This is a genomic window from Methylorubrum sp. POS3, assembly GCF_043352485.1.
Classification (GTDB): domain Bacteria; phylum Pseudomonadota; class Alphaproteobacteria; order Rhizobiales; family Beijerinckiaceae; genus Methylobacterium; species Methylobacterium suomiense.
Genome location: NZ_JAPRBT010000001.1, coordinates 2,236,863 through 2,347,025, shown reverse-complemented (window position 1 = coordinate 2,347,025; position 110,163 = coordinate 2,236,863). Strand labels below are relative to the sequence as shown.

Annotated in this window: 114 protein-coding genes, 2 tRNA genes and 1 pseudogene (1 of these 117 cut by a window edge); 54 read left to right on the top strand and 63 right to left on the bottom strand. The window is 69.5% G+C overall.

Going from position 1 to position 110,163, the window contains the following annotated elements; translation table 11 throughout:
- The first annotated feature begins 23 nt into the window (after nt 1-23).
- On the top strand, nt 24-212 hold the full coding sequence (locus OWC43_RS11050) for a hypothetical protein (protein WP_171015558.1): 189 nt from the start codon (nt 24-26) through the stop codon (nt 210-212).
- 155 nt (nt 213-367) lie between these two features.
- Here the strand turns inward: OWC43_RS11050 and OWC43_RS11045 are convergent, their stop codons facing one another.
- The 3 genes from OWC43_RS11045 to OWC43_RS11035 all read right to left on the bottom strand — a co-directional run bounded on the left by OWC43_RS11045 (nt 368) and on the right by OWC43_RS11035 (nt 1,021).
- The gene (locus OWC43_RS11045) at nt 368-592 is read right to left on the bottom strand and encodes a hypothetical protein (protein ID WP_393956725.1); all 225 of its coding nucleotides are present in this window, start codon (nt 590-592) and stop codon (nt 368-370) included.
- A gap of 230 nt (nt 593-822) precedes the next feature.
- Nucleotides 823-899: transfer RNA gene (locus OWC43_RS11040), tRNA-Arg, on the bottom strand.
- Nucleotides 900-944: 45 nt separating this feature from the next.
- Nucleotides 945-1,021: transfer RNA gene (locus OWC43_RS11035), tRNA-Pro, on the bottom strand.
- Nucleotides 1,022-1,299: 278 nt separating this feature from the next.
- Between OWC43_RS11035 and OWC43_RS11030 the strand changes: the two genes are divergently transcribed.
- The gene (locus tag OWC43_RS11030; protein WP_393956724.1) at nt 1,300-1,587 is read left to right on the top strand and encodes a hypothetical protein; all 288 of its coding nucleotides are present in this window, start codon (nt 1,300-1,302) and stop codon (nt 1,585-1,587) included.
- A 75-nt stretch (nt 1,588-1,662) separates the two neighbouring features.
- Here OWC43_RS11030 and greA read toward each other — a convergent pair whose 3' ends face one another.
- The 3 genes from greA to OWC43_RS11015 all read right to left on the bottom strand — a co-directional run bounded on the left by greA (nt 1,663) and on the right by OWC43_RS11015 (nt 3,961).
- Nucleotides 1,663-2,127: a transcription elongation factor GreA gene (gene greA / locus OWC43_RS11025; protein ID WP_137831101.1), complete on the bottom strand. Its 465-nt coding sequence runs from the start codon at nt 2,125-2,127 to the stop codon at nt 1,663-1,665.
- 154 nt (nt 2,128-2,281) lie between these two features.
- Nucleotides 2,282-3,268, bottom strand: coding sequence for an MDR family oxidoreductase (locus tag OWC43_RS11020; RefSeq protein WP_393956722.1), 987 nt, complete (start codon nt 3,266-3,268; stop codon nt 2,282-2,284).
- A 93-nt stretch (nt 3,269-3,361) separates the two neighbouring features.
- Nucleotides 3,362-3,961 carry a hypothetical protein gene (locus OWC43_RS11015; RefSeq protein ID WP_393956721.1) on the bottom strand — a complete coding sequence of 200 codons (600 nt, stop codon included), beginning with the start codon at nt 3,959-3,961 and terminating at the stop codon, nt 3,362-3,364.
- Between the two features lie 549 nt (nt 3,962-4,510).
- Here OWC43_RS11015 and fdxA point away from each other — a divergent pair.
- The 3 genes from fdxA (at nt 4,511) to OWC43_RS11000 (ending at nt 7,024) form a co-directional block, all read left to right on the top strand.
- Nucleotides 4,511-4,849 (top strand): ferredoxin FdxA, encoded by a 339-nt coding sequence (fdxA, locus tag OWC43_RS11010; protein ID WP_137831098.1) that lies wholly within the window; start codon nt 4,511-4,513, stop codon nt 4,847-4,849.
- 411 nt (nt 4,850-5,260) lie between these two features.
- Nucleotides 5,261-5,860, top strand: coding sequence for a CarD family transcriptional regulator (locus OWC43_RS11005; protein ID WP_393956719.1), 600 nt, complete (start codon nt 5,261-5,263; stop codon nt 5,858-5,860).
- Nucleotides 5,861-6,151: 291 nt separating this feature from the next.
- Nucleotides 6,152-7,024 carry an RNA polymerase factor sigma-32 gene (locus tag OWC43_RS11000; RefSeq protein ID WP_137831096.1) on the top strand — a complete coding sequence of 291 codons (873 nt, stop codon included), beginning with the start codon at nt 6,152-6,154 and terminating at the stop codon, nt 7,022-7,024.
- Between the two features lie 94 nt (nt 7,025-7,118).
- Here OWC43_RS11000 and OWC43_RS10995 read toward each other — a convergent pair whose 3' ends face one another.
- The 3 genes from OWC43_RS10995 to OWC43_RS10985 form a co-directional block, all read right to left on the bottom strand.
- The gene (locus OWC43_RS10995; RefSeq protein ID WP_393956718.1) at nt 7,119-8,087 is read right to left on the bottom strand and encodes a LysR family transcriptional regulator; all 969 of its coding nucleotides are present in this window, start codon (nt 8,085-8,087) and stop codon (nt 7,119-7,121) included.
- 485 nt (nt 8,088-8,572) lie between these two features.
- The gene (locus OWC43_RS10990) at nt 8,573-9,517 is read right to left on the bottom strand and encodes a ribose-phosphate pyrophosphokinase (RefSeq protein WP_056237262.1); all 945 of its coding nucleotides are present in this window, start codon (nt 9,515-9,517) and stop codon (nt 8,573-8,575) included.
- A 298-nt stretch (nt 9,518-9,815) separates the two neighbouring features.
- Entirely contained in the window at nt 9,816-10,043 is a 228-nt protein-coding gene (locus OWC43_RS10985; RefSeq protein ID WP_137831094.1) for a DUF4170 domain-containing protein, read from the bottom strand.
- 158 nt (nt 10,044-10,201) lie between these two features.
- Between OWC43_RS10985 and OWC43_RS10980 the strand changes: the two genes are divergently transcribed.
- The 3 genes from OWC43_RS10980 (at nt 10,202) to OWC43_RS10970 (ending at nt 12,661) form a co-directional block, all read left to right on the top strand.
- Entirely contained in the window at nt 10,202-10,966 is a 765-nt protein-coding gene (locus OWC43_RS10980) for a GNAT family N-acetyltransferase (protein ID WP_393956717.1), read from the top strand.
- 91 nt (nt 10,967-11,057) lie between these two features.
- On the top strand, nt 11,058-11,456 hold the full coding sequence (locus OWC43_RS10975) for a lysozyme inhibitor LprI family protein (RefSeq protein ID WP_393956716.1): 399 nt from the start codon (nt 11,058-11,060) through the stop codon (nt 11,454-11,456).
- Nucleotides 11,453-12,661: a YbfB/YjiJ family MFS transporter gene (locus tag OWC43_RS10970; protein WP_393956715.1), complete on the top strand. Its 1,209-nt coding sequence runs from the start codon at nt 11,453-11,455 to the stop codon at nt 12,659-12,661. The genes OWC43_RS10975 and OWC43_RS10970 overlap by 4 nt, the downstream gene beginning before the upstream one ends.
- A gap of 173 nt (nt 12,662-12,834) precedes the next feature.
- Here OWC43_RS10970 and xseA read toward each other — a convergent pair whose 3' ends face one another.
- Together xseA and OWC43_RS10960 are read right to left on the bottom strand one after the other, a co-directional pair.
- Nucleotides 12,835-14,370 carry an exodeoxyribonuclease VII large subunit gene (gene xseA, locus OWC43_RS10965; protein ID WP_393956714.1) on the bottom strand — a complete coding sequence of 512 codons (1,536 nt, stop codon included), beginning with the start codon at nt 14,368-14,370 and terminating at the stop codon, nt 12,835-12,837.
- A gap of 186 nt (nt 14,371-14,556) precedes the next feature.
- Nucleotides 14,557-14,712, bottom strand: a complete 156-nt coding sequence (locus tag OWC43_RS10960; protein WP_238307759.1) for a hypothetical protein — start codon at nt 14,710-14,712, stop codon at nt 14,557-14,559.
- 217 nt (nt 14,713-14,929) lie between these two features.
- On the opposite strand from OWC43_RS10960, the gene purD reads away from it, so the two are divergent.
- From purD to OWC43_RS10915, 9 genes are all read left to right on the top strand, one after another.
- The gene (gene purD, locus OWC43_RS10955) at nt 14,930-16,249 is read left to right on the top strand and encodes a phosphoribosylamine--glycine ligase (protein WP_137831008.1); all 1,320 of its coding nucleotides are present in this window, start codon (nt 14,930-14,932) and stop codon (nt 16,247-16,249) included.
- On the top strand, nt 16,246-16,689 hold the full coding sequence (locus OWC43_RS10950; protein WP_137831009.1) for a nucleoside deaminase: 444 nt from the start codon (nt 16,246-16,248) through the stop codon (nt 16,687-16,689). Before purD ends, OWC43_RS10950 begins: the two co-directional genes overlap by 4 nt.
- 292 nt (nt 16,690-16,981) lie before the next feature.
- Nucleotides 16,982-17,212, top strand: a complete 231-nt coding sequence (locus OWC43_RS10945; RefSeq protein WP_238307760.1) for a hypothetical protein — start codon at nt 16,982-16,984, stop codon at nt 17,210-17,212.
- A 451-nt stretch (nt 17,213-17,663) separates the two neighbouring features.
- Nucleotides 17,664-17,957: a hypothetical protein gene (locus OWC43_RS10940; protein WP_137831011.1), complete on the top strand. Its 294-nt coding sequence runs from the start codon at nt 17,664-17,666 to the stop codon at nt 17,955-17,957.
- Between the two features lie 31 nt (nt 17,958-17,988).
- Nucleotides 17,989-18,411 carry a hypothetical protein gene (locus OWC43_RS10935; RefSeq protein ID WP_393956713.1) on the top strand — a complete coding sequence of 141 codons (423 nt, stop codon included), beginning with the start codon at nt 17,989-17,991 and terminating at the stop codon, nt 18,409-18,411.
- Between the two features lie 165 nt (nt 18,412-18,576).
- Complete coding sequence (locus OWC43_RS10930; RefSeq protein WP_171015545.1) at nt 18,577-18,747, top strand: hypothetical protein; 171 nt, start codon at nt 18,577-18,579, stop codon at nt 18,745-18,747.
- A complete protein-coding gene (locus OWC43_RS10925) occupies nt 18,747-20,192 on the top strand; it encodes an APC family permease (protein WP_393956712.1) in 1,446 nt (481 codons plus the stop codon). The genes OWC43_RS10930 and OWC43_RS10925 overlap by 1 nt, the downstream gene beginning before the upstream one ends.
- A 16-nt stretch (nt 20,193-20,208) precedes the next feature.
- On the top strand, nt 20,209-20,892 hold the full coding sequence (locus tag OWC43_RS10920) for a hypothetical protein (protein WP_393956711.1): 684 nt from the start codon (nt 20,209-20,211) through the stop codon (nt 20,890-20,892).
- Nucleotides 20,876-21,142: a hypothetical protein gene (locus OWC43_RS10915; RefSeq protein WP_393956710.1), complete on the top strand. Its 267-nt coding sequence runs from the start codon at nt 20,876-20,878 to the stop codon at nt 21,140-21,142. Before OWC43_RS10920 ends, OWC43_RS10915 begins: the two co-directional genes overlap by 17 nt.
- A gap of 145 nt (nt 21,143-21,287) precedes the next feature.
- Here the strand turns inward: OWC43_RS10915 and OWC43_RS10910 are convergent, their stop codons facing one another.
- The gene (locus OWC43_RS10910) at nt 21,288-23,456 is read right to left on the bottom strand and encodes a TonB-dependent receptor plug domain-containing protein (protein WP_393956709.1); all 2,169 of its coding nucleotides are present in this window, start codon (nt 23,454-23,456) and stop codon (nt 21,288-21,290) included.
- Nucleotides 23,457-24,561: 1,105 nt separating this feature from the next.
- Between OWC43_RS10910 and OWC43_RS10905 the strand changes: the two genes are divergently transcribed.
- Nucleotides 24,562-26,223, top strand: a complete 1,662-nt coding sequence (locus tag OWC43_RS10905) for a hypothetical protein (protein ID WP_393956708.1) — start codon at nt 24,562-24,564, stop codon at nt 26,221-26,223.
- A 57-nt stretch (nt 26,224-26,280) separates the two neighbouring features.
- The gene (locus OWC43_RS10900; RefSeq protein ID WP_393956707.1) at nt 26,281-27,216 is read left to right on the top strand and encodes a hypothetical protein; all 936 of its coding nucleotides are present in this window, start codon (nt 26,281-26,283) and stop codon (nt 27,214-27,216) included.
- Between the two features lie 219 nt (nt 27,217-27,435).
- Here the strand turns inward: OWC43_RS10900 and OWC43_RS10895 are convergent, their stop codons facing one another.
- From OWC43_RS10895 to OWC43_RS10870, 6 genes are all read right to left on the bottom strand, one after another.
- Entirely contained in the window at nt 27,436-28,560 is a 1,125-nt protein-coding gene (locus OWC43_RS10895) for a branched-chain amino acid ABC transporter substrate-binding protein (protein WP_393956706.1), read from the bottom strand.
- A 124-nt stretch (nt 28,561-28,684) separates the two neighbouring features.
- The gene (locus tag OWC43_RS10890) at nt 28,685-29,050 is read right to left on the bottom strand and encodes a DUF6867 family protein (RefSeq protein ID WP_171015548.1); all 366 of its coding nucleotides are present in this window, start codon (nt 29,048-29,050) and stop codon (nt 28,685-28,687) included.
- 15 nt (nt 29,051-29,065) lie between these two features.
- Entirely contained in the window at nt 29,066-29,818 is a 753-nt protein-coding gene (locus OWC43_RS10885) for an ABC transporter ATP-binding protein (RefSeq protein WP_393956705.1), read from the bottom strand.
- On the bottom strand, nt 29,815-30,699 hold the full coding sequence (locus OWC43_RS10880) for an ABC transporter ATP-binding protein (RefSeq protein WP_137831019.1): 885 nt from the start codon (nt 30,697-30,699) through the stop codon (nt 29,815-29,817). Before OWC43_RS10880 ends, OWC43_RS10885 begins: the two co-directional genes overlap by 4 nt.
- On the bottom strand, nt 30,699-32,087 hold the full coding sequence (livM, locus tag OWC43_RS10875; RefSeq protein ID WP_137831020.1) for a high-affinity branched-chain amino acid ABC transporter permease LivM: 1,389 nt from the start codon (nt 32,085-32,087) through the stop codon (nt 30,699-30,701). The genes OWC43_RS10880 and livM overlap by 1 nt, the downstream gene beginning before the upstream one ends.
- Nucleotides 32,087-33,001: a branched-chain amino acid ABC transporter permease LivH gene (locus OWC43_RS10870; RefSeq protein ID WP_137831021.1), complete on the bottom strand. Its 915-nt coding sequence runs from the start codon at nt 32,999-33,001 to the stop codon at nt 32,087-32,089. The genes livM and OWC43_RS10870 overlap by 1 nt, the downstream gene beginning before the upstream one ends.
- Before the next feature lie 309 nt (nt 33,002-33,310).
- Between OWC43_RS10870 and OWC43_RS10865 the strand changes: the two genes are divergently transcribed.
- The gene (locus OWC43_RS10865) at nt 33,311-34,996 is read left to right on the top strand and encodes a methyl-accepting chemotaxis protein (RefSeq protein WP_393956704.1); all 1,686 of its coding nucleotides are present in this window, start codon (nt 33,311-33,313) and stop codon (nt 34,994-34,996) included.
- A gap of 45 nt (nt 34,997-35,041) precedes the next feature.
- On the opposite strand, the gene dctA is transcribed toward OWC43_RS10865, so the two are convergent.
- A complete protein-coding gene (gene dctA, locus OWC43_RS10860) occupies nt 35,042-36,364 on the bottom strand; it encodes a C4-dicarboxylate transporter DctA (protein WP_393956703.1) in 1,323 nt (440 codons plus the stop codon).
- Between the two features lie 55 nt (nt 36,365-36,419).
- Entirely contained in the window at nt 36,420-37,811 is a 1,392-nt protein-coding gene (locus OWC43_RS10855) for a GntP family permease (protein WP_393956702.1), read from the bottom strand.
- Nucleotides 37,812-37,994: 183 nt separating this feature from the next.
- Here OWC43_RS10855 and OWC43_RS10850 point away from each other — a divergent pair, with 183 nt between their 5' ends.
- Both OWC43_RS10850 and OWC43_RS10845 read left to right on the top strand, forming a co-directional pair.
- Entirely contained in the window at nt 37,995-38,228 is a 234-nt protein-coding gene (locus OWC43_RS10850; protein ID WP_393956701.1) for a DUF4160 domain-containing protein, read from the top strand.
- On the top strand, nt 38,215-38,688 hold the full coding sequence (locus tag OWC43_RS10845) for a DUF2442 domain-containing protein (RefSeq protein WP_393956700.1): 474 nt from the start codon (nt 38,215-38,217) through the stop codon (nt 38,686-38,688). The genes OWC43_RS10850 and OWC43_RS10845 overlap by 14 nt, the downstream gene beginning before the upstream one ends.
- A gap of 3 nt (nt 38,689-38,691) precedes the next feature.
- On the opposite strand, the gene OWC43_RS10840 is transcribed toward OWC43_RS10845, so the two are convergent.
- Together OWC43_RS10840 and OWC43_RS10835 are read right to left on the bottom strand one after the other, a co-directional pair.
- Entirely contained in the window at nt 38,692-39,183 is a 492-nt protein-coding gene (locus OWC43_RS10840) for a GNAT family N-acetyltransferase (RefSeq protein ID WP_393956699.1), read from the bottom strand.
- Between the two features lie 112 nt (nt 39,184-39,295).
- Nucleotides 39,296-40,123: a DUF3750 domain-containing protein gene (locus OWC43_RS10835; protein ID WP_393956698.1), complete on the bottom strand. Its 828-nt coding sequence runs from the start codon at nt 40,121-40,123 to the stop codon at nt 39,296-39,298.
- Between the two features lie 241 nt (nt 40,124-40,364).
- Between OWC43_RS10835 and OWC43_RS10830 the strand changes: the two genes are divergently transcribed.
- Both OWC43_RS10830 and OWC43_RS10825 read left to right on the top strand, forming a co-directional pair.
- Nucleotides 40,365-42,518: a TonB-dependent receptor gene (locus tag OWC43_RS10830; protein ID WP_393956697.1), complete on the top strand. Its 2,154-nt coding sequence runs from the start codon at nt 40,365-40,367 to the stop codon at nt 42,516-42,518.
- Between the two features lie 158 nt (nt 42,519-42,676).
- The gene (locus OWC43_RS10825; RefSeq protein ID WP_393956696.1) at nt 42,677-43,114 is read left to right on the top strand and encodes a hypothetical protein; all 438 of its coding nucleotides are present in this window, start codon (nt 42,677-42,679) and stop codon (nt 43,112-43,114) included.
- A 65-nt stretch (nt 43,115-43,179) separates the two neighbouring features.
- Here the strand turns inward: OWC43_RS10825 and OWC43_RS10820 are convergent, their stop codons facing one another.
- From OWC43_RS10820 to yajC, 5 genes are all read right to left on the bottom strand, one after another.
- On the bottom strand, nt 43,180-44,073 hold the full coding sequence (locus OWC43_RS10820; protein ID WP_393956695.1) for a phytoene/squalene synthase family protein: 894 nt from the start codon (nt 44,071-44,073) through the stop codon (nt 43,180-43,182).
- A gap of 116 nt (nt 44,074-44,189) precedes the next feature.
- Nucleotides 44,190-44,576, bottom strand: a complete 387-nt coding sequence (locus tag OWC43_RS10815) for an Mth938-like domain-containing protein (protein ID WP_137831029.1) — start codon at nt 44,574-44,576, stop codon at nt 44,190-44,192.
- Nucleotides 44,577-44,592: 16 nt separating this feature from the next.
- Complete coding sequence (gene secF, locus OWC43_RS10810; protein ID WP_137831030.1) at nt 44,593-45,540, bottom strand: protein translocase subunit SecF; 948 nt, start codon at nt 45,538-45,540, stop codon at nt 44,593-44,595.
- Nucleotides 45,541-45,623: 83 nt separating this feature from the next.
- Nucleotides 45,624-47,231 (bottom strand): protein translocase subunit SecD, encoded by a 1,608-nt coding sequence (gene secD / locus OWC43_RS10805; protein WP_137831031.1) that lies wholly within the window; start codon nt 47,229-47,231, stop codon nt 45,624-45,626.
- A 64-nt stretch (nt 47,232-47,295) separates the two neighbouring features.
- Complete coding sequence (gene yajC / locus OWC43_RS10800; protein WP_137831032.1) at nt 47,296-47,628, bottom strand: preprotein translocase subunit YajC; 333 nt, start codon at nt 47,626-47,628, stop codon at nt 47,296-47,298.
- A 337-nt stretch (nt 47,629-47,965) separates the two neighbouring features.
- Here yajC and OWC43_RS10795 point away from each other — a divergent pair, with 337 nt between their 5' ends.
- Nucleotides 47,966-48,844: an ATP-binding protein gene (locus OWC43_RS10795; RefSeq protein ID WP_137831033.1), complete on the top strand. Its 879-nt coding sequence runs from the start codon at nt 47,966-47,968 to the stop codon at nt 48,842-48,844.
- 13 nt (nt 48,845-48,857) lie between these two features.
- On the opposite strand, the gene OWC43_RS10790 is transcribed toward OWC43_RS10795, so the two are convergent.
- Nucleotides 48,858-49,289: a thiol-disulfide oxidoreductase DCC family protein gene (locus OWC43_RS10790; protein ID WP_393956694.1), complete on the bottom strand. Its 432-nt coding sequence runs from the start codon at nt 49,287-49,289 to the stop codon at nt 48,858-48,860.
- Between the two features lie 37 nt (nt 49,290-49,326).
- On the bottom strand, nt 49,327-49,488 hold the full coding sequence (locus OWC43_RS10785) for a hypothetical protein (protein ID WP_238307764.1): 162 nt from the start codon (nt 49,486-49,488) through the stop codon (nt 49,327-49,329).
- Between the two features lie 381 nt (nt 49,489-49,869).
- Between OWC43_RS10785 and OWC43_RS10780 the strand changes: the two genes are divergently transcribed.
- Nucleotides 49,870-50,229 (top strand): hypothetical protein, encoded by a 360-nt coding sequence (locus OWC43_RS10780; RefSeq protein ID WP_137831035.1) that lies wholly within the window; start codon nt 49,870-49,872, stop codon nt 50,227-50,229.
- Between the two features lie 70 nt (nt 50,230-50,299).
- Here the strand turns inward: OWC43_RS10780 and OWC43_RS10775 are convergent, their stop codons facing one another.
- From OWC43_RS10775 to OWC43_RS10755, 5 genes are all read right to left on the bottom strand, one after another.
- Nucleotides 50,300-51,691, bottom strand: coding sequence for a M23 family metallopeptidase (locus OWC43_RS10775; protein WP_393956693.1), 1,392 nt, complete (start codon nt 51,689-51,691; stop codon nt 50,300-50,302).
- A gap of 123 nt (nt 51,692-51,814) precedes the next feature.
- Nucleotides 51,815-52,486, bottom strand: coding sequence for a protein-L-isoaspartate O-methyltransferase (locus OWC43_RS10770; protein ID WP_393956692.1), 672 nt, complete (start codon nt 52,484-52,486; stop codon nt 51,815-51,817).
- 1 nt (nt 52,487) lies between these two features.
- Nucleotides 52,488-53,252 carry a 5'/3'-nucleotidase SurE gene (surE, locus tag OWC43_RS10765; RefSeq protein ID WP_137831827.1) on the bottom strand — a complete coding sequence of 255 codons (765 nt, stop codon included), beginning with the start codon at nt 53,250-53,252 and terminating at the stop codon, nt 52,488-52,490.
- Nucleotides 53,252-54,538 carry a serine--tRNA ligase gene (gene serS / locus OWC43_RS10760; protein ID WP_393956691.1) on the bottom strand — a complete coding sequence of 429 codons (1,287 nt, stop codon included), beginning with the start codon at nt 54,536-54,538 and terminating at the stop codon, nt 53,252-53,254. Before serS ends, surE begins: the two co-directional genes overlap by 1 nt.
- Nucleotides 54,539-54,661: 123 nt before the next feature.
- A complete protein-coding gene (locus OWC43_RS10755) occupies nt 54,662-55,066 on the bottom strand; it encodes an EF-hand domain-containing protein (RefSeq protein WP_137831829.1) in 405 nt (134 codons plus the stop codon).
- 472 nt (nt 55,067-55,538) lie between these two features.
- On the opposite strand from OWC43_RS10755, the gene pqqA (OWC43_RS10750) reads away from it, so the two are divergent.
- The 3 genes from pqqA (OWC43_RS10750) (at nt 55,539) to pqqA (OWC43_RS10740) (ending at nt 55,934) form a co-directional block, all read left to right on the top strand.
- The gene (pqqA, locus tag OWC43_RS10750) at nt 55,539-55,628 is read left to right on the top strand and encodes a pyrroloquinoline quinone precursor peptide PqqA (protein WP_015857429.1); all 90 of its coding nucleotides are present in this window, start codon (nt 55,539-55,541) and stop codon (nt 55,626-55,628) included.
- A gap of 63 nt (nt 55,629-55,691) precedes the next feature.
- Nucleotides 55,692-55,781, top strand: coding sequence for a pyrroloquinoline quinone precursor peptide PqqA (pqqA, locus tag OWC43_RS10745; RefSeq protein WP_015857429.1), 90 nt, complete (start codon nt 55,692-55,694; stop codon nt 55,779-55,781).
- Between the two features lie 63 nt (nt 55,782-55,844).
- Entirely contained in the window at nt 55,845-55,934 is a 90-nt protein-coding gene (gene pqqA / locus OWC43_RS10740; RefSeq protein WP_015857429.1) for a pyrroloquinoline quinone precursor peptide PqqA, read from the top strand.
- Nucleotides 55,935-56,272: 338 nt separating this feature from the next.
- Here the strand turns inward: pqqA (OWC43_RS10740) and ldtR are convergent, their stop codons facing one another.
- From ldtR to OWC43_RS10725, 3 genes are all read right to left on the bottom strand, one after another.
- Nucleotides 56,273-56,788: a transcriptional regulator LdtR gene (gene ldtR / locus OWC43_RS10735; protein WP_137831748.1), complete on the bottom strand. Its 516-nt coding sequence runs from the start codon at nt 56,786-56,788 to the stop codon at nt 56,273-56,275.
- Between the two features lie 161 nt (nt 56,789-56,949).
- Nucleotides 56,950-57,423, bottom strand: a complete 474-nt coding sequence (locus tag OWC43_RS10730; protein ID WP_393956690.1) for a DUF6163 family protein — start codon at nt 57,421-57,423, stop codon at nt 56,950-56,952.
- Entirely contained in the window at nt 57,420-58,502 is a 1,083-nt protein-coding gene (locus OWC43_RS10725; protein WP_393956689.1) for an enoyl-CoA hydratase/isomerase family protein, read from the bottom strand. The genes OWC43_RS10730 and OWC43_RS10725 overlap by 4 nt, the downstream gene beginning before the upstream one ends.
- 298 nt (nt 58,503-58,800) lie before the next feature.
- Here OWC43_RS10725 and hemB point away from each other — a divergent pair, with 298 nt between their 5' ends.
- Together hemB and OWC43_RS10715 are read left to right on the top strand one after the other, a co-directional pair.
- A complete protein-coding gene (gene hemB / locus OWC43_RS10720) occupies nt 58,801-59,889 on the top strand; it encodes a porphobilinogen synthase (RefSeq protein WP_393956688.1) in 1,089 nt (362 codons plus the stop codon).
- A gap of 23 nt (nt 59,890-59,912) precedes the next feature.
- Nucleotides 59,913-60,320, top strand: a complete 408-nt coding sequence (locus OWC43_RS10715) for a hypothetical protein (RefSeq protein WP_137831752.1) — start codon at nt 59,913-59,915, stop codon at nt 60,318-60,320.
- Here the strand turns inward: OWC43_RS10715 and OWC43_RS10710 are convergent.
- A complete protein-coding gene (locus OWC43_RS10710) occupies nt 60,272-60,982 on the bottom strand; it encodes an SGNH/GDSL hydrolase family protein (RefSeq protein WP_393956687.1) in 711 nt (236 codons plus the stop codon). The genes OWC43_RS10715 and OWC43_RS10710 overlap by 49 nt on opposite strands.
- Before the next feature lie 323 nt (nt 60,983-61,305).
- On the opposite strand from OWC43_RS10710, the gene OWC43_RS10705 reads away from it, so the two are divergent.
- The 4 genes from OWC43_RS10705 to OWC43_RS10690 all read left to right on the top strand — a co-directional run bounded on the left by OWC43_RS10705 (nt 61,306) and on the right by OWC43_RS10690 (nt 63,434).
- The gene (locus OWC43_RS10705) at nt 61,306-61,803 is read left to right on the top strand and encodes an RDD family protein (protein ID WP_393956686.1); all 498 of its coding nucleotides are present in this window, start codon (nt 61,306-61,308) and stop codon (nt 61,801-61,803) included.
- A gap of 183 nt (nt 61,804-61,986) precedes the next feature.
- The gene (locus OWC43_RS10700; protein WP_393956685.1) at nt 61,987-62,733 is read left to right on the top strand and encodes an arginyltransferase; all 747 of its coding nucleotides are present in this window, start codon (nt 61,987-61,989) and stop codon (nt 62,731-62,733) included.
- Between the two features lie 36 nt (nt 62,734-62,769).
- On the top strand, nt 62,770-63,129 hold the full coding sequence (locus OWC43_RS10695; protein WP_393956684.1) for an addiction module toxin RelE: 360 nt from the start codon (nt 62,770-62,772) through the stop codon (nt 63,127-63,129).
- Entirely contained in the window at nt 63,126-63,434 is a 309-nt protein-coding gene (locus tag OWC43_RS10690; protein ID WP_393956683.1) for a helix-turn-helix domain-containing protein, read from the top strand. The genes OWC43_RS10695 and OWC43_RS10690 overlap by 4 nt, the downstream gene beginning before the upstream one ends.
- 91 nt (nt 63,435-63,525) lie before the next feature.
- Here OWC43_RS10690 and OWC43_RS10685 read toward each other — a convergent pair whose 3' ends face one another.
- Both OWC43_RS10685 and OWC43_RS10680 read right to left on the bottom strand, forming a co-directional pair.
- Complete coding sequence (locus OWC43_RS10685; RefSeq protein ID WP_238307768.1) at nt 63,526-64,434, bottom strand: neutral zinc metallopeptidase; 909 nt, start codon at nt 64,432-64,434, stop codon at nt 63,526-63,528.
- 82 nt (nt 64,435-64,516) lie between these two features.
- The gene (locus OWC43_RS10680; protein ID WP_393956682.1) at nt 64,517-65,464 is read right to left on the bottom strand and encodes a uracil-DNA glycosylase family protein; all 948 of its coding nucleotides are present in this window, start codon (nt 65,462-65,464) and stop codon (nt 64,517-64,519) included.
- A 281-nt stretch (nt 65,465-65,745) separates the two neighbouring features.
- Between OWC43_RS10680 and OWC43_RS10675 the strand changes: the two genes are divergently transcribed.
- Nucleotides 65,746-67,419, top strand: coding sequence for an electron transfer flavoprotein-ubiquinone oxidoreductase (locus tag OWC43_RS10675; RefSeq protein ID WP_137831533.1), 1,674 nt, complete (start codon nt 65,746-65,748; stop codon nt 67,417-67,419).
- Nucleotides 67,420-67,531: 112 nt separating this feature from the next.
- Here the strand turns inward: OWC43_RS10675 and OWC43_RS10670 are convergent, their stop codons facing one another.
- The 3 genes from OWC43_RS10670 to OWC43_RS10660 all read right to left on the bottom strand — a co-directional run bounded on the left by OWC43_RS10670 (nt 67,532) and on the right by OWC43_RS10660 (nt 69,815).
- Entirely contained in the window at nt 67,532-68,530 is a 999-nt protein-coding gene (locus OWC43_RS10670; RefSeq protein ID WP_393956680.1) for a P1 family peptidase, read from the bottom strand.
- A complete protein-coding gene (gene rarD, locus OWC43_RS10665; RefSeq protein ID WP_393956679.1) occupies nt 68,527-69,384 on the bottom strand; it encodes an EamA family transporter RarD in 858 nt (285 codons plus the stop codon). The genes OWC43_RS10670 and rarD overlap by 4 nt, the downstream gene beginning before the upstream one ends.
- A 146-nt stretch (nt 69,385-69,530) precedes the next feature.
- Nucleotides 69,531-69,815 (bottom strand): hypothetical protein, encoded by a 285-nt coding sequence (locus OWC43_RS10660; RefSeq protein ID WP_393956677.1) that lies wholly within the window; start codon nt 69,813-69,815, stop codon nt 69,531-69,533.
- 126 nt (nt 69,816-69,941) lie between these two features.
- Between OWC43_RS10660 and OWC43_RS10655 the strand changes: the two genes are divergently transcribed.
- Both OWC43_RS10655 and metC read left to right on the top strand, forming a co-directional pair.
- Entirely contained in the window at nt 69,942-70,115 is a 174-nt protein-coding gene (locus OWC43_RS10655) for an Rmf/CrpP family protein (protein WP_393956676.1), read from the top strand.
- Nucleotides 70,116-70,192: 77 nt separating this feature from the next.
- Entirely contained in the window at nt 70,193-71,377 is a 1,185-nt protein-coding gene (gene metC, locus OWC43_RS10650) for a cystathionine beta-lyase (protein WP_137831539.1), read from the top strand.
- Nucleotides 71,378-71,444: 67 nt separating this feature from the next.
- On the opposite strand, the gene OWC43_RS10645 is transcribed toward metC, so the two are convergent.
- Nucleotides 71,445-72,041 (bottom strand): pyridoxamine 5'-phosphate oxidase family protein, encoded by a 597-nt coding sequence (locus tag OWC43_RS10645; RefSeq protein WP_393956675.1) that lies wholly within the window; start codon nt 72,039-72,041, stop codon nt 71,445-71,447.
- A 445-nt stretch (nt 72,042-72,486) separates the two neighbouring features.
- On the opposite strand from OWC43_RS10645, the gene OWC43_RS10640 reads away from it, so the two are divergent.
- A complete protein-coding gene (locus tag OWC43_RS10640) occupies nt 72,487-75,708 on the top strand; it encodes a PAS domain S-box protein (RefSeq protein ID WP_393958539.1) in 3,222 nt (1,073 codons plus the stop codon).
- Between the two features lie 531 nt (nt 75,709-76,239).
- Nucleotides 76,240-76,788, top strand: a complete 549-nt coding sequence (locus OWC43_RS10635; protein WP_393956674.1) for a PAS domain-containing protein — start codon at nt 76,240-76,242, stop codon at nt 76,786-76,788.
- A 1-nt stretch (nt 76,789) separates the two neighbouring features.
- Here OWC43_RS10635 and OWC43_RS10630 read toward each other — a convergent pair whose 3' ends face one another.
- The 5 genes from OWC43_RS10630 to OWC43_RS10610 form a co-directional block, all read right to left on the bottom strand.
- Nucleotides 76,790-77,008 (bottom strand): hypothetical protein, encoded by a 219-nt coding sequence (locus OWC43_RS10630; protein ID WP_393956673.1) that lies wholly within the window; start codon nt 77,006-77,008, stop codon nt 76,790-76,792.
- Between the two features lie 252 nt (nt 77,009-77,260).
- Nucleotides 77,261-77,734: a DUF2721 domain-containing protein gene (locus OWC43_RS10625; RefSeq protein ID WP_393956671.1), complete on the bottom strand. Its 474-nt coding sequence runs from the start codon at nt 77,732-77,734 to the stop codon at nt 77,261-77,263.
- Nucleotides 77,735-77,739: 5 nt separating this feature from the next.
- Nucleotides 77,740-78,075: a lipid-A-disaccharide synthase N-terminal domain-containing protein gene (locus tag OWC43_RS10620; protein WP_137831544.1), complete on the bottom strand. Its 336-nt coding sequence runs from the start codon at nt 78,073-78,075 to the stop codon at nt 77,740-77,742.
- 4 nt (nt 78,076-78,079) lie between these two features.
- The gene (locus tag OWC43_RS10615) at nt 78,080-78,838 is read right to left on the bottom strand and encodes a glycosyltransferase family 2 protein (RefSeq protein ID WP_393956669.1); all 759 of its coding nucleotides are present in this window, start codon (nt 78,836-78,838) and stop codon (nt 78,080-78,082) included.
- Nucleotides 78,835-80,598 carry an ArnT family glycosyltransferase gene (locus OWC43_RS10610; protein ID WP_393956668.1) on the bottom strand — a complete coding sequence of 588 codons (1,764 nt, stop codon included), beginning with the start codon at nt 80,596-80,598 and terminating at the stop codon, nt 78,835-78,837. Before OWC43_RS10610 ends, OWC43_RS10615 begins: the two co-directional genes overlap by 4 nt.
- A 335-nt stretch (nt 80,599-80,933) precedes the next feature.
- Here OWC43_RS10610 and OWC43_RS10605 point away from each other — a divergent pair, with 335 nt between their 5' ends.
- From OWC43_RS10605 to OWC43_RS10595, 3 genes and pseudogenes are all read left to right on the top strand, one after another.
- Nucleotides 80,934-81,128, top strand: coding sequence for a hypothetical protein (locus tag OWC43_RS10605; RefSeq protein ID WP_003599068.1), 195 nt, complete (start codon nt 80,934-80,936; stop codon nt 81,126-81,128).
- Nucleotides 81,129-81,280: 152 nt separating this feature from the next.
- Nucleotides 81,281-82,913: pseudogene (locus OWC43_RS10600) on the top strand (acyl-CoA synthetase).
- Between the two features lie 96 nt (nt 82,914-83,009).
- Nucleotides 83,010-83,141, top strand: coding sequence for a hypothetical protein (locus tag OWC43_RS10595; protein ID WP_393956666.1), 132 nt, complete (start codon nt 83,010-83,012; stop codon nt 83,139-83,141).
- A gap of 100 nt (nt 83,142-83,241) precedes the next feature.
- On the opposite strand, the gene OWC43_RS10590 is transcribed toward OWC43_RS10595, so the two are convergent.
- Together OWC43_RS10590 and OWC43_RS10585 are read right to left on the bottom strand one after the other, a co-directional pair.
- Nucleotides 83,242-83,604: a response regulator gene (locus OWC43_RS10590; protein ID WP_393956665.1), complete on the bottom strand. Its 363-nt coding sequence runs from the start codon at nt 83,602-83,604 to the stop codon at nt 83,242-83,244.
- A 163-nt stretch (nt 83,605-83,767) separates the two neighbouring features.
- A complete protein-coding gene (locus tag OWC43_RS10585; protein ID WP_393956664.1) occupies nt 83,768-85,024 on the bottom strand; it encodes a sensor histidine kinase in 1,257 nt (418 codons plus the stop codon).
- A 275-nt stretch (nt 85,025-85,299) separates the two neighbouring features.
- On the opposite strand from OWC43_RS10585, the gene OWC43_RS10580 reads away from it, so the two are divergent.
- Both OWC43_RS10580 and OWC43_RS10575 read left to right on the top strand, forming a co-directional pair.
- Nucleotides 85,300-86,661, top strand: coding sequence for an AMP-binding protein (locus OWC43_RS10580; RefSeq protein WP_393956662.1), 1,362 nt, complete (start codon nt 85,300-85,302; stop codon nt 86,659-86,661).
- Nucleotides 86,662-86,920: 259 nt separating this feature from the next.
- Nucleotides 86,921-87,262: a hypothetical protein gene (locus OWC43_RS10575; RefSeq protein ID WP_137831597.1), complete on the top strand. Its 342-nt coding sequence runs from the start codon at nt 86,921-86,923 to the stop codon at nt 87,260-87,262.
- A gap of 70 nt (nt 87,263-87,332) precedes the next feature.
- Here OWC43_RS10575 and OWC43_RS10570 read toward each other — a convergent pair whose 3' ends face one another.
- From OWC43_RS10570 to OWC43_RS10540, 7 genes are all read right to left on the bottom strand, one after another.
- Nucleotides 87,333-87,530 carry a hypothetical protein gene (locus OWC43_RS10570; RefSeq protein WP_137831598.1) on the bottom strand — a complete coding sequence of 66 codons (198 nt, stop codon included), beginning with the start codon at nt 87,528-87,530 and terminating at the stop codon, nt 87,333-87,335.
- 74 nt (nt 87,531-87,604) lie between these two features.
- Entirely contained in the window at nt 87,605-87,973 is a 369-nt protein-coding gene (locus OWC43_RS10565) for a DUF6481 family protein (protein ID WP_137831599.1), read from the bottom strand.
- 114 nt (nt 87,974-88,087) lie between these two features.
- Nucleotides 88,088-88,297, bottom strand: coding sequence for a cold-shock protein (locus tag OWC43_RS10560; protein WP_137831600.1), 210 nt, complete (start codon nt 88,295-88,297; stop codon nt 88,088-88,090).
- Between the two features lie 220 nt (nt 88,298-88,517).
- Nucleotides 88,518-88,856, bottom strand: coding sequence for a DUF6883 domain-containing protein (locus OWC43_RS10555; protein WP_393956660.1), 339 nt, complete (start codon nt 88,854-88,856; stop codon nt 88,518-88,520).
- The gene (locus OWC43_RS10550; RefSeq protein ID WP_393956659.1) at nt 88,853-89,104 is read right to left on the bottom strand and encodes a DUF4926 domain-containing protein; all 252 of its coding nucleotides are present in this window, start codon (nt 89,102-89,104) and stop codon (nt 88,853-88,855) included. The genes OWC43_RS10555 and OWC43_RS10550 overlap by 4 nt, the downstream gene beginning before the upstream one ends.
- A gap of 208 nt (nt 89,105-89,312) precedes the next feature.
- Nucleotides 89,313-92,912: a transcription-repair coupling factor gene (mfd, locus tag OWC43_RS10545; RefSeq protein WP_393956657.1), complete on the bottom strand. Its 3,600-nt coding sequence runs from the start codon at nt 92,910-92,912 to the stop codon at nt 89,313-89,315.
- Between the two features lie 208 nt (nt 92,913-93,120).
- Nucleotides 93,121-93,417 (bottom strand): succinate dehydrogenase assembly factor 2, encoded by a 297-nt coding sequence (locus tag OWC43_RS10540; RefSeq protein ID WP_137831714.1) that lies wholly within the window; start codon nt 93,415-93,417, stop codon nt 93,121-93,123.
- 329 nt (nt 93,418-93,746) lie between these two features.
- Between OWC43_RS10540 and recG the strand changes: the two genes are divergently transcribed.
- Both recG and OWC43_RS10530 read left to right on the top strand, forming a co-directional pair.
- Nucleotides 93,747-95,930 carry an ATP-dependent DNA helicase RecG gene (gene recG, locus OWC43_RS10535; protein WP_393956655.1) on the top strand — a complete coding sequence of 728 codons (2,184 nt, stop codon included), beginning with the start codon at nt 93,747-93,749 and terminating at the stop codon, nt 95,928-95,930.
- Nucleotides 95,931-96,248: 318 nt separating this feature from the next.
- Complete coding sequence (locus tag OWC43_RS10530) at nt 96,249-96,572, top strand: hypothetical protein (protein ID WP_393956653.1); 324 nt, start codon at nt 96,249-96,251, stop codon at nt 96,570-96,572.
- A gap of 37 nt (nt 96,573-96,609) precedes the next feature.
- Here the strand turns inward: OWC43_RS10530 and OWC43_RS10525 are convergent, their stop codons facing one another.
- Nucleotides 96,610-97,395 (bottom strand): DUF502 domain-containing protein, encoded by a 786-nt coding sequence (locus tag OWC43_RS10525; RefSeq protein ID WP_171015615.1) that lies wholly within the window; start codon nt 97,393-97,395, stop codon nt 96,610-96,612.
- A gap of 235 nt (nt 97,396-97,630) precedes the next feature.
- Between OWC43_RS10525 and OWC43_RS10520 the strand changes: the two genes are divergently transcribed.
- Nucleotides 97,631-98,065 (top strand): heme-binding protein, encoded by a 435-nt coding sequence (locus OWC43_RS10520; protein ID WP_137831717.1) that lies wholly within the window; start codon nt 97,631-97,633, stop codon nt 98,063-98,065.
- Nucleotides 98,066-98,115: 50 nt separating this feature from the next.
- On the opposite strand, the gene glmS is transcribed toward OWC43_RS10520, so the two are convergent.
- Both glmS and glmU read right to left on the bottom strand, forming a co-directional pair.
- Complete coding sequence (gene glmS, locus OWC43_RS10515; protein ID WP_393956650.1) at nt 98,116-99,942, bottom strand: glutamine--fructose-6-phosphate transaminase (isomerizing); 1,827 nt, start codon at nt 99,940-99,942, stop codon at nt 98,116-98,118.
- Nucleotides 99,943-100,251: 309 nt separating this feature from the next.
- The gene (gene glmU / locus OWC43_RS10510) at nt 100,252-101,649 is read right to left on the bottom strand and encodes a bifunctional UDP-N-acetylglucosamine diphosphorylase/glucosamine-1-phosphate N-acetyltransferase GlmU (RefSeq protein ID WP_393956648.1); all 1,398 of its coding nucleotides are present in this window, start codon (nt 101,647-101,649) and stop codon (nt 100,252-100,254) included.
- Between the two features lie 202 nt (nt 101,650-101,851).
- On the opposite strand from glmU, the gene OWC43_RS10505 reads away from it, so the two are divergent.
- Both OWC43_RS10505 and OWC43_RS10500 read left to right on the top strand, forming a co-directional pair.
- On the top strand, nt 101,852-102,196 hold the full coding sequence (locus OWC43_RS10505; protein ID WP_137831720.1) for a PepSY domain-containing protein: 345 nt from the start codon (nt 101,852-101,854) through the stop codon (nt 102,194-102,196).
- Nucleotides 102,197-102,320: 124 nt separating this feature from the next.
- The gene (locus tag OWC43_RS10500) at nt 102,321-104,024 is read left to right on the top strand and encodes a DEAD/DEAH box helicase (protein WP_238307776.1); all 1,704 of its coding nucleotides are present in this window, start codon (nt 102,321-102,323) and stop codon (nt 104,022-104,024) included.
- A gap of 350 nt (nt 104,025-104,374) precedes the next feature.
- On the opposite strand, the gene OWC43_RS10495 is transcribed toward OWC43_RS10500, so the two are convergent.
- On the bottom strand, nt 104,375-105,337 hold the full coding sequence (locus OWC43_RS10495) for a hypothetical protein (RefSeq protein ID WP_393956646.1): 963 nt from the start codon (nt 105,335-105,337) through the stop codon (nt 104,375-104,377).
- Between the two features lie 538 nt (nt 105,338-105,875).
- On the opposite strand from OWC43_RS10495, the gene OWC43_RS10490 reads away from it, so the two are divergent.
- The 4 genes from OWC43_RS10490 (at nt 105,876) to OWC43_RS10475 (ending at nt 109,616) form a co-directional block, all read left to right on the top strand.
- Nucleotides 105,876-107,354: an ATP-binding protein gene (locus OWC43_RS10490; RefSeq protein WP_393958538.1), complete on the top strand. Its 1,479-nt coding sequence runs from the start codon at nt 105,876-105,878 to the stop codon at nt 107,352-107,354.
- 64 nt (nt 107,355-107,418) lie between these two features.
- Nucleotides 107,419-108,093, top strand: coding sequence for a response regulator transcription factor (locus OWC43_RS10485; RefSeq protein ID WP_137831511.1), 675 nt, complete (start codon nt 107,419-107,421; stop codon nt 108,091-108,093).
- A 46-nt stretch (nt 108,094-108,139) separates the two neighbouring features.
- On the top strand, nt 108,140-108,817 hold the full coding sequence (locus tag OWC43_RS10480) for a TenA family protein (RefSeq protein WP_393956644.1): 678 nt from the start codon (nt 108,140-108,142) through the stop codon (nt 108,815-108,817).
- A 4-nt stretch (nt 108,818-108,821) separates the two neighbouring features.
- Complete coding sequence (locus tag OWC43_RS10475) at nt 108,822-109,616, top strand: DJ-1/PfpI family protein (protein ID WP_393956642.1); 795 nt, start codon at nt 108,822-108,824, stop codon at nt 109,614-109,616.
- A gap of 60 nt (nt 109,617-109,676) precedes the next feature.
- Here the strand turns inward: OWC43_RS10475 and OWC43_RS10470 are convergent, their stop codons facing one another.
- On the bottom strand, nt 109,677-110,163 hold the 3' end of the coding sequence (locus tag OWC43_RS10470) for a Brp/Blh family beta-carotene 15,15'-dioxygenase (RefSeq protein ID WP_393956641.1). 506 nt of this gene lie beyond the right edge of the window; 487 of the gene's 993 nt are visible here — the last part of the coding sequence; its start codon lies off the right edge, out of view; the stop codon is at nt 109,677-109,679.

Genomic DNA, 110,163 nt, shown 5'->3' with positions numbered 1-110,163 from the left:
CCCGCTCTGTCGGGGGGCTGACGATGCTGGGCCTGCTTCGTAATCTCCGAACCTATTTCGTGTGCCGATTGGTTCGTCACGACGTGGCCGCCGCCGACAAGGCGCAGGCCAGGGGAGACGTGCAGCAGGCCGCTCGGCGCCTCGCCAGGGCCGATGTCCGGCTCAAGAAGGCATGCGGCTTGACCGGCTGGTCCGTCGATCCGGGCGCGTGAGGCGCGTGTCTGCCGAGGCGGGTTCTTGCGTCGGCACGGAGCATTCCGCACCGTCCGTTTCGCCCTGAGGGACACGCCCACGTAGGGGATGTCCGCTCGATCCGCCCCCGGTTCCCTTCATCCCACCGCGATGTCGATCGGGTGGGCGACCTGCCTCAGGAGGATGACGGCAGGAGGCTGAGCGCGAACCCGGCCAAGACCGCCGTGCCCATCGCCGCCAGCTTGATGGCCGAGAGAACGATGGCCTCCGGTCCCTGCGCCGCCCGCCGGTTGTCGTTGGCGGTCTGGCGGCTGGGGCCACGGGATCGGAAATGGACCTCAGGGAGCCCGCGCCGAGCGCCGCCCTCCCCCGCTCGGCTCGCACCGCGCCCGACGCACATGGTCCGTCCTCCGGGCTGGCCGCTCAGAAGTGCCGCCCGAGAGACAAAGCGCAGCGAGGCAAGAGGCTCCCGCACAAAACCGCGGAACCCTGTCATCGCGCATCAACGATCCTGGATTGGGCACGACATCAGCCTCACGGCCCGCTTGCGCCGCCTATCAGTACGACCGTCGGCCGCCTCAAGTGCTGATGTTCCCAGAAACTCTTACCAAGCAATGGCTTGGAAGTGTATGGCGCGCCCGAAAGGATTCGAACCTCTGACCCCCAGATTCGTAGTCTGGTGCTCTATCCAGCTGAGCTACGGGCGCCCTTATGTTGTCGTGCCGTCCTGGATGGACGGTTCTCGTCTTGCTTGGTCGGAGTGGCAGGATTTGAACCTGCGACCCCCACGTCCCGAACGTGGTGCGCTACCAGACTGCGCTACACTCCGAAGCCGCCCCGAGGGGCGACGAGCGGGCTTATAGACGGCACTTTCCGGGGTCGCAAGCGGATCGTCGCTGTTCGGCGATTCTTTTCGCATGACGGTTCGGCGGAGGCCGGGTCGGAGCCGTCTCCGCGCCACGCGGCGCCTCCCGTGCGACGTCGGTCGCGGAAACCGGCACGGGCGGAGGTGAGGCGAGTCCGCGCAGGGCTTCGCGCGGGTTTCGGAGAACCCAATAGCCGGGTCGCGGGTTAGGGGACACAATCACAACAGGGACGATGTTCGCCATGCGGATCACCACACGGATTGCCATGCCCGCGCTCGCCGCCGCGCTCATTCTCGGTTCGGCCGGCGGTGCCTGGGCGCAGGGCGCCACCGCGCCGGGTACGCCCGCACCGGGCACGACCGCGACCGACAGCATGCGGAGCCCGCACGGGGCAGGGCATGACGGGGCGGGGGTCGGCCGGACCGGCCAAGTGCCGGCCGGAAATCCCAGCCAGGACACGACCGGCGCCATCGGCCACCCGAAGAGCAACAACAGCAACGGCGCCACCAGCGCCCCGGCCGCGCGCTGAGACGTCGAAGACCTTCGAGGGTGACTGAGATGCGGCGGGTCTGCGACAGCGGGCCCGCCGCATCGATGTCTGCGGTCAGCGGATCTCGGCGATCTCGAACTCGTGGTCGTTCACGGTGACCGTGTCGCCCACGCTCTTGCCGGTCAGCGCACGGGCCAGCGGGGCGACGTAGGAGATCGTGCCGGCATGGGGGTCGGCCTCGTCCTCGCCGACGATGCGAAAGGTCTGGCGGCTGTCGTCCTCGCGCAGGACCGTCACGGTCGAGCCGAAGCGCACCGCGTCGCCGTCCGTCTTCTCGTCCACGAGTTGGGCGGAGTTCTTGCGCAGGCTCCAGTAGCGCAGATCGCGCGAGACCCGGGTATGGGCCACCTTGTCCTCCGGGGAGAGACCGGACAGTTCGGCCTCCAGCCGCGCCACCTCGGCCTCGATCCGGGCGAGGCCCTCCGGGGTGACGAAATTGGGGTGCGGAGAGATCGGCCGGTCGGGCAGGTCCTCGAAGGCCTCGCCCCCTTCCGGCTCACGGACGAATGCTCTGCTCATGGGCGCGGCAATGCACGGGGTGGGCGGAGAGTTCCGCCCAGCTTTTCATTTCGGGACATCACACGAGGTCCTCGGTCCAAGCTTCGATAGTCAAGCTTTCATCACCGAGCACCCGTTGCCAAGCCCTTACAGTCAAGCTCTCACGAGCAAGTCCTCACGCCACCGCCACGACCGTTCTGCCGCGCACTTGGCCCTCCAGCAGGGCCTCGGCCCGGCCGCCCGCCGCATCGAGCGGCACGGTCGTGGTCATCCCGTCGAGGAGCGAGAGATCGAGATCGCGGGCGAGCCGCGTCCAGGCGGCGCGGCGCGGCGCCAGGGGCGTCGTCACGCTGTTGATCCCGAGGAGCGAGACCCCCCGCAGGATGAACGGTGCGACCGAGGAGGGCAGGTCCATGCCGCCGGCATTGCCGCAGGCGGCGATGGCCCCTCCCCCCTTGGTCATCGCCAGGGCGTTGGCCAGCACCTTGCCGCCGACGGCATCGATGCCCGCCGCCCAGCGCTCCTTGGCGAGCGGGCGCGGCTCGCCGCTGAGTGCCTCCCGGTCCAGAATCTCCGCCGCACCGAGATGCGTGAGATAATCGGCCTCGTCGCTCCGGCCGGTCGCGGCGATCACGTGCCACCCCGCCCGCTTCAGCAGCGCGACCGCCACCGAGCCGACGCCGCCGGCGGCGCCCGTCACCAGGGCCGGGCCGGAGGCGGGGGTGAGGCCGTGCCGCTCCAGGGCCAGCACGGACAGCATCGCGGTGTAGCCGGCGGTGCCGATCGCCATGGCATGGGCCGGCGACAGGCCCTCGGGCAGCGGCACCAGCCAGTCGCCCCGCACCCGGGCCACCTCGGAGAGGCCGCCGAGATGGGTCTCGCCGACACCCCAGCCGGTCAGAACGACGGCGTCGCCCGGCTTGTAGTCCGGGTGCTCGGAGGCCTCGACGGTGCCGGCGAAGTCGATCCCGGGGATCATGGGAAAGCGGCGCACCACCGGCATCCGCCCGGTCATGGCGAGCCCGTCCTTGTAGTTCAGGCCCGAATGGGAGACCCGGACGGTGACGTCGCCGTCCATCAATTCGGACCGCTCGACGTCGCGCAGGGCCAGCGTCTGGCCGCTTTCCGCCTTCTCGATCACCCAGGCTTTGAACGCCGCCATGCTCCGCTCCCCCGATTGCCTTCGGGGAAGGGAGCGGCGGCGGGGGACGCTGTCAAGGCTGTCCCCGATGAGCGTGCGGACGAGGCCGTACGATCAGTAGCCGTCGTAGATGCTGCCGCGGGAGAAGCCGAGACCGACCGAGATGTCGGTGGCGGAGGCTCCGGCGAGGCCGAAGGCGTCGGGGATCGAGCCGACGCCCAGGGGACCGTAGCCGGGGCGAGGTCCGTAGGCCGGGGCGGCGGCCGGGACCCAGGCGGATCGGGCCGGCTGCACGAGCACCTGACGCTGCGTCGTGGCGTAGACCGGGGGCAGGGTCTCCGGAATTACCTCGGCGGGGCGCACGAGCACCCGGCGGGTCTGCACGGCGTAGCGCGGCGGGGTCGTCACCCAGCAGCCGACGAGCTGACCATAGGCATCGATGCGCGTCTCCCAGCGGCGCCCGCCGGGGGCGACCAGCACGCGCTCCGAGACGGTGTCGTAGACCGGGGGCGTCGAGCGGTAGACCGTCCGCGCGGGCTGAACCAGCACCTGATCGGACACGGTGTCGTAGACCGGCGGCGTGGTGACGCGGCGGTAGCACTCGGCGCTGGCGCAGCCGCCGCCGGCCTGGGCGGGGGCGATCGCCGACAGGGCAACGAGGGATCCGACGAGGAGAGCGGGAAGACGGGCAGGAAAGCGGGAGTGAGCGGCCATGACGAAGTCCTCGGCGAACGCGATACGTGAGGTGTCGAGCGCCGCCGCCGATCCGGCGCACGCTCCTCTCGACGCCAGAAGTGCGGCCAAGGTTGCGTCGTGAACAAGCGCGATTGTCGAAGACAGTAAAATTAACCAACGACTTAGACTACGCAGACCTTTCGGCTTTCCCTCGACTTGGTGGAAGTCCGCAGGCGCGGCGGTCGAGATCGGGGCCGGCGCGTTCGGGCATTGCGGATGCGCTCCTTGCGCGCACCGGCTGCGGCATCGCCGCAGGACGGTGCGTCGAGGCAGCCCGGATCTTGTCCTGGGCGCGCCCGGTTCCCCTCGAGAACGAGACGCCCCGCCCTCCCCGCCGGACCGGCATGAGGTTGCGGAGCAGGTTTGCCCGGAACCGCGCTTGTCAGCCTATCGGCCAGGGTCTAGAGCGCTTGGCCGACCGGGCGGCGGCGGCGCCTGGGGCGCGGACACCGTCCCGCGGAAGGCAGCCGGCCCGGAGCGGGCGGCGCCCGACGCGGCGCGGGAGAGGATTGCAGGACCGAACGGCCCATGACCTACGTCGTCACCGACAACTGCATTAAGTGCAAGTACATGGACTGCGTCGAGGTGTGCCCCGTGGATTGCTTCTACGAGGGCGAGAACATGCTCGTCATCCATCCCGATGAATGCATCGATTGCGGCGTGTGCGAACCGGAATGTCCCGCCGAGGCGATCAAGCCGGACACCGAGGGCGACCTCGAATCCTGGCTGAAGCTCAATGCCGACTACGCCAAGTCTTGGCCGAACATCACCCAGAAGAAGGACGCGCCCGCCGACGCCAAGCAGTGGGACGGCGTGGCCGACAAGTTCGCGGCACATTTCTCGGCCAATCCCGGATCCGGCGACTGACCCGCCCGCCGGCCTCCCGCGCGAGGCTGGCCGGACGACCCGGCCGCGGGGCTCCGCGCCCCGCCCTCATTCCCTGCGGATATGCGCCTGAAGCGCCGGCAATCCTTTGATTCGCCGGCCATTCGTGCTATAGGAATGGTCGCCGTCGCTCACGCCCGATGCGCTTCCTCCGTTACCGCCCTGGCGGGTTCCATCTTCCTGGAAACGAGGTTGGCTGCGATCGACCGCCGGAAGCATCTCGCTCCCGGCGCGTTCTTTCGTGGGGTGTAAGCAGCGCGCGACCAGTGCCCGGGAACCGGCAGGCCTTCGGATCGGGCCTGTCGGGCGAGGCGTGCGCCGGGTGTCCCACCCCGGAAGCGACGAGCGCGCGGGCGGCAGACCCGCGTGGATGACAGTGGAGGCTCATTCCGCATGACCACAGCCAAGAAGACGACGGCTGGCCGCCAAGGCTTCAAGACCGGCGAGGCGGTCGTGTATCCGGCGCATGGCGTCGGGCGGATCACCGCGATCGAGGAGCAGGAGATCGCCGGCTACAAGCTCGAACTGTTCGTCGTCTCTTTCGAGAAGGACAAGATGGTCCTGCGCGTGCCCACCGCGAAGGCCAACAGCGTCGGTATGCGTAAGCTCGCCGAGCCCGAGCTTGTCAAGAAGGCCCTCGACGTGCTGACCGGCCGCGCCCGCGTCAAGCGGACGATGTGGTCGCGCCGCGCCCAGGAATACGAAGCCAAGATCAATTCCGGTGACCTCATCTCCGTCACCGAAGTCGTGCGCGATCTCTACCGTTCCGAAGCCCAGCCCGAGCAATCCTACAGCGAGCGTCAGCTCTACGAGGCGGCTCTCGACCGCGTCGTGCGCGAGATCTCGTCGGTGAATAAGATCACCGAGACCGAGGCGCTCAAGCTGATCGAGCAGAGCCTCGCCAAGTCGCCGCGCCGTGCCAAGGCCGATGCGGATGCCGAGGCCGAGGCCGAGGCCGAGGGCGACGAGGGTGATGTGGAGGAGGCCGCCTGAGGGCGCCGCCGGGCGGAAAACGCCCGGCCCACGATTCGCTCGTGTGATCGAGGGGGCCCGGCGCAAGCCGGGCCCTTTTTTCATGCGCGTTCCGCATGCCTCTTGAATTTCTTGTGATCGGTTCCACGCGCTCGCTGGGAACCACCCCGGCGGTAGTTCGTTGTGCCTGGGCCACGAATGGCCCGACCCGGGTTGCGTTCGCGTCCGCAGCTGCGGGCTTTGTCGCGAACGAGAATCATCCCGCGGTCCGATCAAGAACGCTATCCAAGAACGCTCACGAGAGAGGCGGGCATGGCAGAGATCGCGGGGATGCGGCGTCAGTTCGTTCGAACAGCGATGGAGGCGCCGTTCCTTGCGCGGGAAGAAGAGCGTGGGCTCGCCGTAGCCTGGAAGGAGGCCCGCGACGAGCGCGCCCTCCACCGGCTGATCTCCGCGCATATGCGCCTCGTGATCGCGCTCGCCGGCCGCTTCCGCCATTACGGCCTGCCGATGGCCGATCTCGTCCAGGAAGGCCATGTCGGCCTCATGGAGGCCGCCGCCCGCTTCGAGCCGGAGCGGGACGTGCGCTTCTCGACCTACGCCACGTGGTGGATCCGTGCTTCGATCCAGGATTACATCCTGCGCAACTGGTCGATCGTGCGCGGCGGGACGAGTTCGGCGCAGAAGGCGTTGTTCTTCAACCTTCGCCGCCTGCGCGCCCGGCTGATGCAATCCACCGAGGAACAGGTCGGCTCCGAGATCCACAGCCGCATCGCCACCGCCATCGGCGTGTCGCGTGAGGATGTGGCCCTGATGGACGCCCGATTGTCGGGCCCCGACATGTCGCTGAACGCCCCCGTCGGCGAGGATAGCGACGCCTCCTCCGAGCGCATGGACTTCCTCGTGGACGGCGCCGCCCTACCCGACGAGACCGTCTCGGCGCGCGTCGACGGCGAGCGCCGCCTGATCTGGCTGCGTCAGGCCCTCACGGTGTTGTCGGAGCGCGAGCTTCGTATCCTGCGCGAGCGTCGGCTCGCCGAGGATCAGGCGACCCTCGAAGCGCTCGGCCACCGGCTCGGCATCTCGAAGGAACGCGTCCGTCAGATCGAGAACCGCGCCCTCGAGAAGCTGCGTCGGGCGCTGGCCGAGAAGTTTCCGCAGGCTCCGAGCAGCGTCTACGCTTGAGCCGGACTTCGTCGCTTCGTCGAGAGGGCTGCATCCCGCGGGTGCAGCCCTTTGTCGTGGTTCGCTCGAACCGTTCGGGCCGAGGACGACCGCGTCAGGTCGTCATGACATTCTCGACAGGGCGAGCGCGCCCGGCGGCGGGATGGTTCGAATCGCGCGAGGCACTGGCCAGCACCGCGGCGAGCCGCTTGGTCGCGAAATCGATGAAGCTGCGGGATTTGGCCGGCAGCAATCGTGAGGTGGTGACGAAATAGACCGGTGTCGCCGGCAGGGTCCAATCGGGCAGGACCCGCCGCAGGCGGCCACCCGCCAGATCGTCATCGACGTTGATGACATTGGCGGTGGTGATGCCTTGACCGGCGACGGCGAAGCGGCGGGCGAGGCTCGGTGAATTGCAGGAGATCGGCCCACCGACGGTGATCGCCACCGTCTCGCCGCTGCGGCTCAACGACCAGAGGGCGCTGGTGCCCTGCGTCGGCACGATGACCTGATGACGTTCCAGATCGATCGGCGTCGTCGGCTCGCCCCGCTCCGCGAGATAGCTGGGCGCGGCGAACATCCCGTTCTCCACTTCCGCGACCTTGCGCACGATCAACGAGGTTTCGCGCGGCTCTTCGATCGCGACGGCTAGATCGTAATTGTCGCCGACGAGGTCGACCGGAGCGGGTTTGAGATCGACGTGGACGTGGATGTGCTCGTGCCGCCCAGAGAATTCCGTGATCACCCCGGAGAGATGGCGCAGCACCCAGAAATCCGGCGGCGCGGCGATCTTCAGGAACCCGCTCGGTCCCTTGGCCACCGCCGTCATGTCGTCGAAGGTTCGCTGTGCCTCATCGACGAGCCGCGAGATCTGGGCGAGATAGGCCTCGCCGTAGGATGTCAGCGCCAGTTTTCGGGTGGTCCGATCGAGGAGGCGCAGGCCCACCGCCGACTCGAACATGGTGATGCGCCGCGACAGCGACGAGATCGGCATGCCGAGGGCCGCCGCCGCCTGACTGAAGCTCTTACGACGCGCAACCTCGACGAAGAGCGCCATGTCGCGCAGCAGTTGAGGTTGCGACATTGTTCCGCGGCCCGCCTACACAATACGTGAGGTTGCGCTGAGCCCTATGCCCAATAGCTTACGCAAGCCCCTTCGCATCTAGCATAATGGCTTAAGCCATATCCGACCATTGACGGTTCGGCTGGAAAAATCGTTTCGTATTTTGGAATAATTCGAACGCGTCCTCCGGTTGCACTGCAGCATCGGCATCGGACCCGTGACGGACGGCTCGGGCCCGCTCGCAAGAGGACCCTTCGACCGGAGGATTGCGACTTGCGCCGCTCCATCGATGACGGAGTCTCAAGTCCCCGTTGCGTAGTTTTCCACGACGATCGGCTGACGCCTTCCGACCGATGCCCCGGATCATCTCGATCGAGCGGTTTGCCGGAACCGGCTCCGACGTCGCCGGCGGGCGGAACCGGATTGCTCGTCCCCGGGCGACCACGCGACATCTCCCGTCGCGCCCTGCCCGATCGATGCGGTGCCCTTCGAGGCCGCCCGCGCCGTCAGGTGAACAGGCTCGACACGCTCGATTCCGTTGCCGTTCGTCCGATCGCCTCGCCGAGCAGCGGCGCGATCGAGATCACCCGGATGTTGCGAGCGAGCTTGACGGCCTGGGTCGGAAGGATCGAGTCGGTGATGACGAGTTCCTTCATCCGCGAGGCGGCGATGCGCGAGACCGCGCCGCCCGAGAGCACCCCGTGGGTGATGTAGGCCGACACGTCCTTGGCGCCCGCATTCAGCAGGGCTTCGGCCGCGTTCACGAGGGTGCCGCCGGAATCGACGATGTCGTCGACCAGGATGCAGGATTGGCCCTCCACGTCACCGATGATGTTCATCACCTCCGACTCGCCAGCGCGCTCGCGGCGCTTGTCGACGATGGCCAGCGAGGCATCGATCCGCTTGGCGAGGGCGCGGGCGCGCACCACGCCGCCGACATCCGGCGAGACCACCATGCGCTGGCCCGGTGCCAGCCGTTCCTTGATGTCGCGCACCATCACGGGCGCGGCGAACAGGTTGTCGGTGGGGATGTCGAAGAAGCCCTGGATCTGGCCTGCATGGAGATCGAGGGTGAGCACCCGGTCGGCGCCGGCCTCGGTGATCAGGTTGCAGACGAGCTTGGCCGAGATCGGCGTGCGGCCCGACGTGCGCCGGTCCTGCCGGGCATAGCCGAAATAGGGGATCACCGCCGTGATGCGCCGCGCGGAGGAGCGCCGCGCCGCGTCGATCATGATGAGCAGTTCCATCAGGTGATCGTTGGCCGGGAACGAGGTCGACTGGACGATGAACACGTCCTCGCCGCGCACGTTCTCCTGCAGCTCGACGAAGATCTCCATGTCGGCGAAGCGCCGGACCATGCAGCTCGCGAGCGGCAATTCGAGGTAAGCGGCGATTGCCTCCGCGAGGGGGCGGCTCGCATTGCCAGCGATGATCTTGATCGACGACGTCATGCCGGGCGTCTCTCGGCTCTCTCACTCGTGGGACGCGCATGACGACGGGCGTCCGAGACCACGCCGCAATCCGGTCGCGCGGGCTCATAACAGCGGGGCCGCGCCGTCACAATGGTTTCACAGCGCCGGAGCGATGGCGCTGTGGTTCGTTCGTCGACCCGAGATGTCGGCGGTCGCGTCCGCGGGCGCCCCGCTCCGCGAGACGCTGGGACAAGAGTCGAGGCGCGCTGCGCGGGGCGCTCACCGCATCCGGCCCTACGACGGCAGGACGAGCGCTTTGCCCATTCGGGCAGACCCATCACGGCTCGAGCAGGCGGTGCAGGTGGACGATGAAGTAGCGGGTCTGGGCGCTGTCGACGGTGGCCTGTGCCTTGGCCCGCCATGCGGTCTGGGCGGAGGCGTAATCGGGGAAGATACCGACCACGTCGAGACCCTTCAGGTCGCGGAAGCGCACGCCCGAGACATCCTCCAGTTCGCCACCGAACACGAGGTGGAGCTTCTGATCCGAATCGATCGTCGTGGTCACGCGCCTCTCCTGCCGCAGGGCTCGCTTCCCGGAAGGCACGAGCCGTGCCGCGTCGGTCGCAGAGGCGGAGGGACGGGTCAAGCCGCCCGCGCGATGGGAGGGGGTTGCATCCCGGCAGGTGGGATGCCCTCCTCCGTTCGGCCCCGGGGAGGTCGGGAATGCTTCACGCCGTATCCGACGATGCCCTTGCCTGGACGGTGGAGGAGGCCTGTCTCAACGCGTGGCCCTCGCCGCGGCAGGTTCTGATCGGTGGCTATCTGCTTCGGGCCTCGGGTGGGACGGCGCGGCGTGCGAATTCGGTGAACCCCCTGCGCGGCGCTCGGGCCGATCCGGAGGCGGTGATCGCGGCCGGCGAGGCGACCTATGCCGCGCTCGGGCGATCCGCCCTGTTCCGGGTGCCGGAGATCGCTCCCGATCTCGACGCATCCCTGACGCGGCGGGGCTACGGCGCCTTCGGCCGCTCGCTGACCCTCTTCGCCGACCTTCCGGCTAGGTCGGACGAGACCGATCCGGCGGTGGCGCTGACCCCCTCCCCGGATGCGGAGTGGCTCGGTGCCCGCGCGGCCCTCAACCGGGCGGATGCCGCGGCGAGCGCGGTCTACGAAGGCATGATCCGGACGATCGTGCTGCCCAAGGCCTTCGCGGCGACTCGGCAGGACGGGGCCGTCGCCGCCATGGCTTACGGCGTGCTCGACCGATCCCTCCTGGTGATCGAATCGGTGGGCACCGTGGAGGCGCTGCGCGGGCAGGGCCTCGCCCGCCGCGTCGTCGCGGCGCTGATGCGGTGGGGCCGCGCCCACGATGCCGAGGCGGCCTGCCTGCAGGTGGTGGCCGACAACGACCCCGCCCGCCGGCTCTATGCCGGTCTCGGTTTCGACCGCGAACTCTTCGCCTACCATTACCGGCGGCGCGAGCCGGACTGACGAGGACCGGGGTGCCGGGCGCCGAACGGTCACGTTGACCTTCTGCGCCGCAGGGGCCGAATGGGCCGGCCCCAACCCGGAGCGCCACAGGATGGTTCGCGCGTTCGTTGCCGCCGCCGCAATCGGTCTCGCCCTCGGCCCGGCGAGCCCCGCCGCTGCCTGCAGCGGCCCGACTCAGGCCGATCTCGACGCCTGCACAGCGGCCGACTTCAAGCGCGCCGATACGGCCATGAATGCGGCCTATGCCAAGCTGCTGACGGGCATCGGCCCGAAGGCGCAGCAGGGGCTGAAGGAGGCGCAGCGCGCCTGGCTGCTCTATCGCGACCGCAGCTGCGATCTGGAAGCCTCCGGAGCCGAGGGCGGGTCGGCCCAGCCGATGGTGCGCGCGGGCTGCCTCGCCGCTCTGACCGGGGAGCGGACCCGGCGGCTGAACGGCTACCTCTCCTGTCAGGAGGGGGATCTGTCCTGTGTCGGGCGCTTGACCGAGTGAGGCCCGATCCGGCCCGGTTCGGCGCCCCCTCCCCCGCCGCGGCCGGCTCCGCGACCCGGCCGATCGTCGCGGTCGGCCTCGTGGCGCTCGCCGTCGCCATGGGGATCGGTCGCTTCGCCTTCACACCGTTGATGCCGCTGATGATCCGCGACGGCAGCCTGAGCGCGGTGTCCGGCGCGGAATGGGCGGCGGCCAATTATGTCGGCTACCTCGTCGGCGCGCTGACCGCGTCGCGCTTCGCCGACGATCCACGGCGCGGACTTCGGCTCGGCCTGCTCGGCGTCGCACTGACCACCCTCGCGATGGCGGGCCTCGGCGCCGTCCCGAATCCCCGTCTCACCATCCTTGCCGGGGCCGGGCTGCGGGCGGCCGCGGGCGTGTTCAGCGCCTGGGCGCTGGTCTGCGCCAGCGGTTGGTGCCTCGCCCAACTCGCCCGCCGACGGGCCGAGGGGATGGGCGCCTGGATCTATACCGGGGTCGGCCTCGGCATCGCCCTCGCCGGCATCCTGGCTTGGCTCGGCGGGCGCCAATCGGCGGATCGGCTCTGGTTCGAACTCGGGATGATCGCGGCGGCCGGCGCGCTGCTCGTGCGGGGACTGTCCCGGGGCCTGAGCGGGAAAGAAGGGCCGCCGCGGGTCTCCGTCGCCCCGGTGGGACGCCGCAGCGGGCAGGGCGGCCCGGTGTTCTGCTACGGCGCCTTCGGCTTCGGCTACATCGTGCCGGCGACGTTCCTGCCGGCGATGGCCCGGGATCTCGCCCCCGATCCGCTGGTGTTCGGGCTGGCTTGGCCTTTGTTCGGCCTCGCCGCCGCCCTGTCGGTGGCGGGGGCGGCCCGCTGGCTCGCCCGGACGCCGCGCCGCCGCGTCTGGGCGGCGGCGCAAGGGCTCATGGCGCTCGGGACCGCCCTGCCCCTGTTCGTCCACGCCCTCTGGGCCGTCGCCGCGGCGGCGATCCTCGTGGGCGGCACCTTCATGGTGGCGACCATGGCCGGCCTGCAATGGGCGCGCGAGGCCCAGCCCGAGGATCCGACGTCGCTCCTCGCCCGGATGACCGCCGCCTTCGCCGCCGGCCAGATCGCCGGCCCGCTCCTGGTGCGCGCCCTCGGTCTCCTCGACATCGCCGACGGGGCCGCCCTCGCCTGGACCGGGGCGGCGGCGACGGTGGTTCTGGTAGGGACGGCTTTTCAGTTGTGGCGCGAGGCCTGAGCGGTGCCTCGCCCCCTTCCTCCCACCTGATCCCCCTCATCCCGAGGGGCTGCGAAGCGGCCTCGGAGCAGGGCTCCAGCGGATCGCGCGCGAGCTGGAGCCCTCCTTCGAAGCTCCGCGAAGCGGAGCCTCAGGATGAGGGGGAGGGATCGGCCGATGCAGGCCCGATCCTGTCAGAACAGCGAGCCCTGCCGCGCGGCGGTCACGGGAGCGGCGGCCTCCGCCTTCGGCGCCGCCTCGGGCGTCGGCTTGCGGGCGGCGCGCTTCGGGCGCGGCGGGGTCGCCGGCGCGGAGCCCTCCGGCACGGCGGTGATCGCACCGTCGGCGAATTGCAGCTGGAGCCGGGCGGTGTTCGCCGCGGCGTCCGCCGAGCGCACCGGCAGGCCGGCCTCGTCGCGCACCAGCGCGTAGCCGCGCGCCAGCACCGCCTTGTAGCTCAGCGCTCCGAGCATCCGGTCCAGCGCCCCGAGCCGGTCGCGCCGGCGCTCCACCGCGCGCAGGACGGCGGTGCGCGGGCGATGGTCGATGCCGGCCAGCCGCGTGCGGGCCTCGGCCAGGGCGATGACCGGCGAGCGGCGTGTCAGCCGGTCGGCGAGCCGCGACAGCCGCTCGCGGGAATCGCGGGCATTGGCGGCGAGCGCCGGCCGCAGCCGCGCCTCGGCGAGGTCGAGGCGCTGGCGCTTGCCCGCGAGGAAGGTGTCGGCATTGGGAATGGCCCGCACCAGCGCGCGGAAATCCGAACGCTCCCGCTCGATCCGCCGCAGGACGGTGCCGGCCTGCCGGGCGCCGAGATCGTGGATCTGCGCGAGCAATTCGGTGCGGACCGGCACCGCCATCTCGGCCGCGCCCGTCGGCGTCGGCGCGCGGCGGTCGGAGGCGAAGTCGATCAGCGTCGTGTCGGTCTCGTGGCCGACCGCCGAGATCAGCGGGATCGTGCTCTCGGCGGCGGCCCGTACCACCGCCTCCTCGTTGAAGGCCCACAGATCCTCGATCGAGCCACCGCCGCGGGCGACGATCAGCACGTCGGGCCGGGGGATCGCCCCGTGGGGGGACAGCGCGTTGAAGCCGCGGATCGCCGCCGCGATCTCCGGCGCCGCCCCCTCCCCCTGCACCCGGACCGGCCAGACCAGGACGGGACGCGGGAATCGGTCGGCGAGGCGGTGGAGGATGTCGCGGATCACCGCGCCCGTGGGCGAGGTCACGACACCGATCACGCCCGGCAGGAAGGGAATCGGCCGCTTGCGCTCGGCGGCGAACAGCCCTTCCGCCGCGAGCTGGCGCTTGCGCTCCTCCAGCAGGGCCATCCAGGCGCCGATCCCGGCCGGCTCCATCGAGTCGACGACGATCTGGTAGGAGGATTTGCCGGCAAAGGTCGTGATCTTGCCGGTGGCGACGACCTCCAAGCCCTCCTTCGGCTTCTGCCGCAGCCGTCCGAGCACGCCCTTCCACACCACCGCGTCGATCTTGGCGGTGCCGTCCTTGAGGGAGAAATAGGCGTGGCCCGAGCCGTGCGGGCCGCGATAGCCCGAGATCTCGCCCCGCAGTCGCACGTGCCCGAAGGAATCCTCCAGGGTGCGCTTCAGGGCGGCGGCGAGGTCGCCGACCGACCATTCGGGGGCGTTGGCGTTCAGGAGCGCCGCAGGCGCCGCTTCCCCTGGCGGCGGAGGCGGCGGCACGGCGGCGGGGCGCGGCGGGGGCACGAGCGGCATGGCCCGAACGCTACGGGAGCGGGCCGGGGCGGGTAAAGGGCGCGGCGGCCACAGATTGGGGAGGGATTTCGGAAAACCGCGACTTCGCCGTCGCACAAGCTGGCCGGATCGTGCGGCCACGCAGGCAACTCTCAAGCGCCCGGCATCTGATGCCGTGGCGAGCCCTTCAAGCCAGTCTGGCCGGCGTCAGATGAGTTGGGTCAGGATCAGGGCCGCCGTCAGCGTCGGCGCCGCCACGATCGCCACGGCCCAGGGCCAAGCCGGAACGGCGCGGGGGCGGCGGTTGTCGTTGGCGACGCGCGGAAGCGCGCGGCGCGTCACCACGTAATGCGACAGCCGCACGGCCGTCGGCCTGGACGAGGCGGGGTGCGCGGGGCTGGTCGAGTGGCGGCAGAGGGGCATGGCTTGCTTTAACGAGCGAGCGGGCGCCGCGTTCCGCCTCCCGCGTGCGGGCCTGCGCGAAATCGGCGGGGCGGGACTGCGGAGGCCGGCGCGGCGGCCCACGATATCGTCCAGGAGCCCTTCCCCCGGCCCGTGATTTTTGGGAAGGGGTGGGGCCATGAGCCAGAATTCTCTCAACATCCTGCTCGTCGGCGCCGGCGGGCGCGAGCACGCCCTGGCCTGGGCCATCGCCAAATCGCCCCTGTGCGAGACCCTGTTCGTCGCCCCCGGCAATCCCGGGACGGCCCGGCACGGCGAGAACCGCCCGGATCTCGCGATCTCCGACCATCCGGCGGTCGTGGCCTTCTGCAAGACCCACGCGATCGGACTCGTCGTGGTCGGGCCGGAGGCGCCGCTGGTGGCGGGGCTGGTGGACGACCTCCAGGCCGCCGGAATCCCCGCCTTCGGACCGACGCGAGCCGCCGCGCAGCTCGAAGGCTCCAAGGGTTTCACCAAGGATCTGTGCGCCGAGCGCTCCATTCCCACCGCCGCCTTCGCGCGCTTCACCGAATGCGAGCCGGCCCTGGCCTATCTGCGCGAGCAGGGCGCGCCGATCGTCGTCAAGGCCGACGGCCTCGCCGCCGGCAAGGGCGTGACGGTGGCCGAGACGCTGGAGCAGGCCGAGGACGCCGTGCGGGCGATCCTCGACGGGGCCGAGGGCGGGGCGCTCGTCATCGAGGAATGCCTGTTCGGCGAGGAGGCGAGCTTCTTCGCGCTCTGCGACGGAAGCCGGGCGATTCCGCTGGGCACGGCGCAGGACCACAAGCGCGTCCATGACGGCGACCGCGGGCCCAATACCGGCGGCATGGGCGCCTATTCCCCCGCCGCGATCGTCACGCCGGAGATCGAGCGCACGGTGATGGAGACGATCATCGCCCCGACGCTGCGCGGCATGACGGACCGCGGCACGCCGTTCTCCGGCATCCTCTATGCCGGGCTGATGCTGACGGAAGCGGGCCCGAAGCTCATCGAGTACAACACCCGCTTCGGCGATCCCGAGGCGCAGGTGCTGATGCCGCGCCTCACCGGCGATCTCGTGCCGGCGCTGCTCGCCGCCGCCAAGGGCGACCTCTCGGGGGTGACGATCGGCTTCGATCCGGCCCGCGCGGCGCTCACCGTGGTCATGGCGGCCGAGGGCTATCCCGGCCCGGTCACCCGCGGCTCCGAGATCCGGGGCGTCGAGGCGGCGGAGGCCGAGGGCGGCGCCATCGTGTTCCAGGCTGGCACCCGCCGCGACGGCGACCGGCTGCTTGCCGATGGCGGGCGCGTGCTGGCGGTGACAGCGCTCGGCGCCAGCGTCGGGCAGGCGCAGGCCCGTGCCTACGCGGCCCTCGACCGGATCGATTGGCCGGAAGGGTTCTGCCGTCGCGATATCGGCGGGCGGGCGGTGGCGCGGGAAGCGGGCCAGGAGCGCGCGGTCCGGTCGGCCTCCGATTGATGGACCCGTTCGACCTCGCCTTCGCCGCCGCCCGCGAGGCGGCGGATTTGGGCGAGGTGCCGGTGGGGGCGGCCATCCTGCGCGACGGCGCGGTGCTCGCGGTGGCCGGCAACCGCCCCCGTGCGCTGCACGATCCGACGGCGCATGCCGAGATTCTGGCGATCCGGGCCGCCTGCATCGCGATCCAGGACGAGCGGCTGACGGGCTGCGACCTCTACGTGACGCTGGAGCCCTGCCCGATGTGCGCGGGCGCGATCTCGTTCGCCCGCATCCGGCGGCTCTACTACGCCGCGCGCGACCCGAAGGGCGGCGGGGTCGAGCACGGCCCGAGGGTGTTCAACCAGCCCACCTGCCATCACGCCCCGGAGGTCTATTCGGGCTTCCGCGAGAGCGAGGCGGCGGCCCTGCTGCGCGGCTTCTTCGCCGGGCGTCGGGCCTGATTCACCATCCGGGCGGACCGTTGCGCCCAGGCCCCTCCCCGCGCGGAAGGCTGACATCCGGACCGGCCGCCAAGAGGGCGTCCACGCACGTCCGGCACTCCCACCCACGGTCATCCGTTTGCGCCGCTTCGGCAAGGCCGGAAACGGGCTCCGGCATCCGGCATGGCTGCGATGCAAACGATGCGGCGTGACCAAGGGCCGCTCTAGATCGTTGTTTTGTCGAGCTTTTCGTTTCCGTGTCGGGGTTTTCTTCCGGCGCCCCATGCCTTACGTATGATAAATGCCTCGCCTCGTGAGCTACACGATCAGCGACCGGGAGGACGGGCGGTTCGACGTGATCGCGACCATTGAGCCCGACAAGGTTTTCCGACGCGACGGCTTCGCCACGTTGGCGGAGGCCGAAGACTGGGTGGATGGCTTGCGCGTGCTCATGGCCGCGCTCGGCGCTCCCGTCGTTCAGAAAACGTCCCCGGATATAGCTGTCCCGCAGACACCGGTCCGCGCCCCTCGGCGCGCCGGTTGACGTCGGCTCGGCTGTCGAGCCGGGCTCGCTCCCCTGAAGGACGGCCGGCGCGTGACCTCGGCCCTGCCGCCTTGGCCTCGCCGACGCCTGCCGGTTCGGTGAACCCCCGGCGCACGTGCCTTCGGGAGAATCCGTTCCTCGGGCCCGGAACCTCATCCCGATCATGCCGCCCGCACGATCAGAGGAAGGCGATTGAGCCCGGAACCGGGTGTCGGCGGGGTTGTGCTCCTCGCGCTCTGATTGAGATTTGGCCAATCGCTCCGCAAGTCCGGCGAGACACGAAACCTTCGCCTCACCCGGGCTGAACGTGAGACAACCCAACAAGAGGGTGAATCCTGCAGGTTTGTTGCGCTGCGGCGACGTTTCCCGCTTGACGGCTGTTCAAGTCGGCAGGATATTTCTCATCAAGAAAGGTCAATTCCTTTCAAGAACACAATCGGAGGAGGTCGCCATGCAGGATCCCCGGGTCTCTGCCATGTTCGGCCGCGACAAGGCCGCGGCCATTCTGGCGGTCTGCGTCGTCTGGCTGGTCTACGCCTTCACCTTCTGGACCATGCGCGAGGCGATCGCGGCCGCGGGGCTCACGGGGCTGATGGTCGGCGTCGGATTGTGCGTCGTGCTGCTCAACACCGCCGCCGTCGCCGCGATGATCCGGCATTACGGCGAGGATCGCGCCGCGATCTACGGGATGGACCTCTACTATCTCGACCAGCTGCGGGCGCTCCGCCGCAAAGGGGAGATCTGACATGGCCCATTCGGATAGGGCCAGCCCCCCCATGGCCGGATCCCCTCCCCCCTCCGCTCCGTCCGGACGCACGCCCTACGAGCCGCCGGCCCAATCGATCGCCGGCCAGATCGTCGACGCGCTGCTGATGCTGGTGCTCGTGGTCATCACCCTCTACCTGCCGCTGCTGCTCAAGCTCGCGGGCGGGGGCACCACCACCAAAACGGTCGAGAACCCGACCTGGGAATCCCTCGGGCAGAACGCCGTCATGGCGGCCCAATGGGAGAAGCTCGACTTCACCCCCGAGAAGGCGGCCACGATCATCGGCACGCGCTTCGACTATGCCTTCAACTGGGGCGCGATGGCGTTCACCGCGCTCATCATCGTCGGCTACTTCGTGTTCCTGTTCCGCTACTCGGACAAGCAATACCGCGACGTCATCGCCGAGCGGTTCGACGGGCCGCCGCGCCCCTGAATCCCGTCCGCACCCTGCCCCCCCCCCCCCCCCCCCCCCCCCCCCCCCCCCCCCCCCCCCCCGCGTCGCCGGCCCCGCGCGGAAACCGGTACCGCCCCGGGAGCGCGTGCGGACGCGAGGCGCCCCGACCTCTTTCATCGACTTCGAAAGCCGAGGGATCCTGCCATGGTGGCCGTGATGAACTGGGGCGCCTGGGCGGTCGCGACCGTCCTGGCCCTGTGGATGGGCTTCGACCTGCTGCGCACCAACCGCAGCTTCGACGAGAGCTTCCTGCTCTCCTCGGAGGAGGGCGAGATCGTGGATGCCGAGATCGGCGAGACGGCGGCGAGGTCGTGATGACGAGCACCCTTCAGCCCACCGTCGAGCCCCTGGCGCCGGCCGCTGCCGTGCCGGGACCCGCCACCGCCCCGGCGGCCAAGAAGATCGCGCTCCTGCGGGTGCTCGGGCCGGGCCATGTCTGGGCGCTCGGGGTCGGCATCGTGCTGGTCGGCGAGTTCATGGGCTGGAACTTCGCCGTCGGGAAGGGCGGGCCCATCGCGGCGCTCGCCGCCTGCTGGCTCGCCGGCATCCTCTACACCTGCGTCGCGATGATCGATTCCGAGATCACCTCGACGGTCGCGGCGGCCGGCGGACAATACGCCCAGGCCAAGCACATCATCGGCCCGCTCGCGGCCTTCAATGTCGGCCTCTACCTCGTCATGGCCTACACCATGCTGGAGGTCTCCAACGCCATCGTGACGGGCGACCTGATCGAGGCCTTCGCCCACAGCCTGCATCTGGAGGGCACGGTCGACAAGCGCGCCTTCATGGTGCTGACCGTGGTGGCCCTCGCCTTCCTCAACTATCGCGGCGTGCTGGCGACGCTCACGCTCAACCTCGTCATCACGGCGGCCGCCTTCGCGGCGATCGTGGTTCTGTTCGTCGCCGCCCAGCCCTGGGCGCCGGGCGCGGTGCTGCAGCACGAGAGCCTGTTCGTCGGCCTGCCCTACGGCTCGCTGGGCATCCTCGCGGCGATGCATTTCGGCCTGTGGTTCTATCTCGGCATCGAGGGCACGACCCAGGCCGCGGAAGAGGTCCGCTCCCCCGCCCGCGCGCTGCCGCTCGGCACCATGACCGGCATGATGACCCTGCTGATCGCGGCGACGCTGACCTGGTACGTCTCCACCGGCCTGATGCCCTGGGAATATCTCGGCCAGGCCGTGACGCCGCTCTACGACGCGGCCCGCCTCACCGGCAGCCGCTGGCTGGAGCTGTTCCTGTTCCTCGGCACGCTGTTCGCCACGGTGGCCTCGGCCAATGGCTGCATCAACGACGCCTCCCGCGCGTGGTTCGCCATGGGCCGCGACCGCTACATGCCGGTCTGGTTCGGGGCGGTGCATCCGACCTACCGCACCCCCTACCGGGCGATCGTGTTCTTCGTGCCCATCGCGATCCTGTTCGCGATCTCGACGCCGCTCGATCAGACCATCACGCTCTCGATCCTGTCGGGCCTGCTCGGGTACACGCTGATGGGGATCTCGATCGTGCTGTTCCGCCGCAAATGGCCGCTCGGCACGATCCAGCGGGGCTACGTCCACCCGCTCCACCCGCTGCCGGCGATCCTGCTGCTGGGATTGTGCACCGTCACCTATCTCGCGGTGTTCCTCGGCTACGGCACGCAGCTGCTCGCCATGATGGCCTTCTACATCGCGGCCTCCGCTTGGTTCGTGCTGCACCGCTACAAGTATGTCCGCCGCGGCGAGCAGTTCACGATGCCCTGGCCGAAGCCCAAAGGGTATTGAAGGGGCTCCTGAGCCGATGATTGCCGCCGCTCTGGTCGCCGCCTCGATCACCTTCGCCGCCGCCCTGCTCTGCGGGCGGCAGGCCCGGCGCGCGGCGGCGTGGCGGGCCGGGCTTCTCTCGGAATGCGCGGCGCGGCTCGACGCAGCGCGGCTCGGGCGCGACCGGGCCGGGTTCGCGACCCTCGACGGCGGTCACGACGGGGCACCGGTCGCCGTCCGGTTGATCCCGGAGGCGCTGGTGCATCGCCGCCTGCCGCAGCTCTGGCTGTCCGTGAGCCTGCGCCTGCCGCAGCCCGTCGAGGCCACCCTCGACGTGCTGCGCCGGCCCGCGGGCGCCGAATTCTACGCCCCCGCCGACCTGCCGCGGCGCTTCGATCCGCCGTCGGGCTGGCCCGCCGACACGCTGGTGCGCGGCACCCCCGGCGCCGAGGCGCTGCTCCGACCCATCGCGCCGGTCCTCGCCGACATCCTGGCGGATCCCCGCATCAAGGAGGTGCTGGTGACGCCGCGAGGCCTGCGCCTCGTGGTGCAGGCGGCGGAGGGCGGGCGCGGCGCCTACCTGCTGCTGCGCGGCAGCCGGTTCGACCTCGACCATGTGGCGCCCGCGCTCCTCGACGGCACCCTCGGCGCGGCCCGGCAGCTCGCCCACGCTCTGTCGCGAACACGATCGGAACCCATCGCCCATGCGCGCGCCGCCTGATCCGCGCCACGTCCTCCTGGTCGCGGCGCTCCTGCCCGGCATGGGCCATGTCTGGATCGGCCGGACGACCCGGGGCCTCGGCTTCGCCCTCTTCGCCCTTCTCGGCTTCTGGCTCACCGCGAAGTTCGCCGCCCCCGAGGCGAGCTTCGTCGGGCGCCATGCCGGCGGCTTCTTCGTCTGGGCCCTGTCCCTGACGGACGCCTATCGCGGCGCCCGGCTCGACCGAGCCCGGTTCGAGCGGGGTGTATGAGGCGCGGGCAGCCTTCCGACACCCCGTGGCCCGTCGTGGTCGTCGGCCCGTCACGACGGCTCGATCCCGCCCGATGGAAGCGTCCTCGACGGATCGCGCTCCGACCGAGCCGGGCCGAAGCCGGGCTATCGACGCGGGTTCCGAGCTAGAATCGACCACGAGTTCCGATCATGAACGTGCGGCCGGTCTCGATTCGCGCGACGCGGCTGATGCCTGCAGGCACCGCTTCAAACTCATCCCGTGCCTGTCCAAGAATATTCTCGACCGAAGCGTAGAAGGACATGTTGGCATCGATCGCCTTCTCGATTCGCGCGTCCCAGAAGTAATTGGTGCGTAGTTTCTTGTAGAGCAGGCTGCCACCCCCCTGATAGCTCAGGATCGTCCGGGGCGTGATCCAGCTCAGTGATGAGGCGAGTTGCAGACCTGTGGCTTCATCGACCCAGAGAACGCCCCAATTGCTGACAAAGCGCGCCGTTTCACTGAAGCGCCGTGGGCCTGTGGCGGGATCGTAGACCTTGCTGTCGAGGAAGGTCTGGTTTGCCGTCAGCGTCAGCGGTGCGAGCCACGCATATCCGAGAAGCGCTGCGTTGAGCCTCTGTTCGAGTTCGACACCGCGGACCCGGCCGTTGCCGACATTGCGCGTTCGGAACCGGTCGCGCGTGATCTCGACGCTCTCGATGACGTCTTCGATCTCTCGGTGGAACAGATTCACGCCGAGGAAGGCGTACGGGGTCACATAGGCCAAGCCGGCGTCATACGACCAAGCGCGCGCGGGCTTCAGATTGGGGTCTCCCTCGTAAAGTCGTTGACCCCGGCGGGTGATGCCCGGTGCAATCTCCTGAAGCTGCGGACGATTCAGCTGGCGCAACACGCCGGCGTTCAGGCGCACCGCGTCCGTCAGCAGGTAACTGGTGTGCAACGAGGGCAGCAGATCCCGACCCTCGCGACGGGCTGCGATGCCGTTGCCTCGGAGATCATTCTCGATCTGCTCGTAACGCAGTCCTGGTGTGAGATCGAGCCGCCCGATGCGCACCCTGTTCTGAACGAAGCCGGCCATCAATGTCTCGCCGACCGCGTAATCCGACTCGCTCGAAGAGACGATATTGGACTGCGTACGGGAAATTTGCCCGGTGGCTGTCGTACTGTCGATATTTCGGTCCGAGTTGCGTTCGAGCCGGCGCAGCGACACCCCGTATTTCAGCTCATGTTCGCCGCCGAGTTGGTACAAGGTCGTCGCTTTTGCCGACAGATCGTATTGTTTGTCCTCGATCTTCGATTTTTTGAGATAGCCGCCGGTCGCAATCAATTGGTTGCTGACCGACCGCCCCCTTACCCGCGAATCGTAGTTCGCGAGCGAGTAGGAGGCATCGAGCTGCAGAAACAAGAGCGGCGAGAAATGCTGCTCGAAGCTCAATGCGTTGTGGCTGAGTGTGCTGGTTTCGGTCGACCGGGTCAGTTCCCGTCCATTCAGCTCCCGCGTCAGACGGCGATAGACGTCGCGCCTGTTATTCGGAAGAAAAACGGTCTCGTTGAAATACAGCGATTTTGCAACGAAGCTGCCGCCCTTCCAGCCCCATCCCATCTGGCCCATCATATCAATGTTGCCGATGTCTTTCACTTCCCGTTGATCGATAATCGTGCCCCGACCGCCCGGTCCGCCGAAATAATTGAACTCGGAGAAGTCCTTGATCTTGCTGATGCGGCGCTGATCGACGTTGATCGCGCCGAGGACACCGAAGCCGCTGTCGAACAGGCGACTTCCCGCGACGGAAAATTGTCCGTGCCGTCCGTCGATGATCTTGTCGACGCCGCCGCTTCCGCCGCGGATCTCGAGGTGATTGCCCGTGGGCATGCGTCGTGTCCGCAGCGAGATCCGTCCGCCGATGCCATCCGCCTCGTTTTCCGCTCCCGGATTGCGGATGATCGAAGCCTCCTCCAGCAGGAAGGTCGGCACGTTCATGAGTTCGAAGCTGCGGCCTCCGGCAGAGGATGGCACCTGCACCCCATCGATCGAGACGCGGGTGTAGTCCGGCGTGAGCCCGCGCAGGCCGAACGCCTTCTTCTCGCCGGGTGGGCCCGACACCTGAACGCCGGGCATGCGGGCAAGCGCGTCACTCACACGATCCGAGGGCAGCAATTCGAGATCTTTCCGATCAACCGTCACGGTCGGAACCGGCTCGGTCAGCCGATAATGCTCGACGCGGAGACCGCCCTCTCGCATCAGGCCGCGTCGGACTTCGATGGTATCCAAATGAACTGCGGGATAATCCTGGGCCGTGGCTGAACTGACGGACGCAACGGCAAGCATCAGCATCGGAACGCCCCTGGGGGCGAGAGCATGCCTCATGGAGGTGTCTCCAAATCGAATTTTGTTTGATGAACCGGCGGGCAGCGAGATGCTGGCGGAGCGAAATGCTTCTGGCCGGCCGTCGTTTTGGCGTTGCTTTCGGGATGTGCGGATTTATGCTCGGAGAATCGCCCGATTCATCTCGGCGATGCTTGTATCGTCTGGGCGGCGAATGCTTTGGCGCCGGAAATCAGCCGTTAATGGGCGATAATTCTCAAATTTTGTCGAGTCAACACCAGTATAGAATATTATAGTTATACTAACGACAAATATCTGCCCGTTTCATATAGAATTTCGATCTGATCTATGCCTCATCAGTATGGTAGGATGCATCGCACTGTACTGGTGTGGCTTGAAGTTGATGAATTTACCTCGATGAACATAAATAATTTAATATGAGCGTATGCATGTAAATATGACTATGGTTTCTCTGCAGTTTTCGAGGCGAGGCAGCAATATGTAGCTTTTTATTGTAATCGAGAGAAGCATAAATACGGTTTCTTCGATTTTGATGGAACAGAGGTGCTCTGGAAAACTACGGCTCAGTGCTGTGGTCTCTCATGCCCCGATCAATGGCCGCTTGGTTCGTTCTCAACGGTGGCGTGGGCATTTGGTGCGCGTGAGGCTGTGGCGAGATTTATCGTTGCCGCAGATATCGCAGGACCCGATTGCATCATGCAATCGACGAGGTCGGGAACTGAAGACGGAGGGTAAATCGTCGAGCAAAAGAGAGGCATCAATAATATGTGCATGTAATTTCCTCAAAAATAATAAGGCAATATGCGGTGAATTGCGCAACCTAAAAACCAAATTTAATACGGATGTTTTCGCGTAGTTCATTTGATGTCGAGCGCGGTTCACGTATAACGATTATTAATCTATCCGTTTTTTATAGATTGGAACGATGTCGCGATAATATCTTTCTGAGATCAATTTGTTGATGCTCGTGTGATGAGTCCGAATATCAGTTGACATAGGCGTGGCGGCCCGAAATAGTGGGCGTGGGGATGCAGACTCGCAACCCTGGGCCCGGACGCTTGAAATTTGGCGCGTCCGTTTTTCGAGACATTCCATGACATCGTTAGAGCGTTTCGCGCGCGTCGAAGTAAAATCGACGTGGCGCATGGGCGACGATCTTTGGATTGGTACCAAGATTGGCTTGTTCAAACGTGTGCCGGGCAGCGATTTGATGCCGATTCCCGGCCATCTCCCCGTTGAGATCAGAGGACTCGGACCTTCCGCCGACGGCTTTCTTTATATCGAGGCTGATCCTGCCGGCGATCAGATCGTCATGGCCGATGCTGCGGGCGCCGTTCGCCGCCGATTGCCTGGGCCGAAGGGGGAGAAGCTCGTATCTGCTTCGGCGCTCCGCGGATGCATCCTCGTTGCGACCAAGACGGGCCTGTTCCGCGAAAAGGAGGACGGCTGGGAGCGGCTATACGGAGGTGAGGACAGCATCGTCACGGCCGTACACGAATTGTCGGACCGTATTTCTCTGTTCGTTAAGAAGCAGGGGGTCGAGCGCAAGCCGGCGCTGGTGGAAAGCTTCGATGACGGGCTCACGTGGCAGATGACGGAATCGGACGATTACGGTGACACGATCATCGCCGTGAGCGAAACGTCCATCGTCACGAAGTGGCGCGGGGCGCGCCTGCGCGGCAGCGGAAAGGGCGGATACAAGAAGCACCCGATCACCGCGGCGGAATTTTATGCCGGATCGATTCTCGTCGTCGATGGTGACAAGATCGAGATCGCCGGACCCGGCCGACGCAAGATGGAAGTCTTCCACCCTCGCGTCGCCGAAGCGGAGCAAGTCCATCTGGTGCCGGACGGACTCTTCGTCTCCGGCGCCCAGGGCACCTATCTCCTCGATCCGCTCACCGGCTCGTTGCGTGATTTGGCGGCCGATGTCACGGCCACGGTGCCGGTCGGCAAGCGCAAGAAGCTGTTCGCCCTCGACGAAGGTGTCGTGCTGGCAGCCTGCACCTTCGGGACCTTCACCAGCCGCGACGGCGGTGCGCACTGGGTGAAATCCGATGCGGAGTGGGACGTGCTCGATGCCGAGCACGCCGCGCGCGGTCCGAATGGCGAGTGGTACATCCTCTGTCAGCGCGGGGTTTTCGTGACGCGCGACAATGGCGGTCGGATCGATTACTTGAAGCCGAAGCTTCCCCACGGCAGCCGTCACTTCGGTGAGTTTCGCGCACTGGCCGTGGGCGGCAATACCCTCTGGCTCGGCACGAAGGCTGGCTTGTTCGCTGCCTCGATCGAGCGGCCTGAGCATCTCGCTCCGGTTGATGCCTTCGGCGTCAAGCCGGTCGATGCTTTGGCGATCGAGGGAGACCGGTTGCTCGTCGCATTGGAAGAGGGTGGCATCTACGAACGGCCGCTCGCCGGCGGTGATCTCTCCCGCCGGAGCGACGTGACCCTCAAAGAGGGCGTGATGATCCATGATGGCGGATCGCTTCTCCTCGTCGATGAGCGCGGTGTGTCCACTCCGGACCAGGCGGCGACCATTCCGGCCATCGGTGGGCTGCACGGGTGCCGGGTGACGGCAAGCGGCACGCGCATTCTCGTCTGGAATGGCCAGGAAGCGTGGAGCAAGGCGCGGGGCGAAGCCTGGGTTCGGGTCGGGGCTTGGCCGCAGGGCGTACGCAGCGTCGCGCTGCTCGGCGCGGCGGCTTTGGTCACGGACAGGGACAGCATCGGGGCCGTTTCTCTCGCAGCGGCCTGACCGTTTGGCCCGGAGGCGCACGTCTCCGGGCCTCCGGCTCCACGTTCGGTCACAGTCATGATCTCGATGCTCATGCGGGTGCGCTGGCTGATCCTGGCGCTCATGGCCGCGCTCGCGTTCAGCGCATCTGTGGAGCCCGCCTTCGCTTGGATCGCGGGGGAGGCCGTGCGCGCCTTGCGGGCCACCGACGCGACGATCCTATCGATCGCCTATGCTGTCGGGCCGAGTTACGCCTTGATCGGATCGCTGCGCGTCGTTGCGGAATTCAGCGAACGGATCTTGTCGAAGGCAGTCGACGGCCGGCTGCTTCTAGAGCTTCAGCGCGTGTACATGACACGCGCGCCGTCGGATCGAACGACCGACGACATCTCGAATCTGCTCTACACGGCGGAGGTGGCCAAGCGCGGTTACGAGGTCGTTTATAAGGATTGCTGGCGCATTCCCGCGCAAGTCGTCGCCGTCGTGATCTGGCAATTGTCGCTGTCCCCCGATCTGGTGCCGCTGTTGCTGTTGGCTGCCCTCCCTGCGGTGGCCAGCGTCTGGCTGGTCGGGCGTCGACTGGAGCACGTGGCCAGCCAGATTCTCGTCTGGCAGAAAACCATCGCCCATCTCACGCAGCGTCGTGATCCGGTGAAGTTCCTGTCTACACAGGAGGCCATCTTCAAAGGGACGATCCGGATCGCTGTCCTGCGCTGGCTGACCGAACGCGGCCTCGATGGCGTCCTCTGGGTCGCCGTCATTCTGTGCGGCGGGCTGATGGTGCAAGTGTTCCCGTCCTTGCTGCCGGGCAATACATCGATCGCCGACGCGGCGGCCCTGCTCATCAATCTAGGTCTCTTGATGAAGCCGTTATCCGATACCGGCAAGGTCTATGCGAAATGGCGCGAAGCCGCGCCTGCGGTCAAGGAAATGCTACCGCGTTCGATGGGGAGCGCATCGGTCGGTGAGGCGGTCCATCGCACCACCCTTGCTGTGGATCGTGAGCTTTCGTAGCCAGCCTCCGGCGAGGCCATTCGTTCCGTCGCCAGACATTGTTGCGACGGCATGATGTGATTTGGCGGGGTGTCGCGACGTGCCCGAGTCAGCGTCTCCGGCGGCAGCGAGACACACGGCCCGGTGTGGCCTCGCTTCTCTGATTTCCACCAGTTCCCTCCGACGCGTCCTCTTGCGCCGGGGCGACCGGGGACGCGCGTCGCGTCGCCGGCCGATAGCCTACTGCGTGATCTCGTTGCCGGCGTAGTCGATGGTGCCGGACGGTCCCTTCTTCCACTCGTAGATCACGTAATCCGGCCGGGTGATGTCGCCCTTCTTGTCGTAGGCGATGTCGCCGATGGCGGTCGTGGTCGGCTTGCCCTGGTGCAGGTAGGCCGCGAGCTTCTCGCCCTCGGTCGAGCCGGTGGCCTCGACGGCCTTCGCCAGGATCTGCACGGCGGCGTAGGCGTAGAGGGTGTAGCCCTCCGGCTCGATGCCCTTGGCCTTGAAGGCGGCGACCACGTCCTTGGCGGCGGGGTTCTTGCGGGCGTCCGGCGGGAAGGTGGTCAGCGTCCCCTCGGCGGCCGGGCCGGCGATGGCGACGAGCTCCCGGTCGACCATGCCGTCGCCGCCCATCAGCGGCGCCTTGAGCCCCTGGTCGCGCATCTGGCGGATGATCAGGCCGGCCTCGGTGTAGTAGCCGCCGAAATAGACCAGGTCGACGCCGTTCTGCTTCAGCTTGGACACCAGGGCCGAATAGTCCTTCTCGCCCGGATTGATGCCCTCGATCAGGGCCTCCTTGCCGCCCTTGGCCTTGAACACCTTGAGCGTCTCGTCGACGAGGCCCTTACCGTAGGGGGTCTTGTCGTGGATGAAGGCGACCTTCTTCCCCTTGAGCTTGGTCGCGAGGTACTCGCCCGCCATCGCGCCCTGCTGGTCGTCGCGCCCGCAGGTGCGGAAGGTGCTCCACATCCCGCGCTCGGTGAACTTCACGTTGGTGGAGCCCGGGGTGATCTGGATGATGCCGGCATCGAGATAGACGTCGGAGGCCGGGATCGAGACGCCGGAATTGAAGTGGCCGACGACCATCTTCACGCCCTCCGAGGCGAACTTGTTGGCCACCGACACCCCCTGCTTCGGGTCGGAAGCGTCGTCGCCGGTGGAGAGTTCGAACTTCTGGCCCTTCACGCCGCCGGCCTTGTTGATGTCCTCCACCGCCTGGACGACGCCGTTGCGCACCTGCGCCCCGAAGGCGGCGCTGTTGCCGGTCACGGGGCTGCCGACCCCGATCTTGATCTGAGCCTGCGCTGCCCCGCTCAGGCCGAGGCCGAGCGCGAGGCCGGCCAGCACTGTCAAACGCTTCATGGTGTCCCCCTCAAATCCACCGCGTCGTCTTGCACGGCGCATGCCCTTATCCCTCCCCCTCCTTCGAGACCGCGTCGCGGCATCGCAGGGTGAGGGAGAGCGTGGGACGAAGCGCGTCGCACCATCATGGCCGCCCAGCGTCCGGGCGCTCGCGCCACGTGAACGGTCCGGTGCGGGCATAGAGCCAGCGGTACTGCGTCGTCATCTGCCGCGCCCGCGTCACCCGGAAGGCCGCCGAGCCGATGGCCAGCACCACGAGCGCGTCGATGGCGAAGTACGGCACCGAGAGCAGCGTGCCGGAGAACAGCGCGAAATGGATGAAGCGCACCGCCGCCGCGACGCCGAGCAGCGCCGGCAGGCAGGCGAGATAGGGCCGCCAGGCGAGCGCCACGGCGCGGGCCGCCATCCAACCGGCCCAGCCGCCCATCGCCACGGTGACGAGGAGGAAGGGCAGGATCGAATCCGCCTCGTGCAAGATGCCTTGGAACATGCCTTGGAACACCGGCTAGACTCCCGCCCCTGCCGGCGCCGCCGGGGCGTGGCCGCCCTCGAGATAGGCGGCCTTGATCGAGGGATCGTCGAGGAGCGCGCGGGCCGGACCGCTCAGGGTGATGCGCCCGTTGACCAGCACGGAGCCGCGATGCGCCAGCTTGAGAGCGTGGTAGGCGTTCTGCTCCACGAGGAAGATCGTCATCCCCTCCTCCCGGTTGAGCGCCGAGATCGCGCCGAAGATCTGCTTCACCACCAGCGGGGCGAGGCCGAGGGACGGTTCGTCCAGCATCAGCAGGCGCGGACGGCTCATCAGGGCGCGGCCGATGGCGAGCATCTGCTGCTCGCCGCCCGACATGGTGCCGGCGCGCTGCGACAGGCGCTCCTTGAGGCGGGGAAACAGGGTGCAGACCTTGTCGAGATCCTGCGCGAAGTACCGGCCGCCGTGGAGCGCGGCGCCCATCTGCAGGTTCTCCAGCACGCTCATGCGGGGAAACACCCGCCGCCCCTCGGGCGATTGGGCGAGGCCGAGCCGGGCGATGGCGTGGGTGGGCAGGCCGGTGATGTCCTCGCCCGCGAACGAAATCGTGCCGGAGCGGGCGCGGGGCGCGCCGAACACCGTCATCATCAGGGTAGATTTGCCGGCCCCGTTGGCGCCGATCAGGGTGACGATCTCGCCCGCGTTCACGTCGAGATCGACGCCGCGCAGGGCCGCGACGCTGCCGTAATAGGCGGAAACGCCGCGAAGGCTGAGGAGCGGGGCGGTCACGGGCGCGCCTCCTCGGCCACGGGAATCGTCAGCCCGACCTCCGCATCGACCTCGGCGATCTCCTCGTCCTCGACGCCGAGATAGGCGGCGATGACCTTCGGATCCTCGCGGATCTCCCGCGGCGGACCGTCCGCAATCTTCTTCCCGTAATCCAGCACGACCACGTGGTCGGAGATCTCCATCACCACCGCCATGTCGTGCTCGATCAGGAGCACCGAGGTGGCGTGCTCGTCCCGGATATGGCGTAGGAGCCGGGCGAGGTCGGCCGATTCCCGCGGGTTGAGCCCCGCCGCCGGCTCGTCGAGGCAGAGCAGTTCGGGCCCGGTGCACATGGCGCGCGCGATCTCCAGCCGACGCTGGTCGCCGTAGGGAAGGTCCCCCGCCGGATCGTCGGCGCGGCGGAGGAGGTCGATCCGCTCTAGCCACGCGCTGGCCTTCGCCACCGCCTCCCGTTCCGCCCGGCGGTAGCCCGGCAGTCCGAGGAGGCCGAGCAGGGTGTAGCCCGAAGCGCGCATCAGGGGGGCGTGCTGGGCCACCATCAGGTTTTCCAGCACGGTCATGCCGGAGAACAGGCGGATGTTCTGGAAGGTGCGGGCGACCCGGGCCCGGCGGTTCACCGCGTGGTTCGGCAACCGCTCCAGGAGATGCGCGGCGCCATCGGCGTGGCGCAGCGTCAGCATGCCCTCGCTCGGCCGGTAGAAGCCGGTGATGCAGTTGAAGACCGTGGTCTTGCCCGCCCCGTTGGGGCCGATCAGGGCGGTGATGTCGCCGCGCCGGGCCCGGAACGAGAGATCGTCCACGGCGGTGAGCCCGCCGAAGCGCATGGTGAGGTGATCGACGGTGAGGACGGCGTCCGGGTCGTCGGGACGGCGGGTGGCCATCAGCCGTGTCCCTCGCGCACGAGGTCCTTGCCGATGGCCCGGCGCCGTCCGAGCGCCACCGTCGGCATCCGGTCCGCGATCAGGCCGCGCGGGCGCCAGATCATCATCGCCACCATGGCCAGCCCGAACAGGAGGAGCCGGAACTCGTTCGGATCGAAGCCCTCGCCGAACACGGCCTTGAGGAAGCCGAGATTGCGCAGCAATTCCGGCCCGCCGACCATGGCGACCGCCGCCACCGCGACGCCGAGCTGGCTGCCCATGCCGCCGAGCACGACGATCGCCAGGATGATCGCGCTCTCGAGGAAGTTGAAGCTCTCCGGGCTGACGAAGCCCTGGCGCACGGCGAAGAACGAGCCGGCGAAGCCGCCGAACATCGCCCCCAGCGCGAAGGCGGTGAGCTTGGTCTTGGTGGTGTCGATGCCGAGCGAGCGGCAGGCGATCTCGTCCTCGCGCAGGGCCTCCCAGGCGCGGCCGAGGGGGAGCCGTCGCAGGCGCAAGGTCACGAGGCTGGTGATCAGCGCCAGCGCCAGGATCAGGTAGTAGAGGAACACGATCCGGTGCATCGGATCGAAGGCGAGGCCGAAGAGGCCGGAGAAACCGTCCGGCCCCGCCTTGAACGGCACGCCGAAGAAGGTCGCACGCGGGATCGAGGTGATGCCCGCCGCGCCGCCGGTGACGTCGGTCCAGTTGATGAGAACGAGGCGGATGATCTCGCCGAATGCGAGCGTCACGATGGCGAGGTAATCACCGCGCAGGCGCAGGACGGGAAAGCCCAGCATCACCCCCCACAGGCCTGCGAACAGACCGGCGAGCGGCAGGCAGACCCAGAACGACAGGCCGAACACGGTCGAGAGCAGCGCGTAGGAATAGGCGCCGACGGCGTAGAAGGCGACGTAGCCGAGATCGAGCAGGCCGGCGAGGCCGACGACGATGTTGAGCCCCCAGCCCAGCATCACGTAGGTCAGGATCAGGATGCCGAGATCGATCCAGTAGCGGGCGGGCGAGAGGCCGCCGCTGGCGAGCGCCGCGATCAGCGGCAGGAACAGGGCGAAGCCCACGAAGAGCGGCAGGCCGAGGCGCGGCAGGCGTTGGCCGGCGTTGGGCTCGGCGCCGACGGGCTCGCTCGCCTGATGCGGCGACGGGGTGAGCGCCACTCGCGCCGCCCGCCGCTCCAGCACGAGGCGCTGGACGACCCGCAGGACGAAGACGGCGGCGCAGAGGCCCGCGACGAGGCCCCAGCGGGGCGTCAGTTCGAGGCCGTTGTTTCCCAGATCGGTCCGGTAGCTGACGATCGGCACGCACAGGCCGAACGCCGCGAGGGCGAACAGGCCGGCATCGCGGAGGATCGCGGCGGGCGAGGCCGACGCGCGGGTCTGGGCTGCGGCCATCAGACCTTCTCGACCTCGGCCCGGCCGAGCAGGCCCGAGGGCATGAAGATCAGGACGATGGCGAGGATCGAGAAGGCGGCCACGTCCTTGTACTCGATGGAAAAGTAGGCCGACCAGAAGGTCTCGATCAGACCGATGATCAGCCCGCCGATCACCGCGCCCGGCAGCGAGCCGATCCCGCCCAGTACCGCCGCCGTGAACGCCTTCACGCCGGGCACGAAGCCGTCGGAGAACGAGACGACGCCGTAATAGAGCAGGTAGAGCAGGCCCGCGACCGCCGCGAGCACCGCGCCCAGCACGAAGGTGAGCGAGATGGTGCGGTCGACGTCGATGCCCAGCAGGGCGGCCATCTTGCGATCCTGCTCGCAGGCGCGCTGGGCCCGGCCGAACGGCGTCCTCTGGACGAGGTACCAGAACCCCAAGAGCAGCACGCTGGTCACCGCCATGATCAGGATCTGCTTGTAGGAGAGGGTCACGGCGTAGCCGTCGCGCTCGAACAGGGTCAGCCCGCCATCGAGCAGCGAGGGCAGCGACTTGTTGCGGGCGCCTTGGGCCACCTGCACGAAGTTCGACAGGAAGATCGACACGCCGATGGCCGAGATCAGCGGCGCCAGCCGGAACGAGCCGCGCAGGGGCCGATAGGCGATCCGCTCGACGGAAAAGCCCCAGAGCGCCGTCAGCGCCATGGTGACGACGAGGACGAGCAGGAAGGCGAGCGCGACCGAGGAAATCCCGAGCGCCGTCAGCACGAGGAAGCTGATCAGCGCGATGAAGGTCGAGACCATGAAGACGTCGCCATGGGCGAAGTTCACCATGCCGATGATGCCGAACACCATCGTGTAGCCGATGGCGATCAGACCGTAGATCGAGCCCAACGTCAGGCCGTTGATCAGCTGCTGTACGAACACGTCCATGCGGCGGCGGTCTCGCGTCCCTGACGTTCGGTGGCCCTGATGGGCTGCCTCTGGCGTCCCCGATCCGATCACGGGTTCGGCGCAAGCGTAACGGTCGCGGCACCCGACGGGAAGGGTCTTGGAGATTGTGGTGCGGCAACGTGTTGGCCGCCCCGGATCATGTCTCCCGCGGATATCGGCGCAGGCTCATCGGCGCGCGCCGCATTCCGCCCCTGCATCGCCCGCCGGGCGGTGGGGTGCCCCCGTTAAGGGATCGGGAACAGACGGTCGATACCCGTGGACGTGGTCGCTCACGAAAGATTCGAACGCATGCGTGTGTCCCGCTCCATCGGCGGTCAGCTCGGGGTCTGCTTCGCGCTGATGGTGGCCCTGGTGGCCGGGCTCGGCGCCTTCTCGCTGTGGCAGATGCGCCAGGTCAACGAAGCCGCGCGGGAGCTGCGGGACCATCGCCTGCCGATCACGCAGGTCCTCGGCAAGATCCAGGTCGCCGTCCTGCGTCTGCGCGTGAACGGGGGGCGCCTCATCACGGCCGACACGCCGGCCCTGCGCCAGGAGGTTGCCGCGACCATCGCCACGCGCACCCGCGAACTCGCCGAAATGCGCCAGAACTTCCGGGCGCTGTCCCCCAGCCCGGAAGCCGCGGCCCTGTTCTCCGGCTTCGAGACCCGATGGCAGAGCTACATCGCCCTACAGGGCGATGCCTTCGCCCTGGCCCAGCGGGGCGACATCGTCGGGGCGCAACGCATCTACAACACCACGATGTCGGCGGGCAGCAACGCGACGCTGGCAGACTTGCAGAAGCTGATCGACGCCAACGAGAACGAGGCCCGCCTCGCCGGCGCCGCGGCGCAGGCCGCCTACGATGCGGCCAACCGTTACACTCTGCTCTTCATCGGGCTGGGCATCCTCCTCGCCGGAGCCGCCGCTTTCGGGCTCACCCTGCACGTCGCCCGCCCGTTGCGGTCCATGACGCGCGCGATGGGGCGCCTCGCCGCCGGCGACGCGACGGTCGCGATTCCCGCCTCCGGCCGCCGCGACGAGATCGGCGCCATGGCGGCGGCCGTGCAGGTGTTCAAGGACAACCTGACCCGCACCCGCGCGCTCGAGGAGGAGACCGCCCTCGCCCGCGCCGATGCCGAGAGGCAGCGCAAGGCGGCGACGCGGGCCATGGCCGACGGTTTCGAGCGGGCGGTCGGCGGCCTGATCGGCGGCGTCGCCTCCGCGGCGGCTCAGCTTCAGGCCACCGCCCAGGGCATGGCCGGCACCGCGGACCAGACCGCCCGCCGCTCGCTCGCGGTCGCGGCCGCCGCCGAGATGGCCGAGACCAACGTCACCACCGTGGCGGCGGCGGCGGAGGAGCTCGGCTCCACCGTGACCGAGATCGGCCGGCAGGTCGACGGCTCGGCGGCGCTCGCGCAGGCCGCCGTCGGCGAGGCCGGCCGCAGCGCCGTCCTGGTGAAGGAACTCAGCGGCGAGGTCGCCCGGGTCGGCGATATCGTTACCATGATCTCCACCATCGCGGGCCAGACCAACCTGCTGGCCCTCAACGCCACCATCGAGGCGGCCCGCGCCGGGGAGGCGGGCCGGGGCTTCGCGGTGGTTGCCGCCGAGGTCAAGGAACTCGCCAACCAGACCGCGCGGGCGACCGAGGAGATCACCGGCCAGATCGGCCGCATCCAGGCCTCGACTGGTCAGGCGGTCGCGGCGATCGACGGGATCGCCGCGCGCATCGGCGAGATCAGCGGCGTCGCCACCGGCATCGCGGCGGCGGTGGAGGAGCAGGGCGCGGCGACGCAGGAGATCGTCCGCAACGTCGCCCAGGCCGCCGCCGGGACCGGCGAGGTCACCGGCCATGTCACGGGTGTCGCGGGCGCGGCGAAGGAGACCGGCGCGGCGGCGAGCCAGGTGCTCGCCTTCGCGACCGATCTGTCCCGCCAATCCGAGCGCCTCGGCAGCGAAGTGGACCGGTTCCTGGCGGACGTTCGGGCGGCCTGAGGCGGGCGGGGTTCCGCGCGCACCGGGGGAGGCGCCGTCACGGGTTCAGGCGATCTCGGGCACCGCTTCGGCCTCCCCGTCCAGCACCCGGCGGGCGCGCTCCCGGTCGAGATCGCCCTCCCAGGCGGCGACCACGATTGTGGCGACGCAATTGCCGATCAGGTTGCCCAGCGCCCGGGCCATGCCGATGAACCAATCGACCGAGAGCACCAGCACGAGGCCGATGGCGGGGATCGCCGGCACGGCGTTCAGGGTCGCGGCCAGGATCACGATCGCCGAGCCCGGCACGCCGTGCGCGCCCTTGGAGGTGACGAGCGAGACGCCGAGCACCAGCATCAGGTCACCGAGCGAGAGCGGCGTGTGGGTCGCCTGCGCGATGAAGACCACGGCGAGCGTCAGGTAGATCGAGAAGGCGTCGAGGTTGAACGAGTAGCCCGTCGGCACCACGAGACCGACGGTGGAATCCTTGACGCCCAGATGCACAAGCTTGCGCATGATCTGCGGCAGCACCGCATCCGAGGAGGCGGTGCCGAGCACGATGGTGAGCTCGGCGCGCAGATATTTCAGGAACTTAACGAGGCTGAGCCCGGACAGCCGCATCACCGCCCCGAGCACCCCGAACACGAACACCGCGACCGCGGCGTAGAACAGGGCGACCAGCGACAGGAGCTGCGTCAGCGAGCCGATGCCGTAGCGGCCGACCGTGTAGGCGACCGCGCCGAGCACGCCGAGGGGCGCCACCCGCACGATCAGGCCCATCGCCTTGAACAGCACGGTCGAGAGCGCGTCGATCATCTCCGAGACCGCCTGGCCCTTCTCCCCGCCGACCAGCGACAGGCTCGCCCCGAACAGCACCGCGAAGAACAGCACCTGCAGCACGTCGTTGCGGGCGAGCGCGTCGAAGACGGTCTTGGGGATCACGTCGAGCAGGAAGGCCGAGATGCCCCCGCCCTGAAGCTTCTGCGCGTTGTCGGCATGCGTCCCGAGCGCCCTGGCATCGAGGCTCGCGACGTCGATGTTCATGCCGTGCCCCGGCCCGACGACCCAGGCCAGGACGAGGCCGAGCACGAGGGCGACCGTGGTCATGACCTCGAAATAGATCAGCGCCTTGATCCCGACCCGGCCGACCTTCTTCAGGTCGCCCGCCCCGGCGATGCCGTGGACGACGACGCAGAACACGATCGGCGCGACGATCATCGAGATCAGCTTCAGGAAGGCGTCGCTGAGAACCTTCAGGCTCCGGGCGAATTCGGGCGCGGCGAGCCCGAGCAGGATGCCGACGAGAAGCCCCGCGATCACCTGCGCGAACAGCGACTTGTGGAGCGGCGTCCGCTCGGCCGGCAGCGCGGCGGCGGTGGTGGTCGTCATCGGGTGGCCCCTCCCCTTCATCCCGCCGCCAGGGCAGCAAGGGGAGTGCCAGGGGTCAGACCAGGCCGGTGAGGTAGTAGATCCCGATCACGAAGAAGACCGCCAGCGTCTTGATGACGGTGATCGCGAAAATGTCGCCGTAGGATTGGCGGTGGGTCAGCCCGGTGACGGCGAGCAACGTGATGACCGCGCCGTTGTGAGGCAGCGTGTCCATGCCGCCGCTTGCCATGGAGGCGACGCGGTGCATCACCTCCAAGGGGATGCCCGCGGATTGCGCGGCCTCGACGAAGCGGCCCGAGAGCGCGCCGAGCGCGATCGAGAGGCCGCCCGAGGCCGAGCCGGTGACGCCGGCCAGGACGTTGACGGTCACCGCCTCGTTGATCAACGGGTTCGGGATCGCCGAGAGCGCGTCCGAGATCGTCTTGAAGCCGGGAAGCGCGGCGATGACGGCGCCGAAGCCGTATTCGGTGGCGGTGTTCATGCCGGCGAGCAGGGAGCCTGCCACCGCCGCCTTCGAGCCCTCGACGAAGCGCGGCGCGAGGTTGCGCCAGCCCAGGATCACGGTGGCCAGGATGCCGGCGAGCAGCGCCCCCTCCACCGCCCAGATCGCCGCCACCGCCTTGACCGGCACGGTGACCGGATGGGTCGCCATCTCGGGGGTCAGCGCCGCGCTCGCCGTCTCGCCGTAGGCGGCGGTGATCCAGCCGAGCAGGAGCTTGTTGCCGATGCCGACGATGAGGAGCGGCAGGATCGCCACCAGCGGGGGGATGGTCACCCGGTCCTCGGCGGCCTGCGGCTCGTTGGCGTGGCCCTCGCCGTAGCCCTCGTCGCCGGCGCTGCGGCGGCGCCATTCGAGATAGGTGACGCCGAGCCCGAACACGAAGAGCGCGCCGATGATCCCGAGAACGGGCGCGGCGTATGCATCGGTCTTGAAGAAGGAGGCCGGGATGATGTTTTGGATCTGCGGCGTGCCCGGCAGGGTGTCCATGGTGAAGGTGAAGGCGCCCAGCGCGATCGTCCCCGGGATCAGGCGCTTCGGGATGTTCGAGCGGCGGAACAGCTCGGCGGCGAAGGGGTAGACCGCGAACACCGCCACGAACAGCGAGACGCCGCCATAGGTCAGGATCGCGCCGACGAGCACGATGGCGACGATCGCCCTCCCCTCACCGAGCAACCCCGTCACGGCGCCGACGATGGAACGGGCGAACCCGGAAATCTCCACGAGCTTGCCGAAGACGGCACCGAGCAGGAAGACCGGGAAGTAGAGCTTCAGGAAGCCGACGAGCTTCTCCATGAACAGGCCGGAGAACAACGTCGGCACGGCGGCCGGATCGGTCAGCAGCACTGCGCCCATGGCGGCCACCGGCGCGAACAGGATCACCGAGAAGCCGCGATAGGCGATCCCCATCAGGAAGAAGAGCGCCGCGAGGCAGATCAGGAAGCTCAAAGCCGTCGTCCTCCGCGCCGACTCGCGGTCGCGTGAAACTATGATGTCCGCCCGCGAAGCGGATTCAATACGGCGAAGCCTCGGAAGGCACGGATCGGGTGTGAAGTGTCAGGGCGGGGAATGGGTTTGTGTCTTGCTCCGGTGCAATCGTTGCACCATATCTGAGTTCCTGGATCGCTCGACGTGCCGACCTACGCATCCTTCGATGGCTTCCGAGTGGAACTGCGCTCGCGCGATCACGCCCCGCCGCATGTCCACGTCGTCGGGGCAGATTTCCACGCCCTTGTCGGGATACGGGATCTGCGGATCATGCGGGGTACGATCACGCGGCGGGCCTTAGCCGAGGTGGTGGCCTGGGCCAGCGGGCGAACGGACGAGCTGATGGCCGAGTGGAGGCGTCTCAATGAGCGCGACTGACCTGATCGCGGTCGGCGATCCCCTGCCGCGCCTCGCGGCGGTCGAGCCGGCGGAGAGGCTCTACGGTGTGGCGCTCACTTGGGCCGACGGGGTGCGGGCCGGTCGGCGCGACGTCGTCGACCTCGCTCCCATCATTCTCACCTTCAAAGTTTTTCGGCCGCTGCGGGAGGATACGGCGCTGTTCGCTGCCGTTCGGCTCGGCGAGGGAGGCGCCTCGATCTTCTGGCCTGGTAATCCGGACCTCGACATCGGCGCGGACAGCCTCGAAGAGCTGTCCGAGGAGACGATGACCAATGTCGACTTCGCGGCCTTCCTGGAGCGCAACGGCCTGACCTACGAGGCTGCCGCCGTCCAGCTCGGCGTGTCGCGGCGCATGGTGGCCTATTACGCCAAGAGCCACGCGGTGCCTCGCCTCGTCGGGCTTGCCTGCCGCTATCTAGAGCTGCGCGGCGCCGCCTGACGCCTACAGCGTCCGGTGCATCACCAAGGCATCGACCGGCCCGTAGGCGGGATGGCGGAACACGCCCGGCAGGCGGCCGATCTCGCGCAGGCCGAGGCTCGTCCACAGTGCCACCGCGCGGGTGTTCGTCGCGACGACGAGGTTGAACTGCATGGCCGTGAAGCCCAAGCCCCGCGCCGTCTCGAACGAGTGCAGCCCCATGGCCCGCGCGACGCCGCGGCCCTGAGCCTGGGAGCCCGTTGCGTAGGTGCCGTTGGCGACGTGGTCGCCCGCCCCGAGCTGATTGGCGCGGATGTAATAGGCGCCGACGATGTCAGCCCCGTCCTGCGCGACATGGACGTGATGTCCCGGCGTGAACCAGTAGGCTAGCGCCTGCGCCCGGTCCCAGTCGCGCGGAAGGGCGAAGGCCTCGCCGGCCCGCAGGATCGGTTCCAGGACCGCCCAGATGGCGTCGTGGTCGGCAGGGGCAGCGGGGCGGATGGTGAGGTCGGTCATCGGCCACGCTTGCCGGCATGACGGCGATCTCGGCAAGTCCTTCGCCGCAGGATCGTCGGGCTCTGCCCGACACCCGCCAAAGGGATGATCCCTTTGGGAACCCCGATTCCAATCAGCCGGAGACGGGATCGGGTTTCTGCGACGGCTCCGGGCGCGCGGTGTCGTCGCTCGGGATCAAGGCGATTCGGCCCCAGCCCGGCAGCTTCAGCGCCGGGCGGCGCCAGTCGAGACCGGCGACGGCGCCGAGCAGGTTGATCTCGAGGCCCTCGACCCAGCCGACGGTCAGTCCGGCATAGCCCTGGAGCGACAGGCGCAGGCCGGTGCCGCTCGGGGTGATCTCGGCAAAGTGGCCCGCCGGGGTCCAGTCCTTGCCGAGCGCGGTCGGCGGCAGCGGGACATCGTTGTCGGGGATGCGGGCGACGATATGGGCCGCGAAGGTGTTCGAGTTCGGTCCCGGCCACGCCCGGTACGAGCCGAGGCTGCGGTGGGGATAATCGGCCACCGCCGCGCGGATCTGGGGAATCGCCCGCGCCGCCGCCGCGCCGTCGAGGGCCAGCACCGGTTCCGGATCGTTGCCGAACCAGCGCCCGTCCGGGGCATAGGCGTCGGTCCGCACCGGCGGGCCCCAGCCGACCACGTCGTAGCGGGTGTAGCGGGGGGCGCCGGCCTCCTTCACCACCACCCAGCTGTGATGGGCGAAGATGCCCCGCCAGCGCCCGACCCGGGCGGCGTAGACCCGCACCATCGCCTCCGGCGCAGCGGCGGCCGGCGGCAGAATCCCGGCGCTCGACCAATCGGCGGACGACCAACTCTCGGCCCGCCCGCCCTTCGCGTTCCACCACAGGGCGTGGGTCGCGAGCGGGAGCAGGAAGGCCAGGACCAGGGTGAGGAGGAGGGTGAGGGTGGCGAGGCGCAGGCTCGCGAGGACGGCGGCGGTCATGTCCCCTGCATGTTGCCGCTCGTCCCGGCGGTTCAAGCGGCGCGCGGCGGCCTGCGACCGAGAGGCGGGGCTGCCGTGTTCCGCCCCGTGCGCGCTCGCACGCACGACCGCGTGAAACGAGAGGGTGAGGCTTCCGGGCAACGCCCGCGCGGACTCGCGACGGGCGGGCGACTCCGCGCTTGTAACAGTGTCACGATCACGCAATGAAACATTATAACGTGGTGGGTGAAGCGTGATGCGGGTGGCGAGGCGGACCGGACGAAGCCTGTTCCTGGCCGGACTCTCGGCCGGGACGATCCTGTCCGGCGGGACGGTGCCGGGCTTGGCCCAGCAGGCCACGACCCTGGAAGAGCTGAGCGTCACCGCGAGCCCGGTCCAGCCCGCCGCCAAGCCCGTGCCCGGGGCCGTTCTCCAACCCCTCCCGAGGACGCCGACCGGCGTGCTGCCGGTGGTGACCGATTCGTTCTCGTCGGTGACGGTGGTGACCCGCTCCGAGATCGAGCGCTCGCAGCCGACCCAGCTCGGCGATGCCCTGTTCGACAAGCCCGGCCTGTCGGCCTCGACCTTCGCGCCGGGGGCCGCCTCGCGCCCGATCATCCGCGGCCTCGACAACACCCGGGTGCGGATCCAGGAGAACGGCGTCGGCGTCGGCGACGTCTCGGAGCTGTCCGAGGACCACGCGGTGCCGATCAACCCGATCGCCGCCGACCGGATCGAGGTGGTGCGCGGCCCCGCGGCCCTGCGCTACGGCAGCCAGGCGATCGGCGGCGTGGTCGCCGCCGAGAACAACCGGGTGCCGACCTTCATCCCCGTGGGCGGCATCGCCGGGCGGGTCACCACCGGGTATTCCAGCGTCGACAACGGCTACAGCACGGCCGCCAGCGTCGATGCGGGCGCGGGCAACGTCGCCGTCCATGCCGACGGCTTCCGCAGCCAGGGCGACAGCTACAACACGCCCGCCGGCATCCAGGCGAACTCGCAATACGTGTCGCAGGGCGGCGCGGTCGGCTTCTCGGTGATCGGCGACCGCGGCTTCGTCGGCATTTCCTACAGCCATTACGACGCGCTCTACGGCATCCCCGGCGGCGGCTCGGCGGAACGGCGCGTGCTGCTCGATCCCGTCCAGGACCGGCTGCTCGCCCGCGGCGAGTACCGGCCGCTCGAAGGGCCCTTCGCGGTGATCCGCTTCTGGGCCGGCGGCTCGGTCTACAAGCACAACGAGAGCGGCCTCGAAGACGACGGCCTGCGCACCATCGGCTCGACCTTCAAGAGCCGCGAGGTCGAGGGGCGGGTCGAGGCGCAGCACGTGCCGGTCGATCTTTCCTTCGGCGTGCTCACCGGCGCCGTCGGCATCCAGTCGGACCGGCGGGTGCTCGGCACCTCCGGCGAGGCGGGCGGGCTCATCGCGCCGACCGACGCGCGGGCCAATGCCCTCTACCTGTTCGAGGAGCTGGCGCTTCCCTCCGGCACGCGCGTCCAGGCGGCGGGCCGCATCGAGGGGACGCGGGCCGCCGGCACGGCGACGAACTTCCCCGGCGACTACCTGCCCGGGTCGGTCGATCCGCTGGAATACGACCGCCGCCGCCGCTTCGCACCGAAGAGCGCAAGCTTCGGCGTGCTGCAGGATCTGCCCTACGACTTCGTCGGGAGCCTGACGGCTTCTTACGTCGAGCGCGCGCCCTCCGTGCTCGAACTCTATTCCCGCGGGCCGCACGAGGCGACCGAGACCTTTGAGATCGGCGACCCGAATCTGAAGCTGGAGCGCGCCCGTACCCTCGAACTCGGCATCCGCCGGGCGGTGGGCCCCCTGCGCCTCGACGCCACCGGCTACATCACCCGCTACACCGGCTTCATCTACAAGCGCGAGACCGGCACGTTTTGCGGCGACGAATTCTCGACCTGCGGGGCCGAGGACGAGCTGCGCCAGATCGTCTACACCCAGGCCAACGCACAGTTCTACGGCGCCGAGATCGGCGCGCAGCTCGACCTGATTCCCGTCGGCAACGGATTCATCGGCCTCGACGCGCAGTACGATTTCGTCCGCGCCCAGTTCGACAACGGCAGCTTCGTGCCGCGCATCCCGCCCCACCGGGTCGGCGGCGGCGCCTATCTGCGGGCCGACGGATGGTACGCCCGCGTCTTCCTGCTCCACGCCTTCGCCCATACCGAGACCGCGCCGATCGAGACGCCGACGCCGGGCTGGGACGATCTGCGGGCGGAGATCAGCTACACGAAGCCCCTCGATCCGGCGGTCTACGGCGCGAGCGAGATCACCCTCGGACTCCAGGGCCGCAACCTCCTCGACGACCGCATCCGCAACTCGGCCTCCTTCAAGAAGGACGAGATCCTGCTGCCGGGCCGGAACCTGCGGCTCTTCCTGACGGCGCGGTTCTGACGATCGCTCTCGACGAGAACGCCGCCGCCATTCCGGGTCCGCCTGCGGCGCCCCGGAATGGCGGCGGAGGATCGAGGAAGGGGGGCGGTCCCCGCCCGCCGTTCGACAGGCCTCGATCCGCGGCGTAGGATCGCTCCGCAATCGGGAGGCGGGCGATCATGGCGATGCACGTTCCGGCCATCGCGGCTCCGGCGACGGCGTCCCGGCCGCGGGTCGGGCCGCGCACGCTCCTCCTCGTCGCGACGTTCCTCGCCTCCGCGGGGGGGCTGGCGATCGATGCCGGCACGGCGACGGTGGCGGTCGAGGCCGATCTCGCCCGCATCTTGCGCTTCATGGCCGCGCTCAAGCTCGCTCTGGCCGCCTGCGCCCTCGCCGCCTCCTGGTGGCGGCTCGCCCGGCCGGCCGCGGGCTGGCGCGGGACGGCCTACGTCGTCGGCCCGCCTCTCTCCGTCGGTGGTGCGCTCGTGATGCTGTCGCTGGCCCATCCGGGCCTCGCCGCGCTCGGCGTGCATGCGGGGCTGCTGGCGGTGCTGGCCGCTTCCTTGACGGACAAGGACTTTTTCCCGGATCGGCCGCCCGCGCGGGTTCGCGGCTAAGACATCGGCCCGAAGGGTGGGTGCCGGCTTTCGGGCCGATGCGGCAGGATAACCGAGCGCGTCGCTCAGCCCCGTCGGGCGGTGCGCCAGAGCCGCCAGATCTTGCGCCAGCGGGCGATCTCGATCGTCGTGTTGAGCGGGTCGTAGCCGGGCCGCTCCATGGCGGCGAGGTAGGGCTCGATCAGCGCCACGGGCAGGAAGGCGGGCCGGGCGGCGGGGATGATGGTGGCGCGGGCGGCCGCGTACGAGGCGAGGTGCTGGCGCGCCAGCGCCCGCAACTCGGCACAGCTGCGCAGGAGGCCGGGGCCGCCGCGCCCCGTGACGATGTCCTCGCGCGTCACGCCGTTCTTCCGCAGGAGGTCTCCGGGCAGGTAGACCTGCCCCTGGCGGGCATGCCAGGGCAGGGCCCGCAGCAGGCCGGTGATGCCGTAGGCCACGCCGGCATGGCCGGCCGCCGCCGCGCCGCCGGGCTCGGCCCCGTCGGCCAGCACCAGGGCGGAGAGGCGGATCAGCGAGGCGGCGGTCTCGCCGCAATAGCCCTCGAGATCGTTCACCCGCGGCATCGGGTCGTCGTAGAGGTCGAACACCCGGGCATCGATCAGATCGACGAAGGGCTGGCGCCCGAGGCGCCGGGCGACGATGGCGTCTTCCAGGGCCGCCGCGACGGGATTGGCCCGCACGTCGCCCCGCGCCTCGCCCTGGAGTGCGTCGCGCCACCATTGCAGCCGGATCTCGCCGGCCATCGGATTGCCCGCGGCCTCGCGCACCCGGGCGACGGTGAGGCTGAAGGCCGAGAGCGCGAACAGGTGCGGCCGGAAGGCGGGCGGGGCGAACAGCGTGGCAAAGTAGCGATCGGGATCGCCCTCACGCACCAGCTCCTCGCAATGGCGGAAGGCGAAGGCGAGACCCCCGTTCTCGGGGGCGGGGCTCGGCGCGGTGCGGGTCTCGGGTCGCGTCATGCAGCGGGGCTCGCGCGGCGGATCTCTGCGAAGCGGGGCCGCCGTGACCGGCGGACCTCACGAAACGCCCCGGCTCGGCCGGTTCTCTCGCGGGCCGGGTTTCCCGTGAGAGACACCTACGACACGGCGATCAGGGCGGCCGCGACCTTGCGGTTCTCCGCGGCCAGGATGTTGTAAGTGCGCGCCGCCGCCCCCGTCTGCATCGCGTCGAGGCCGATGCCCGCGGCTTTCAGGCGCTGCCGCAGGGCGTCCGGCAGGAAGACGATGTCGGCGCCGGTGCCGACGAGGAGCAGTTCGATGCCCTCCCGCTCGGCCAGGACCGGTGCGAGGCTCGCCGCGTCGATGGCGTCCGCCCGCTCCACGCCCCAGGCATGGACGCCGGAGGGCAGGAGCAGGATCGAGCCCCGATGCGACATGTCGCCGAAGCGGAAGCCGCCATTGCCGTAGGCGTCGATTCCGTGCCGGCCGGGCAGGAAACCGCCGGGGCGATCCGCTCCGCTCATCCCCGCAATCGCCCCCTCACTCCGCCGCCTGGGGCGCCAGCCCGGTCTCGCGCTGGCCCGACTTCGCGCCCGACAGGGTCAGGCCGATATAGATCAGCGACGGGGTCGAGACGAAGATCGCCGAGTAGGTGCAGATCACGACGCCCGCGAGCATCACCACCGCGAAGCCCTTGATCGCCTCGCCGCCGAACATCACCAGCGCCACGAGCGACAGGATGGTCGACATCGAGGTCATCACCGTGCGCGACATGGTGGAGTTGATCGAGAGATTGAGCAGCTCGACCACGGGAATGGTCTTGTAGCGGCGCATCAGCTCGCGGGTCCGGTCGAACACCACCACGGTCTCGTTGAGCGAGTAGCCGACGATGGTCAGGATCGCGGCGATCGAGGTCATGTTGAACTCGATGCGGGTGACGATGAAGACGCCGACCGTCAGCACGATGTCGTGGAGGGTGCCGACGATGGCGCCGAGCGCCAGTTCCCGCTCGAAGCGGAACCACAGGTAGAGCAGCACGGCGAGTACCGAGAGCACGACGCCGACGGTGCCGGACTGAACCAGCTCGCCCGAGACGCGGGGACCCACGGTCTCGGTGCGGCGGAACTCGTACTGCGCGTCGAAGGCGGCGTGCGCCTTCTGCATCACCGTGGTCTGGCCCTGCTCGCCGGCCTGGAGCGGGAAGCGCACCAGCACCTGTCCCTCGCCGCCGAGTTCCTGAACCTCGGTCTCGCCGAAGCCGAACTCGTTGGCGGTGTGGCGGATCGCGGCGACGTCGGCCGTCTGGCCCGGCTTGGCCTGGAGCTCGACGAGCGTGCCGCCCTTGAAGTCGATGCCGTAATTGAGCCCCATGGTGAGGAACAGCACCACGGTCACGACGGAGACGACCGCCGAGAGCGGGAAGGTGAAGCGCCGGAACCGCATGAAGTCGAAATGCGATTCGTCGGGCCAGAGGCGGAGCAGGCGCATGGTCGGTCTCGAAGCCTGAAGGCGGCACGCGCCTTACGGAACGGCGTGGCGGCCGGCTGCGCTGTCGCGGCCGGCCGGCGGTCTCAGAACGGCAGGGCCTTGGGCCGGAAGGTGGTGTACCACACCGCGATCATCATGCGGGTCAGCGTCACCGCCGTGATGACCGTGGTGAGGATGCCGAGGATGAACACCACGGCGAACCCCTTCACCGGGCCCGAGCCCATGAAGAACAGGATGATGGCGGCGATCGCCATGGTCGAGTTCGAGTCGATGATGGTCGCGAAGGCCCGGTCGAAGCCGGCCTGCAGTGCCGAGACCAGGGAGCGGCCGGAGCGGGCCTCCTCGCGCATGCGCTCGTAGATCAGCACGTTGGAGTCGACCGCGGTGCCGATGGTCAGCACGATGCCGGCGATGCCGGGCAGCGTCATCGTCGCCTCCAGCACCGACATCAGGCCGAGGATCAGGCCGACATGCACGAAGAGCGCGATGTTGGCGATGAAGCCGAACACGCCGTAGGTCGCGAACATGAAGATCACGACCAAAGCCGCGGCCACGAGCGTGGCCTTGGTGCCGGCATCGATCGAATCGCGGCCGAGGCCGGGACCGACCACGCGGCGTTCGACCACGGTGAGCTTGGCCGGCAGCGCGCCCGCCCGCAGCAGCACCGAGAGGTCGTTGGCGTCCTTCACCGTGAAGTTGCCGGTGATCTGGCCCGAGCCGCCGGTGATGGCCGAGCGGATCACCGGGGCGGACTGGATCACGCCGTCGAGGATGATCGCCATGCGCCGGCCGACATTCTCGGAAGTGGCCTGGCCGAATTTCTGGGCGCCGCGCAGGTTGAACTTGAAGCTCACCATCGGCTCGTGGGTCTGCGGGTCGAAGGCCGGCTGGGCGTCGGTGAGATCGCTGCCGTCGGCCATCACGCGCCGCTCGACCGGGACCTTGGCGCCGCCCTCATCCTTGTTCGGCAGCAGGTCGACATCGCCCGACGGTGAATCGGCGAGCATGCGGAATTCCAGCTTGGCGGTCTTGCCGAGCTGGTTCTCCAGCTCCTGCGGGTCCTGAAGGCCCGGCACCTGGATCAGGATGCGGTCCGCGCCCTGTTGCTGGATCGACGGCTCCCGGGTGCCGCCGATATCGATGCGGCGTCGCACCACCTCGATCGCCTGGGTCACCGCCCGCCGCGTCCGCTCGGTGATCCCGGCATCGGTCAGGACGAGCTGGATCGTGCCGTTCTCGTTCTCGTTCACCGCCAGCGTCTGGCCGCCGCCGGGGCCGGCGAGGGGGTTGTTGATCGGCTGCGCCAGCTCGCGCAGCTTCGGCATCACCTTGGCGCGGTTGCCCGCGTCGGGGATGCGGATCTCGACGCCGCGGTTGATGACCCGGATGCCGCCATCGGGCGAGACCGAGGCCTCGCGCAGAACCCGGCGCACGTCGTCGCGCAGGCCCGTGGTCATGGATCGGATCAGGTCGGGCTGGTCGATCTCGAGCAGGATCTGCGAGCCGCCCTGGAGGTCGAGGCCGAGCACGATCGCCCGCTGCGGGATGATCCAGCTCGGGAACCACGACGGCAGCGATTGCAGGAACGCCTTGCGGCTGTCGGCCGGGATGAAGCTCGGCACCGCGAGGCTCAGGCCGATCAGGATGACGGCGAGCGTCGCGATGATCTTGGTTCTCGAGAAGCGCAACATCCGCCCGGTTCCGAACTTTTTGTCGTTGGTGCCGGGAGTTGGCCCGGCACGTTGAGGCTGCGTCTCAGGACGCCTTGACGGGCGCGCCCTTGACGCGGACCTCGGAGACCATCGTGCGCACCACCTTCACGCGAACGTTCGGGGCGATCTCGACCTCGATCTCGGGGGCGTCGTCCGTCACCTTGGTGACGCGGCCGACGAGGCCGCCGGTCGTCACGATCGTGTCCTCACGGCGCAGGTTCTTCACCATGCCCTGGTGATCCTTGAGCCGGCGCTGCTGCGGACGCAGGATCAGGAAGTACATGATCACGAAGATCAGGACGAAGGGGACGAACTGCAACGCGACTTCCGCGCCGCTCGCAGCACCGGCTCCTTGCGCGAAGGCGGGGGTGATCACGCGGTCAAACTCCTGAAACGGGGACGAGCCCGCGCATGGAAGAGGGCGGGCCTTGCGAGACGACGGGCCTGTCGAAAAGCGCGCGGACTATAGCCACGGGCGATTCGAAAGCAACGTGGTTGGTTCTGCCGGCCTCGAGCGCCGGCGGCCGCGTCCGCGGCCTTCGGCTTCTCGCTCCGCTCGATGCCTCGGCAAAAGCCGAGGCCGCTGCGCGCGGCGCTCTTCGCGCCGGAGCATACGGTGCTGCCGCGGCTCCCTATTTCTGCGGGAAGCGCCTACACAGCCGCGCGACCCGAGGGCATGGGCCCTCCCCCGAGAACCCGAACCGGACATCGCCATGGCCGCTGAGCCGACGCCCGCCGACCTTCTGCCGCTTCTGGAGCGGATCGCTGCGGCCCTTGAGCGCGCGGCGCCTCCTGCGGTGCCGAAGGTGGACACGGGCGCCGCCGACGCCTTCCTGTGGGGGCCGGAGCGTCGGCTCATCCCGGTGCCCAAGGTCAACCGCGTCGAGATCGGCCTTCTGACCGGCATCGACCGTGCCCGCGACATGCTGGTGGAGAACACCGAGCGCTTCGCCCGGGGGCTGCCGGCCAACAACGCCCTGCTGTGGGGCGCCCGCGGCATGGGCAAGTCGTCCCTCGTCAAGGCGGCCCATGCCGAGATCAATGCCCGCCGCCCCGAGGGCGCGCTGCCGATGAAGCTCGTGGAGATCCACCGCGAGGACATCGAGGCATTGCCCGAACTGATGAGCCTGCTCCGCGAGGACCCCCATCCCTGGCTGGTGTTCTGCGATGACCTCTCGTTCGACGCCGACGACACCTCCTACAAATCGCTTAAGACGGCGCTCGACGGCGGCATCGAGGGGCGGCCGGGGAACGTGCTGTTCTACGCGACCTCCAACCGCCGCCATCTCCTGGCCCGTGAGATGGTCGAGAACGAGCGCTCCACCGCGATCAATCCGGGCGAGGCGGTGGAGGAGAAGGTGTCGCTCTCGGACCGCTTCGGTCTCTGGCTCGGCTTCCACAAATGCAGCCAGGACGAGTATCTCGCGATGATCCGCGCCTATGTGGAGCGCCATCGCCTCGCGGTGGAGCCTGACAGGCTGCGCGCCGAGGCGCTCGAATGGGCCACCACCCGCGGCTCGCGCTCGGGGCGCACGGCGTTCCAGTTCATTCAGGATCTGGCGGGGCGGCTGGGGCAGCGGCTCGACGGGTGAGGCGAGAAGGGCCTCAGATCAGCCGCAGGCGGGACAGCAGCCGGGCGAGGTAGGGGCGCAGGGGCAGGGAGAGGCGATAGGCCGCCTCGGCCGGGATGAGAAAGGGGCGCGTGCCGAACAGGCGGGCGTCGAGGATCCGCCCGAGCCAGCGCCAGCCCGGCAGGGTCAGCCAGATCCGCGCGAAGGCCGCGGCCCCGTCGCTGAGGCGTCCGTCGCGCGCCCGCACGTGGAACCGGTGCAGGGCCGTGGCCCGGTCGAGGTCCGGACCCAGCCGCGCCGCGCCCTCCCCCGCAGCGTCCACGAAAGCGAGCCGCTCGGCGCCGCGGCTGTTCCGGTAATGGTCGATCTCGGCGCGGCAGAGCGGGCAACGGCCGTCATAATAGACCGTCAGCTCGGTCGCATCCGCCGGCGGCGCGGAAGGGGACGGGCCGGTGGGCGTGGTCATCGGGGCGCTCCTGCGGCGTCGAGCGAATGGCGAAGGCCTACGGCTTGCGACCGGGCGGGGTGACCGGCTCGGCGGGACCGTCAATGGCGCGGACTTGGTTGGCGGTCGGTCCGGTGCTGAGGAACAGCGCGACGATGCCGAGCCCGATGACCATCACGCCGATCACGAAGGCCATGAAAAACTTGTCGGCCGTCTTCATCGCGGTCCCATCCTCCCTTCGCCGGTCGCCCGCGCCACAGTGATGACCGTGCGGTCGCGAGCATGGTGCATTGCCTGACCCGAGATCGGGCGCGGCGGGCCGGCGTCCAGTCGGCGGATCCCGTTCCTCGCAAATATGTGAAATCTTGCCAAGGTTTCCTGGCAATATTGCGAGTGAGGGCAACGGATTGTCTGAGATAATTTTCTGTATTGGCGAATTGTCGCAGCATAGAACGCTGCGAAGAAGCAGGCGTTGGGTGTCGAGTTCCTGAAATTGGAGAGGTTTTCGCGAGATGTCCGAACGTCTGTCGGCCGTGCGGCACTCCGCCATCACGCCGCCCGCCGCGGCACCGAAGCCGCGATGAGGATGGGCGAACGCGCGATGACCCTCTTCCGCTCCGAGACGCCTCCGCCGCCGGCCAGCCTCGATTTCGGCGTCGCGCCGGAGAGCGCCGCGCCGAACACGGCGCAGTTGAAGGCCGACATCGATTCCGGTCGGACCGGCGACAAGGTTCCGCACGGCGATGTGGGCGCGGCCCCGCTCGGCACCTGCGAGGAGGCCGGCGGCACGCCGCCGACCCCGCAGGAAGTCCGGATGGCGCGCCGCTACCGGGCCTCGCCCGCGGTGCGGGCGGCGGCCGACCCGCACGGCGAGCGCTCCTTCGTCATGCCCCTGTTCTGGGCCACGGCAGGAAGCATCGGCGGCCTCATCGCCCTCGGCCTGATCCTGTTCCCGGGCTGATCGGCTCTGATCGGCACGAACGGAAACGGCGGCTCCCACCGGAGCCGCCGTTTCCGTCATTCCAAGTCGATCAGTTGCTGGCGAGATGCGGCATCGGATCGACCGGGGTCGCGCCCTTCCGGATCTCGAAATGCAGCTGCGGCGAGGTGACGTTGCCGGTCGCACCCGACTTGGCGATGGTCTGGCCGCGCTTCACCTTCTCACCCGGCCGCACGTCGAGCTCGCCGTTATGGGCGTAAGCGGAGACGTAGCCGTTGTTGTGCCGCACCAGCACCAGCTTGCCGTAGCCCTTCACGTCGGAGCCCGCGTAAGCCACCGTGCCGTCCTCGGCGGCCTTGACCGGCGTGCCCTCGGGCACGGCGATGTTGATGCCCTCGTTGCCGCCCGAGCCGTAACCGTTGATGACGCGGCCCTTGGCTGGCCAGCGGAACGACTCGGCGGTGGCCGCCGGGGCGGCGATCGGCGCGGTCGGCTCCGCGCTCGCCACCTTCACCGGGGCGGGCGCCGGGGCGGCGGCCTGCTTGGTCTCCTTCGCCTCCTTGGCCTCTTTGGCCTCCTTGGCGGCAGCCTTCGCGGCGGTTTCCGCAGCCTTGGCCTCGGCGATCTTCTTGGCGGCGTCCGCCTTGGCCTGCTTGGCCTCCGCATCCGCCTTGCGGGTGGCCTCGGCCTCGGCGGCGCGCTTGGCCTCCGCCTTCGGATCCACCTTCGCTTCCGCCTTGGCCTCGACCTTGTCGGTTTGGCCCGGGCGAACGCGCTTCTTGACCTCGGCGAGCTTGCCCTCGGCCTTCTTGGCTTCCGCCTCGGCCAGCTTCTTGGCCTCGACCGCCTTCTTCACGTCGGCGAGCTTCTTCGATTCCGCGGCCTTGGCGGCGGCGGCCTTCTCGGCGGCCTTGGCCTCGGCGATCTTGGCGGCGGCGGCCTGCCGCTCGGCCTCGCGGCGCGCCTCCGCCGCCTTCGCCTCCGCCGCGCGGGCGGCCTCGGCGGCCTTCTTCTCGGCGAGCTTGTCCGCCGGCTTTCCGAATTGCAGCTTGGGCGCGGGCGCCGGGGCGGCAGCCCGCGGGGTCATGGCGCGGCCCGCATCCGGATTCATGCCGGCCACCGACGGGTTCATGCCGGAAACGGCGCCCGTGGCCTCGGTCGTCGCCACGCGGGTGGCGGCGGCGGTCGGGCTCGGGCTGATCGCCATGGGGCGGGGCGAGAGATTCGGGGCGGGCAGATCCTGCGCCTGGACGCGGGGCGTGCGAATCGCCGGCGCGGGCGCCATGTCGGCCTCCGCCCCCTCCCCGCCGAGGCTGCCGGTGGAGGCAGGCTCGCTGCCCATCATCCCGGCGAAGGGATTGGTGAAGGGATCGCCCAATCGCGAGGCATCCGACGAACAGGCGGCAAGACTGCCACCGATGACGGCGATGAGGGCGAAGCGCGACACCGTCCTCAAGCCCAGAACCGAACCCCGAACCCGCATCGACGCACCCGTTCCACCTGACGCAACCTGATGGAGCCATTCAAACGGGATTCAGGTTAAGCATCCGTTCCCGTGGCCCCGATGCGAGTCAGTTTCGTGCGGGTGCGCCACCGTTTGCGGCCTTCAGGACACGCGCCCCCGCCCCGGCGTCATCGGTCCGAGCCGCAGCGCCGGCCCCTCCAGGCGGGCCGGCGGCGCCTCGCCCTCGCGCGCGATCGTCACGAGGCGGCAACCGCGACCGCTCCAGAGGCCCATGACCAGCCGCCCGCCCGGCTTCAGCGCGGCGGGCAGGTGCGGCGGAAGCGCGGCCACGCCGCCATTGACGAGGATCCGGTCGAAGCTGTGCCGCTCGGCGCTGTCGGGGCCGAGCCCGTCGGCGGCCTCCACCGTGGCGTCGTTGAGGTTAACGCCGAGCCGCTCGCGGGCGGCGCGGGCCAGCCCGGGATAGCGTTCCAGGCTGCGCACATGGCCGGCTCCGAGCCGCACCAGCAGGGCGGTGACGTAGCCCGAGCCGGTGCCGATCTCCAGGACGCGGACGCCGGGACGCATGTCGAGCGCGCCGAGCATCGCCGCGGCCACGGACGGCGCCGTCATGGTCTGCCCCTGCGGCAACGGCAGGGCGATGTCGCGCCGGGCATGCTCGCGCAGGGGGGCGGGCGCGAAATGCTCGCGCGGCACCTGTTCCATCGCCCGCAGCACGGCGGTGTCGCGCACGCCGCGCTCGCGCAGGGCCAGCACGAAGGCGGCGCTGCCGATCGCCCGGCTGAGGCCCGCCGCGTCGTCGGGCCCGGCCACCCTACTCCTCGAACGCCTTGGCGAAGCGGGTCAGCTCCGGCTCGTCGGTGAGGTCGAGCCGCAGCGGCGTCACCGAGATGCGGTTCTCCGCGATCGCCTTGAGGTCGGTGCCGTTGCCCGGCTCGAACCGCGCCTTGGCGAAGGCCAGCCAGAAATACGGATTGCCGCGCCCGTCCTGTCGGGCGTCGATCCGCAGGAGCTCCTGGTTGCGCCGCCCCTGGGACGAGACCGCGATGCCTTCAACCGCGTCCGGCTCGCAATCCGGGAAGTTGACGTTGACGAGGATGCCCGGCTCGATCCCGGTCTCCAGGATCTTCCGAATCACCCGTGGCCCGTGGGCGGCGGCGCAGTCCCATTTCAGGCTGGCCCGCCCGCCCGCGCCGTAGGCTTGGCTGAGCGCGATCGAGCGGATGCCGAGGATCGTGCCCTCCATGGCGCCCGCGATGGTGCCCGAATAGGTCACGTCCTCGGCGACGTTCTGGCCGCGATTGACCCCCGAGAGCACGAGGTCCGGCTTATGATCCTTCAGGATATGCGCCACACCCATGATGATGCAGTCCGACGGTGTGCCCTTCACCGCGAAGCGCTGCTCCGAGATCTGCCGCAGCCGCAGCGGATCGTTGAGCGAGAGGGAGTGCGAGACGCCCGACTGGTCGGTCTCGGGGGCGACCACCCAGACGTCGTCGCTGAGCGCGCGGGCGATGCCCTCCAGCGTCTCCAGGCCCGGCGCGTGAATGCCGTCGTCGTTGGTGACCAGGATGCGCATCAGTGGTTCGGTCCCTCGATCCGGGTGAGGCCGCCCATATAGGGCACGAGCACCGACGGGATCGTGATGCTGCCGTCGGGGTTCTGGTAGTTTTCCATCACGGCGATGAGCGCCCGGCCGACCGCGACGCCCGAGCCGTTGAGGGTATGGACGAAATTGACCGCCTTGCCTTCCTTCGCCCGGAAGCGCGCGCCCATGCGCCGGGCCTGAAAGTCGCCGCAGACCGAGCAGGACGAAATCTCGCGAAACGTCTGCTGGCCCGGCACCCAGACCTCGATGTCGTAGGTCTTCTGGGAGGCAAACCCCATATCGCCGGTGCAGAGCGTCATGACCCGGTAGCTCAGATCGAGCTTCTTCAGGACCGCCTCAGCGCAGGCGAGCATGCGCTCGTGCTCCTCCGCCGACCTGTCCGGCGTGGTGATCGAGACGAGTTCGACCTTGTTGAACTGGTGCTGGCGCAGCATGCCGCGGGTGTCGCGCCCGGCCGCGCCGGCCTCGGCCCGGAAGCAGGGGGTGAGCGCGGTGAGACGCAGGGGCAGCGCGTCCTCGGTGAGGATCGATTCGCGCACGAGATTGGTGAGCGGAACCTCCGCCGTGGGGATCAGCCAGTAGCCGTCGCCGGCCGCGAACTGATCCTCGCGGAATTTCGGCAACTGCGCCGTGCCGAACATCGCCTCGTCGCGTACGAGGACCGGCGGCACTACTTCTGTATACCCATGCTCGCCCGTGTGCAGATCGAGCATGAACTGGCCGAGCGCCCGCTCCAGCCGGGCGAGCTGACCCTTGAGCACCACGAAGCGCGAGCCCGAGAGCTTCGCGGCTGCCTCGAAATCCATCAATCCGGTGGCTTCGCCCAGCTCGAAATGCTGGCGACCCTCCGACAGCGTCTCGCGGGAAGACGCGAAGTCGCGATACAGGACGTTGCCGTGCTCGTCGGCGCCCTCGGGCACCTCGTCCTTCGGCCGGTTCGGGATCGCGGCCAAGCGTTCGTCGAGAAGCTTCGCCGCCTCGCCCTGCGCGGCTTCGAGTCCCGGCGCCTCGTCCTTGAGGCGGGCGACCTCGGCCATCAGCGCCGCGGCGCGGGCCTCGTCCTTGGCCTTCTTGGCGCCGCCGATCTCCTTGGACAGCGCGTTGCGCCGCTCCTGATTCGCCTGCGCCGCCGAGACCGCCGCCTTCCGGGCATCGTCGAGGGCGATCAACTCGGCCGAGAGGGGCGCGAGGCCGCGGCGCGAGAGGTCGTGATCGAAGCCTTGCGGGTTCTCGCGGATGGCGCGGATGTCGTGCATGGACGGCTCTCGGGGCTCGGACGGGGCCCGCTTTGCCGCAACGCACCCGGCACCACAAGAGCGGTCGGAACCGGATCGCGTGCGGCCGGGCGCTGAAGCGCCCGGCCGCACGCGCGCAAAAGATTACTTGATGAGCTTGATCAGGGCCTTGCCCGGCTTGGTCTTCAGCTCCTTGGCGTCGAGGGTGCCGTCATTGTCCGGATCGGCATCCTTGAAGAGGGCCTCGACCAGGGCGAGGTATTCCTTCTTGTCGATCGTGCCGTCCATGTCCGGGTCGCCGCTCTTGAACAGCTTCGGGCTCAGGACGCCCTTGAGCTCCTTCTTGTCGAGGGTGCCGTCCTTATCCGGATCGAGAGCGTCGAACTTCGCCGAAGCGGCGGCCTGCACTTCCTTGAGATCGAGCGTACCGTCCTTGTCGGGGTCGAGCGCGGTGATGACCGAGCTCTTCTGGGCGAAGGCGGGGCCGATGCCGGCGACCATCGGCAGGGTCAGGGCGAGGGCGAGGGCGGCGCTGCGGGGTAGGGACATGCGTCAACTTCCAAGGCACGAGGAATCGCCGGCGAGCGGCAGGCCACGCGGGCAGCGGCCTTCACATACGCTAAGAGAAATGTTGCGCTGCGGCAATCGAATTCGGGAGAATCTGGCAAAAACGCTGGGAGAATCGCTCCGCGTAGAGATGAATCCAGAGTCCGATTCGATGCCCATCCGAGCGGGGCGCGGTGCGGTCCTCAACGAGCGTCCAGCTTGCAGGGTCGGCTTGGCAGCATCATATCTCCGGTTCTGCAGGATTTTTCCGGTGTTTCCTCAAGCGCTTGGCCTTCGGAGCGGGTGTTTGTGAGAAATATAAGTGACGGGCCCGCTTGAATTGTGCCCAATGGAAAGTCTATATCAAGGGTGTCGAACACGAGGGGCCGAGCACTGAAACGGCACCGCCTCCGTTCGAGGTAGGGCCGGTCATGAGACCGACCCTCGTATTCAAATTGCTACTTGGAGACACGCCATGAAGTGGTCCGCTCCCGTCGTTGCCGAGATCTGCGTCGGCATGGAAGTCACCTCCTACGAGTCCGCTGAGATCGACACCTTCAACTAAGAAGGTCGTCCCGGCCCTCGGGCCGGTCTCGCTCACACCAATCGCCAGCTTTGGAGAAACGTCATGAAGTGGTCCGCTCCCGTCGTTGCCGAGATCTGCGTCGGCATGGAAGTCACCTCCTACGAGTCCGCTGAGATCGACACCTTCAACTAAGAAGGTCGTCCCGGCCCTCGGGCCGGTCTCACTCACACCAATCGCCAGCTTTGGAGAAACGTCATGAAGTGGTCCGCTCCCGTCGTTGCCGAGATCTGCGTCGGCATGGAAGTCACCTCCTACGAGTCCGCTGAGATCGACACCTTCAACTAAGAAGGCGTCACCGGATTTGACCGGTGATCAGGGGCGTCGTCCGAAAGGGCGGCGCCCCTTTCTCTTGCCGACCATCTCCTGCTGATGAAACGACAAGACCCGGACGGCTATCAGCCGCCCGGGTCTTGTCGTTTCGGTAATCGCGAATCACGCTCGGGCTCGAGTCGTGGATCGGATCGATCCAGACACGCCTCGATCCGATGTTCCGGACTTGCGCCTTTTTCAGGAATGAGGATCCGCCCTTAGAGCCGGTGGCGGATCTGGTCGGTCCAGAAGCGCGCACAGGTCCGGTGTTCCGGACGTGTGCCTCCCATCTGAGGTTTGAGCGCTTCCGCTCCTCAGAGACGGTAGCGGATCTGGTCGGTCCAGAAGCGCTCGAGGCGGGTCAGCGCCTGGTTGAGGCGGCCGAAATCATCCTCGGAGATGCCGCCGATCGGCTGGATCGTGCGGGAATGCTTGTCGTAGAGGCCCTGGATCACGTCGTGGATCTCGCGGCCCTTGCTCGTCAGGCTGATGCGCACCGAGCGGCGGTCGGTCTTGGAGCGGGCGTGGTGGAGGAAGCCTGCCTCGACCAGCTTCTTGACGTTGTACGAGACGTTCGAGCCGAGATAGTAGCCCTTGGAGCGCAGCTCGCTCGCGGTCAGTTCCTTGTCGCCGATATTGTAGAGCAGGAGCGCCTGGACGCTGTTGACGTCCTCGCGGCCGCGGCGGTCGAACTCGTCCTTGATCACGTCGAGAAGGCGGCGGTGCAGGCGCTCCACGAGGTGCAGGGCCTCGAGGTAGGAGCCGGCGGCGCCGAGGGCCTCGGCGGTCTCGGCGGGCTTGCGGGCGGTGTTGGCGGCCTTCGTGGACATCGGTCGAGCCTCTCTGTCGGGTCGTGCCGGCTGCTTCGTCCGGCATCGCTTATAGGCTGAACCTAGGTGCCTCGAATGAAAGCCGATTTAAGCGACAGGATGAACTTCCGATTTACTTCTGTCGGTAAATGCAAAATGAAACGTTCGCTTTGACGTTTTGTTCAGCCAACATCGCGCGCCGCAAGCCAGGATAACACGAAGTAAATTGCGACGATGCTTGCCTGCACTGCGATCAGCGGAGTGGAGATCGGCAGAAGCTGCGGCGTCAGCACGGCGAGCGTCAGCGCCGAGGTCGCGGCGAGCAGCCAGACCACCCCGCCCCAGGCGCTCGTCAGCCACAATCCGACCGCCGCCACGAAATCGATCACCGCGAAGAACACGATCGTCGCCTGCCGCCCGGGGGAGAGGTCGGCGAACGGGCTCGCACCCGGTAACAGGTCGAGGATCTGGGCCCAGGTGGTGAGCCCCTTGGCGACCCAGGCCAGGGCGGCGATGCGCATGAACCAGACCAGCACCACGTCCCAGCGGGTCTGCTGGCGCGGCGTGGCCTCCTCGATGCGGTCGACCGCCCCCGATCCCGTGCTCGGACGTCCGCGTCCGTCCCGGGTCGTGCCGACCTTGGCGAGCGCCTTCATGGCCGTGGTCCCTCGCTGCCGTCGAAGCGGGGCGTCGCGTCGTCCGCGTCCACGAAGGCGGCCTCGATCGCCGCCGCATCGACGGCCTCCAGCGTGGCCGGCTGCCAGGCGGGCCGGTTGTCCTTGTCGACGATCACGGCGCGCACGCCCTCGTAGAAGTCTCGTCCCCGCATCACCCGCGCGCAGAGCCGGAACTCGGCCCGCATGGCCTGGGCGAAGCTCAGCGACGGCCCCCGGCGCATCTGCGCCAGGGCGATGGTGAGGCTGGTGGGCGAGCGGGTGCGGATCGTTGCCGCCGTTCGCGCCGCGAAATCGGATCCGTCCCGGGCCGCCGCGTCGAGCCGTTCCAGGATGGCGGTGACGGTGTCGGCACAGAAGCAGGCGTCGATGGTCGTGCGCTCGGCCACCAAGGGGCCGCTGTCCGACGGCGCGGCGGCGAAGTCGGCGAGGGTTGCCGCGATGTCGCCGCCCCGGGCGAACCCGTCGAGCACGGCCTCGAAATCGGCGGCCCGGACCGCGTGGGTCGCAAGCCCGACCTGGAGCGCGTCGCCGGCCCCGATCCGGCTGCCCGTGAGGGCGAGATAGGCACCGGTGCGACCGGGCAGGCGCGGCAGGGCATAGGTCGCGCCGATATCGGGAAAGAAGCCGATGCCGGTCTCGGGCATGGCGAAGCTGTAGCTCTCGGCGGCGACCCGTACGTCGCCGTGCAGGGAGATGCCGACGCCGCCGCCCATCACGATGCCCTCGATCAGCGCGACATAGGGCTTCGGAAACGTCTTCACGAAGGCGTCGAGCAGGTATTCCTCGCGCCAGAACTCCATGACCTCGGCAAGGCGCCCGGCTTGGCCCAGGGCATGGATGCGGCGGATGTCGCCGCCCGCGCAGAAGGCGCGCCCGCCCGAGCCCCGCACCGCGACGCGGGTGACGGCCGGGTCGTCCGCCCAGGCCCGGAGCTGCCGGTGCAGGGCCGTGACCATCGGCAGGGTGAGAGCGTTGAGCGCCTTCGTCCGCACGAGGGTGGCGATGCCCACCGCCCCGCGCCGCTCGAACGTGATCTCAGGCTCCGCCGCGTCCGCCATGCCGCCTCTTTCCCGCCTCGCCTGCCCGGCTTCGAACGTCCCGGCCTCTCCCCGCGTCCTGAGGTGCCGCGAAGCGGCTTCGAAGGAGGGCTCGGGGAAGCGCCCGATCCCCGCGAGTCTCCTGCGGGAGGCGATCGGGTCCCGTGTGAGGGGCTCTTAGACGAAGTCCGGGTGAACGCGTCAATGCGCGGCTTGCCTGACAGGGGACGGCGTCCCCGGCCTGCGGCAACGACGGCTATCGGGGGTGATTCGGGATGTGCTAGGCCCCTGCCCGCTCATCCGAAGGCCGGAGCCCGCTATGCCGCCCGCCAGTCCGCCCGCCAGTCCGCCCGCTTTGCCGAACGAACCGCGCCCGCTCGCCATCGAGACCGCGCGGGAGGCCGCACCCGGCGCGGGCCCCCTGAGCCTCACTCAGCGCCCACGCCGCAACCGCAAGGCCGATTGGTCGCGCCGGCTCGTGCGCGAGCATACGCTCACCGTCGACGACCTGATCTGGCCGCTCTTCGTGATCGAGGGCAGCGGCCGCCGCGAGCCGATCGCATCGATGCCGGGCGTCGAGCGGCTCAGCATCGACGAGGCCGTGCGCGAGGCCGAGCGGGCCGCCAAGCTCGGCATCCCGGCGATCTCGTTCTTCCCCTATACCGAGCCGTCGCTGCGCGATCCGACCGGTTCCGAGGCCCTCAATCGCGAAAACCTCGTCTGCCGGGCGGTGCGGGCGGTGAAGCGGGCCGTGCCCGAGATCGGCGTGATGACGGATGTCGCGCTCGATCCCTATACCAGTCATGGCCATGACGGACTGATCGAGGACGGTGCCATCCTCAACGACGAGACCGTGGCGGTGCTGGTCGAGCAGAGTTTGATCCAGGCCGAGGCCGGCACCGATATCATCGCCCCCTCCGACATGATGGACGGGCGCGTCGGCGCGATTCGCACGGGCCTCGACCGGGCGGGCTTCCGCGACGTGCAGATCATGGCCTACGCGGCGAAGTATGCGAGCGCCTTCTACGGGCCGTTCCGCGACGCCATCGGCACCAAGGCGGCCCTGGTCGGCGACAAGCGCACCTACCAGATGGACCCCGGCAACGGGGCGGAAGCCCTGCGCGAGGTCGCCCTCGACCTGGCGGAAGGGGCCGATTCGGTGATGGTGAAGCCCGGCCTGCCCTATCTCGACATCATCAGCCGGGTGAAGACCGAGTTCGGCGTGCCGACCTTCGCCTATCAGGTGTCCGGCGAATACGCGATGATCGAGGCGGCGGCCCGCAACGGCTGGCTGGACGGCGACCGCGCCATGACCGAGAGCCTCCTCGCCTTCAAGCGGGCGGGCGCGGACGGGGTGCTGACCTACTACGCGCCCCGCGTCGCCGAGCGCCTGCGCGCGGGCGCCTGACAAAGACGCCCCGGAGAAGCCCTGTGGCGCGCCCGGCCCCGCGGGCGGCCCTGGCCGGTGCCCTCGCCCTCGGCTGGCTCGCCGCCGGCTTCGGCTGCGACACCGCCACCGATATGCGCCGGGAGACCCTGTGCCGCCGCGCCCTGCCCGCCCTCTCGCCGGAGGGGGCGGCGTTGCGCCTGCTGCGGGTCGGCCCCGGCTCCGGGCGCGGCAGCGTGCGCGTCGATTATCGGCTGGCGGGCGCCGACGGTGCCCCGCTCAAGGGTGAGGAGGCGCGCGTGCGCTTCCTCGTCTGCACCTTCGGTCCCGGCACCGAACTGACGGCCCTGACCACCGAGCGCGGCCCGGTCAACGGCGCCTCGCTCTACCTTCTCCGGCATTACTACTTGGAGACCCCCGAGGCCGAGGCTTCCGATCCTGGCGGCCGCTGACGCTCGGCCGGGCAGAGATCGAGCGCATTCAGCATCGCGGGATAATCGGCGAGGTGAACCGTGTCCGACAGGGCGCCGGGCCGGGCGAGACCCGGTTCGTCCGCGCGCAGCACCGCGAACGGATCGAGGAACCGGCAGGTCGGCGGACGGCACAGCCCGCGCAGGATCTCCGAATAGACCGCCACCGCCGCAGGGTCGCGCTTGCCCACCGCATCCCGCCCGATCGGCGGCACCGCCGCGACCCTAAGCGTGCGGGTTTGGGCGCCGAGCCGTGCGAGGCTCGCGGCCACCTCCGCCGTGAAGCGCGCCCGCGCCGCGCCAGAGAGCGGCGTGGCGGTGCGCAGGATGTCGTTGGTGCCGACGATGAGGATGCCGAGCCGGGCGGGGCGGGTGACCGGCAATCCGGCGAGGAAGGCGGTGATCTCGGCGGCCTGCGCGCCGGCCAGGCCGGCATTGACGAGGGGGCCGCAGGCAAGCGCGCCGGCGCCGGCGAGCTCCGCGTGGGAATTGCCCACGATCAGAACCGCGTCCGGGCTGACCTGTGCGAGCGCCGCGGCGACGACCGGGCGGCGCGCCGCCGCATGCGCCGCAAAGGCCCGGTCGAGCCTGCGAACGGGGACGCGGTCGCCGGGGACGGTGACGGCGAGCAGGCCGAGGCCCAACCCGAAGAGAAACCGGTGAAGAGCCCGACGCGGGCCCGGTCCCCCGGGTGATGCGTGGCCGGTGACAGGGCTGACGGACGTCATCGCGCAGGCACGGTCGAGAGGCGCCGAACCCTTCGGCGGAACGCCTCCGGATCGACTGCGAAGCGCCGTCTGATGCCTCGGCGATCTTGCGGTGGGCTGGCGGCGCGCAAAGGCTCCGCTGCCGCGTCACTCCACCGGGGGGCGCTCCCTTCACCCGCTGCCTCCGCCCACTCCCTTGGCAGGACGCGGCGCCCTCACCACTTCAGGGTGAACCTTCACCGGTCGACGGAGCGCCGGCCATGACGAATTTCGAGCCGGGCTACCGCCCCGGTACCACCCATGATCCGAGCATCATGCCCGGCTACGGCGCCGTGCCGGTGCCCTATATCCGCGCGAGCCTCGGCGGGCGCTCGGTCGCCTATCTGCTCGACCTGCTGTTCATTCTCGGTTTCACGGCGGTTCTCGGCACGGCGATCTTCCTCGTCGGCGTCGTCACCTTCGGCCTCGGCTGGGCTCTGTTCCCGATCCTCGGCGTCAGCGGGATCCTCTACAGCGCCATCACCGTCGGCGGGGCGAAGCAGAGCACCCTCGGCATGCGGATGATGGGCCTGCGCGTCGTGGCACCCGAGAGCGGACGCCCGGTCGACATGCTGACGGCGGCGGTGCACGCGCTGCTGTTCTACGTGGCGGTCTCGACCTTCCTGCTCTGGTGTTTCGACATCCTGTTCGGCCTCGTGCGGTCCGACCGGCGCCTCGGCCACGACGTCCTGCTCGGCCTGGCGGTGGTGCGGATCTGACCTCCGGGCGGCCGGCGCGGCACGCGCCGGCCGTCCTCGATGATGTGACGCAACCGCCCGATTCGAACGATTGTCCGCCTCCATCGGCATCATCGCGGTTGAGCGCGGCCGCGATCCCGCTACATTGGATTTCGGCGGTGCGGCCGCTCGTGCCGCCGGCCCCGAGGGCGAGCCTTTAGCAGCGTGACCAGCCACCCCCGCGACACACCGCAATTCTATCTCACGGCGCCCTCCCCCTGCCCCTACCTGCCGGGCCAGGAGGAGCGGAAGGTGTTCACCCATCTGGTCGGACGCCGCGCCCGCGACCTCAACGAGATCCTGACCCAGGGCGGCTTCCGGCGCTCGCAGACCATCGCCTATCGCCCCGCCTGCGAGTCCTGTCGCGCCTGCGTCTCCGTGCGGGTGGTGGTGGAGGATTTCCGCAGCACCGGCAGCCAGCGCCGGGTGCTGCAGCGCAATGCCGGCTTGATCGGCACGCCGGAGCCGAATCGCCCGGCCTCGGAGCAATACGCCCTGTTCCGCCGCTACCTCGATGCCCGCCACGGCGACGGCGGCATGGTCGACATGACCGTGCTCGACTACGCCATGATGATCGAGGACAGCCACGTGGACACCCATCTCGTGGTCTATCGCGAGCGTGGACCCGACACCGCGATCCACGGCCGCGGGGTCGGCGCGCCGGTCGCCGTCTGCCTGACCGACGTGCTCGCCGACGGCCTGTCGATGGTCTACTCGTTCTACGATCCCCAGGCCGCCGAACGGTCGCTGGGCACCTTCATGATCCTCGACCACATCCGCCGCGCCCGGGCGCTCGGCCTGCCGTATCTCTATCTCGGCTACTGGGTCGATGGCTCCCGGAAGATGGACTACAAGGCCAAGTTCAAGCCGCAGGAGCGGCTGATGCCGCAGGGATGGGTGCGGGTGGAGTAGGGGCGCGGCGATGGTTCATGCCATTGCATCCGTCCCGTGAAGGACCGACCGCTTCATACGGTCGTCGAGACCGAAGCCTACCTGACGCGATGCCGGAATCTTGCGCTCACTGACGCGATGCGGGTCGGCATCGTCGATCAAGTCGCTGCCGATCCATCTGCGGGCGATCTCGTACGCGGTTCGGGGGGCGTCAGAAAGGTGCGGTATGGCGGTTCGGGCGGTCACCGCATCATGGTGGCCTATCTTGGAGGCACCGTACCAGTCTATCTCCTTTCGATCCTGGCCAAAGGACAGCAGGCGAATTTCACCGCTTCGCAGATCGCCACGATGTATGATCTGACGAAGGCACTGAAGCGGTACTGGGGCGAGCGGCTCAAGACAGGAGACGGCCTGTGAAGGATGTGACCGACGACATCTTCGCCGATATCGTCGCGGGGCTTGGACAGGCTGCTGCCCACGCCCGAGGCGAGGCCGTGCCCGGTCTCGTCCTCCATGCACCGCCTCCAATGGATGTGACGGCGATCCGCAAGCGTACGGGCAAGAGCCGACCTGATTTCGCACAAAGCATCGGCGTGCCGGTCGATACGTTGCGGCAGTGGGAGACGCGGCGGCGACAGCCGCGGGGGGCCGCCCTGGTGCTGCTGACGCTTCTCGATCGAAACCCGCGTTTAGTCGAAGACACGCTCGAATCGCGTTCCTGATCGATTGCCCGATCGACCGGTGCCTCGCCGGGCACGACGATGTCAGCATGTCGCCGTCGCGCGCTGAGGTGCGACGGCAAGTGCAAAAAGTTCAGTTCCGCGCAGCCCGGAAGGTGTCGCAGGACTTCGTCTGCCCGCTCTTGTAGCCGGTCAGGAACCAGCGCATCCGCTGCTCGGACGAGCCGTGGGTGAAGGAATCCGGCACGGCATAGCCCTGCGCCTTCTCCTGCAGCTTGTCGTCCCCGATGGCGCTCGCCGCGTTCAAGGCTTCCTGGATGTCGCTCTGATCGAGGGAATTCCAGCGGTCGTTGGAGTTCTTGGCCCAGACGCCGGCGAGGCAATCGGCCATGAGCTCGACGCGCACGGAGAGCTGGTTGGCCTCGCGCTCGCTGTCCGCCGATTGCTTGCGGCTGTCGACCTTGCCGAGGATCCCGAGCACGTCCTGGACGTGGTGGCCGACCTCGTGGGCGATGACGTAAGCGTAGGCGAAGTCACCCTTCACGCCGAACTTCGTCCGCATCTCCTGGAAGAAGCCGGTGTCGAGATAGACCTTCTTGTCGAGCGGGCAGTAGAACGGCCCCATCGCGGCCTGGGCCTGGCCGCAGCCCGAGCGGGTGCCGCCCTGATAGAGCACCATAGTGGTCGGCGTGTATTGCCGCCCGGTCTGGTTGGGCAGGATCTCCTTCCAGACGTCTTCGGTGTTGCCGAGGATCTTGGCCGCGAATTGACCGGTCTGATCGGTCGGAGCCTGACGCCGCTTGGCCTGCGTCTCGGGATCGACCCGCTCCTCGCGCTGGCGCCCGCCGGTGATCTGCTCGGCGCCGCCCATCAGGATCGCCGGGTTGATGCCGGTGACCCAGGAGATCAGCAGCACGATCACGATCGCGCCGATGCCCAGGCCCCCCGCGCCGCCGCCGGGAAAGCCGAAGCCGCCGCCCCCGCCACCCTCGCCGCGCCGGTCCTCGACATTCTCGGAGGCGCGAAAGTCATCCCAGCGCATGGCGCTCCCTACCCTTTCCGCCCGCGGGCGAGGCAATCCTGTAGAATGAGCCCGCGATCGATACGGTTCCGCTTAAACGCCTCTAGCGGCCGGCGTCGAGGGCCGCCTTCAGCATTCGGAAGTCGCGCCAGGCCAGCCGCTTCTGCACCGGCTGGCGCAGCAGGTAGGCCGGATGGAGGGTCGCGAGCGCCTTGATCTCGCGTCCGTCGCTCAGGCGGTAGGGATAGAAGCGCCCGCGCGCCTTCAGGATGCCGTCCTTGGTGCCGGTCAGGGTCTGCGTCGCGGGCGCGCCGAGGCAGACCAGGAGTTCGGGATTGGCCAGTTCGATCTGCCGCTCGATGAAGGGCCGGCAGATCGCGACCTCCTGCGGGGTCGGGTTGCGGTTGCCCGGCGGGCGCCAGGGCACGATGTTGGCGATATAGGCGCCGGTGCGATCGAGGCCGATCGCCGCCATCATCCGGTCGAGGAGCTGGCCCGAGCGGCCCATGAACGGCTTGCCGATCCGGTCCTCGTCGGCGCCGGGGGCCTCGCCCACGAACATCACCCGCGCCTGCGGATTGCCGTCGGCGAAGACGAGGTTCTTCGCCGTGAAGCGCAGGCCGCAGCCCTCGAAGCCCCGGAGCAGGGCTTCGAGATCGTCGAGGCTCTCCATCTGCGCGGCCCGCGCCCGGGCGTCGTCGGCCGCCTCGCCGGGCTTGGCGGAGGCCGCGTTGCCGTAGGTCCGCGGCGCCTCCCTCGACGGCGGATCGCGGCTCGGCAACTCGCGTCGGAATGGGTCGTCCGCGGGAGGCTCGTCCTGTGCCTCGTTCCGGGCCTGAGCCGGAGCACGCGGCGCCGGCGGCGGGGTGCGGCGGGGCGACGGTTCCGGCTGCGGGGCAGCGGCCTCGGCCTCGCCGAACCGATCATGCGGCGCCTCATCCAAGGCGGCATCGACGCCCGCCTCGACGTGAAAGTCGAGATACGAGATCAGGTCGGCCCTGGCATCCCGACCAGGATCGTGTCCGGCGTCGCGCGAAGTCATGGATCTCATGTGGCGCGTCGTCGCCCGAGGGGCAACGCCGCGGTGCCTCCCGGAACGCCGCAGGACGATGTCGACCCTGTATATCGTATTCAGGAAGAAGCGTCCGACCGCTGGTCTTGCTTCGTTGCGGCTGCGGTCAATCCTGCTTTATGGCGATGCTTCTCTCATGCGCAGAGCTGCCGCTACCCGGATGCCCTTGCCTTCCTACCTTGGAATCGATTGAGAGAAATCTTGACAGGGAAGCGGGTCGAAGAGCGCATCGCGCGCCGACGGCCGCAGGAGGAAACAGGATGGCGTTGCCCGAACGCGAAGGCATGGATTTCGACGTGGTGATCGTGGGCGCCGGGCCCGCGGGCCTCGCCGCCGCGATCCGCCTCAAACAGCTCTCCGCGGAGAAGGGCGAAGAGGTCTCCGTCGTCGTCGTCGAGAAGGGGAGCGAAGTCGGCGCCCATATCCTGTCGGGCGCCGTGGTCGATCCCCTCGGCCTCGACACGCTGCTGCCGGAATGGCGCGACGATCCCGACCGGCCGCTCAAGACCGCGGTCGAGCGCGACGAGTTCCTGTTCCTGACCAAGAACAGCGGCCTGACGCTGCCGAACGTGTTCTTCCCCAAGCTTCTGTCGAACCACGGCAACTTCGTCGGCTCGCTCTCCAACACCGTGAAGTGGCTCGGTGCGAAGGCGGAGGCGCTCGGCGTCGAGATCTATCCGGGCTTCCCGGCCTCGGAGGTGCTCACCGACCCGCGCGGCACCGTGACGGGCGTGGCGACCGGCGATCTCGGCATCTCCCGGACCGGCGAGCCCCGCGACGACTTCACCCGCGGCATGGAATTGCGGGCCAAGTACACGGTGTTCGGCGAGGGCGCGCGCGGCTCCCTGACCAAGACGCTGATCGAGCGGTTTCAGCTCAACAAGAACAGCGACCATCAGAAATACGGTCTCGGCGTGAAGGAGCTCTGGCAGCTCGCCCCCGACAAGTTCCAGCCGGGCCTCGTCCAGCACACCATGGGCTGGCCGCTGCCGAACAAGGCCGGCGGCGGCTCGTGGCTCTATCACTTCGACGACAACCTGCTCTCGGTCGGCTTCGTCACGCACCTGAACTACGAGAACCCGACCCTGTCGCCGTTCGAGGAGTTCCAGCGCTTCAAGACCCATCCGATGATCCGCGAGACCTTCGAGGGGGCCAAGCGCATCGGCTACGGGGCACGGGCGATCATGGAGGGCGGCTGGCAATCCGTGCCGAAGCTGGTCTTCCCCGGCGGCTGCCTCGTCGGCGATTCCGCCGGCTTCGTGAACGTTCCGCGCATCAAGGGCTCGCACAACGCGATCCTGTCCGGCATCCAGGCGGCCGAGGCAATCTTCGACGCGCTGGCCCAAGGGCGTCAGGGCGACGAGCTCACGGCCTACGAGGAAGGTTGGCGCGACAGCCCGATCGGGCGCGACCTGAAGCCGGTGCGCAACGTCAAGCCGCTCTGGTCGAAATACGGCACTCTGGTCGGCGTCGGCCTCGGCGGCCTCGACATGTGGGTCAACACGATCGCCAACGCCTCGCTGTTCGGCACCCTCTCCCACGGCAAGCCGGACCATGCCTGCCTCAAGCCGCTCTCGGAGGTGACGCCGATCACCTACCCGAAGCCGGACGGCAAGCTGACCTTCGACCGTCTCTCCTCGGTCTACCTGTCGAACACCAACCACGAGGAGGACCAGCCGCCCCACCTCAAGGTGAAGAACATGGAGCTGCAGAAGACGTCCGAACACGACGTCTATGGCGGCCCCTCCGGCCGCTACTGCCCGGCGGGCGTCTACGAGTGGGTCGAGGACAAGGCCGCCAGCGACGGCATCCGCTTCCAGATCAACGCGCAGAACTGCGTCCACTGCAAGACGTGCGATATCAAGGACCCGAACCAGAACATCAACTGGGTCACACCGGAAGGCCCCGGCGGCCCGAACTACACGAACCTGTAATTCGGGTATCGAAAGGACGGGTCCTTTCGCGGGTCCAGGGCACAGCCCTGGTTTGGACGGAGACCGGGGCTCTGCCCCGGTACCCCACCAAAGGGATGATGCCTTTGGAAACTCAGACTTTGAGTTCTTTCCAAGCCGGCAGGTCCAGGCTCGGGATGCGCGTGGCCGCGTAGACCCCGATCGCCACGGCGCGGGCCAGGATGTCGGCGGCGGCGGCCGCGAGGCGGGCCATCCCGGCCACGGGGTCGGCCAGCGGCGTCCGACCGGTCGAGACCGCGAACACCACGTCGCCGTCCAACGGCGTGTGGACCGGGTGGATCGCCCGGGTCAAGCCATCGTGGGCGGCCAGGGCGAGGCGCTTCGCCTGCGCCTTGGTGAGGGCGGCGTCGGTGGCGACGACGGCGAGCGTCGTGCTCGCCCCGGGCGGCGCTTCCCGCGGCCAGGTGAGGGTGTCCGGCGGCAGCGTGCCAGGCAGGCCGAGGCCACCGAATTCCCCGTTCTGCTCGAACGGCGCGGCCCAGAAATGCGGTCCCCGCCCCATCGTCACCCGTCCGAAGGCGTTGACGGCGACCAGGGCGCCGACCTGCACGCCGTCGAGGCCGGCGACCGGGGAGGAGGCCGAGCCGAGGCCGCCCTTGAGGTTGGCGGTGCGTGCGCCGAATCCGGCGCCGACCGACCCCAGCGCGAACGCACCGTCTCCCGCCGCCTGGGCGGCCGCGTAGCCGAGATCGCGGTAGGGCGGATACCGGCCCCAGGCCTTGTCGCCGCCGTTGAGGAGGTCGAACAGGATCGCGCCCGGCACGATCGGCACCCGCACGTCGCCCACCGCGAAGCCGCGGCCCTGCTCGGCGAGCCACGCCACCGCGCCCGCCGCCGCGTCGAGCCCGAAGGCGGAGCCGCCCGACAGCACCAGCCCGTCGACCGCCGGCACGGTCGCGGCCGGGTCGAGCAGGTCGGTCTCCCGGGTGCCCGGCCCGCCGCCGCGCACATCGACCGCCGTGACGAAGGGCCGATCGAAGATCAGGGCGGTGACGCCGCTCGCCACCGCGGCGTCTTCGGCGTGACCGACGCGAAGTCCTGCGATGTCGGTGATGCGGTTGAGCCGTGTCATCGCATCGTCCTCTCCCGCTTGCTGTGCCGGAGCGCGTCGGTGGCGTAGAGGATCAGGGCGATCCAGATCAGGGCGAACAGAACGATCCGGTCGTCGCTCAGGGTCTCGCCGTAAGCCAGCGTGCTGAGCAGCATGAGGCAGGTGGGCGCCAGATATTGCAACAACCCGAGCGTCGCCAGCGTCAGGCGGGTGGCGGCGGCGGCGAACCAGATCAGCGGCAGGGCCGTCGTCACGCCGGTGAGTGCCAGCAGCGACCATGTGCGCGCATCGCTCGGCACCGGCGGCGCGGCGAGCAGCAGGTAGGCTAGCGCCGCGGGCAGCAGCAGGAAGGTCTCGGCGCAGAAGCCGACCGTTCCATCGACACCGACGATCTTCCGGGTCAACCCGTAGAGCGCGAAGCTGACCGCGAGCCCGAGCGACAGCAGCGGCAGGCGTCCGGCCATCAGGACCGCGATCACGACGCCCAGAACCGCGATGGCGACCGCCACGCCCTGAAGGGGGCGCAGCCGCTCGCCGAGCACGAGGGCGCCCAGCGCCACGGAGACCAGCGGATTGATGTAGTAGCCGAGGCTCGCATCGAGCATGTGCCCGGTCTCGACCGCGCGCAGGTAGAGCAGCCAGTTGAAGGCGATCAGTCCCGCCGAGACCACCAGCAGGGCATGGCGGGGACGCAGCGGGAACGGGTTGGCGAGGCGGCGGCGCAGCAGCGCGATCAGCCCGGTCACGAACAGGGCCGACCAGCCGATGCGCTGCGCCAGGATCGTCTCGGCGGGGATGCCGGCGAGCAGCCGGAAATGCACCGGGACGACGAGGCCCCAGCTGAAATAGGCGGCGAGCGCGTAGAGAAGGCCCAACGGTCACGTCTCGGCGATGGCGGGTGCCGCTTGTAGCGTGATCGAACCCGCCGGTCAGCGTGGTCGCGCGGCAGCCCCGTATGGCCGGGCGCGGAGCGAGGCGCCTCGGGCCGCGGACGCCGGCATTCGTGGCCGAAACGGAGAAATCAGCGCTTCCGGGCGCCGGGCAGGGTCTCGCCCCGCATCAGGGCGTTGAGGCGCTCGGTGTCGAAGCCCGTCATCGCCCGCGCCTTGGGCGGCTCGACCGCCGGCCCCTGGGTCACGGTGCCCGTGGTGATGGGGTCCGGCATGGCGGGGGCGGCCCGCACCATCACCGGCGGCGCGACGGCGGCGATGGCCGGATGGGCGAGGCGATCGGCCGCGACGAAGACGACGCTCAGGCTGCCGAGGCTGGTGATCGTCCCGAAGGCGATGACGCGCGACAGACTCACGGCGGATACTTCCCGAATACGCAGCACAGGCAACTGGAAACACAATAGGTCCGGCCTCGTTAACGAACCGCACGATCCGGTCGGCGCCGCGCCGGCCCCTTTCAGGACATTCGAGGAGGATCCGCCGTGAACATTCAGGCGACCGCGAGCGACAGCCCCTTCATCCAGGGTCGCAACGCGAGGCTCTACGGCAAGAGCATCGAATCCTGCCCCTACCCGGAGGAGTCGCAGGACCGCGCGGCCTGGATCCAGGCCTACGAAGAGGCCGCCGCCGACGATCCGGAGGGGGAGAAGGGCTGAATCCTCCGGCTTGACGCTTCCCGCCCCGGGAGGCTGAAAGGGCGGCAACGCCGCCCTCTCGCCATGCCCCGAGGCCAATGACAAAATCCCCGCCCCACGACCGCGCCCGCTTCGGTGCCGACACCCGCCTCGTTCTTGCCGGGCGCGACCCGTCGGCCCAGCACGGCTTCGTCAACACGCCGATCTATCGCGGCTCCACGGTCCTCTACCCGACCTACGACGACATCAAGCATCGGCGCGGGCGCTACAATTACGGCACGTCGGGCACGCCGACGATGGATGCCCTGTGCGAGGCCTGGAGCGACGTCGCGGGGGCCGCCGGCACGGTGCTGGCGCCCTCCGGCCTCTCGGCACTGACGCTGGCGCTGATGACCTGCGTCAGCGCCGGCGACCATCTGCTGGTGACCGATTCCGCCTACCGCCCGACCCGCATCTTCTGCGACGGCGTGCTCACGCGCTACGGCGTCACGGTGGAATACTACGATCCCGTGATCGGCGCGGGCATTTCGGCCCTGATGCGCGACAACACGCGGGCGGTGCTGGTCGAGGCGCCGGGCTCGCAGACCTTCGAGATGCAGGACGTGCCGGCCATCGCCGCGGCGATGCATGCCCGCGGCGGCACCGTCGTGATGGACAACACCTGGGCGACGCCGCTCCTGTTTCCGCCGCACGAGAGGGGGGTCGACCTCGCGGTGGAGGCCGGCACCAAGTATCTGAGCGGCGGCTCCGACCTGCTGCTCGGCCTCGTCTCGGCGAATGCCCGGCACTACCCGGCGCTGAAGCGCACCTACGAGCATTTCGCCAATTGCCCCGGCCCCGAGGATATCTTCCTGGGATTGCGGGGCCTGCGGACGATGGGCCTGCGGCTGCGCGAGCACGGCGCGCGTGGGCTCGACATGGCGGCGTGGTTTCAAGGTCGGCCGGAGGTCCTGCGGGTGCTCCATCCCGGCCTACCGGACGATCCTGGCCACGCGATCTGGAAGCGCGATTTCTCGGGGGCTTCGGGCCTGTTCGGGGTGATCCTGAAGCCGGTCTCGGAGGCGGCCCTCGCGGCTTTCCTCGACGGGCTCGAACTGTTCGGAATGGGATTTTCCTGGGGCGGCTTCGAGAGCCTCGTCATTCCCTTCGATCCGACGGTCTACCGCACCGCCACGCGCTGGCAGCCGGGCGGTCCGGCCCTGCGCTTCCATATCGGGCTGGAGGATCCGGAGGATCTGAAGGCGGATCTGGAGGCGGGGTTCGCCCGGATGGCGGCGGCTTAGAAGACCCGACAAAACATCCGATCCCGGCCGGCGCCCGAACCGGACATGACCCCGACAGGCGGGGCGCTCACGGCACCACCCACCGCCCCGTCCAGGCGTCGCCATCGCGTCGATACTCCGCCCGGCGATGGCCGCGCCGGTCGAGATAGAGCAGGTCGAGGAAGACGGCCCGCACCACCACCGCGCAGAAATTCTCGCGGCCGATGCGGCCGTCCGGATCCTCCTCCGGCATGAGGTAGGCACCGCCCTCCTCCAGGGGCGTGCCGGGCGCGGGGGCAATGCCGTAGCAGACCCGGCTCATCGCCCGCGACCCCGCCCAGGCCGCCGCGGCGACGGCGTCGCCGTGGTGGAGGCGGGCGCTTCCCTCGATCCGGACCTGCAGCTTGGTCTGCGCGTCGTAGACGTGCAGCGCCGCGCCCGATCCGCCCGCGATCGCGCGCGCCTTGTCGGAGCGGGCGTCGCAGTGGAAGCGCAGCGTCCCCGCCCCCGCATCGGCGGCGCGCAGCACCACCGTGCGCAGCCGCGGGCGCCCCTGCCCGTCGACGGTGGCCAGCGCCGGCACGTGGAACGGGCTGCGGCCCCGCTCGGCGCCCTCCCCGAGCTGCCGCCACGCCTCCGCGCGAAAGGCATCGAGATCGTCGTAGAACGGGGGCAGCGGGTCCAAACGGGGCTCCGGGCGTGAGGGCGGCGGGATGCTCTGCGCTCCGGCGGCGGTAGGCAAGCCCGAACGACGATGCGCCGATCTCCCCGTCACGCGATGCCCGGGCGGTTCCTCTCGCCTGAACGGGCCCGATCGGCAGAGGCGTGAGGCATCGCGTCATCGGTCATCAAGTCATTGGACAATCACGGGTCCATCGCGCAGGAGATCGGATGTGAGGATGCGCCCGGAGCAGGGCACAGCGGCGGCCCTCATGCGTTGAAGAACCCGAACGTGGCCGTCACGCTCGCATCCTCATCCCCTCCGCGCTTCGCGTCAGGCATCGTCGCTCCCTTGGCCCCCTCCTCCATCGCCCCCCCGTCGCCCCGCACCGTTCCGTCATTTCCCCGGAACCGCCGCTTTGGCTGAGTCGGCGACCTTCCTCTCGGGCGGCGGCGAGACCGGAGCGCTCATGCGTCGGCTCGACTGGGCCGCGACCCCGCTCGGTGCCCCGGAGCATTGGGCGCCCTCGCTCAAGACCCTCGTCGGCGTGATGCTCGGCTCGCGTCAGCCGATGCTGATCGTCTGGGGCGAGGCCCACACCACGCTCTACAACGACGGTTACGTGGCGATGTGCGGCGGCCGCCATCCGCAGGCGATGGGCCGCCCGTTCGAGGCTCTGTGGCACGACATCTGGGACCGGGTGGAGCCGATCCTGTCGCGCGCCTTTGCCGGCGAGGCGACGTATATGGACGACATCGCCTTCGTCATGCACCGCAACGGTTTCCCCGAGGAGACGCATTTCTCCTTCGGCTATACCCCCGTGCCGGGCGAGGACGGTGCGGTGGCCGGCATGTTCTGCACCTGCACCGAGACCACGGCGGCGGTGAAGTTCGGACGCCAGACCGAGGCCGAGCGGGAGCGCCTGACCCGCCTGTTCGAGCAATCGCCGAGCTTCGTGGCGGTGGTGACCGGGCCGAACCACGTCTTCGCCTTCGCCAACCCGGCCTATCGTCAATTGGTGGCCCATCGCGACGTGGTCGGTTGGCCGGTGCGCGAGGCCCTGCCCGAGATCGAAGGCCAGGGCTTCTTCGAACTGCTCGACGAGGTCTATCGCTCGGGCGAGAGCTACCGGGCCCATGCCGCGCCGGTGGCGCTCCTGCGCGAGCCCGGCGGCAAGCCCGAGCAGCGCTATCTCGATTTCGTCTTCCAGCCGATGCGGGACGCGACCGGCACCGTCAGCGGCCTGTTCGTCGAGGGCTCCGACGTCACCGAGCGCGTCCGCGGCCACGCCGCCCTCGCCGAGAGCGAGACGCGTTTCCGGGCCATGGCGGACGACGCGCCCGTCATGATGTGGGTGACCGATGCCGCCGGCGCCTGCCTCTACCTCAACCGGCGTTGGTACGAGTTCACCGGGCAGGTCGAGGCCCAGGCGCTCGGCTTGGGCTGGCTCGAGGCCGTGCATCCCGACGACCGCGGCTGGTCCGGCGAGACGTTCCTCGCAGCCAATGCCCGCCAGGAGGCCTTCCGCCTGGAATACCGCCTGCGCCACGCCGATGGCGGCTATCGCTGGGCGATCGATTCCGCGAGCCCGCGCTTCGCCGCCGACGGCACCTTTCTCGGCTATGTCGGTTCGGTCGTCGACATCCAGGAGCGCCGCGCCACCGAGATGGCCCTGGCCGAGAGCGAGGAGCGGGTCCGCCTCGCGGTGGAGAATGCCGAGGTCGGCCTGTGGGACTACGATCCGGTGACCGGCAGCCTGTTCTGGCCGGCACGGATCAGGGCGATGTTCGGCATCGCGTCGGATCGCCCGGTCTCGATCGACGACTTCTATGCCGGTCTCCATCCGGAGGACCGCGAGCGGGCGAGCCTCGCCTTCGCCGCCGCCATCGATCCGGCCCGGCGCGCCCTCTACGATGTCGAGTACCGGACCATCGGCCGGGAGGACGGCCTCGTCCGCTGGGTGGCCGCCAAGGGGCGCGGCGTGTTCGACGGCGGCCCCGGCGGGAACGGCCGCTGCCTGCGCGTCCTCGGCACGGCGGTGGACATCACCGACCGCAAAGGCACCGAGGCGCGCCTCGTCGAGACGACGCGCCGGCTCGACGCCGTGCTGAACAACGCGACCCAGGCCGTCTTCATGATGGATGAGCGTCAGCACTGCGCCTACATGAACCGCGCCGCCGAGCGACTGACGGGGTATTCCCTGGAGGAGACGCGCGGGCAGCCGCTCCATGACGTCGTCCACCACACCCGGCCCGACGGCAGCCCCTACCCGCTGCACGAATGCCCGATCGATCAGGCCTTCCCGGAGAACAATCAGGAGCAGGGCGAGGAGATCTTCGTTCACCGCGACGGCTCGTTCTATCCCGTGGCCTTCACCGCGAGCCCGATCCGCGACGAGCGGGGCATTCCCGTCGGCACCGTGATCGAGGCGCGCAACATCGAGGCGGAGCTGCGCGCCAAGGCACAGCTCGAGGCCTTCAATGCCAGCCTGGAGCAGCAGGTCGCCGCGCGCACCGCCGAGCTGATGCAGGCCGAGGAGGCGCTGCGCCAGTCGCAGAAGATGGAGGCGGTGGGCCAGCTGACCGGCGGCCTCGCCCACGACTTCAACAACCTCCTGACCGGCATCACCGGCAGCCTCGAACTTCTGCAGACGCGCCTGGCCCAGGGGCGGCTCGGCGAGATCGACCGCTACGTCAACGCCGCGCAGGGGGCGGCCAAGCGCGCCGCCGCGCTGACGCACCGCCTGCTCGCCTTCTCCCGCCGCCAGACGCTCGATCCCAAGCCCACCGACGTGAATCGTCTGGTCGCCGGCATGGAAGAGCTGATCCGGCGGACCATCGGACCGGCGACCACCCTGGAGGTGGTGACGGCGGGCGGCCTGTGGTCGGCGCTGATCGATCCGGGCCAGCTCGAGAACGCGCTGCTCAACCTCTGCATCAACGCCCGCGACGCCATGCCGGGGGGCGGGCGCATCACCATCGAGACCGCCAACCGGTGGCTCGACGAGCACGCCGCCCGCGAGCGCGACCTCGATCCGGGCCAGTACCTGTCGCTGTGCGTGACCGATACCGGCACCGGCATGAGCCCGGAGGTGATCGCCAAGGCATTCGATCCGTTCTTCACGACGAAGCCGCTCGGCCAGGGCACGGGCCTGGGCCTCTCCATGATCTACGGCTTCGTGCGCCAGTCCGGCGGGCAGGTGCGGATCTATTCCGAACTCGGCCAGGGCACGACCATGAGCCTCTACCTGCCGCGCCATTACGGTTCGGCGGAGGAAGCGGGCAGCCTCCCCGATCTCGCCGCCGCGCCGCGGGCCGAGCAGGGCGAGACGGTGCTGATCGTCGACGACGAGCCTACCGTGCGCATGCTGGTGACCGAGGTTCTGGAGGATCTCGGCTACACCGCCATCGAGGCCGCGGACGGGCCTGCCGGCCTCAAGGTGCTGCAATCGGACGTGCGGATCGACCTGCTCGTCACCGATGTGGGGCTTCCCGGCGGGATGAACGGGCGGCAGGTGGCCGATGCCGGCCGGGCCCTGCGACCGGGCCTGCGGGTCCTGTTCATCACCGGCTATGCCGAGAACGCCGTGGTCGGCAACGGCCATCTGGAGCCCGGCATGGCGGTGATCACCAAGCCCTTCGTGATGGAAACGCTGGCCGCGCGCATCAAGGAGATGATCGACGCGGGCTAGGGCGTCGTTCCGCCAAACGCGGACTTGCCGCCGGGTAAGGCCGCTGCGGCAGAGGAGCCGCGCGCTTCGTCCCGAATCCGATGCCTGGGACGACGCGCCGGAGTCTGGAACCGACGCGCCGTCTCATCGGGTTTTCGCATGACATCCGCTGTCGTCACGGGCACGTGCCCCGCGTTCCTGCGCCGCACGCATGGCCCGCGTCGCGTAGTGGTCTGGGCCTGAACGAAAGTTCCCCGGCCACTTCGAATTTCGATCGCAGAAACACGCGTCTCGTGGATAACTATTTCTCAGGAAAATCGCGTCCTTCGCCTACCGCAACCGCTCAGACCGAATTGCTTTTTCCTCATCGGGCGGTACCTGTCGCCGGACGGGTCTAGGTCGGGTGCATCACGAGTAGTGGGCGGCGATCCGATTATTTCGGTAGATAAGAGATTCTATTTCATGAAAGTTATGTGAGTTATTTTTGGCGGAAAATCTCAGATTTACCCTCTCGTCACAATATAATTTAGTTGCGGTCGAGCAGGATTAGGCATGCTCTGGGTGGCCAATCAGGACGGATTCTGTACCTTCGTGAGCGAGGAATGGCGCGCCTTCACAGGACAGACGCTCGATGAAGCCTTAGGCCCCGGGTGGGCGGACGTTGTCCATCCCGATGATCGAGATGTCGTCGTGATGGGATTTCTGGAAGCCTGTCGCTGCCAGACCGAGTTCATTCTCCATTACCGCCTTCGTCGGCAGGACGGCGTCTATGTTTGGGTTCTCGATGCGGCGTCGCCGTCCTTCACGCCGCTGACGCATGATTTCCTGGGCTTTCTCGGCACTGTCAGCTGCTACGACGATCCGAACATCCCGCTGACCGCCAAGGCCGAGCTCGGCTCTTTCAAGCCGGGGCAGACCTCGCTCGGCGCGTCATCGCCGACGAAGCTCGACATCATTGCCGATTACCTCATCCACGCGAAAATCTTGTCGGAGCATCACGCGCCGGCCGTGGCCGATGCCATCGAACGGGCGCTCAACGAGGCGAAGACGGCACAGAAAGCTCAGATCGATGCCGCGAATGCATCGCTGAAGAAGCACTAGATCAGACTTTGTCCTTTTCGGCTTTCCATCTGACGAGAGCCCTCTGGCGCGCCTCGTAGGCGATGCGCAGCAAGGTCGCGGGCTCACCCTGGGCTTCCGGGCACTCCGCCAAGTCTGCCGTTTCGTCCGTTTGGCCCAACACCTTCATGGCTTCCGACCGCCAGGTTGCATCGGCGAGATAAAACAGCAATTCGCCATCCAACTTGCTATAGGAGTCCATATCTTCTCGCGTGACGGTTGTGATGCTGAAGAAGCCTAAGATCTGCTCCGCATGTATGCATTCACTCTAGGCAAAGTGAGTGCACTCAACGCTACGGGCGTGGCAGCTTGGCCGTCACGATCCTGTGAGCGTGGTGATCCTGCGTTGACTGTATCGGCAGGGTTCTTCGCCAGATAGAAGTGCCGACTACTCGCATGGGCCGCAGGATGGCCGAGACACGGCACGACGCGCAGCCATCCGTGCGCCGGCCGCCTACTCTGCTCGCCGCCCATTCGGTGCTGCCGCGATCCGTACGCCCCGCCCAGCCAGCAAAATCTCCGTCAGGAAGGCGAGGATCGCCAGGATCGTGCAACCCAGCGCCAGTCCGAAGCAGACGAACAGCACCGAGGCTGCGGAGGCGTCGCGCAGGGCGCCCACGAACAGCGTCAGAACCGCGATCCCGGTCAGCATGCCGCCGAAGCTCGCCAGCACCACGGCGAGATCGAGCAGGAGGGAGCGCCGCCGCAGATAGGCGAGGCGTCGCGCCAACGCCGCCGCCTCGTCCGGGCCGGCGCCGATCAGGTCGCTCGAGAGCGTGTCGACCTTGTCGGCGACGCGGCCGAGCCGCGTCGAGAACACGTTGAGGAGGGTGGCGAGCCCCGAGAGCAGGAAGGCGGGGGCGAGCGCCACCTGGATGATGTGGGCGATGCTCTCCGGATCGCCCGCCCCGGACATCGTGGACAGCATCGGCCTCAGGCCCGGGCGCTCCGCGCGCGCCGCCGCTCGCGGGAGATCAGGACGAGGTTGCGGACGTAGATGACGGTCGAGAGACCCTGGCCGATGATGATGACGGGCTCCTTGCGCACGAAACCGTAGACCAGGGTCATCAGCCCGCCGAGGATCGACAGGAACCAGAACGAGAGCGGCATGACGCTCTTGCCCGCCCGCTCGCTCGCCAGCCATTGCAGGATGAAGCGCGAGCCGAAGACGAGCTGCGCCGCGACGCCGAACACCAGCCAGAAATCGAACCGGGTGACGAAGACCTCGTAGAAATAGGCCGGGAGATCCTCGGCGAGCTGGATCAGCATGGACTCACGGACCTCCGCTTCCGTCGCGCGCCGCTTCCGTCGCGGACGGTGCCGGGCGCCGCCGCCGGATCAGCCACCACACGCCGGCCATGTCGAGCAGCCCGACCCAGAGCCGGTCGAACATCCCGTATTTCGAGCGACCGGTGAAGCGCGGCCGGTCGATCACGTCGCGATGGACGACGCCGAATCCCTCGCGGGTGACGAGGGCCGGCATGAAGCGGTGCAGCGCGTCGAAATAGGGCAGGCTGAAATAGACGTCGCGGCGAAACACCTTGAGCCCGCAGCCGGTGTCGCGGGTCGCGTCCTTCAGGATCTTGCCGCGCACGCCGTTGGCGATCTTGGACTGGAACCGCTTCCAGCGTCCCTTGCGCCCCACCCGCTGCCCCTGGGCGAGGCCGATGCCCGGACCGCCCTGATCGAGGGCGGCGTAGAGCGCCGGGATGAAGGACGGATCGTTCTGGCCGTCGCCGTCGAGCGTCGCGATCACGGGGGCGCGGGCACGCAGCACCCCGCTGCGCACCGCCGCGCTCTGTCCGCCGCTGCGATCGTGCCGCACGATCCGCAGCCAGGGATGGCTGTGCTGCGCCCGAACGAGGGCCTCATGGGTGTCGTCGGTCGAGCCGTCATCGACGTAGACCACCTCGAACGGGCTCAAGGGCCCGCAGGCACTGCCGATCTCGGCGACCAGGGCCGCGATGTTGCCGGCCTCGTTCTTGACCGGCACCACGACCGAGAGACGCAAGGGGGACGGCGTCGTGCTCATGGGGCCGCATCCGGCAGAACGGCCCAGGCCGAGACCCCGACCGGCTTGCCGCCGTTGATGTTGAAACCGGTGACGCGCCCGACCGGTCGCGCCGCGGGGCCGCCCCTCGCCGGCGCGAAGCCGTCGGCGAACCGGTCCTCGACCAGGACGAGGCGGCAACCGCCACCGTTGAGGAAGTCGCGCGCCTCCTCGGCCGAATTCAGCATGGCGAGGTCGGTCCCGAGCGTGAAGACGAGGCTCGGCTCGCGCAGGCCGAGCGAGGCCGTGCGCGGCGCCGCGCAGGGCAGGCCGTCGCGGATCGCGGCCAAGCGCGGGGCGAGCTTGAGGCTCTGCAGCACCGGCTGGGTCAGGCCGAACACGGCGGGCGAGACGGCGAGGGAGGCGAGGATGGCGAGCGCCAGCGCGCCCTCCCCCGCGCCGCGGCGGAAGGCGGCGAGCGCGAGGCCGGCCAGCGCGCAGGCCACGACGAGCAGCGGCAGGGCGACGAGCGGCAGCGCGCCGTCGAGCCGCCACGCGGCGGCGCTCAGGCCCAGGGTCAGTCCCACCGGGATCAGCACGACGAGGCCGGCGGTCCAGAGCGCGCCGGGCCGGCGCGGATCGAGGGTGTTGCGGTGGAGCGCCAGCACCGTCAGGATCGCCACGGCCGGCATCAGCGGCAGGACGTAATGGGGAAGCTTCGTCGGCAGAGCCTCGAAGATCAGCCAAGCGGGCACGATCCAGGCGAGGAGCAGGGCGACCGCGTCCTCCCCCCGCTTCGCCCAGGCGAAGGGAATGGCCAGACACGCGAAGGCGGCGCCCGGCCAGAAGGTCGCGAAGAAGGCGATCGCGTAGGCGCCGGGCGGGCCCCAGTGCTTTTCCGCCGCGCCGCCGACCTTGCCCAGCATGTCCTTCCCGACCGCTTCGCCGAAGAAGGCGCCGCCGCTCTTCCAGGCGATGGCCAGGAACCACGGCGCCACGACGACGAGGATCAGGGCGAGGCCGAGCCGCGGGCGCAGGTCGAGGAGCCAGCGGGCCGAGCCCTCGCGCAGGCACAGGACCAGGGCAGCGAGCCCCACGAAGAACGGCACCATCGGCCCCTTGATCAGGATGCCGAGGGCGAGGCCGCCCCAGAAGATCGCGGCCGTGGCCGGCGTGGCGGGGCCGCGGCGCCGCTCCAGCCGGGCGCGGCCGAGCCAGCTGCGGGCGAGCGCACCGAAGCTGGCGACCGCGCAGGCGGTGAGCAACGCGTCGGTCTTGGCGAGCCGGGCTTCGGCCGAGAGCATCAGGCAGGCCCCGAACAGGGCGGCGGCGAGGAACGCCCCGCGCCGCGGCAGGAGCGCGAGCGCGGCCCAGTAGGTCAGCAGGACGGCAGCGAGGGCCCCGATCAGCGAGGGGATCCGATAGAGGCCGATGGTGGTGCGCGCTTCCGGGACGCCGAGGGCCTCGGCGGCTGCGACGGTGGCGGCCTGCGCCCAGTAGATGCCCACCGGCTTCTTGTGGCGCGCCTCCGCCTGGAAGCGGATATCGACGAAATCGCCCGTCTCCAGCATCTGCTTCGAGGCTTGGGCGAAGCGCGGTTCGTCCCGGTCCATCGGCTGGAGGGAGGCGATTCCGGGAAGGAAGCAGACGAGGCCGAGCAGGAGCAGCAGCGCGCAGGCGCGCCCGTGGCTCGCCGCACCGAGGGCGATCAGCCCGTCGGCGGCCCGCAGTAGGCCTGCGAGGGGGCCCGACGCCTCCGTCCGGTCGGATCCGGCGCCCGCCGTCATTCCTGCGCGTGTCATGGATGCGTGGCGCCCGCGCCGAGAAACGGGGGCGTCCGGGTCGGGCGGGGGGGAAGCGGCATCGACGGCTCGGGAGCGGACCTGCGTCGAGGCCGACGGATGGCCCCGCCCCGGCCGGGCGCCGTGTCGGTGATCCCGCAGGGATTGTCAAATTCCCCTGTCGCTTGTTCCCCTGTCGCTTGGCGCCCGCCGTTCCGATCGCCCTCGTCCGACGAACCGGCCATGCCCGCCGGCGAAGAGCGTTCCGTGCGCCCGCACACAAGTCTCCGGCCCGGGCAGGGCAAACATGCGCTGGGCGGGTAGCCGGCACGGAAGGCCGACCCTATATCCCGCTCATGGCAAATAACAGCGCAAACCCTTACACCCTCGAGATCGAAGCCTGCGAGCGCCCGGCGGGACACTTCACCTGGGCGATCCGGCGAAACGGCAAGCTCTTTCAGCGCGCTGACCGCGTGCAGACCACGGAAGAGGCGGCCGAGCGCAGCGGCCTCGCCGCTCTGGAAAAGCTTCTGAGCGGCCGCGAGCGCTGATCGGGCGGGCCGCCCGAGCGGCCCACCGCGCTCCACCCGACAATCCACGACGAACCGTGAAAGGCTCCCGGGTCCAACCCCCGCGGGGCCTTTTCCGTCGTTGATCGTGCGGAGGGCTCGGCTAAGGTCTCCTGAAAAGGGAGGCGACGCCGATGGCGCGCGAGACGATCTATGACCGGGATCTCGATCGGAATCCGGCTAATTATCAGCCGCTGACGCCGCTGACCTATCTCGACCGGGCCGCCCGGACCTTTCCGGACCGCGTTGCGGTGGTCCACGGGACGCTGCGCCGTTCCTATTCCGATCTCTACGCGCGCTGCCGGCGCCTCGCGGCGGCGCTCAAGGCCCGCAGCATCGGCCGGGGCGACACCGTGGCGGTGCTGCTCGCCAACACGCCCGCGATGATCGAGTGCCATTACGGCGTGCCGATGACGGGCGCGGTGCTCAACACGCTCAACACCCGCCTCGATGCCGAGGCCCTCGGCTTCTGCCTCGACCACGGCGAGGCCAAAATCCTCATCGTCGATCGTGAATTCTCGAAGCTCGCCCGCGGCGCGCTCGAGAAGGCCGAGGTGACGCCGTTCGTCATCGATTACGACGATCCGGAATTCACCGGCGATGGCTCCGCCCTCGGCGGGACCGATTACGAGGCCTTCCTGGCTGCCGGCGATCCCGACCACGACTGGGCGATGCCGGACGACGAGTGGGACGCGATCTCGCTCAACTACACCTCCGGCACCACGGGCGATCCGAAGGGAGTGGTCTACCATCACCGCGGCGCGGCCCTGCTCGCGCTCGGCAACGTCATCACGGCCGGCATGGGCCAGCACGCGGTCTATCTCTGGACCCTGCCGATGTTCCACTGCAACGGCTGGTGCTTCCCGTGGTCGCTCTCGGTGGTGGCCGGCCACCCATGTCTGCCTGCGGCAGGTGCGGGCGGGCGCGATGTACGCGGCGCTCGCCGAGCACGGCGTGACGCATCTCTCCGGCGCGCCGATCGTGATGTCGACGCTGCTCAACGCCCCCGACGACCAGAAGCGGCCCCTCCCCCAGCGCGTTCATTTCCTGACCGCCGCCGCGCCGCCGCCCGAGGCGGTGCTCGCCGCCATGGGGGATGCCGGCTTCGACGTGACTCATCTCTACGGCCTCACCGAGACCTACGGTCCCGCGGTGGTCAATGCGTGGCACGAGGAATGGACCGACCTCCCCTCCGACGAGCGCGCGCGGAAGAAGGCCCGCCAGGGCGTGCGCTATCCCGTGCTGGAGGGGCTCGACGTGCGCGATCCCGAGAGCATGGAATCCCTGCCGGCCGACGGCCAGACCCTCGGCGAGGTGATGTTCCGCGGCAACGTGGTGATGCGCGGCTACCTGAAGAATCCCAAATCCACCCAGGCGGCCTTCGCGGGCGGCTGGTTCCGCTCCGGCGATCTCGGGGTGAAGCACCCGGACGGCTACATCCAGCTGAAGGACCGCTCGAAGGACATCATCATCTCGGGCGGCGAGAACATCTCCTCCATCGAGGTCGAGGACGCCCTGTTCAAGCACCCGGCGGTGGCCGCCGCCGCCGTCGTCGCCAAGCCCGACGAGAAATGGGGCGAGACACCCTGCGCCTTCGTCGAGCTGAAGGAGGGCAAGGACGTCTCGCCCGAGGACCTGATCGCGTGGTGCCGCGAGCGGCTCGCCCCCTACAAGCTGCCGCGCCACGTGGTGTTCGGGGAACTGCCCAAGACCTCGACGGGGAAGGTGCAGAAATTCGTCCTGCGGGAGAAGGCGCGGGAGGGCTGAGCGCAGGACAGTGCCGCGCGCGCCGCACTGATCGAGACCTGGGCGGGGCGCGCCGGGGCGCCGTTCGCGTGGGTGCAGCCCCCGATCCTCAACGCCATGACGCGTCTGGCCGTCGAAGCCGACCCCGCCCGGGGAACGCTGCGGGCGATCGGATATGAGGAGGCACCGGACGAGGAGGATGGCGCCGTGCCGGTGACGCAGCCGCTGGAATGGAGCGATGTTTCGTGAGCGCCTGCCGCGGAGGTCGGCCCATCGTCCTCGGCGCCGCCTGGTGCGAATGCGTCGGGATCCTCGCTTGCTCCGCCGCCTCGATGGTGCGCGGCCGGCGTCACCCCACCCCGAGGCGGCGGGCCACGTCGATGACCGCGGACATGCGATAGGGCTTCATCACCAGCACGCTCTCGGCCACCTGCCGCGGCTGCTCGTTGCTGTATCCGGTCACGTAGATCACCGGCAGGTCGGGCTGTAACGCGCGGGCGCGCTCGGCGAGATCCCAGCCGTCGAGCTGGCCCGGCAGGCGGATGTCGGTGAACAGGAGATCGACGCGGGGCCGGGCGCGCAGCAGGTCGTAGGCCTGTTCCGCGGTGCCGGCGCAGAGCACGTCGTAGCCCGCATCCTCGAACTCCATCGAGACGGCGCTGAGGAGCATCTCCTCGTCCTCAACGACCAGCACGGTCCGCTTGTCGGACATGTCTCACGCTCCCCCCGGCCGCGCGCGGCCTGTCTTCCTGCGATGCTCCGCCGGGCGGAGCGGCTCCCGGACCATCGCCCCGGAAGCTGGTGCCGGCCTGTCTCGCCGATGCCCGGATCGGCTCCACCGCTCATCGAAAGCCGATCCCCCGCTCCGGCAGGGCTCAACCCGCCACCGCGAAGCCCGGCGCGAAGCCGAGGCCCGGGGCTTCGGCCCTGTCGGGAGCGGGCGCGGGCCGGGGCTCGGCGGGAAAGTACAGGCGCACCGTCGTCCCCCGCTCGCTCCCCGGCACGATGGCGGCCGACCCGCCCGATTGCTGGGCGAAGCCGAACACCTGGGAAAGGCCCAGGCCCGTGCCCTGCCCCAGCGGCTTGGTGGTGAAGAACGGCTCGAAGGCCCGCGCCTCCACCTCCGGCGGCATGCCGGTGCCGGTATCCGAGACCTCGACGCAGACGCCCGTCTGGCCCTGCGCCAGTCCCCCCTCCGGCAGCGGGCGGGTGCGGATCGTGAGGGTGCCGCCCTCCGGCATCGCGTCGCGGGCGTTGACCGCGAGGTTGAGGATCGCGTTCTCGAGCTGGTTCGGATCGATGACGAGCGGGGCGAGGCCGGGCGCGAAATCGGTTTCCAGCCGGATCTTGGCACCGATCGATCCGCGCAGGAGCTCGGCGAAGGAGCCGATCCGGGCGTTCACGTCGGTCCTGACCGGCGAGAGCGGGTGCTTGCGGGCGAAGGCCAGCAGCTTGTGGGTGACGGCGGCCCCCCGCTCCGCGCCCTGCATGGCATCGCGCAGGGGCGCCAGCAGCGGACTGTCGGCGGGCAGGCTGCGCTCCACCCGGTCGAGATTGATCAGCACCACGTTGAGGAGGTTGTTGAAGTCGTGGGCGACGCCGCCGGTGAGCTGGCCCACCGCCTCCATCTTCTGCGACTGGCGCAGCAATGCCTCGGTGCGCTGGCGCTCGGCATTGGCCTCCTTCAGCGCCGCGAGCGCGTGATCGCGCTCCGCGATGCGGGCCAGCAGCTCCTCGTTGGCGCTTCGCAGCTGCGTCGGTGAGGGCAGGCTGAGCGCCCGCGGCATCAGGTACCACAACGCCACTGCCGTGCCGATCGAAGCTGCGGCGGTGAGGATCTTGACCATCGCCTCCAGCCCGTAATCGGGCACGTAGAGGGTCCAGATCGCCATCAGATGCGTGGCGCCGCAGGCGGTGATGAACACCGCGAACGACCAGAACACCCAGCCGAACACCACGTCCCGGCGGCGGGAGACGAAGGTCGCGAGCGCGACGGGAATCGAGAAATAGGCGAGCGCGATCATCGTGTCGGAGATGATGTGCGTCCAGATCAGCTCCGGTCGCCACAGCAGGCAGATGCCGTGCGGTGAGAGATTCTCGACCTCCCAGAGGCGCCGCAGACTGTCGAGCATCGACCCCTTCCCCGATAGGAACCGCGCCGGTCATTGGTGCCGCGCTCCGGCACGGTTGGCAATCCCGGCCGATTCCACCCCTTCGGCGGAGGGCTTGACGCGTCCGTCCCGGCATTTTTGCGGCTTCGATGGCCGCCACGATGCCTTTGACGGCGTTTCGGGACCATTTCCACCCCGTGGCGGCCCTGTCGCGGCGCGAAACGGCCTCTGGCGTCGATTAAGCCTTGCTTAACCATGCCGGCCCCAAACCGGACTGCGAATCGAGGGACAGCGCGGTGTCGGCGCATCGGGCGATCACGCGAGAGACACGATCCGGAGGGGGCGCCCTCCCGGCGACGCCTGTCGGCACGCCGCTTCGGCGGCTCGGCCTCGGCCCCCTGCTGGCGGCGACCGCCCGGCATCATCCCGATCGCATTGCGGTGGTCGACCCCGCCGACAAGCCGGCCTGGAGCGACCGCCCGGCCATCACCTGGACCTACGCCGCCGCCGCCGAGATCGTCGAGCGCCTCGCTCGTGGCCTGCGCGGCTGGCGCCTGCCCCCGGGCAGCCGGATCGGCCTATGCCTGCCGGGCTCGGCCGAGAGCGTGCTGGCGATTCTTGCGGTCGAGGCGGCGGGCCACGTCGCCGTGCTGCTGCCCGTCTCCTGGGACGAGGAGCGCCTGCTCGCTGCCGCCCAGGGCGTCGGCTTGAGCGCGGTGCTGACCCAGGCCCGCCTGGGCGAAGCCGCCCCGGCCGAGCGGCTCTGCGCGGTCGCGGCCCGCTATTTCGGCCTGCGCTACCTCGCCGCCTTCGGCCCCGATGTGCCCGATGGGGTGATCAATCTCGACCGCTTCGTGCTCGACGGGCCGGCCGGACCGGCCCCGGACCGCCCGCCCGCCCCGGCGGGATTCGTCAGCTTCGCGGGCGGCGATCCCGACCGGCCGATCTTCCGCAGCGCCGAGGCCTTGGTCGCGGCGGCGGCGGCCCATCTCGTCGTCGCACGGGTCGCGCCGGGCGAGCGCATCCTCAGCCTGATCGCCCCGCACGACCTGCGCGGACTCGCCACCGGGCTCGCCGCCGCCATCGTGGCCGGGGCCACGCTCGAGGTCCTGCCGGTGTTCGACGGTACCGCCTTCGCCACGGCGTTGCGCAGGCCCGGCCCGACGCATCTCGTCGCTCCCGCCTTCCTGGAAGACAATCTCGCCGGCCGCGACCTGCCGCCGAATCTGCGCTCGGCCACCTTCGTCCACCGGGCGCCGACGCGCTTGCCCGCGCGCAATCGGGCGCCGGGCGGGGTCCAGGCCCTGCGCCTCGACGCCGTGATCGATACGGTCGTGTTCGATGAGACGGCGCTGCTGTCCGGCCGCCGCGGCGGCCCCGGCGATGTCGCCGCCATCCTCGGCCGGCCCGACCGGCTCAACCTCCCCGCCGGCCTCCTGGAGATTCGCCACGACGCGGGCGGGCGAATCATCTTCCGCGGTCAGGCCTCCACCGTCACGGCACTGCAGCGGGGATCCCTCCGCACTGCAAACCCCATGGATTGGCGCGAGACCCCCTACGCCGCGAATTTGTTCGCGGGACTGGCCACGGCGCTCGACGTGGCGGCCCTTCGAGCGGAGGCCGATGCTCTGGAAACAACTTTTTTTGCACCCGCGTGACGGCCGCAGACTGAGACTGCGAACAGGGCGGCGGGAGCTCGCGTGATCCCAGAGAAAGATATGAATTACCAATAATTTATATGAGCGTACCGACGATGCTTTAACGCTGTCGTCAGATGGTGCGGCGCCGTTCACTACGCCTTCAACGCATCGGTTTCATGGTTCTCCCGTCTGCGTGGCCGGCGAACCAATCGTGGCCATGTGGGTTATCCGGGGTGCCCCTTCACACGGGGTGCGACATGGGGTAACGCTTCATCTTATGGGTGCGCTGCAACAAGTGCTCGTCGTCGACGATGGCCATCGCGCCGTCGATCGCTCTCTCTCGGCCGACCTTGCGGGGCTCGGTTACGCGAGCGTCACAGCCTCGATCGAGGCCGCCGACGACGTTCTCGCCGTGATCGCCCGCCCGGCCGCGATCCTGTTCCATCTCTCCCGACAGGCCAGCCCGGAGATCGCGGCGCTCGCCGCACGCCTGCGCGAGCAGATGCGGGCCGGCGGCATCCCGGTGATCGACATGGACGATGCGGGGCCCCGCCCCGGCGCGCCGGTCGATCTCAAGAGCCGGATCGGTCCCTACGTGCTCAACGAGGCGGAGTTGTAGGCGCGTCCCATTACGGGATGGTGACGGGGCGGGCCGGGAGGTCCGCCTTTTTCGTATCGTCAGACCGCTGTCACGAAGCCAGGCTGATCTCGCTTTCGCGGACGGCTCTCTCGGCCGAGCCGGAGCGCATCCGGTAGGACGGCTCGCCGGTCGTATCGTCGGGCATCAGGCGGACGATCTCGCCGACCTCGCCGAACCCGAACCGTTCGTCGGTCTGGTGCGTGCGGGTGCGGCGGACGCGTTGGCCGAGCTTGAATTTGTGCGCCATCGGTCTCTCCGGATTTGGTCGCGGGAACGGGACGTCCGTGGACCGACGATCGGTCCACGGGAGGAGGGGCCGGTTCAGCGACGCAGCTTGATCTTCGCCTTGCGGGCGGCGTAGCGCGCGTCGCGCTCTTCCTTCTGCTTGGCCTGGGCGAGACGGGCGCGCTCGGCCGCGGCCTCGATCTCGGCGGCCTTGCGGGCGACTTCCGCCGCGCGCTCGGCGGCCACCGCCGCAGCCTGCCGCTCGGCTTCGAGCCGCCGCTGCGTCTCGCGCTCCTGGATCCGCTCCTCGCGGGCGGCGGCAATGGCGCGGCGCTCGGCCTGACGGGCCTGCACGACCGGGTCGTCCTGGGTCGGGCGGGCGCGGAAGCGGGCCAGCATCGCCTCGCGGGCGGAGGCCGCAGTCTGACGACGGTCGTCGAAGGAATTCTGTTTGGTGAAGCTCACGTAGCGTCCTTGATCGGCCGGGCTCCGGATGTGGGCCGCGGCGAAAACGGGTGGAGAATGCGAGAAGCCGCCCCGGGGTGGAGCGGCTTCGATATCAGGCGTCTGGGGCGCGGATCACGCGACCTGAAGCTGGCCCGCCGACTGCTTGCCGGAGCGGCGATCCGTCTCCATCACGTAGGAGACCTTCTGGCCTTCGGCGAGGCCGCGCAGACCGGCGCGCTCGACGGCGGAGATGTGGACGAAGACGTCCTTCGAGCCGTCCTCAGGCTGAATGAAGCCGAAGCCCTTCTGATCGTTGAACCACTTGACGGTGCCGGTGTTCATGTACGTTCCTTGACTCCGCAGGATGCAGGCAGAGAACCCCATGCGCCGTGAGGCGCCGGGCTCATACAATCGATCGATGACGAAGGAAAAAGAGAACCGCCCTGCGGAGGCGTCACGGCCCAGAGAATCCGGCCTCGTATCGATGACGAGAACCATGCGCCCCGAATGAAAATTTAGCAAGGCGCGTTTTTTATTGGATGATTTTTGAGAAAAATCCGATTCAGCGACACGGATAAGCCGTGAGGAAGCGGGCCGTATCGTCCGGTACTATTTCCCAGACCGTGCGCACCCGTGGCTCACGCCCGTCGGGGGCCGCGAGCGGACCTTCGAACGTGAGTCGGGGGAGGCCGATCGGCGGCGTCATGAGCCGGCCTTGCGTGTTGAGCCAGGGATGCGCAGCGAGGGCGGCGGCGAACGCTTCCGGCGCCGACGGAGAGAAGCCGAAACTCAGAAAGAACTTCGCCTTGGGCCCACCCACCGGGTGATGGATGTCCAGCAAGTATCTGACGAGCTTGTCCTCCGCGACCTGCCAGAGGCTTGGCCAGGGATGCGCGCTCAAGCGGTGGCGCGCTCGACGAGGCGGAGGGAGGCGCCGTGTACGGTCGCCAGTGAGCCGAGCGGTTCGGCAAACTCGACCACGTAGGCCACGCCGTCCCGGTAGACGCTGAGCACGATGCCCTCGCTGCCTGCCGGCATCGTCGCCCCGTCATCGGTCGCGGCGTCGGCCGTCAACTGCACGCGGTCGAGATCGCGGAAGGTGTCGAGCGGCGCGGCTTGCCGGAAATGGTAGAACGCTTCGCGTGTCATGTGCGTCCCCCTCTTGGCGACCACGCCCTCAACGTACATCGCGACTGAACGCTGACAAGGCGCTCGCGTGCCTCGACGGGCCCGTGGGAGCCCCCGTGCCTCGTCCGGAAACCTGTTCGGCCAACTCGTCCAACCCGAACCCCTCACCTTGAGGTGCCGCGAAGCGGGCTCGAAGGAGGAGAATTCAGCTAAAACAACGTGAGGCGCCTCACGCCGCCTTCTTCTTCACCCGGCCCGCGATGGTCACGAGCCCGCGCATGATCTGCGTCGTCACCTTCAGGCGTTCGGGGATGGTGTCGAGTTCGCGGATGAACACCACGCTCATATCGGGCCGGACTTTGGCGAAGGAGCCCTGCTCCACGACCATGGCGGCGAGACCCTGCGGGTTGGCGAAGGATTTGCCGCGGAAGTGGACCACCACGCCCTTCGGGCCGGCCTCCACCTTCTCGACATTCGCGTCGCGGCACAGGATCTTGATGGTCACGATCTTGAGGAGCTGCTCCACCTCCGGCGGCAACGGGCCGAAGCGGTCGATCAGTTCGGCGCCGAAGCTCTCCATCTCGGCGTCGTTCTCGATGGTCGAGAGGCGCCGGTAGAGGCCCAGCCGCACCGTCAGGTCCTCGACGTAATCCTCGGGGATCGTGACCGGCGCGCCGAGCGCGATGGTCGGCGACCATGCTTCTTCCTGCGGCTCCTCGATGCCGGCCTTGAGCGCCGTGACGGCGTCCTCCAGCATCTGCTGGTAGAGCTCGTAGCCGACCTCCTTGATGTGGCCGGACTGGGCATCGCCCAGAAGATTGCCGGCGCCGCGGATGTCGAGATCGTGGGACGCCAGCTGGAAGCCGGCACCGAGCGTATCGAGGCTCTGAAGCACCTTGAGGCGCTGCTCGGCCTGGGCGGTGAGCTGGCGGTTGGCCGGGGTCGTGAACAGGGCGTAGGCCCGCGCCTTGGAGCGGCCGACGCGCCCGCGCAGCTGATAGAGCGCGGCCAATCCGAACATGTCGGCCCGGTGGACGATCAGCGTGTTGGCGGTCGGGATGTCGAGGCCGGATTCGACGATGGTCGTCGAGAGCAGCACGTCGTACTTGCCCTCGTAGAAGGCAGTCATCACGTCCTCGAGCTGCCCGGCGGCCATCTGGCCGTGGGCGACCGCCACCGTGGTCTCGGGCATCTCGGTATCGAGGAAGCGCTTGACCTCCGCCAAGTCCTCGATGCGCGGCACCACGTAGAAGGACTGGCCGCCGCGATAGCGCTCGCGCAGCAGCGCCTCGCGGATCAGCAGCGGATCGAACGGCGTCACGAAGGTGCGCACCGCCAAGCGGTCCACCGGGGGCGTCGCGATGATCGAGAGTTCGCGGACCCCGGTCATGGCGAGCTGGAGCGTGCGCGGGATCGGCGTCGCCGAGAGCGTCAGAACGTGCACGTCCGCCTGGAGCGCCTTGAGCCGCTCCTTGTGGGCCACGCCGAAATGCTGCTCCTCGTCGACGATGATCAGGCCGAGATCCTTGAAGGCGACGTTCTTGGCGAGCAGCGCGTGGGTGCCGACCACGATGTCGATCTTGCCCTCGGCGAGTCCCGCCCGGTTCTGGCGCTGATCCCCCGCCGAGACGAAGCGTGAGAGTTGCGCGATGTTGATCGGCAGACCTTTGAAGCGCTCCACGAAGGTTCTGTAATGCTGGCGGGCGAGCAGCGTGGTCGGCACCACCACCGCCACCTGCTTGCCGGAGATCGCGGCGGCGAAGGCCGCGCGGAGCGCCACCTCGGTCTTGCCGAAGCCGACATCGCCGCAGACGAGGCGGTCCATCGGGCGGCCGGCATTGAGGTCGTCCAGCACCGCGTCGATGGCGTTGGCCTGATCCTCGGTCTCCTGGAAGGCGAAGCGGGCGGCGAATTCCTCGTAGAGGCCCTCCGGCGCCTTGAGGCTCGGCGCGGGCTTCACGAAGCGGGCGGCGGCGACCTTGATGAGCTCGCCCGCCATCTCGAGGATGCGGCGCTTCATCTTGGCCTTGCGGGCCTGCCACGCCCCGCCGCCGAGGCGGTCGAGCGCGACCTCCGAATCCTCCGAGCCGTAACGGGTCAGGAGTTCGATGTTCTCCACCGGCAGGAGCAGCAGGCCGCCGGTATATTGCAGCTCCAGGCAATCGTGCGGGGCGCCCGCCGCCGTCACGGTCTTGAGGCCGACGAAGCGGCCGATGCCATGATCGGAATGGACCACGAGATCGCCGGGCTGCAGCGCCTGGACTTCGAGGATGATGTCCTGGGGCCGCTTCGCCTTGCGCTTCTGGCGCACCAGCCGGTCGCCGAGGATGTCGCCCTCGGCGATCACCGCGAGCCGGTCGATGACGAAGCCGGATTCCAGCCCCCAGACCGCCACCGCCACGTCGGTGCCGCGCTTGAGCGCGTTGACCGCCGTCAGCGTGTTGATCTCGATCGGCTTCTTCAGGCCGTGGTCGGTCAGCACGCCGCAGAGCCGGTCGCGCGAGCCGTCGGACCAGGATCCCAGGATCACGTGATGCCCGGACGCCTGCAGCTCGCGGACATGGGCGACGACGGCGTCGAACACGCTCGTGGCCTCCTCCGCCCGCTCGGGCGCGAAGCTTCGTCCGGCTTTGGCGCCACAATCGATCACCGCGCGCGCGTCCGAGTCGGGCTGGGCGAAGGGGGTCAGGCGCATGACCGTGCCGGCCTCGACCTTGGCCTTCCACTCGTTCGGCGTGAGGTAGAGGGCGCGGGGCGGCAGCGGCTTGTAGGGGGCGACGCCCGCCTGCGGGGTCTTGAGGGCGGATTCCCGGGCCAGGAAATAGTCCTGGATCAGGGCGAGCCGCTCGGACGCCGCCTCCTCGACCTGCGCGTCGAACACCATCGGCACGTCGCCGAGATAGTCGAACAGCGTGTCGAGCCCGTCGTAGAAGAGCGGCATCCAGTGTTCGAGGCCGGCATAGCGGCGGCCCTCGCTTACGGTCTCGTAGAGCCGGTCGTCGCGGTTCGCCGCGCCGAAGCTCGTGAGATAGCCTTGCCGGAAGCGCCGGATCGTCTCGGTGGTGAGCTGCACCTCGCTCATCGGCACGAGGTCGAGGGAGCGCAAGGAGCCCACGGTCCGCTGCGTCTCGGGATCGAACGCGCGGATCGATTCGAGGGTATCCCCGAAGAAGTCGAGGCGGATCGGGTTCGGCAGGCCGGGCGGCGACAGGTCGAGAATGCCGCCGCGCACGGCGTATTCGCCGGTGTCGCGCACCGTCCCCGTGCGCAGAAACCCGTTGGCCTCGACCCAGGCCACGACCTTGTCCATCGGCACCACGTTGCCGATCGCCGCCGAGAAGGTCTCGACCGCGACCCTGGCCCGCGGCGGCACGCGCTGCACCAGGGCGTTGACGGTGGTGCAGAGGATGCGCGGCTTCTCCTCCGAGGAGCGCGAGCGGGTCAGCCGCGACAGAGCCGTCATCCGCTGGGCCGCGATGGCGCCGTTCGGGGAGACGCGGTCGTAGGGCTGGCAATCCCAGGCCGGGAAGCTCATCGCCTCGATCTCGGGGGCGACGAATTTCAACGCGGTCTGGAACGCGTTGGACCGGCCGGAATCGCGGGCGACATGCACCAGCACCGCCGGGCCTTCGAAACTCCCCGAGAGCGCGCGGGCGAGATCGGCGACGACCAGCGCGTCGAACCCGTCGGGTACGGAGGCGAGCGTCGGGCTGTCGCCGCGTTTGATCGCGTCGAGCGCTTTGGTCAGCGGCGCCGATTTCGGCAGCGCGAAGCGGGCGGTCTGCGGCTTCGGCGCGGCGGCGGGGGGCTTGGGCTGGGGCTTGGCCATCGGGGGGAACAGTTCAGGAAGACGGATCGGGACAGGCGCCGGGGGATCGCTCTCGACCCAAACCAGTCCCCTCGGCCCAAGGTCCCGCGCAGCGGCCTCGAAGAAGGTTTCCGGAACCCGCGCGATCCCTGGAGCCCTCCTTCGAGGCCCGCTCACGCGGGCACCTCAGGATGAGGGCGATGGATGGGACGAAGACTCGGCTCTCGCCTCAGTTATGGATCGGCGCGTCGTGCTTATGAAACGCCCGGAGGCGGCGATAGACCGGCGTGTCGTAATTCTCCGGCGTCGCGTCCTCGCCGGTGAGCCAGCGGAACAGGTCGCGGTCCGGTACTTCGATCAGCGCCTCGAACTGCGTCAATTCCTCGTCCGACAGATCGCCGATCTCGGCATCGGCGAAACGGCCCATGATGAGATCCATCTCGCGGATGCCCCGGTGCCACGCCCGGAACAGGGTGCGGCGGCGGCGCGGGTCGAGGTCGGCGCTGGAGCGTGTGGTGCCGGACATGGAGAGGATTCCCTCCGAGATGGCTCTCGTGGCGATGACAGGCATGTAGAGGGCCGATCGCCGCCCGGCAAACGGTGCGTGCGCATGATGCCATCTGCGCAGATCCGATGAAACGCGGTATCGTGGCGCCCGCGGCCCGTTCCAGAAGCCTCGCTCCCACCCACGCCCTCATCCTGAGGTGCCGGCGCGACAGCGACGGCCTCGAGGGAGGGCTCCAGGAATCGCTGAGCGAACCGGAGCCCTCCCTCGAGGCCGCTGCGCGGCACCTCAGGATGAGGGGGTTGGATGGGAGGGGCCGTTGCCGTCGTTCTCTCGCGCCCGAAAGGCCCATGAACTCGGAATCCGAACAGGCCCTCGCATCCGATCCGGGCCCCGCCCCGCCCCGGCGGGACGACGCCCCGTCGTTGCGCCCGAGCATCCTCGATCCGCTCTTCGCCCCCGCCCGCGGCCTGCCCGGCGTCGGCCCGAAGATCGCGCCGCTCATCGAGAAGCTGCTCGGCTCGGAGGAGCGCCCGGCCCGGGTCGCCGACCTCCTGTTCCACCTGCCCCAGAGCGGCGTCGCCCGGCCGCTCTGCGGCTCGATCCGCGACGCGCCGACCGGCGAGCCGGTGACGCTCGGCGTCACGGTGGTGGCGCATCGCCCGCCGGGTCTGGGCAAACGCGCCTTCCGCGTGCTGGTCGAGGACGGGACCGGCGACATCAGCCTCGTCTTCTTCGGCATGCCGAAGGGGCGCATCGACAAGATGCTGCCCCTCGGCAGCCACCGCTACGTCTCCGGCCGGATCGACCTGTGGGACGGCACCCGGCAGATGGTGCATCCCTCCCGCATCCTCGACGAGGCGGGTCTGGCCAGCCTGCCCGCCGTCGAGCCGATCTACGGGGCGACCGAGGGTCTGACCTCGCGGTTGATCGGCAAGATCGTCCACGGCGCGCTGGAGCGGCTGCCGGTGCTGCCGGAATGGCAGGATCCGGCCTTCCTCGCCCGCAACCGCTTCCCGGCCTTCGCCGAGGCTCTGCGGATCGAGCACCGCCCGGAGGAGGCACCGCCGCCGCCGCGGGAGGGCGAGACCGTGCCGCCGAGCCCGTCCCGGCGGCGGCTGGCCTACGACGAACTGCTCGCCTCGCAGCTCGCCCTCGCCCTGCTGCGCGCCCGCCAGCGCCGCAAGCCCGGCCGGGTCAATGCCGGCGACGGGCATCTGAAGGCGCGGATCGAGGCCGCCCTGCCCTTCGCGCTGACCGGTGCGCAGGCGCGCGCCGTGGAAGAGATCCGCGGCGACATGGCCGCGGACCGGCGCATGCTGCGCCTGCTCCAGGGCGATGTCGGCTCGGGCAAGACCGCGGTCGCCCTGCTCGCCATGGCCTCCGCCGTCGAGGCCGGCCGGCAGGCCGCCCTGATGGCCCCGACCGAGATCCTGGCGCGGCAGCATTTCGAGCGTCTGGTGCCGCTCGCGGAGGGCTTGCGCCTGCGGCTGCTCACCGGGCGCGACCGGGCCTCCGAGCGCCGGGCGACGCTCGCGGACCTGGCGGCGGGTAACATCGACATCGTGGTCGGCACCCACGCCCTGTTCCAGGACGCGGTGGCCTTCCGCGATCTCGGCCTCGCGGTGGTCGACGAGCAGCATCGCTTCGGCGTCCACCAGCGTCTTGCCCTCGGGGCCAAGGGCGAGGCGGTCGACATCCTGGTGATGACGGCAACCCCGATCCCGCGCACCCTCGCCCTCACCTTCTTCGGCGACATGGACGTGTCGGTGCTCGACGAGAAGCCCGCCGGGCGCCAGCCGATCAAGACGATCACGATCCCGGTCGAGCGCATCGGCGACGTGGTGGAGGGGCTTCAGCGGGCGCTGCAATCGGGCGACCGGGTCTACTGGATCTGCCCGCTCGTGGCGGAATCCGAATTCGTCGACCTCGCCGCCGCCGAGGAGCGGTTCGAGGACCTGAAGAAGCATTTCGGCGAGGGCGTCGGCCTGATCCACGGCAAGATGCCGGGGCCGGAGAAGGACGCGGCGATGGAGGCCTTCGCGACGGGGCGCACCCGCGTGCTGGTCTCCACCACCGTGGTCGAGGTCGGCGTGGACGTGCCCGAGGCCACCATCATGGTGATCGAGCATGCGGAGCGCTTCGGTCTCGCCCAGCTCCACCAGCTGCGCGGCCGGGTCGGGCGCGGGTCGAAGGCCTCGTCCTGCCTGCTGCTCTATCGCGGGCCGCTGGGGCAGGTGTCCAAGGCGCGACTGGAGATGATGCGGGCGAGCGAGGACGGTTTTCGGATCGCCGAGGAGGATCTGCGCCTGCGCGGCGAGGGCGAGGTTCTCGGCACCCGCCAATCCGGCATGGCGGCCTTCCGCCTCGCCCGGCTCGAGAGCGACGGCGCTCTCCTGGAGGCGGCCCGCGACGATGCCCGGCTGATCGTCGAGCGCGATCCGCGCCTGCGGAGCGAGCGCGGCCAAGCCCTCCGGGTGCTGCTCTACCTGTTCGAGCGCGAGGCGGCGATCCGGTTGATCGGGGCCGGGTGAGTCGCTCGGAGGCGTTCAGGCTCGTTCAGGAAAGGGTCCGGATCCGTTCAGTTTCGTTCAGGAAGGAGCGAAATCGAACGGCGCGTTCAGAAAAATGCGCGCCACCGGAGCGATCCGCAAAATGCCGCAAACTCAACGAGTGAATTGGTGTTTGCTGAATGATTGCAAGTACTTATCCGTATATCTCAATGCTTCGGATAAGCTTGGCGGTGGCCCGCAAATCGGAGGATACCTTGTATCTGCCCCAATTGCCCCTTAACTGGAGATGAACAAACGGCCTCGTAGACCGGGGTGCCACTGGAAAGAAGGAGGGTCGCCATGTCGATCGCACCGTTCCAACGCCTGCCGGGTTCCTCCGAGAATTGGGGAGCCGATACCCTCTCCGTCGAACCCTGGCTGATGCCGATCAGCGATCACGCGACGCGCGACGAGACGACGACGGACGCGCTCATCAGCGCGGTCAAGCAGTCCTCGCGCCGGTTCTGGATCGCCGCCAACGCCCTCTGCGCCGTGCTGGCGCTGTTGCTCACCGCCCAGGTCGCGAACGACTGGAACAGCCCCGTCGCCCGTCCGGCCACTGGCCAGGTTGCCGACGCGTCGCCGCCGACCCTGGCCGTCGAGAAGGCCTCGCTGCAGCACTGACCGGCCGAACGAACGCTCGTTCGGAACTCTCGTCTGATCACCCGTCTTGGCGCGCCGGCTCCCGGCGCGCCTTTTCCATGTCCGGCCCCTGCGTCTGCCGCAGGGACGCCGCCATGGCATTGAGCCGGGCCTGAGGATCCTCGGGCTGGATCACGCCCGCCGACATCACCAGCTTGGCCGCGTCGTCCACGCTGATGGCGACCTCCACGATCTCGGAGCGCGGCAGGTAGAAGAAGAACCCCGTGGTCGGGTTCGGCGCGCAGGGCAGGAACACGCCGACATAATCGTGCGCGCCGCCCTCCTTCGCGTGGAGCGCGTCCCGCACCTCGGTCGCCGCCGGGGCGGAGAGGAACACCACCGACCACGTGCCCTTCACCGGGAACTCGACGAGGCCGACGGTGCGGAACGACGTGCCGTTGGCCGAGAACAGGGTCTCGAAGATCTGCCGCAGGCCCCGGTAGAGCCCGGAGATCACCGGCGTGCGGGCGAGCAGCACCTCGCCGAACTCCACCACCGAGCGCCCGACGAGGTTGGCGGTGAGGAAGCCCAGCAGCGTCACCGCGACGAAGGCGATGACGAGGCCGAGCCCGGGGATCGAGAACGGCAGGTAATGGTCCGGCAGGTAGCTGGCCGGCACCAGCGGCTTCACCCAGCCGTCGATGAGGGCGATGAACCACCACGTGATGTAGATCGTGATCGCGAGGGGGCCCGCGACGATGATGCCGGTGAGGAAGTAGGTCCGCAGGCGCCCGCGGGCGCTGACGCGCTTCTTGGAAGGAGCGCCGTCCGGGGCCTCGGGGATCGGCGACAGGGTGGGCGCCACGCATGCACCTCGGGCGACGGAGCCTGAGACCGACGGGCTTTCCCCGCCGCCTCGGGGCAGAGACGTAGCCGTTGGGATCGAACGGCTCAAGGCTGAAACGCCCCGGTCAAGGCGGCGCCCGCCCGTCGTAAATCATCGTGGAAGAGTTGATGGCGCGCGAGGCGACTTGATCGGGGTCGACCGGCGCATAACTCGGCCGTGGGCCCGAGAGGCCTGAGTAAACGGAGGAAATGCCATGCACGTCACCATCGAGCAGGCCGAGAAGGCGATCGCGGCCGCCCGCGCCAAGGCGGTGGAACTCGGTACCCAGATGTGCATCGCGGTCGTCGATTCCGGCGGCAACCTCAAGGCCTTCCACCGCATGGACGGCGCCTGGGTCGGCTCCATCGACATCGCGCAGAAGAAGGCCAAGACCGCCGTGTTCTTCGGCATGAAGACCGGCGCCATCGGCCAGCTGTCGCAGCCGGGCGGCTCGCTCTACGGCATCGAGCACTCGAATGACGGCCTCATCACCTTCCCCGGCGGCATCCCGATCGTCGATTCCGACGGCGAGATGTCCGGGGCCATCGGCGTCAGCGGCTCCTCGGTGGAGAACGACGACGCCGTGGCCCTGGCCGGTGCGCAGGTGATCGGCGACACGGAACTGCCGGATCACCCCTGGCGGACGTGATCGCCGGAAAGGCGAGCGACGGCGCCTGTCCGGCGCCGTCGTGCGGGGGCCTACTCGACCGTCACGGACTTCGCGAGGTTGCGCGGCTGGTCGACGTCTTTCCCCATGAAGACGGCGGTGTGATAGGCGATCAGCTGCACCGGCACCGCGTAGACGATCGGAGCCACCACCGGGTCCATGTCCGGCATGGTCAGCGTCGCCAGCGTGTCGATGCCCGCCGCCGCCGCGCCGCGGGCATCGCCCACCAGGATGATCCGGCCGCCGCGGGCGGCGACCTCCTGCATGTTCGACACCGTCTTCTCGAAGATCGCGTCGTGGGGGGCGATGACGATCACCGGCACGCTCTCGTCGATCAGCGCGATGGGGCCGTGCTTGAGCTCGCCCGCCGCGTAACCTTCGGCGTGGATGTAGCTGATTTCCTTCAGCTTCAGCGCGCCCTCCAGCGCCATCGGGTAGCTGGTGCCGCGGCCGAGATAGAGCACGTCGCGGGCCTTGGCGATCTCGCGGGCGAGGGTCTCGACCTGCGGCTCCAGCGTGACCGATTCCGCCATCAGCCCCGGCACGGTGATCAGGGCATCGACAAGCGCGCGCTCGCGGGCGGCGTCGATGGTTCCCCGGGCGCGGCCCGCCGCGATGGCGAGGCAGAGCAGCACGGTGAGCTGGCAGGAGAAGGCTTTCGTGGATGCCACGCCGATCTCGGGGCCGGCGAGCGTCGGCATCACGGCGGAGGATTCCCGCGCGATGGTCGAGGTCGGCACGTTGACGACGCTGAGGGTGTGCTGGCCCTGGGCCTTGGCGTAGCGCAGCGAGGCCAGCGTGTCGGCGGTCTCGCCCGATTGCGAGATGACGAGCGTCAGCCCGCCCGCCTCCAGCGGCGGCTCGCGGTAGCGGGTCTCGGAGGCGACGTCGATCTCGACCGGCAGGCGCGCCAGGGTCTCGAACCAGTACTTGGCCACCAGCCCGGCATAGAAGGCGGTGCCGCAGGCGGTGATCGATAGGCGCGAGAGCTTGGCGAAGTCGAAGGGCAAGGCGCCTGGCAGCGCGATGCGGCCTCCCGCCATGTCGACGTAGTGGGCGAGCGTGCGCCCGACGACCTCCGGCTGCTCGTGGATCTCCTTCGCCATGAAGTGGCGGTGATTGCCTTTGTCGACGAGGAAGGCCTGCGTCGCGATGCGCTGGCGCGGGCGCTTCACGACCTGTCCTTCGATGTCGCGGATCTCGGCGCCGTCGCGGGTCAGGATCGCCCAGTCGCCCTCTTCCAGATAGGTGATCTCGTCGGTGAAGGGGGCGAGCGCCAGCGCGTCGGAGCCGAGATAGGTCTCGCCCCGCCCGAAGCCGATGGCGAGCGGCGCGCCGTGGCGGGCGCCGATGAGGAAATCCTCCTGCCCCGCGAACAGGAAGCCCAGCGCGAAGGCGCCGCGCAGGCGCGGCAGGGCCTCGGCGACGGCCTCCACCGGCCCGAGACCCTGCGCCATCAGGTGGTTGACGAGCTGCGCGACGACCTCGGTGTCGGTCTCGGTCTCGAAGCGCGCGCCCGTGGCTTCGAGCGCGCTCTTCAACTCGCGAAAATTCTCGATGATGCCGTTATGGACCACCGCTAGGCGCTCGGTGGCGTGCGGGTGGGCGTTGGTCTCGTTGGGGCGGCCATGCGTCGCCCAGCGGGTATGGCCGATGCCGATGGCCCCCGTGAGCGGTGCCTGGGACAGCTTGATCTGCAGGTTCGCGAGCTTGCCCTCGGCGCGGCGACGCTCCAGCCGGCCATGCTCCAGCGTGGCGACGCCGGCGGAATCGTAGCCGCGATACTCAAGCCGCCGCAGCGCCTCGATCATCGCGTCCGCGACCGCCTCGCGCCCGATGATGCCGACGATTCCGCACATGACCCGATCCTTACGCCGTCCGGCCGGAAATGCGCCCGACGTCCCGAAACGGGATGTCGCCCCATCCGCCTTGCCGCAGAGCAAAGGACGGGCCGGGGAACAGCGCGCGACCGGGCTTGTATCGGATCGCGGCGGCACAAGGCCAGCGCTTGCTTTCCGGTCGGCTCCCGAGTCCCGCCCTGGGGGCCTCGCGGCCCGGCCGTCCCTCGGCGAGACGCCCCGGACGGTGTCGCGGGTCCCCTGTCCGTGGCGCGTTTCGGACCCGGCCCTACGGCGCCCCCGCCGGATCCGGGCGCTGACCCCGTGCGCTCAGCCCCGCTTCCCGTCCTTGGACGCCTTGGCCGCCTTCAATGTCTCGCGCAGGACGCGGGCCGCGCCCTCGCGGGTGGTCTGGCGGCCGCGGGCCAGGGCCAGGGCCTCAGCGGGCACGTCGCGGGTGATGACCGAACCGGCGCCGACCAGCGCGCCGTCGCCGACCGTAACGGGCGCGACCAGGGCGGAATTCGAGCCGATGAAGGCGCCCGCGCCGATCACCGTCCGGTGCTTCGACACGCCGTCGTAATTGCAGGTGATGGTGCCGGCGCCGATATTGGCGCCCGCCCCCACCTCGGCATCGCCGAGATAGGTCAGGTGCGAGGCCTTGGCCCCCGCCCGCAGGGTCGCGTTCTTGACCTCGACGAAATTGCCGAGATGGACGCCCGCCTCCAGCACCGCGCCGCCGCGCAGGCGCACATGGGGGCCGATATCGGCGCCCTCCATCAACCGGGCGTCGTGCAGGTGCGAGAAGGCGCGGATGACGCAGCCGTCGCCGACGACGACGCCGGGGCCGAACACGCAATGCGGCTCCACCGTCACGTCGCGGCCGATCACCGTGTCGGCACTCAGGAACACCGTCTCGGGGGCGACGAGCGTCGCGCCGCCGAGCTGGGCCGCGCGGCGCAGGCGGGCCTGGATCGTGGCCTCGGCCACGGAGAGCTGAACCCGGTCGTTGACGCCGAGCGCCTCGTCCTCGGCCACGTTCACCACGGCGACGGAGAGCCCGTCGGCCACAGCCAGCGCGACGGCGTCGGTGAGGTAGTATTCGCGGTTGGCGTTGTCGTTGCCGATGCGCCCGAGCAGCGACAGCGCGTGCGTGCCCGACAGCGCCATCAGCCCGGCATTGGACAGGCGCACCGCCCGCTCGGCCTCGCTCGCATCTTTCTCCTCGCGGATCGCCACGACGCGGCCGTTCTCGGTCAGCACCCGCCCGTAGCCCGTCGGGTCGGCGGCCTCGAAGGCCAGCACCGCCACCGCCGCGCCCGCGCGCAGGGGCGCACGCAGCCGGGCATAGGTCTCGGCCGTGATCAGCGGCGTATCCCCGAAGGCCACCAGCACGTCCGCTCTCTCGCGGGCCTCCTCACCCTCCAGCGCGTCGCGGGCGGCGAGCACGGCATGGGCCGTGCCGAGGCGCTCGGCCTGGGGATGGGTGCTGGCGCCGGGCGCCATGCGGGCGACCTCGTCCGCCACGTCGGCGCGACCGGGCTCGACCACCACGGCGAGGCGGGCGGCGCCCGCCTCCTGCACGGCGGCGAGCACGTGGCCCAGCATCGAGCGGTTCGCCAGAGCGTGCAGCACCTTGGGCCGATCGGAGCGCATCCGCGTGCCCTTCCCGGCGGCGAGCACCACCGCGGTGAAGCCGCCCCCCGCCGTGCCGTGATCCGCGCTCATCCGATCGGTCCTCCGTCGCTGGCCTTGCTGGGGGCCTCATCGGCCGCCCCAAGACCGGGGCGGTGTAGCCGATCGTGGGCCGGGCGCGAAGGCCGGGGCCGGCCCGTCCGTCGCTGACATTTGCCTGACATCCGCCGTCAGGCTCGTGGGGGGCGCGCAGGCCTATCGAGGCGGTGTCGTTCCGACCCTTCAGGAGCTTTCGATGACGCGACTGTCCATGACCAGAACCCTCGGAGGCCTCTTCGCCGGCGGCCTGCTCGCCGCCGGCCTGCTGAGCGCGCCGGCGCGCGCCGATGACCGACCGGGGGCCGATTGGATGCCGATCGAGGGGGCGGTGCGCGCCCTCGAACAGGCCGGTTACGCCGATGTGCGCGGCCTCGAGGCCGATGACGGCGTCTGGGAGGGCAAGGCCGTGAAGGACGGCCGGAGCGTCAAGGTGAAGGTGGATCCGCATAGCGGGGCCGTCACCGAGAAGACCGCCAAAGCCGCGAAGACGTCGAAGGACTCGGACAAGCAAAAGCGCGACGCGGACGACGATAACGATTGAGGGGTCGAGCCGCCGACCGGGCGCAAGGCCGCCGCGCGGCCCGCGTAGTGGTCGGCGGCCGTTCGAGACGCTAGAAGCGGCCACCGATTCCCGATCCGGCCCTTTTGGCCGTGAAGGCGACCCCTTGCCCTTTCCGCCGCTACCCACTCCCCTCGCCCGGGCGCTCGACGCGCGCAGCTACGCCGAGCCGACCCCCGTCCAGCAGGCCGTGCTCGATGCCGAGAGCGGGCGCGACCTGCTCGTCTCGGCCCAGACCGGTTCGGGCAAGACCGTCGCCTTCGGTCTCGCCATCGCGGGCTCGCTGCTCGACGAGGCCGAGACCCTGCCCGCCCCCGGCGCGCCGCTGGCCCTCGCCATCGCGCCGACCCGCGAGCTCGCGCTCCAGGTCCAGCGCGAGCTGACCTGGCTCTATGCCGAGACCGGCGCGCGGGTGATCGCCAATGTCGGCGGCATGGATCCGCGCCGGGAGTCCCGCGCGCTGGAGGCCGGCACCCACATCGTCGTCGGCACGCCGGGACGTCTGCGCGACCACCTGGAGCGCGGCCGGCTCGTCACCGAGAATCTCCGCGCCGTCGTCCTCGACGAGGCCGACGAGATGCTCGACATGGGCTTCCGCGAGGATCTCGAATTCATCCTGGCGGCGACCCCCGCGGCGCGGCGCACGCTGCTGTTCTCGGCCACGCTGCCGAAGGCGATCGTGGCCCTGGCCGAGCGTTACCAGCGCGACGCGGTGCGCCTCGCGGTCGCCGGCGAGACCCGGGGGCACGCCGACATCGCCTATCGCGCCGTGCGGGTGATGCCGCGGGAGGTCGAGCACGCCGTCGTCAACGTGCTGCGCTTCATCGATGCGCCGGTGTCGATCGTGTTCTGCAACACCCGCGACGGGGTGCGCCACCTCCAGGCCTCGCTGACCGAGCGCGGCTTCTCCGCCGTGGCGCTCTCGGGCGAGCTCGGCCAGGGCGAGCGCAACGCCGCCCTTCAGGCGCTGCGGGACGGCCGCGCCCGCGTCTGCGTCGCCACCGACGTGGCCGCCCGCGGCATCGACCTGCCGGGCCTCGACCTCGTCATCCATGCCGACCTTCCCCACGACGCCGAGGTGATGCAGCACCGCTCCGGCCGCACCGGCCGCGCCGGGCGAAAGGGCACGAGCGTGGTGCTGGTGCCCGCCGCCCGGCGGCGGCGCGCCGAGCAGATGTTCGCCATCGCCAAGGTCAACGTCGAGTGGAGCGGCCCGCCGACGGCGGACGAGATTCGCGAACTCGACCGCGAGCGGATGATGGCCGATCCGCTGCTCGCCGAAGGCGACACGGAAGAGGATCGCGACTGGGAGAAGGAATGGGCCGAGGCGCTGCTGGAGCGCTTCCCCCCGGAGCGCCTCGCGGCCTCGCTCGCACGGCTCTACCGCTCGCGTATCCCCGTGCCGGAGGACGTGACCGATCCGGGCTTCGAGCCGCCGCGGCGGTCCGATCCCCGCGTCGGCGCGCCGGTCGGCGCCCCGCGCGTGGGCGACGACGAGCCCGGCATCTGGTTCCGCCTCAATCTGGGGCGCCGCGACCGGGCCGAGCCCCGCCGCCTGTTGCCGATGCTGACCCGCCGCGGCGGCATCGGCCGCGGCGATATCGGCGCGATCCGCATCTTCGACCGGGAAACCACCTTCGAGATCCGCGGCAGCGCGGCGGATGCCTTCGCCGAATCCTTCGCCCGTCGCGGCTCGGCCGAATTGCGCGTCGAGCGGATGCAGGGCGAGGCCCCCGCCCCCGGCAAGGCGCCCAAGAGCCCCCGCGCCACCAAGCACCGCCGCGAGGTCGGCAAGGTGCAGCGTCGCTGACGCCTTCGAGGCGTCACGCGGCTCGATTGTCGGCAGGCCTCGGGCTTTTCTCGACAGCGGGCGGCCATCGTTCGCGTCGAGCCGCTGCGGCGGGTGCGTCCGCGACCGGCTCAGGCCGTCACGACGGACCGGGCGCCACGGCCCGGTCGCGGTGATCCGGAGTCACGGCGCGAACCGGCTTTCGGAAAAAGCCGATGCGGCGCATCGATCGAGAGCATCGGCCGAATCCGATCTTCGGCACGATGCGCCCTCCCGGCTGCCGCGCGTGGCGAGCGGGAGGAAGCGCCTCTCCTCGTAGGGGAGAGCGGTGCGCCGCGGCGCGGGCTATCCGGTGAAGGGCGCCGGAGCCCCTACTCCCCGTTCCCCTGGTCGCCGATCAGCCCGCCGACGGTGGCTTTCCAGCCGTCGCGGATCTGACGGCCGCCGGGGATCTTCACCCCGAGCAACTCCGGCTCGTCGTCCACCGCAGGGGTGGGCGCGGGCGCGGCGGCGGGCGCCGCCGGACTCGCCGCATCGGCCGACGTCACGCGGGTGCGGGCGGGGGCGACGGGCTTGCGGGTGGCTTCGGCCTTCGGCTCGGGCTTCGGGGTCGCCTTGGCACTGTCGGCCTTCGATGCCGGCAGGGAGACGAAGCGGGCCGGCTGCTCGGCCTTGGCCCGCACCGTCTCGCTGCGGGCGGGCGCCAGCGTCGCGGCGGTCCGGGGCGGGGCGACGGGGGCCGCCGCGCGGGTGGGGGCAGCGAGCGCCTGCACGGGCTCGATCGGCAGGTTCGTGCGCCCGGAGGCCGCGCTGCTGCGGGCAGGCTCGGCCAGCGGCTGCGACATCTCGGATTTGGCAATCTCGGGCTTGGCAGCCTCGGGCCGAGCAGTCTCGGGCCTAGCAGTCTCGGCCTTGGCGATCGCGGCTCCGGCTGGCTCGCTTCTCGACGGTTGGGGGGGGGCGGACGCGATCGGCTCGGCCTTCGCCACGATGCGCTCCGGCATCGGCGCGGCGGGGGCCGCGTTCGCGCGGGCGGCCGGCGGCTCGGCGGGCGGCAGCGAGAGGCGGGTCGGCTCGGCGCCCGGACCCTCGGCCAGCGCGGGTACGCCGTCCTTCAGGTCGGGCCATTGCGAGGCCACCGGCGCGACCTGGGCGGGGCGGGCCCGCGGGTCGGCGAGGCCGGAGAAGAACGAGAACGCCCCGGCGGTGAAGCCGGCGAGCGCGGTGCCGCCGAGCAGGATGCCGGCGGCGAGGAACAGGCGTGACCGCGCCCGCCCGGAGCGCGGCGGCACCGGGTTCGGACGAGTCTCGGATGGGTGGATCGCCACCGACATGCGGCTGGCCTCTTGCACGTTGTACCCCTGCAACAACTTCGCCTCGACAATGCGGCGGCAAGATGTCCTGTGGTGCCGATCCAATGTTCGCGCCGCCGCCATCCCAGGGAATGGGACTGCGAATCTGCTCAGGACACCGGATCGATCGTGACTTTGCTGATCTTGACAAGCCGGGCGTCAAGACGCTCGCCGAGTCCCACTTGGCGGCCCGACGACGCGATCGGGTTCAGGACTTTTACGATTTGCTGGTTTAACGGAGCGTGCACGCTGTGCCTCCGTCCGTTGATGCGCCGTGGGACGCCTCTCCGTTTTCCTAAGAGAAAGATCAGTGCGCCGGCCGTGGCCGTGGCGCCGGGCGGCATAGACTTTCGTCCACCGATCGGCCACGGTGCCGATCGTGCCGAAACCGCAGGAATTCGAGACCTTTAACCGATGCGGACTTGCCGAATGATCCCGGGTGTCTGGTCCCGGGCGGCGGCCTGACCGATCGCGAGGCCCCGTGCCGAACCCCGCTTCCGCTGCCCCCGCCTCTGCCGAGATGTCCCCGAGTCAGGCGCCCGCCCCCGAGGCTTCACCCGAGGTCGCCGCCAAGGTTCCGGCCGCGATCCGGAACGCGCCGTTCTGGGCCGGCTGGTCGACGCGCACGCGCCTGATCCTCACCGTGCTGGCCATCGATGGGCTGGCGGCCCTGTTCTCCTGCGGCCTCATCGTCCTCAACGCCCGCCATGCCGTGCAGGTGGAGATGGAGGCGAGCCTCGCCACGGTGGAGCCCCTCGTGGCCGACACCATCCGCTCCCTGCGCAGCCCCAGCCCCGACAGCGTGCTCCACGCCCTCGACCTGCGCTTCCAGTCCCTGCGGCACGTCCGTGTCACGGTCCTCGATGCCGCGGGGGAGCGGGTCGTGTTCAGTCCGGCGGACCGGGAGCGGGACGTGCACGACGTGCCCGAATGGTTCGTCTGGCTGATTGCCCCGACCCCGCGCCAGCACGATCTGCCGATCCAGGTCCGGGGTGAGCGCATCGGCACCGCCGCGATCACCACCGAGCCCCTCGACGAGATCGAGGAAGTGTGGGGCTATGCCCTCTCGCTGGCTCTGGCGAGCCTCGTCCTCAACCTCGCGGTTCTGGCCGCTTTGATCGTGGCGCTGGGGCGCATCCTGCGGCCCCTCGACCAGCTCGCCGCCGGCCTCACCCGGCTGGAGCGCCACGATTACACCGCGCATATCGACCCGCCGGCCTCGCGGGAGCTTGCCGTCATCGCCGGCCGCTTCAACCGCGTCGCCGGGGCGCTCGCCGAGGCGCGGGCCGCCAATGGTCGCCTCAACCGCCAACTTTTGACCGCCCAGGACGACGAGCGCCGCCGCACGGCGCTCGAACTCCACGACGAGTTCGGCCCCTGCCTGTTCGCCCTCGAGGCCAACGCGGCCTCCGTCGCCCGCCTCGCCGCCGGCGAGGGAGCGGTCGATCGGGGGCGCCTGAGCCAGCGCGCCGCCGATATCGGCAGCATCGTCTCGCAGGTCCAGACCCTGAACCGCGACCTGCTCAACCGCCTGCGCCCGCACGCCCTGGGCGAGGTGCCGCTCGCCGATTGCCTCAACCTGCTCCTGCGCGACTTCGCGCGACGCCATCCGGGCACCGCCTTCGAGGGGCAGTTCGAGGGGCTGGCGCGGAGCTACGGCGACATCGTCGATCTCACCGTGTTCCGCTGCATCCAGGAGAGCACGACCAACGCCGTGCGCCACGGCGCCGCCGCGCGGGTGCGGGCCGAGGCGGGTGAAATCGCGGAGGCGGAGGGCGGGCGCGCCCTGCAGATCCGCATTCGCGACGACGGCAGCGGCATCGCCCCCGGCCACCGCATCGGCCTCGGCCTGTCGGGCATGCGCGAGCGGGTGGAGGCCCTGGGCGGACGCTTCGCCCTTGACAACGGCGCACCGGGCACGGTTGTCCGGATCGCCATACCGATCGACCCCGAGCACGATGGCGAGGCCGAGGCCCCGCTCGTGCCGCAGGAAAAGTGATGCGCCGGACATGAACGCGCAGGCCATGATCGCGACTTCACCCAAGGGCGCTGCCCCGCGAGGGATGCCCGGACGGGGCGCCGCGGGGACGGGCGAGGCGGCCGACGGCGCCGTCCTCGTCATCGACGATCATCCGATCGTGCTCCAAGGCTGCCGCCGGGTGCTGGAGGATGCCGGCATCGAGACCGTGGCGGAGGCCACCGGCGTGGTCGCGGGCTACCGCGCCTTCCACCGCCTGCGCCCGCAGGTCGTGATCTGCGACCTGACCTTCCAGGGCTCCGGCCTCGCCGGACTCGCCCTGATCCGGCGCATGCGCGCGGTCGAGCCCGAGACCCGGGTTCTCGTCTTCTCGATGCACAACGATCCGGTCATCGTCTCCCGCGCCCTGGAGGCCGGGGCGCTCGGCTACGTCCTCAAGGACCATGCCTCGAACGAGCTGTTCCAGGCCTTCGAGCGGGTGCGTGTCGGCGAGGTCTTCCTCGACCGGCGCCTCGCCACCGAGGTGGCGATGCTGCGCGCCGATCCGCGCCGGACCCCGGAGACGCAGCTCACCCCGCGCGAGCAGCAGATCCTGGCCCGCCTTGCCCAGGGGAAATCCTACGGCGCCATCGCGGCCGATCTCTCGGTCTCCTACAAGACCGTCACCAATGCCTGCTCGCAGATGCGCCAGAAGCTGCGGGTGCGAACCCTGGCCGAGCTGATCCACGTGGCGGTGACGCAGGCGCAGCGGCAAGGGTGATCAGAAGGGTGATCAGAAGGGTGATCAGACAAGGGTGATCGAGCGAATGGCGGAACGGATGGCGCGATTCTCGGACGAGGCCTGGGCGCGGAACCTCGCGGCCTACGAAGCCATCCGGACCATGCCGTTCAACGCCAAACTCGCGACGGGCCTCCTGAGCCCGGACCGGTTCCGCCGCTACATCGTGCAGGACGCGCATTACCTGATCGGCTTCGGCCGGGCGCTCGCCCTCGCCGCCGCCAAGGCGCCCGATCCCGACCGGATCGTCCAGTTCGCCCGCGGCGCCGAGACCGCCATCGTGGTCGAGCGGGCGCTGCATGGCGGCTTCTTCGAAACCTACGGCATCGACGCGGCGACCTTTGCCGCCACGCCCCTGTCGCCGGCCTGCGATCACTACGTGTCGTGGCTTCTCGCCAGCGCCTATGCCGAGCCCTACGAGGTCGTCCTCGGCGCCCTCCTGCCCTGCTTCTGGATCTACGCCGAGGTCGGCCGCGATATCTTCGCGCGCGCCACGCCCGACAATCCGTACCGCGCCTGGATCGACACCTATGCCGGCGAGGATTTCGCCCAGGCCGTCGCCGCGATGATCGCGGCCACCGATGCGGCGGCGGAGGGCGCGTCCCCCGCCCTGCGCGAACGGATGCACCGGGCCTATGCCCGGGCGAGCCAGCTCGAATACCTGTTCTGGGACGGGGCCTACCGGGATGTCGCCTGGCCCGTCTGACGCCGTGTCCGATCCTCCGGCCCCCGGCCTCGACCGGCGCGCCTTCGCGGCGGCGGCGCTCGGTGCCGCCCTCGCCCTGCCGCAGCGGGCCGCCGCCCTCGATGCCGCCCCGGCCGAGCCGACTGGGGGCCCGAAATCCGGGCCTATCGCGATCCTGCTCTATCCCGGCATGACCGCCCTCGACGTGGTCGGGCCCCAGAATCTCCTCGCCGGTCTCGGCCCGATCCAACTGGTCGCCGCCCGCGCCGGCCCGGTCGCGAGCGACACCGGTCTCGCGATCACGGCGACCCACGATTTCGAGAGCTGCGCCCGCGACCTCGACGTCCTGCTCGTGCCCGGCGGCGACGGCACGCCGGTGCAGATGAACGATGCGCCCACCCTCGCCTTCCTGGCGGATCGGGCCGCGCGCGCGGCCTGGGTGACGAGCGTCTGCACCGGCTCGCTGATCCTCGGCGCGGCCGGTCTGCTGCGGGGCTACCGCGCCACCGCGCATTGGTGCGTGCGCGAGGCCGTCCTGCCGCTGCTCGGTGCCGTGCCGGTTGACGGGCGGGTCGTATTCGACCGCAACCGCGTCACCGCCGCGGGCGTCTCCGCCGGGCTCGACTTCGCCCTGGCGCTGGCCGCCCGCCTGCGCGGCGAGGCTTACGCGAAGACCGCGCAGCTCGTGGCGGAATACGCGCCGCAGCCGCCGTTCCAGGCCGGCAGCCCGGCCGCCGCAGGACCCGAGACGACGGCGGCGGCGGCGGTGATCCTGGCCGAACTCACGGCCGGGGCGCGGAGAGTGGCCTCGGAACGCTGAAAGGGGATTCGCCCGTCTCGTGCCGACGGTGCTGCTCAGGCCGGTCGCGCGGGCCCGATCTCACCGGCTGGGCCGGTGCAGGGGATCCGCGAAGGTCGGCGGCGGGGGCGCGTGGCGGGAAGCGATCCGGTCGAGCAGCACGTGGGGCACGGTGAGCGCGGAGAGCATCTGCAGGGTCAGGGTCAGAAGCGTCGCCGTCGGATCGGCTGAGCCGGAGGCGTAGAGCGGCCACAGGGCCGCGCCGAGCCCGAGGGTCAGCCCGAAGATCGGCAGGGCGGCGAGGACGGCCCGCCCCATCGTGTCGATGCCGGGCGCCCGCACCGGGTCGCGCACCAGGGCGCGCATGTGGCGGGGACCGTGGAGCGTGACGAAGTAGAGGGCGAAGGCCGTGAGCGGCGGCAGCAGCCAGAAGGCCGCGGCGAGGCCGGCCAGTTCGGCCAGCATCGTCCGTCGCGGCGGATGGGCCGCGAGCCGGAACGGCACCACGATCGCGGCGAGGGCGAGCCAGAGCCAGGCGGCGGCCGTCCACCAGGCGGGCAGCTGCGCC

Coding starts and splice junctions, on each gene's coding strand:
- OWC43_RS11030 (WP_393956724.1), top strand. CDS start 1,300: ATGCGGATCACCACACGGATTGCCATGCCCGCGCTCGCCGCCGCGCTC.
- OWC43_RS10795 (WP_137831033.1), top strand. CDS start 47,966: ATGGCCGCTGAGCCGACGCCCGCCGACCTTCTGCCGCTTCTGGAGCGG.
- OWC43_RS10615 (WP_393956669.1), bottom strand. CDS start 78,838: ATGAGCACGACGCCGTCCCCCTTGCGTCTCTCGGTCGTGGTGCCGGTC.
- OWC43_RS11050 (WP_171015558.1), top strand. CDS start 24: ATGCTGGGCCTGCTTCGTAATCTCCGAACCTATTTCGTGTGCCGATTG.
- OWC43_RS10675 (WP_137831533.1), top strand. CDS start 65,746: ATGGCGTTGCCCGAACGCGAAGGCATGGATTTCGACGTGGTGATCGTG.
- OWC43_RS10680 (WP_393956682.1), bottom strand. CDS start 65,464: ATGAGATCCATGACTTCGCGCGACGCCGGACACGATCCTGGTCGGGAT.
- OWC43_RS10570 (WP_137831598.1), bottom strand. CDS start 87,530: ATGGCGCACAAATTCAAGCTCGGCCAACGCGTCCGCCGCACCCGCACG.
- OWC43_RS10995 (WP_393956718.1), bottom strand. CDS start 8,087: ATGTCGCAACCTCAACTGCTGCGCGACATGGCGCTCTTCGTCGAGGTT.
- pqqA (WP_015857429.1), top strand. CDS start 55,692: ATGAAGTGGTCCGCTCCCGTCGTTGCCGAGATCTGCGTCGGCATGGAA.
- OWC43_RS10550 (WP_393956659.1), bottom strand. CDS start 89,104: ATGACACGCGAAGCGTTCTACCATTTCCGGCAAGCCGCGCCGCTCGAC.
- metC (WP_137831539.1), top strand. CDS start 70,193: ATGACAAAATCCCCGCCCCACGACCGCGCCCGCTTCGGTGCCGACACC.
- OWC43_RS10920 (WP_393956711.1), top strand. CDS start 20,209: ATGATTGCCGCCGCTCTGGTCGCCGCCTCGATCACCTTCGCCGCCGCC.
- OWC43_RS10670 (WP_393956680.1), bottom strand. CDS start 68,530: ATGACACGGCTCAACCGCATCACCGACATCGCAGGACTTCGCGTCGGT.
- OWC43_RS11020 (WP_393956722.1), bottom strand. CDS start 3,268: ATGGCGGCGTTCAAAGCCTGGGTGATCGAGAAGGCGGAAAGCGGCCAG.
- OWC43_RS10705 (WP_393956686.1), top strand. CDS start 61,306: ATGACGAATTTCGAGCCGGGCTACCGCCCCGGTACCACCCATGATCCG.
- OWC43_RS11015 (WP_393956721.1), bottom strand. CDS start 3,961: ATGGCCGCTCACTCCCGCTTTCCTGCCCGTCTTCCCGCTCTCCTCGTC.
- pqqA (WP_015857429.1), top strand. CDS start 55,539: ATGAAGTGGTCCGCTCCCGTCGTTGCCGAGATCTGCGTCGGCATGGAA.
- OWC43_RS10490 (WP_393958538.1), top strand. CDS start 105,876: ATGTCCCCGAGTCAGGCGCCCGCCCCCGAGGCTTCACCCGAGGTCGCC.
- OWC43_RS10910 (WP_393956709.1), bottom strand. CDS start 23,456: ATGCTGATGCTTGCCGTTGCGTCCGTCAGTTCAGCCACGGCCCAGGAT.
- hemB (WP_393956688.1), top strand. CDS start 58,801: ATGCCGCCCGCCAGTCCGCCCGCCAGTCCGCCCGCTTTGCCGAACGAA.
- OWC43_RS10990 (WP_056237262.1), bottom strand. CDS start 9,517: ATGACGTCGTCGATCAAGATCATCGCTGGCAATGCGAGCCGCCCCCTC.
- OWC43_RS10940 (WP_137831011.1), top strand. CDS start 17,664: ATGCAGGATCCCCGGGTCTCTGCCATGTTCGGCCGCGACAAGGCCGCG.
- fdxA (WP_137831098.1), top strand. CDS start 4,511: ATGACCTACGTCGTCACCGACAACTGCATTAAGTGCAAGTACATGGAC.
- OWC43_RS10900 (WP_393956707.1), top strand. CDS start 26,281: ATGATCTCGATGCTCATGCGGGTGCGCTGGCTGATCCTGGCGCTCATG.
- OWC43_RS10625 (WP_393956671.1), bottom strand. CDS start 77,734: ATGCTGTCCACGATGTCCGGGGCGGGCGATCCGGAGAGCATCGCCCAC.
- OWC43_RS10925 (WP_393956712.1), top strand. CDS start 18,747: ATGACGAGCACCCTTCAGCCCACCGTCGAGCCCCTGGCGCCGGCCGCT.
- OWC43_RS10975 (WP_393956716.1), top strand. CDS start 11,058: ATGGTTCGCGCGTTCGTTGCCGCCGCCGCAATCGGTCTCGCCCTCGGC.
- dctA (WP_393956703.1), bottom strand. CDS start 36,364: ATGACGACCACCACCGCCGCCGCGCTGCCGGCCGAGCGGACGCCGCTC.
- OWC43_RS10815 (WP_137831029.1), bottom strand. CDS start 44,576: ATGAGCGGAGCGGATCGCCCCGGCGGTTTCCTGCCCGGCCGGCACGGA.
- OWC43_RS10880 (WP_137831019.1), bottom strand. CDS start 30,699: ATGGCCACCCGCCGTCCCGACGACCCGGACGCCGTCCTCACCGTCGAT.
- OWC43_RS10930 (WP_171015545.1), top strand. CDS start 18,577: ATGGTGGCCGTGATGAACTGGGGCGCCTGGGCGGTCGCGACCGTCCTG.
- OWC43_RS10505 (WP_137831720.1), top strand. CDS start 101,852: ATGACGCGACTGTCCATGACCAGAACCCTCGGAGGCCTCTTCGCCGGC.
- OWC43_RS10845 (WP_393956700.1), top strand. CDS start 38,215: ATGAGCGCGACTGACCTGATCGCGGTCGGCGATCCCCTGCCGCGCCTC.
- glmS (WP_393956650.1), bottom strand. CDS start 99,942: ATGTGCGGAATCGTCGGCATCATCGGGCGCGAGGCGGTCGCGGACGCG.
- OWC43_RS10755 (WP_137831829.1), bottom strand. CDS start 55,066: ATGTCCCTACCCCGCAGCGCCGCCCTCGCCCTCGCCCTGACCCTGCCG.
- OWC43_RS10495 (WP_393956646.1), bottom strand. CDS start 105,337: ATGTCGGTGGCGATCCACCCATCCGAGACTCGTCCGAACCCGGTGCCG.
- OWC43_RS10825 (WP_393956696.1), top strand. CDS start 42,677: ATGGCGATGCACGTTCCGGCCATCGCGGCTCCGGCGACGGCGTCCCGG.
- OWC43_RS10895 (WP_393956706.1), bottom strand. CDS start 28,560: ATGAAGCGTTTGACAGTGCTGGCCGGCCTCGCGCTCGGCCTCGGCCTG.
- OWC43_RS10540 (WP_137831714.1), bottom strand. CDS start 93,417: ATGTCCGGCACCACACGCTCCAGCGCCGACCTCGACCCGCGCCGCCGC.
- livM (WP_137831020.1), bottom strand. CDS start 32,087: ATGGCCGCAGCCCAGACCCGCGCGTCGGCCTCGCCCGCCGCGATCCTC.
- surE (WP_137831827.1), bottom strand. CDS start 53,252: ATGCGCATCCTGGTCACCAACGACGACGGCATTCACGCGCCGGGCCTG.
- OWC43_RS10605 (WP_003599068.1), top strand. CDS start 80,934: ATGGCAAATAACAGCGCAAACCCTTACACCCTCGAGATCGAAGCCTGC.
- OWC43_RS10980 (WP_393956717.1), top strand. CDS start 10,202: ATGCTTCACGCCGTATCCGACGATGCCCTTGCCTGGACGGTGGAGGAG.
- OWC43_RS10630 (WP_393956673.1), bottom strand. CDS start 77,008: ATGGACTCCTATAGCAAGTTGGATGGCGAATTGCTGTTTTATCTCGCC.
- OWC43_RS10905 (WP_393956708.1), top strand. CDS start 24,562: ATGACATCGTTAGAGCGTTTCGCGCGCGTCGAAGTAAAATCGACGTGG.
- OWC43_RS10835 (WP_393956698.1), bottom strand. CDS start 40,123: ATGACCGCCGCCGTCCTCGCGAGCCTGCGCCTCGCCACCCTCACCCTC.
- OWC43_RS10530 (WP_393956653.1), top strand. CDS start 96,249: ATGTCGATCGCACCGTTCCAACGCCTGCCGGGTTCCTCCGAGAATTGG.
- ldtR (WP_137831748.1), bottom strand. CDS start 56,788: ATGTCCACGAAGGCCGCCAACACCGCCCGCAAGCCCGCCGAGACCGCC.
- mfd (WP_393956657.1), bottom strand. CDS start 92,912: ATGGCCAAGCCCCAGCCCAAGCCCCCCGCCGCCGCGCCGAAGCCGCAG.
- OWC43_RS10790 (WP_393956694.1), bottom strand. CDS start 49,289: ATGACCACGCCCACCGGCCCGTCCCCTTCCGCGCCGCCGGCGGATGCG.
- secF (WP_137831030.1), bottom strand. CDS start 45,540: ATGCGCCTGCTCCGCCTCTGGCCCGACGAATCGCATTTCGACTTCATG.
- OWC43_RS10520 (WP_137831717.1), top strand. CDS start 97,631: ATGCACGTCACCATCGAGCAGGCCGAGAAGGCGATCGCGGCCGCCCGC.
- OWC43_RS10785 (WP_238307764.1), bottom strand. CDS start 49,488: ATGAAGACGGCCGACAAGTTTTTCATGGCCTTCGTGATCGGCGTGATG.
- OWC43_RS10725 (WP_393956689.1), bottom strand. CDS start 58,502: ATGGCGGACGCGGCGGAGCCTGAGATCACGTTCGAGCGGCGCGGGGCG.
- OWC43_RS11000 (WP_137831096.1), top strand. CDS start 6,152: ATGGCAGAGATCGCGGGGATGCGGCGTCAGTTCGTTCGAACAGCGATG.
- OWC43_RS10780 (WP_137831035.1), top strand. CDS start 49,870: ATGACCCTCTTCCGCTCCGAGACGCCTCCGCCGCCGGCCAGCCTCGAT.
- recG (WP_393956655.1), top strand. CDS start 93,747: ATGAACTCGGAATCCGAACAGGCCCTCGCATCCGATCCGGGCCCCGCC.
- OWC43_RS10560 (WP_137831600.1), bottom strand. CDS start 88,297: ATGAACACCGGCACCGTCAAGTGGTTCAACGATCAGAAGGGCTTCGGC.
- OWC43_RS10730 (WP_393956690.1), bottom strand. CDS start 57,423: ATGAAGGCGCTCGCCAAGGTCGGCACGACCCGGGACGGACGCGGACGT.
- OWC43_RS11045 (WP_393956725.1), bottom strand. CDS start 592: ATGTGCGTCGGGCGCGGTGCGAGCCGAGCGGGGGAGGGCGGCGCTCGG.
- OWC43_RS10585 (WP_393956664.1), bottom strand. CDS start 85,024: ATGCTCGACAGTCTGCGGCGCCTCTGGGAGGTCGAGAATCTCTCACCG.
- OWC43_RS10640 (WP_393958539.1), top strand. CDS start 72,487: ATGCGTCGGCTCGACTGGGCCGCGACCCCGCTCGGTGCCCCGGAGCAT.
- OWC43_RS10915 (WP_393956710.1), top strand. CDS start 20,876: ATGCGCGCGCCGCCTGATCCGCGCCACGTCCTCCTGGTCGCGGCGCTC.
- OWC43_RS10775 (WP_393956693.1), bottom strand. CDS start 51,691: ATGCGGGTTCGGGGTTCGGTTCTGGGCTTGAGGACGGTGTCGCGCTTC.
- glmU (WP_393956648.1), bottom strand. CDS start 101,649: ATGAGCGCGGATCACGGCACGGCGGGGGGCGGCTTCACCGCGGTGGTG.
- purD (WP_137831008.1), top strand. CDS start 14,930: ATGAGCCAGAATTCTCTCAACATCCTGCTCGTCGGCGCCGGCGGGCGC.
- OWC43_RS10840 (WP_393956699.1), bottom strand. CDS start 39,183: ATGACCGACCTCACCATCCGCCCCGCTGCCCCTGCCGACCACGACGCC.
- OWC43_RS10590 (WP_393956665.1), bottom strand. CDS start 83,604: ATGTCCGACAAGCGGACCGTGCTGGTCGTTGAGGACGAGGAGATGCTC.
- serS (WP_393956691.1), bottom strand. CDS start 54,538: ATGCACGACATCCGCGCCATCCGCGAGAACCCGCAAGGCTTCGATCAC.
- OWC43_RS10595 (WP_393956666.1), top strand. CDS start 83,010: ATGACGCGTCTGGCCGTCGAAGCCGACCCCGCCCGGGGAACGCTGCGG.
- OWC43_RS10685 (WP_238307768.1), bottom strand. CDS start 64,434: ATGCGCTGGGATGACTTTCGCGCCTCCGAGAATGTCGAGGACCGGCGC.
- OWC43_RS10480 (WP_393956644.1), top strand. CDS start 108,140: ATGGCGGAACGGATGGCGCGATTCTCGGACGAGGCCTGGGCGCGGAAC.
- OWC43_RS10635 (WP_393956674.1), top strand. CDS start 76,240: ATGCTCTGGGTGGCCAATCAGGACGGATTCTGTACCTTCGTGAGCGAG.
- secD (WP_137831031.1), bottom strand. CDS start 47,231: ATGTTGCGCTTCTCGAGAACCAAGATCATCGCGACGCTCGCCGTCATC.
- OWC43_RS10870 (WP_137831021.1), bottom strand. CDS start 33,001: ATGGACGTGTTCGTACAGCAGCTGATCAACGGCCTGACGTTGGGCTCG.
- OWC43_RS10890 (WP_171015548.1), bottom strand. CDS start 29,050: ATGTTCCAAGGCATCTTGCACGAGGCGGATTCGATCCTGCCCTTCCTC.
- OWC43_RS11005 (WP_393956719.1), top strand. CDS start 5,261: ATGACCACAGCCAAGAAGACGACGGCTGGCCGCCAAGGCTTCAAGACC.
- OWC43_RS10865 (WP_393956704.1), top strand. CDS start 33,311: ATGCGTGTGTCCCGCTCCATCGGCGGTCAGCTCGGGGTCTGCTTCGCG.
- greA (WP_137831101.1), bottom strand. CDS start 2,127: ATGAGCAGAGCATTCGTCCGTGAGCCGGAAGGGGGCGAGGCCTTCGAG.
- pqqA (WP_015857429.1), top strand. CDS start 55,845: ATGAAGTGGTCCGCTCCCGTCGTTGCCGAGATCTGCGTCGGCATGGAA.
- xseA (WP_393956714.1), bottom strand. CDS start 14,370: ATGCCGCTCGTGCCCCCGCCGCGCCCCGCCGCCGTGCCGCCGCCTCCG.
- OWC43_RS10820 (WP_393956695.1), bottom strand. CDS start 44,073: ATGACGCGACCCGAGACCCGCACCGCGCCGAGCCCCGCCCCCGAGAAC.
- OWC43_RS10620 (WP_137831544.1), bottom strand. CDS start 78,075: ATGCTGATCCAGCTCGCCGAGGATCTCCCGGCCTATTTCTACGAGGTC.
- OWC43_RS10485 (WP_137831511.1), top strand. CDS start 107,419: ATGCCCGGACGGGGCGCCGCGGGGACGGGCGAGGCGGCCGACGGCGCC.
- OWC43_RS10610 (WP_393956668.1), bottom strand. CDS start 80,598: ATGACACGCGCAGGAATGACGGCGGGCGCCGGATCCGACCGGACGGAG.
- OWC43_RS10575 (WP_137831597.1), top strand. CDS start 86,921: ATGGGTGCGCTGCAACAAGTGCTCGTCGTCGACGATGGCCATCGCGCC.
- OWC43_RS10935 (WP_393956713.1), top strand. CDS start 17,989: ATGGCCGGATCCCCTCCCCCCTCCGCTCCGTCCGGACGCACGCCCTAC.